General features: G+C 72.6%; 90 protein-coding genes, 3 pseudogenes and 2 riboswitches (2 of these 95 running past the window's edge). Of the genes and pseudogenes, 42 read left to right on the forward strand and 51 right to left on the reverse strand.

Translation table 11 applies throughout. The annotated features are described in order from the left end of the window. The 8 genes from sdhA to ACIBW6_RS12380 form a co-directional block, all read left to right on the forward strand. On the forward strand, nucleotides 1–51 hold the final stretch of the coding sequence (gene sdhA / locus ACIBW6_RS12345) for a succinate dehydrogenase flavoprotein subunit (RefSeq protein WP_399059183.1). The gene continues 1704 nt to the left of window position 1, outside the view; the window shows 51 of its 1755 coding nt (coding positions 1705–1755); its start codon lies beyond the left edge, outside the window; the stop codon is at nucleotides 49–51. After that, on the forward strand, nucleotides 51–827 hold the full coding sequence (locus ACIBW6_RS12350; protein WP_399059185.1) for a succinate dehydrogenase iron-sulfur subunit: 777 nt from the start codon (nucleotides 51–53) through the stop codon (nucleotides 825–827). The genes sdhA and ACIBW6_RS12350 overlap by 1 nt, the downstream gene beginning before the upstream one ends. Before the next feature lie 391 nt (nucleotides 828–1218). Next, on the forward strand, nucleotides 1219–2145 hold the full coding sequence (locus ACIBW6_RS12355; protein ID WP_399059186.1) for an SMP-30/gluconolactonase/LRE family protein: 927 nt from the start codon (nucleotides 1219–1221) through the stop codon (nucleotides 2143–2145). 44 nt (nucleotides 2146–2189) lie between these two features. Further along, nucleotides 2190–2591 (forward strand): VOC family protein, encoded by a 402-nt coding sequence (locus tag ACIBW6_RS12360; RefSeq protein ID WP_399059187.1) that lies wholly within the window; start codon nucleotides 2190–2192, stop codon nucleotides 2589–2591. 134 nt (nucleotides 2592–2725) lie between these two features. Continuing rightward, nucleotides 2726–3133, forward strand: a complete 408-nt coding sequence (locus tag ACIBW6_RS12365; RefSeq protein WP_399059188.1) for a hypothetical protein — start codon at nucleotides 2726–2728, stop codon at nucleotides 3131–3133. After that, nucleotides 3130–3681 carry a thiol-disulfide oxidoreductase DCC family protein gene (locus ACIBW6_RS12370; RefSeq protein WP_399059189.1) on the forward strand — a complete coding sequence of 184 codons (552 nt, stop codon included), beginning with the start codon at nucleotides 3130–3132 and terminating at the stop codon, nucleotides 3679–3681. The genes ACIBW6_RS12365 and ACIBW6_RS12370 overlap by 4 nt, the downstream gene beginning before the upstream one ends. An 81-nt stretch (nucleotides 3682–3762) precedes the next feature. Then, nucleotides 3763–4392, forward strand: coding sequence for a TetR family transcriptional regulator (locus tag ACIBW6_RS12375; protein ID WP_399059296.1), 630 nt, complete (start codon nucleotides 3763–3765; stop codon nucleotides 4390–4392). Between the two features lie 219 nt (nucleotides 4393–4611). After that, a complete protein-coding gene (locus ACIBW6_RS12380; protein ID WP_399059190.1) occupies nucleotides 4612–5817 on the forward strand; it encodes a D-alanyl-D-alanine carboxypeptidase family protein in 1206 nt (401 codons plus the stop codon). A gap of 79 nt (nucleotides 5818–5896) precedes the next feature. On the opposite strand, the gene ACIBW6_RS12385 is transcribed toward ACIBW6_RS12380, so the two are convergent. Beyond that, nucleotides 5897–8320, reverse strand: a complete 2424-nt coding sequence (locus tag ACIBW6_RS12385) for an MMPL family transporter (RefSeq protein ID WP_399059297.1) — start codon at nucleotides 8318–8320, stop codon at nucleotides 5897–5899. A 162-nt stretch (nucleotides 8321–8482) separates the two neighbouring features. Between ACIBW6_RS12385 and ACIBW6_RS12390 the strand changes: the two genes are divergently transcribed. Further along, the gene (locus ACIBW6_RS12390; protein ID WP_399059191.1) at nucleotides 8483–9196 is read left to right on the forward strand and encodes a response regulator transcription factor; all 714 of its coding nucleotides are present in this window, start codon (nucleotides 8483–8485) and stop codon (nucleotides 9194–9196) included. Nucleotides 9197–9492: 296 nt separating this feature from the next. Then, nucleotides 9493–10926: pseudogene (locus tag ACIBW6_RS12395) on the forward strand (ATP-binding protein); the annotation flags it as partial. 271 nt (nucleotides 10927–11197) lie between these two features. On the opposite strand, the gene ACIBW6_RS12400 reads toward ACIBW6_RS12395, so the two are convergent. The 3 genes from ACIBW6_RS12400 to ACIBW6_RS12410 form a co-directional block, all read right to left on the reverse strand. Next, a complete protein-coding gene (locus ACIBW6_RS12400; protein WP_399059192.1) occupies nucleotides 11198–11596 on the reverse strand; it encodes an ATP-binding protein in 399 nt (132 codons plus the stop codon). A gap of 459 nt (nucleotides 11597–12055) precedes the next feature. Further along, the gene (locus ACIBW6_RS12405; RefSeq protein WP_399059193.1) at nucleotides 12056–13444 is read right to left on the reverse strand and encodes a metallophosphoesterase; all 1389 of its coding nucleotides are present in this window, start codon (nucleotides 13442–13444) and stop codon (nucleotides 12056–12058) included. Between the two features lie 59 nt (nucleotides 13445–13503). Then, nucleotides 13504–13746 (reverse strand): SCO4848 family membrane protein, encoded by a 243-nt coding sequence (locus ACIBW6_RS12410; protein ID WP_324776788.1) that lies wholly within the window; start codon nucleotides 13744–13746, stop codon nucleotides 13504–13506. Nucleotides 13747–13888: 142 nt separating this feature from the next. Between ACIBW6_RS12410 and ACIBW6_RS12415 the strand changes: the two genes are divergently transcribed. Continuing rightward, nucleotides 13889–15181, forward strand: coding sequence for a D-alanyl-D-alanine carboxypeptidase family protein (locus tag ACIBW6_RS12415; protein WP_399059194.1), 1293 nt, complete (start codon nucleotides 13889–13891; stop codon nucleotides 15179–15181). 202 nt (nucleotides 15182–15383) lie between these two features. Here the strand turns inward: ACIBW6_RS12415 and ACIBW6_RS12420 are convergent, their stop codons facing one another. The 4 genes from ACIBW6_RS12420 to ACIBW6_RS12435 form a co-directional block, all read right to left on the reverse strand. After that, a complete protein-coding gene (locus tag ACIBW6_RS12420) occupies nucleotides 15384–16472 on the reverse strand; it encodes a YihY/virulence factor BrkB family protein (RefSeq protein ID WP_399059195.1) in 1089 nt (362 codons plus the stop codon). Continuing rightward, nucleotides 16460–17014 carry a GtrA family protein gene (locus tag ACIBW6_RS12425; protein ID WP_399059196.1) on the reverse strand — a complete coding sequence of 185 codons (555 nt, stop codon included), beginning with the start codon at nucleotides 17012–17014 and terminating at the stop codon, nucleotides 16460–16462. Before ACIBW6_RS12425 ends, ACIBW6_RS12420 begins: the two co-directional genes overlap by 13 nt. A 103-nt stretch (nucleotides 17015–17117) precedes the next feature. Continuing rightward, nucleotides 17118–18026: a decaprenyl-phosphate phosphoribosyltransferase gene (locus ACIBW6_RS12430; protein WP_399059298.1), complete on the reverse strand. Its 909-nt coding sequence runs from the start codon at nucleotides 18024–18026 to the stop codon at nucleotides 17118–17120. 212 nt (nucleotides 18027–18238) lie between these two features. After that, entirely contained in the window at nucleotides 18239–18757 is a 519-nt protein-coding gene (locus ACIBW6_RS12435) for a phosphatase PAP2 family protein (RefSeq protein ID WP_399059197.1), read from the reverse strand. A gap of 365 nt (nucleotides 18758–19122) precedes the next feature. On the opposite strand from ACIBW6_RS12435, the gene ACIBW6_RS12440 reads away from it, so the two are divergent. Both ACIBW6_RS12440 and ACIBW6_RS12445 read left to right on the forward strand, forming a co-directional pair. Further along, a complete protein-coding gene (locus tag ACIBW6_RS12440; protein ID WP_399059198.1) occupies nucleotides 19123–20421 on the forward strand; it encodes an FAD-binding protein in 1299 nt (432 codons plus the stop codon). A gap of 308 nt (nucleotides 20422–20729) precedes the next feature. Beyond that, nucleotides 20730–21485, forward strand: coding sequence for a decaprenylphospho-beta-D-erythro-pentofuranosid-2-ulose 2-reductase (locus tag ACIBW6_RS12445; protein WP_399059200.1), 756 nt, complete (start codon nucleotides 20730–20732; stop codon nucleotides 21483–21485). An 88-nt stretch (nucleotides 21486–21573) separates the two neighbouring features. Here the strand turns inward: ACIBW6_RS12445 and ACIBW6_RS12450 are convergent, their stop codons facing one another. Next, nucleotides 21574–22158, reverse strand: a complete 585-nt coding sequence (locus ACIBW6_RS12450; protein WP_399059201.1) for a 2'-5' RNA ligase family protein — start codon at nucleotides 22156–22158, stop codon at nucleotides 21574–21576. A gap of 58 nt (nucleotides 22159–22216) precedes the next feature. After that, nucleotides 22217–23230 (reverse strand): tryptophan--tRNA ligase, encoded by a 1014-nt coding sequence (gene trpS, locus ACIBW6_RS12455; RefSeq protein ID WP_399059203.1) that lies wholly within the window; start codon nucleotides 23228–23230, stop codon nucleotides 22217–22219. 220 nt (nucleotides 23231–23450) lie between these two features. Here trpS and ACIBW6_RS12460 point away from each other — a divergent pair, with 220 nt between their 5' ends. The 3 genes from ACIBW6_RS12460 (at nucleotide 23451) to ACIBW6_RS12470 (ending at nucleotide 25761) form a co-directional block, all read left to right on the forward strand. Continuing rightward, nucleotides 23451–24053: an RNA polymerase sigma factor gene (locus tag ACIBW6_RS12460; protein WP_399059204.1), complete on the forward strand. Its 603-nt coding sequence runs from the start codon at nucleotides 23451–23453 to the stop codon at nucleotides 24051–24053. After that, nucleotides 24034–24858, forward strand: coding sequence for a hypothetical protein (locus ACIBW6_RS12465; RefSeq protein ID WP_399059205.1), 825 nt, complete (start codon nucleotides 24034–24036; stop codon nucleotides 24856–24858). Before ACIBW6_RS12460 ends, ACIBW6_RS12465 begins: the two co-directional genes overlap by 20 nt. 216 nt (nucleotides 24859–25074) lie before the next feature. Further along, nucleotides 25075–25761 carry a hypothetical protein gene (locus tag ACIBW6_RS12470; RefSeq protein WP_399059206.1) on the forward strand — a complete coding sequence of 229 codons (687 nt, stop codon included), beginning with the start codon at nucleotides 25075–25077 and terminating at the stop codon, nucleotides 25759–25761. Between the two features lie 69 nt (nucleotides 25762–25830). On the opposite strand, the gene ACIBW6_RS12475 is transcribed toward ACIBW6_RS12470, so the two are convergent. Further along, nucleotides 25831–27294 (reverse strand): glycine hydroxymethyltransferase, encoded by a 1464-nt coding sequence (locus ACIBW6_RS12475; RefSeq protein ID WP_399059207.1) that lies wholly within the window; start codon nucleotides 27292–27294, stop codon nucleotides 25831–25833. A 61-nt stretch (nucleotides 27295–27355) separates the two neighbouring features. Beyond that, a riboswitch (ZMP/ZTP riboswitch) is annotated at nucleotides 27356–27442 on the reverse strand. A 175-nt stretch (nucleotides 27443–27617) separates the two neighbouring features. On the opposite strand from ACIBW6_RS12475, the gene rocD reads away from it, so the two are divergent. Beyond that, nucleotides 27618–28817, forward strand: a complete 1200-nt coding sequence (gene rocD, locus ACIBW6_RS12480) for an ornithine--oxo-acid transaminase (protein WP_399059299.1) — start codon at nucleotides 27618–27620, stop codon at nucleotides 28815–28817. Between the two features lie 169 nt (nucleotides 28818–28986). Here the strand turns inward: rocD and ACIBW6_RS12485 are convergent, their stop codons facing one another. The 3 genes from ACIBW6_RS12485 to ACIBW6_RS12495 all read right to left on the reverse strand — a co-directional run bounded on the left by ACIBW6_RS12485 (nucleotide 28987) and on the right by ACIBW6_RS12495 (nucleotide 32413). Next, nucleotides 28987–30186 carry a glutathionylspermidine synthase family protein gene (locus ACIBW6_RS12485; RefSeq protein WP_399059208.1) on the reverse strand — a complete coding sequence of 400 codons (1200 nt, stop codon included), beginning with the start codon at nucleotides 30184–30186 and terminating at the stop codon, nucleotides 28987–28989. 5 nt (nucleotides 30187–30191) lie between these two features. Further along, on the reverse strand, nucleotides 30192–30572 hold the full coding sequence (locus ACIBW6_RS12490; RefSeq protein WP_399059209.1) for a hypothetical protein: 381 nt from the start codon (nucleotides 30570–30572) through the stop codon (nucleotides 30192–30194). A gap of 224 nt (nucleotides 30573–30796) precedes the next feature. Continuing rightward, nucleotides 30797–32413 carry a PLP-dependent aminotransferase family protein gene (locus ACIBW6_RS12495; protein ID WP_399059210.1) on the reverse strand — a complete coding sequence of 539 codons (1617 nt, stop codon included), beginning with the start codon at nucleotides 32411–32413 and terminating at the stop codon, nucleotides 30797–30799. A 157-nt stretch (nucleotides 32414–32570) separates the two neighbouring features. Between ACIBW6_RS12495 and ACIBW6_RS12500 the strand changes: the two genes are divergently transcribed. The 3 genes from ACIBW6_RS12500 to ACIBW6_RS12510 are packed head-to-tail and all read left to right on the forward strand — an operon-like array spanning nucleotide 32571 to nucleotide 34278. Further along, nucleotides 32571–33041, forward strand: a complete 471-nt coding sequence (locus ACIBW6_RS12500; protein ID WP_399059300.1) for a carboxymuconolactone decarboxylase family protein — start codon at nucleotides 32571–32573, stop codon at nucleotides 33039–33041. Continuing rightward, a complete protein-coding gene (locus ACIBW6_RS12505; protein ID WP_399059212.1) occupies nucleotides 33038–33487 on the forward strand; it encodes a carboxymuconolactone decarboxylase family protein in 450 nt (149 codons plus the stop codon). Before ACIBW6_RS12500 ends, ACIBW6_RS12505 begins: the two co-directional genes overlap by 4 nt. Beyond that, nucleotides 33481–34278: an isocitrate lyase/phosphoenolpyruvate mutase family protein gene (locus ACIBW6_RS12510; protein ID WP_399059213.1), complete on the forward strand. Its 798-nt coding sequence runs from the start codon at nucleotides 33481–33483 to the stop codon at nucleotides 34276–34278. Before ACIBW6_RS12505 ends, ACIBW6_RS12510 begins: the two co-directional genes overlap by 7 nt. Before the next feature lie 271 nt (nucleotides 34279–34549). On the opposite strand, the gene ACIBW6_RS12515 is transcribed toward ACIBW6_RS12510, so the two are convergent. From ACIBW6_RS12515 to ACIBW6_RS12555, 9 genes and pseudogenes are all read right to left on the reverse strand, one after another. Beyond that, nucleotides 34550–35521, reverse strand: a complete 972-nt coding sequence (locus ACIBW6_RS12515) for an ABC transporter substrate-binding protein (RefSeq protein WP_399059214.1) — start codon at nucleotides 35519–35521, stop codon at nucleotides 34550–34552. A gap of 3 nt (nucleotides 35522–35524) precedes the next feature. Continuing rightward, complete coding sequence (locus ACIBW6_RS12520) at nucleotides 35525–37489, reverse strand: ABC transporter permease (protein ID WP_399059215.1); 1965 nt, start codon at nucleotides 37487–37489, stop codon at nucleotides 35525–35527. Nucleotides 37490–38051: 562 nt separating this feature from the next. After that, a pseudogene (locus tag ACIBW6_RS12525) lies at nucleotides 38052–39152 on the reverse strand (glycine betaine/L-proline ABC transporter ATP-binding protein); the annotation flags it as partial. A 17-nt stretch (nucleotides 39153–39169) separates the two neighbouring features. Beyond that, nucleotides 39170–40855, reverse strand: a complete 1686-nt coding sequence (locus ACIBW6_RS12530; RefSeq protein WP_399059216.1) for a GMC family oxidoreductase — start codon at nucleotides 40853–40855, stop codon at nucleotides 39170–39172. 98 nt (nucleotides 40856–40953) lie between these two features. Further along, the gene (locus ACIBW6_RS12535) at nucleotides 40954–42456 is read right to left on the reverse strand and encodes an aldehyde dehydrogenase family protein (protein ID WP_399059218.1); all 1503 of its coding nucleotides are present in this window, start codon (nucleotides 42454–42456) and stop codon (nucleotides 40954–40956) included. A 322-nt stretch (nucleotides 42457–42778) separates the two neighbouring features. Next, nucleotides 42779–43768, reverse strand: a complete 990-nt coding sequence (locus ACIBW6_RS12540; RefSeq protein ID WP_399059219.1) for a malate dehydrogenase — start codon at nucleotides 43766–43768, stop codon at nucleotides 42779–42781. A gap of 430 nt (nucleotides 43769–44198) precedes the next feature. Further along, nucleotides 44199–45221 (reverse strand): DUF2690 domain-containing protein, encoded by a 1023-nt coding sequence (locus ACIBW6_RS12545; RefSeq protein ID WP_399059220.1) that lies wholly within the window; start codon nucleotides 45219–45221, stop codon nucleotides 44199–44201. 215 nt (nucleotides 45222–45436) lie between these two features. Further along, nucleotides 45437–45976 carry a DUF3017 domain-containing protein gene (locus tag ACIBW6_RS12550; protein ID WP_399059221.1) on the reverse strand — a complete coding sequence of 180 codons (540 nt, stop codon included), beginning with the start codon at nucleotides 45974–45976 and terminating at the stop codon, nucleotides 45437–45439. Then, entirely contained in the window at nucleotides 45966–46829 is an 864-nt protein-coding gene (locus ACIBW6_RS12555; protein ID WP_399059222.1) for a bifunctional methylenetetrahydrofolate dehydrogenase/methenyltetrahydrofolate cyclohydrolase, read from the reverse strand. Before ACIBW6_RS12555 ends, ACIBW6_RS12550 begins: the two co-directional genes overlap by 11 nt. A gap of 216 nt (nucleotides 46830–47045) precedes the next feature. Between ACIBW6_RS12555 and ACIBW6_RS12560 the strand changes: the two genes are divergently transcribed. Beyond that, nucleotides 47046–47741, forward strand: a complete 696-nt coding sequence (locus ACIBW6_RS12560; RefSeq protein WP_399059223.1) for an RDD family protein — start codon at nucleotides 47046–47048, stop codon at nucleotides 47739–47741. An 89-nt stretch (nucleotides 47742–47830) separates the two neighbouring features. On the opposite strand, the gene purH is transcribed toward ACIBW6_RS12560, so the two are convergent. Together purH and purN are read right to left on the reverse strand one after the other, a co-directional pair. Then, the gene (gene purH, locus ACIBW6_RS12565) at nucleotides 47831–49393 is read right to left on the reverse strand and encodes a bifunctional phosphoribosylaminoimidazolecarboxamide formyltransferase/IMP cyclohydrolase (RefSeq protein ID WP_399059224.1); all 1563 of its coding nucleotides are present in this window, start codon (nucleotides 49391–49393) and stop codon (nucleotides 47831–47833) included. After that, nucleotides 49390–50019, reverse strand: coding sequence for a phosphoribosylglycinamide formyltransferase (gene purN, locus ACIBW6_RS12570; RefSeq protein ID WP_399059225.1), 630 nt, complete (start codon nucleotides 50017–50019; stop codon nucleotides 49390–49392). The genes purH and purN overlap by 4 nt, the downstream gene beginning before the upstream one ends. 344 nt (nucleotides 50020–50363) lie before the next feature. Here purN and ACIBW6_RS12575 point away from each other — a divergent pair, with 344 nt between their 5' ends. Next, the gene (locus tag ACIBW6_RS12575; RefSeq protein ID WP_399059227.1) at nucleotides 50364–51332 is read left to right on the forward strand and encodes a hypothetical protein; all 969 of its coding nucleotides are present in this window, start codon (nucleotides 50364–50366) and stop codon (nucleotides 51330–51332) included. Between the two features lie 7 nt (nucleotides 51333–51339). Here ACIBW6_RS12575 and ACIBW6_RS12580 read toward each other — a convergent pair whose 3' ends face one another. Beyond that, nucleotides 51340–53205 carry a DUF6350 family protein gene (locus ACIBW6_RS12580; protein WP_399059301.1) on the reverse strand — a complete coding sequence of 622 codons (1866 nt, stop codon included), beginning with the start codon at nucleotides 53203–53205 and terminating at the stop codon, nucleotides 51340–51342. A gap of 122 nt (nucleotides 53206–53327) precedes the next feature. On the opposite strand from ACIBW6_RS12580, the gene ACIBW6_RS12585 reads away from it, so the two are divergent. Next, nucleotides 53328–55016 carry a sigma factor-like helix-turn-helix DNA-binding protein gene (locus tag ACIBW6_RS12585; RefSeq protein ID WP_399059228.1) on the forward strand — a complete coding sequence of 563 codons (1689 nt, stop codon included), beginning with the start codon at nucleotides 53328–53330 and terminating at the stop codon, nucleotides 55014–55016. A gap of 120 nt (nucleotides 55017–55136) precedes the next feature. Here ACIBW6_RS12585 and sucD read toward each other — a convergent pair whose 3' ends face one another. The 6 genes from sucD to ACIBW6_RS12615 form a co-directional block, all read right to left on the reverse strand. After that, the gene (gene sucD, locus ACIBW6_RS12590; RefSeq protein WP_394431257.1) at nucleotides 55137–56018 is read right to left on the reverse strand and encodes a succinate--CoA ligase subunit alpha; all 882 of its coding nucleotides are present in this window, start codon (nucleotides 56016–56018) and stop codon (nucleotides 55137–55139) included. A gap of 21 nt (nucleotides 56019–56039) precedes the next feature. Further along, entirely contained in the window at nucleotides 56040–57218 is a 1179-nt protein-coding gene (sucC, locus tag ACIBW6_RS12595; protein ID WP_399059229.1) for an ADP-forming succinate--CoA ligase subunit beta, read from the reverse strand. 655 nt (nucleotides 57219–57873) lie between these two features. Then, a complete protein-coding gene (locus ACIBW6_RS12600; RefSeq protein WP_399059230.1) occupies nucleotides 57874–58923 on the reverse strand; it encodes a hypothetical protein in 1050 nt (349 codons plus the stop codon). A gap of 62 nt (nucleotides 58924–58985) precedes the next feature. After that, on the reverse strand, nucleotides 58986–60194 hold the full coding sequence (locus tag ACIBW6_RS12605; protein WP_399059231.1) for a VWA domain-containing protein: 1209 nt from the start codon (nucleotides 60192–60194) through the stop codon (nucleotides 58986–58988). A gap of 322 nt (nucleotides 60195–60516) precedes the next feature. After that, nucleotides 60517–62808: a DUF5682 family protein gene (locus ACIBW6_RS12610; RefSeq protein WP_399059232.1), complete on the reverse strand. Its 2292-nt coding sequence runs from the start codon at nucleotides 62806–62808 to the stop codon at nucleotides 60517–60519. Next, nucleotides 62805–63914, reverse strand: a complete 1110-nt coding sequence (locus tag ACIBW6_RS12615) for an AAA family ATPase (protein ID WP_399059233.1) — start codon at nucleotides 63912–63914, stop codon at nucleotides 62805–62807. The genes ACIBW6_RS12610 and ACIBW6_RS12615 overlap by 4 nt, the downstream gene beginning before the upstream one ends. Before the next feature lie 179 nt (nucleotides 63915–64093). Between ACIBW6_RS12615 and ACIBW6_RS12620 the strand changes: the two genes are divergently transcribed. After that, nucleotides 64094–65449, forward strand: a complete 1356-nt coding sequence (locus tag ACIBW6_RS12620) for an SWIM zinc finger family protein (RefSeq protein WP_399059234.1) — start codon at nucleotides 64094–64096, stop codon at nucleotides 65447–65449. Nucleotides 65450–65499: 50 nt separating this feature from the next. Then, nucleotides 65500–67179 (forward strand): DUF5691 domain-containing protein, encoded by a 1680-nt coding sequence (locus tag ACIBW6_RS12625; RefSeq protein ID WP_399059235.1) that lies wholly within the window; start codon nucleotides 65500–65502, stop codon nucleotides 67177–67179. A 418-nt stretch (nucleotides 67180–67597) separates the two neighbouring features. Here the strand turns inward: ACIBW6_RS12625 and ACIBW6_RS12630 are convergent, their stop codons facing one another. Next, entirely contained in the window at nucleotides 67598–68014 is a 417-nt protein-coding gene (locus ACIBW6_RS12630; protein WP_324774326.1) for a cobalamin B12-binding domain-containing protein, read from the reverse strand. A 291-nt stretch (nucleotides 68015–68305) separates the two neighbouring features. Between ACIBW6_RS12630 and ACIBW6_RS12635 the strand changes: the two genes are divergently transcribed. The 3 genes from ACIBW6_RS12635 (at nucleotide 68306) to ACIBW6_RS12645 (ending at nucleotide 71192) form a co-directional block, all read left to right on the forward strand. Then, complete coding sequence (locus tag ACIBW6_RS12635; RefSeq protein WP_399059236.1) at nucleotides 68306–69286, forward strand: esterase/lipase family protein; 981 nt, start codon at nucleotides 68306–68308, stop codon at nucleotides 69284–69286. Nucleotides 69287–69901: 615 nt separating this feature from the next. Beyond that, nucleotides 69902–70687: a pentapeptide repeat-containing protein gene (locus tag ACIBW6_RS12640; RefSeq protein ID WP_399059302.1), complete on the forward strand. Its 786-nt coding sequence runs from the start codon at nucleotides 69902–69904 to the stop codon at nucleotides 70685–70687. Nucleotides 70688–70865: 178 nt separating this feature from the next. Beyond that, nucleotides 70866–71192 (forward strand): M23 family metallopeptidase, encoded by a 327-nt coding sequence (locus ACIBW6_RS12645; protein ID WP_399059303.1) that lies wholly within the window; start codon nucleotides 70866–70868, stop codon nucleotides 71190–71192. A gap of 71 nt (nucleotides 71193–71263) precedes the next feature. Here the strand turns inward: ACIBW6_RS12645 and pcrA are convergent, their stop codons facing one another. Beyond that, the gene (gene pcrA, locus ACIBW6_RS12650) at nucleotides 71264–73783 is read right to left on the reverse strand and encodes a DNA helicase PcrA (RefSeq protein ID WP_399059237.1); all 2520 of its coding nucleotides are present in this window, start codon (nucleotides 73781–73783) and stop codon (nucleotides 71264–71266) included. Between the two features lie 285 nt (nucleotides 73784–74068). Continuing rightward, a riboswitch (cyclic di-AMP (ydaO/yuaA leader) is annotated at nucleotides 74069–74238 on the forward strand. Nucleotides 74239–74244: 6 nt separating this feature from the next. Here pcrA and ACIBW6_RS12655 point away from each other — a divergent pair. Next, nucleotides 74245–75426 (forward strand): NlpC/P60 family protein, encoded by a 1182-nt coding sequence (locus ACIBW6_RS12655; protein ID WP_399059238.1) that lies wholly within the window; start codon nucleotides 74245–74247, stop codon nucleotides 75424–75426. A gap of 157 nt (nucleotides 75427–75583) precedes the next feature. Here ACIBW6_RS12655 and ACIBW6_RS12660 read toward each other — a convergent pair whose 3' ends face one another. Beyond that, the gene (locus ACIBW6_RS12660; protein WP_399059239.1) at nucleotides 75584–75937 is read right to left on the reverse strand and encodes a hypothetical protein; all 354 of its coding nucleotides are present in this window, start codon (nucleotides 75935–75937) and stop codon (nucleotides 75584–75586) included. 302 nt (nucleotides 75938–76239) lie between these two features. Between ACIBW6_RS12660 and ACIBW6_RS12665 the strand changes: the two genes are divergently transcribed. Continuing rightward, nucleotides 76240–77280 (forward strand): NlpC/P60 family protein, encoded by a 1041-nt coding sequence (locus ACIBW6_RS12665; RefSeq protein WP_399059240.1) that lies wholly within the window; start codon nucleotides 76240–76242, stop codon nucleotides 77278–77280. Between the two features lie 101 nt (nucleotides 77281–77381). On the opposite strand, the gene ACIBW6_RS12670 is transcribed toward ACIBW6_RS12665, so the two are convergent. After that, on the reverse strand, nucleotides 77382–78272 hold the full coding sequence (locus ACIBW6_RS12670; protein WP_399059241.1) for an RNA polymerase sigma-70 factor: 891 nt from the start codon (nucleotides 78270–78272) through the stop codon (nucleotides 77382–77384). A gap of 177 nt (nucleotides 78273–78449) precedes the next feature. On the opposite strand from ACIBW6_RS12670, the gene ACIBW6_RS12675 reads away from it, so the two are divergent. Further along, on the forward strand, nucleotides 78450–78944 hold the full coding sequence (locus ACIBW6_RS12675; RefSeq protein WP_399059242.1) for a carboxymuconolactone decarboxylase family protein: 495 nt from the start codon (nucleotides 78450–78452) through the stop codon (nucleotides 78942–78944). A gap of 15 nt (nucleotides 78945–78959) precedes the next feature. Here the strand turns inward: ACIBW6_RS12675 and ACIBW6_RS12680 are convergent, their stop codons facing one another. Then, entirely contained in the window at nucleotides 78960–79583 is a 624-nt protein-coding gene (locus tag ACIBW6_RS12680; RefSeq protein WP_399059243.1) for a TetR/AcrR family transcriptional regulator, read from the reverse strand. A gap of 171 nt (nucleotides 79584–79754) precedes the next feature. Here ACIBW6_RS12680 and ACIBW6_RS12685 point away from each other — a divergent pair, with 171 nt between their 5' ends. From ACIBW6_RS12685 to ACIBW6_RS12700, 4 genes are all read left to right on the forward strand, one after another. After that, nucleotides 79755–80684: an ABC transporter permease gene (locus ACIBW6_RS12685; RefSeq protein WP_399059244.1), complete on the forward strand. Its 930-nt coding sequence runs from the start codon at nucleotides 79755–79757 to the stop codon at nucleotides 80682–80684. Next, nucleotides 80677–81516: an ABC transporter ATP-binding protein gene (locus tag ACIBW6_RS12690; RefSeq protein WP_399059245.1), complete on the forward strand. Its 840-nt coding sequence runs from the start codon at nucleotides 80677–80679 to the stop codon at nucleotides 81514–81516. The genes ACIBW6_RS12685 and ACIBW6_RS12690 overlap by 8 nt, the downstream gene beginning before the upstream one ends. Before the next feature lie 130 nt (nucleotides 81517–81646). Continuing rightward, entirely contained in the window at nucleotides 81647–83884 is a 2238-nt protein-coding gene (locus tag ACIBW6_RS12695) for a CDP-glycerol glycerophosphotransferase family protein (RefSeq protein ID WP_399059246.1), read from the forward strand. Next, complete coding sequence (locus tag ACIBW6_RS12700) at nucleotides 83884–85548, forward strand: glycosyltransferase family 2 protein (RefSeq protein WP_399059247.1); 1665 nt, start codon at nucleotides 83884–83886, stop codon at nucleotides 85546–85548. The genes ACIBW6_RS12695 and ACIBW6_RS12700 overlap by 1 nt, the downstream gene beginning before the upstream one ends. Here ACIBW6_RS12700 and ACIBW6_RS12705 read toward each other — a convergent pair. Further along, nucleotides 85521–86516 carry a helix-turn-helix transcriptional regulator gene (locus tag ACIBW6_RS12705; RefSeq protein WP_399059248.1) on the reverse strand — a complete coding sequence of 332 codons (996 nt, stop codon included), beginning with the start codon at nucleotides 86514–86516 and terminating at the stop codon, nucleotides 85521–85523. The genes ACIBW6_RS12700 and ACIBW6_RS12705 overlap by 28 nt on opposite strands. A 127-nt stretch (nucleotides 86517–86643) precedes the next feature. Here ACIBW6_RS12705 and ACIBW6_RS12710 point away from each other — a divergent pair, with 127 nt between their 5' ends. After that, the gene (locus tag ACIBW6_RS12710; RefSeq protein ID WP_399059249.1) at nucleotides 86644–87048 is read left to right on the forward strand and encodes a VOC family protein; all 405 of its coding nucleotides are present in this window, start codon (nucleotides 86644–86646) and stop codon (nucleotides 87046–87048) included. An 11-nt stretch (nucleotides 87049–87059) separates the two neighbouring features. Here the strand turns inward: ACIBW6_RS12710 and ACIBW6_RS12715 are convergent. The 5 genes and pseudogenes from ACIBW6_RS12715 to ACIBW6_RS12735 form a co-directional block, all read right to left on the reverse strand. Beyond that, nucleotides 87060–88592 (reverse strand): annotated as a pseudogene (locus ACIBW6_RS12715) (hypothetical protein); the annotation flags it as partial. Next, nucleotides 88576–89379 (reverse strand): polyprenol monophosphomannose synthase, encoded by an 804-nt coding sequence (locus tag ACIBW6_RS12720; RefSeq protein ID WP_399059304.1) that lies wholly within the window; start codon nucleotides 89377–89379, stop codon nucleotides 88576–88578. The gene ACIBW6_RS12720 and the pseudogene ACIBW6_RS12715, both read right to left, overlap by 17 nt. 261 nt (nucleotides 89380–89640) lie before the next feature. Then, on the reverse strand, nucleotides 89641–94581 hold the full coding sequence (locus tag ACIBW6_RS12725; protein ID WP_399059250.1) for an NAD-glutamate dehydrogenase: 4941 nt from the start codon (nucleotides 94579–94581) through the stop codon (nucleotides 89641–89643). A 539-nt stretch (nucleotides 94582–95120) separates the two neighbouring features. After that, complete coding sequence (locus ACIBW6_RS12730; RefSeq protein ID WP_399059252.1) at nucleotides 95121–95795, reverse strand: HAD family hydrolase; 675 nt, start codon at nucleotides 95793–95795, stop codon at nucleotides 95121–95123. Between the two features lie 39 nt (nucleotides 95796–95834). Further along, nucleotides 95835–96350, reverse strand: coding sequence for a DUF6912 family protein (locus tag ACIBW6_RS12735; protein WP_399059253.1), 516 nt, complete (start codon nucleotides 96348–96350; stop codon nucleotides 95835–95837). Between the two features lie 344 nt (nucleotides 96351–96694). On the opposite strand from ACIBW6_RS12735, the gene ACIBW6_RS12740 reads away from it, so the two are divergent. After that, the gene (locus ACIBW6_RS12740) at nucleotides 96695–97120 is read left to right on the forward strand and encodes an Rv3235 family protein (RefSeq protein WP_399059254.1); all 426 of its coding nucleotides are present in this window, start codon (nucleotides 96695–96697) and stop codon (nucleotides 97118–97120) included. A gap of 102 nt (nucleotides 97121–97222) precedes the next feature. On the opposite strand, the gene secA is transcribed toward ACIBW6_RS12740, so the two are convergent. After that, on the reverse strand, nucleotides 97223–100033 hold the full coding sequence (gene secA, locus ACIBW6_RS12745) for a preprotein translocase subunit SecA (protein WP_399059255.1): 2811 nt from the start codon (nucleotides 100031–100033) through the stop codon (nucleotides 97223–97225). Between the two features lie 197 nt (nucleotides 100034–100230). Between secA and ACIBW6_RS12750 the strand changes: the two genes are divergently transcribed. Both ACIBW6_RS12750 and ACIBW6_RS12755 read left to right on the forward strand, forming a co-directional pair. Next, complete coding sequence (locus ACIBW6_RS12750) at nucleotides 100231–100803, forward strand: GNAT family N-acetyltransferase (RefSeq protein WP_399059256.1); 573 nt, start codon at nucleotides 100231–100233, stop codon at nucleotides 100801–100803. 88 nt (nucleotides 100804–100891) lie between these two features. Beyond that, nucleotides 100892–102100, forward strand: coding sequence for a winged helix-turn-helix domain-containing protein (locus tag ACIBW6_RS12755; RefSeq protein ID WP_399059257.1), 1209 nt, complete (start codon nucleotides 100892–100894; stop codon nucleotides 102098–102100). On the opposite strand, the gene ACIBW6_RS12760 is transcribed toward ACIBW6_RS12755, so the two are convergent. The 7 genes from ACIBW6_RS12760 to mtnA all read right to left on the reverse strand — a co-directional run bounded on the left by ACIBW6_RS12760 (nucleotide 102097) and on the right by mtnA (nucleotide 111035). Continuing rightward, entirely contained in the window at nucleotides 102097–102849 is a 753-nt protein-coding gene (locus tag ACIBW6_RS12760; protein ID WP_399059259.1) for a response regulator, read from the reverse strand. The genes ACIBW6_RS12755 and ACIBW6_RS12760 overlap by 4 nt on opposite strands. 281 nt (nucleotides 102850–103130) lie before the next feature. Then, nucleotides 103131–103832 (reverse strand): ribosome hibernation-promoting factor, HPF/YfiA family, encoded by a 702-nt coding sequence (gene hpf, locus ACIBW6_RS12765; RefSeq protein ID WP_399059260.1) that lies wholly within the window; start codon nucleotides 103830–103832, stop codon nucleotides 103131–103133. 337 nt (nucleotides 103833–104169) lie between these two features. Further along, entirely contained in the window at nucleotides 104170–105009 is an 840-nt protein-coding gene (locus ACIBW6_RS12770; RefSeq protein ID WP_399059261.1) for a ComF family protein, read from the reverse strand. A 119-nt stretch (nucleotides 105010–105128) separates the two neighbouring features. Next, nucleotides 105129–106892 (reverse strand): LpqB family beta-propeller domain-containing protein, encoded by a 1764-nt coding sequence (locus ACIBW6_RS12775; protein WP_399059305.1) that lies wholly within the window; start codon nucleotides 106890–106892, stop codon nucleotides 105129–105131. A gap of 85 nt (nucleotides 106893–106977) precedes the next feature. Beyond that, a complete protein-coding gene (mtrB, locus tag ACIBW6_RS12780) occupies nucleotides 106978–109152 on the reverse strand; it encodes an MtrAB system histidine kinase MtrB (RefSeq protein WP_399059263.1) in 2175 nt (724 codons plus the stop codon). 1 nt (nucleotide 109153) lies between these two features. Then, the gene (gene mtrA / locus ACIBW6_RS12785; RefSeq protein ID WP_199836122.1) at nucleotides 109154–109843 is read right to left on the reverse strand and encodes a two-component system response regulator MtrA; all 690 of its coding nucleotides are present in this window, start codon (nucleotides 109841–109843) and stop codon (nucleotides 109154–109156) included. Nucleotides 109844–109847: 4 nt separating this feature from the next. Beyond that, nucleotides 109848–111035 (reverse strand): S-methyl-5-thioribose-1-phosphate isomerase, encoded by a 1188-nt coding sequence (gene mtnA, locus ACIBW6_RS12790; RefSeq protein WP_399059264.1) that lies wholly within the window; start codon nucleotides 111033–111035, stop codon nucleotides 109848–109850. A gap of 140 nt (nucleotides 111036–111175) precedes the next feature. Here mtnA and ACIBW6_RS12795 point away from each other — a divergent pair, with 140 nt between their 5' ends. The 3 genes from ACIBW6_RS12795 to ACIBW6_RS12805 all read left to right on the forward strand — a co-directional run. Beyond that, the gene (locus ACIBW6_RS12795) at nucleotides 111176–112555 is read left to right on the forward strand and encodes a glycerophosphoryl diester phosphodiesterase membrane domain-containing protein (RefSeq protein ID WP_399059265.1); all 1380 of its coding nucleotides are present in this window, start codon (nucleotides 111176–111178) and stop codon (nucleotides 112553–112555) included. A 10-nt stretch (nucleotides 112556–112565) separates the two neighbouring features. Further along, the gene (locus ACIBW6_RS12800; RefSeq protein ID WP_399059306.1) at nucleotides 112566–113252 is read left to right on the forward strand and encodes a DUF4129 domain-containing protein; all 687 of its coding nucleotides are present in this window, start codon (nucleotides 112566–112568) and stop codon (nucleotides 113250–113252) included. 530 nt (nucleotides 113253–113782) lie between these two features. Continuing rightward, nucleotides 113783–114275 carry the start of a DUF4350 domain-containing protein gene (locus tag ACIBW6_RS12805; RefSeq protein ID WP_399059307.1) on the forward strand. 653 nt of this gene lie beyond the right edge of the window, so 493 of the gene's 1146 nt are visible here — the first part of the coding sequence; it begins with the start codon at nucleotides 113783–113785; its stop codon lies beyond the right edge, outside the window.

The raw sequence follows: 114275 nt of genomic DNA on the forward strand, positions 1-114275 counted from the left end.
TACAAGCCGGTCGTCCAGACCCGCTACCAGCCGATGGAGCGTAAGTACTGATGGCAACCCCGATCATGGACAAGGCGGAGGCGGCCGGCACGGCCGAGCCCGGGTTCGCCGACTCCCCGTACATCACCGTCACCTTCCGGATCCGCCGGTACAACCCGGAGGTCTCGGCGGAGGCGAGCTGGGTCGACTTCCAGCTGGAGATCGACCCGAAGGAGCGCGTCCTCGACGCCCTCCACAAGATCAAGTGGGAGCAGGACGGGTCGCTGACCTTCCGCCGCTCCTGCGCGCACGGCATCTGCGGGTCCGACGCGATGCGCATCAACGGCAAGAACCGCCTTGCCTGTAAGACGCTCATCAAGGACATCAACCCGCAGAAGCCGATCACGGTCGAGGCCATCAAGGGCCTGACGGTCCTGAAGGACCTGGTCGTGGACATGGACCCGTTCTTCCAGGCGTACCGCGACGTCATGCCGTTCCTCGTCACGACGGGCAACGAGCCGACGCGCGAGCGCCTGCAGTCCGCCGAGGACCGCGAGCGCTTCGACGACACCACCAAGTGCATCCTGTGCGCGGCGTGCACGTCGTCGTGCCCGGTGTTCTGGAACGACGGCCAGTACTTCGGTCCGGCCGCCATCGTCAACGCGCACCGCTTCATCTTCGACTCGCGCGACGAGGCCGGGGAGCAGCGCCTGGAGATCCTCAACGACCGTGACGGCGTGTGGCGCTGCCGCACCACGTTCAACTGCACGGACGCCTGCCCGCGTGGCATCGAGGTCACCAAGGCGATCCAGGAAGTGAAGCGCGCCCTGATCACGCGCCGCTACTGACCTTCGGGTCGTGCCTGTTCCGTGGGCCCCGCTCCTTTCGAGGAGCGGGGCCCACGGCCCTTGCTGAGCACGAGGGCCTGGGTGCGGTCGCCCTCGAAGGGCAGGTAGCCGGTCCCCGCGGTGGCACCGGCGCCGCCGGTGGACGACTTCGGGACGATGCAGGAACCGGCCCTCGATCCTGCACCGGTCGGCGATCGCGAGCCGCGGTGAGCCGCTCTTCGGCGACCTCCAGCCCGAAGGCCGTGCCCCTGCCCCCTGATGTCGTCTCGTCGGCGCACGTCACCGTTGCCATGCGAGGACGCTACGGGCCGCCACCGACAATTGACATGCGCCCGCCGCCCGGCCCGGACAGGATGGCCTCCGGTTCCCGACAGCTTCCGGAGGATGACCCATGTCCACGCCGACCGTTCCCGTCTCGTACGAGATCCTCGACGAGCGTTTCCGCACCGGCCGGTGCGCCAGTGGCGACGACCGCATGCAGATCCTGCACTCCGGCGGCCGCTGGGTCGAGGGGCCGCTCTACCTGCCCGCCTGGCGTCAGCTCATCTGGAGCGACATCCCCAACGACCGCCTGCTGCGCTGGGACGAGACGAGCGGCGCCGTCAGTGTCTTCCGCTCCCCCGCCGGGCACGTCAACGGCAACACCCTGGACCGCGAGGGCCGGCTCGTCAGCTGCGAGCAGGGCAACCGGCGCGTGACGCGCACCGAGCACGACGGCCGGCTCACCGTGCTCGCCGACCGCTGGGAGGGCAAGCGGCTGAACAGCCCGAACGACGCGGTGGTGCGTTCGGACGGCTCGGTGTGGTTCTCCGACCCGGACTTCGGGATCACGAGCGACTACGAGGGGTTCCGCGCCGAGTCCGAGATCGGCGCCAACAACGTCTACCGCGTCGACCCCCACAGCGGTGAGGTGCGGCGCGTCGCCGACGGGCTCGGGGCGCCGAACGGGCTGGTCTTCTCACTCGACGAGCGCCAGTTGTACGTGTCCGACACGCGCGCGGGCGTGCTGCGCGTCCACGACGTCCAGGAGGACGGCACCCTCTCCGACGGAAAGGTGTTCGCCGAGATGGCGCAGGGGCTCGGCCGGTTCGACAACATCCGCTTCGACGACCAAGGGCGTCTGTGGGTGGCGGCCATGGACGGTGGCGTGCACTGCTACGACCCGGACGGCACCCTGATCGGGCGGCTCCTGACGCCCGAGCCCGTCGCCAACATCGCGTTCGGCGGGCCCAAGAACAACCTCATGTTCCTCACCGCGACCACCTCGCTGTACTGCCTGATGATGGCGGTGACCGGGGCGCCACGGATTCACCGCTGACCGCTTGCGCCGCGATCGGGACGATTCATGGCTAATCTGACGGTATGTCACTAGCCCTTGACACTCTCGGCTTCGACAACGCCCTGCTCCCCGTCGGCGACCTGCCCGAGGCCGTCGCCTTCTACGAGCGCGTGGGCCTGCCCGTGAAGTTCCGCCTGGACGAGGCCGGGATCGCGCTGCTCGCGGTCGGCAAGGAGACACCCGGCCTCCTCCTGCGCGCCGAGGACGGCTACGGCCACCGTCCGCCGCCGTGGCCCGCGCCGCGCCTCTGGCTGGAGGTGCCCGACGCGCGCGCCGTGGCCCGCTCGCTTGAGGCGGCGGGCATCGCCCCGCTCGACCCGCCCTTCTCCACCTCCACCGGGTACGTCGTCGAGATCGCGGACCCGTGGGGCAACGTCCTCGGATTCACCGACTACCTCAAGCGCCCGGAGCTTGCCCGGAATTGAGCCCTCCGGCTCCCGCCCGGCTCCCCTCTCGTGAGACCCCCGTCACGTACGACGACCCGAGCTTGAACGTGTTCAAAAACAGGTCTACTGTCACTCCTGTCAGCGTTTTTGAACGCGTTCAAGGAGGGTGGGGCATGGACCTCACAGTTGTCGCCTACGTCGTCTACCTCGTCGTCAGCATCGGGCTGACCGTCTGGGTGGCACGCACCCTGAGCCGTAACGGAAGGGTCTTCCTCTCCGACGTGCTGCACGGGAACGAGAAGCTGGCCGACGCCGTCAACCACCTCCTGGTGGTCGGCTTCTACCTGGTGAACCTCGGCTTCGTCGCGCTCTACCTGAGCGGCGACGGGACCATCGACAACGCCCGCGGGGTCTTCGAAGCCCTGTCGACCAAGCTCGGCGTGGTGCTGCTCGTCCTCGGCGTGATGCACCTGGGCAACGTCTACGTCCTCAACAAGATCCGGCGGCGCGGCGTCATGGAGCGCGAGCAGCAGCCGCCGGTCCCGCCGCAGGGGTGGGCCGCTCCGGTGGCCGGAGCGTGACAGCGGTGGGAGCCACGGGGGAGACGGACCGGGACGCCCGGGGGGACGTCCCGGTCCGCCGGCTCACCGTGCTGTACGACGCCGAGTGCCCGCTGTGCGCCTTCGCGCGCGGCTGGCTGGGCCGGCAGCGGCAGCTGGTGCCGCTGGAGTTCGTCCCCGCCGGCTCCGACGAGGCGCGGCGCCGCTTCCCGGCGCTCGACCACACCGCCACGCTCAGCGACATCACCGTCCTCGGGGACGGCGGCCAGCTCTACCGCGGGTCCGCCGCGTGGGTCGTGTGCATGTGGGCGCTGCGCGAGTACCGCGCCACCGCGCACCGGATGGCCACCCCCGCGGGCATGAAGGTCGCCAAGCAGGTGGTGCTCGGCGCCGCCAAGTACCGCGAACGGCACCAGGGGCGGCAGGCGGGCGGCGGGGCGTACCGGCGAGCGGACGGGTGGACGTACGACGCGAAGGACGGCTGGTACTACGTGCGGCCCGGCACGGTCAGCGCGAGCCGCGGGGCGGGGGGCGCCGCCTGTGACCGTGGCTGCCAGGTGGCCGATTAGGCTCGGGGCGTGGCTACAGACAAGACGGAGGCCAAGGGCGTCAAGAGCGAGCAGACGCGGGCGCTGATCCTGGAGACGGCGATGCGGCTGTTCCGGGAGCGGGGCTACGACAAGACGACGATGCGGGCCATCGCGCAGGAGGCCGGGGTCTCCGTCGGCAACGCGTACTACTACTTCGGGGGCAAGGAACACCTCATCCAGGGGTTCTACGACCGGATCACCGCCGAGCACGAGGCGGCGGTCCGGTCCGTCCTGGACACGGAGACCGATCTGCAGGCCCGGCTCGCCGGGGTGCTGCGGACGTGGCTGGAGATCGCCGAGCCGTACCACGAGTTCGCGGCCCAGTTCTTCAAGAACGCGGCCGATCCGGACTCCCCGCTCAGCCCGTTCTCGGCCGAGTCGGAGCGGGCCCGGGAGTCCTCCATCGCCGTGCACCGCGAGGTGCTGGCCGGGTCGAAGGCCAAGGTCCCGGCCGAACTGGCGGAGATCCTGCCGGAGCTGATGTGGCTGTCCCAGATGGGGCTCGTGCTCTATTGGGTCTTCGACAGCTCCGAGGGCCGCGAGCGCAGCCGGCGGCTCGCCGAGCGCGGCGCCCGGCTGACGGCGCGGGGCGTGGCGCTGGCCCGCTTCCGGGTGCTGCGTCCGCTCGTCCTGGAGGTGCACGAGCTGTTCATCGACTTCCTGCCGGGGATGACGCGCACGACGTCGTAGCGGGTCCAGGCGGGGCCCTGCCGGTCCTGCCGGGTCCTGCTCGGTCCTGCCGGGTCCCGCCCTGTCCTGCCTGGTCCTGCCCGGCCCTGCCGGGACCCGCCCCGTCCTGCCCGGTCCTGCCCGTTCCTGCCGGAGGTGGCCGTGTCACCTCGTGGCGGGTCCCGGCCGGGGTCGGGACCCTCTGGTCTTTACCCCCGCTTGGGCCGGTACGGTCGCGGGATGCCTGGCACCACCGGAATCCACGACTCCACGCACCTCAGCCGCCGCGGCGCCCTCGGCATGGGCCTCGCGACGGCAGCCGCGCTGGCCCTGCCCGCGCAGGCCGCTTCCGCCACGTCCGCCACGTCTGCCACGTCCGGCGCCGCTCCCGGTGGTGAACGGCTCGCCGCGTCCGGGGTGCAGGTCCGCCGCCGCGCGCGAGCGCCCAAGCTGCCGGAACTCGCCGCGAAGGCGTGGCTGGTCGCCGACGACGACACCGGCGACGTACTCGCCGCGTACGGCGCGCACCGGGCGCTGCCGCCCGCCTCGACCCTGAAGATGCTGTTCGCCGCCACCGTCCTGCCCGCGTTCCCGCACGACCTGCGGCACCGGGTGACCGCCGCCGACCTGGCCGGGATCCCGGCGGGCTCCAGCCTCGTCGGCGTCCAGGCCGGGACCACGTACACCGTCCACCAGCTGTGGCAGGGCGTCTTCCTGCGCTCCGGGAACGATGCCGTGCACGTGCTCGCCTCGATGTACGGCGGCGTCGCCCGCACGGTCGCGGCGATGCAGGCCAAGGCGGCGGACCTCCAGGCCGGCGACACGCACGTGGTCAGCCCGGACGGCTTCGACCACCCGGGTCAGCTCTCGTCCGCGTACGACCTGACGCTCTTCGCCCGCGCCGGGCTGAAGAACCCCGACTTCCGGGGCTACTGCGGCACGGAGGTCGCCGACTTCCCCGCGGGCGGCGGCAAGACGTTCCAGATCCAGAACACCGACCGCCTCCTCACCGGGCAGGGCGTCACCGCGTACGACGGCCTCCTCGGCGTCAAGAACGGCTACACCTCGCACGCGGGCAACACCTTCACCGGCGCCGCCACCCGCGGCGGCCGCACCCTCCTGGTCACCGTCATGCACCCCGCGCCCGGGTACGAGGCGGTCTACCGGGAGACCGCCGCACTGCTCGACTGGGGGTTCGCCGCGGGCGACGCGGTGCGCCCGGTCGGGGAGCTGGTCACGCCGCTGAGCGAACAGCCGAAGCGCTCCGCGTCCCCCGCACCCGGCGTGCCCGGCACACGGGGCGCGGCCACCGCCGCGCCGGGGCCCGTCGCCGACGACGAGGGGTGGGCCCTGGGCGGTTCGGCGGCGGTCGCGGCCCTGGCGGGCGGCAGCCTGCTCGCGCTGCGGCGCCGGGCGCGGCCGTCGGGGCGCAGGCGGAGGGGGTAGCTTCCCCGGCCGCCGCCTCCGCCCGCGGGCCAGCGGCTCTCGGCCCGCGGCTCTCGGCCCCGGCTCTCGGCCCCGGCTCCTACTGCACCGCCGCGTCCGTCCCCGCCTCCTCCCGCAGTTCCATGTCGTGGACGAGGGGCTCGGTGCCGACCGTGACGTGGCGGGCCACCGACCGCAGGTGGCGGCCCGTCACCGCGAGCGTGTAGCCGCCGGGGGCCGGCACCGCCACGATGTAGGAACCGTCGGCCAGGGACTCGACGCGGTCCAGCTGGCGGCCGCCCTGGGAGATCAGGGTGACCGAGGCGCCGGGCCACGGCGCGCCTTCCGGGGTGCGCAGGAAGCCGTGCACGACCGTCGCGCCCGCCGCCGCCCCGGCCGCGGCCGGCGGGGCCGGTGGCGCCGGCGTCTCCCGGGGCTCGACCGCGAGGTGCGGCAGCCTGCGGTCAAGACCGCGCGGCAGCCACCAGTTGGCCCGGCCCAGCAGGTGCATCGCCGCGGGCACCAGCGCCGTCCGCAGCACGAACGCGTCCAGGGCGACCGCCGCCGCGAGCCCGATGCCCGCCATCGCGCCTTCCATGTCGCCGCTCAGGACGAACGCCGAGAAGACGCAGACCATGATCAGAGCCGCGCAGTTGATGACCCGGCTGGTCTCGGCGAGGCCGACGCGCACGGCCCGCGCGTTGTCCCGGGTGTGCACCCACTCCTCGTGCATCCGGCTCACCAGGAACACCTGGTAGTCCATGGAGAGCCCGAAGAGCAGGGACAACATGATGACCGGCAGGAAGGCCGTGATCGGCCCCTCCTTGCCGAGGCCCAGCGCCTCCGCCCCCCAGCCCCACTGGAAGACCGCCACGAGGACACCGAAGGAGGCCGCCGCCGCGATCAGGTTCATCAGCGCCGCCGTCAGCGGCACGACGAGCGAGCGGAACGCGACGAGGAGCAGCAGGAATCCGAGCGCGATGATCGTGCCGACGAAATACGGCAGCCGCTCGCCCGTCACCGCCGCGAAGTCCTTGAACACCGCCGTCACCCCGCCGACGTGGGCCTCCACCCCGGCCCGCGGGATCACGTCGTCGCGCAGCCGGTCGATCAGCTCGTCCGTCCCGACCGACTGCGGCGAGGTGGTGGGCACGACCTGCACGACGGAGATCCCGTGCGCGGGCGGCGCCGCCGCCACCTGGGCGACCCCCTCGGTCGTACGGATCCTCGCGACCAGGTCCGAGGCGTCGGCGCCGCCCGCCACCACCACTTGCAGCGGCCCGTTGAACCCGGGGCCGAACCCCTCCGCCAGCAGGTCGTAGGCCTGCCGGGTGGTGGTCGACTCCTTGTGGTTGCCCTGGTCGGTGGCGCCGAGCCGCAGCGAGAGCACCGGGATCGCGAGGACCAGCATGACGACGAGGGCCGCCGCCCCGATGGTCCGCGGCCGCTTCTGCACGTACGCCGACCAGCGCGCCGCGAGCCCGCTCGCCTCGGCCGGTTCGGGTCCCTGCGCGGCGAGCCTGCGGCGCCGGCGGCGGCTGAGCACGCGCGGGCCGAGGAGGCCGAGCAGCGCCGGCAGCAGGGTGATCGCGGCGAGGACCGACAGGACGACGGTGAGCGAGGTGGCGACGACGACGCCGTCGAGGAACCGCATGTTCATCACGAGCATCCCGGCCAGCGCGATGCAGACGGTGCCGCCCGCGAACAGTACGGCCCGGCCCGAGGTGTTGAGCGCCTGGACCGCCGACTCCTCCGGTTCCAGGCCGCGTTCGATGCCCTTGCGGTGCCGGGTGACGATGAACAGGGCGTAGTCGATCCCGACGCCCAGGCCGATCAGCGAGCCGAGCAGCGGCGCCACCTCGGGCACGTCCGTGACGTGGCTGAGCAGGGCCGTCGACATCAGGCCCGTGCCCACGCCCATCACCGCGACGACGATCGGCAGCAGCATCGCGAACAGCGAGCCGAACGCCAGGAAGAGCACGACCGCGGCCGCCGCGATCCCGACCGCCTCGGACAGGCCCTGCGGCGGCTCCTGCGTCCGGGTCACGGCCTGGCCGCCCGCCTCCACCTGCAAGCCGTCCCGTGCGGCGGCCCGCGCACGGTCGACGACGTCCTGCACCAGCTCCTTCGGGACCTCGTTGGCCTGCTCGGCGAAGGTCACCTGCGCATAGGCGATGGTGCCGTCCGCACTGATCTGCCCGGGCGCCCTCCCGTAGGGCCCGGCGACCTCGCCGACGCCCTTCATCCCGGCGATGTCCTTCAGCGCGGGCTCGATCCGGGCCCGTACCGCCCGGTCCCGCACGGAGCCCTCGCCGGTCTTCCAGACGATGGTGTCCGTGTCCCCCGAGCGCTCCGGGAAGGCCTGCGCCAACTGGTCGTAGGCGGTCTTCGAATCGGTGTCCGGAAGGGAGAAGACGTTCGCGTAGTCGGTGCCCGCCGTCGTACCCGCGGTCCCGAGGCCCAACAACGCCCCCACCCACAGCACCAGGACCACCAGGCGGTGCCGGTAGCACCACCGTGCCAATGCCGTCACGTGCTCGCTCCTTGTCGACGCGTCCGTGTCCCCCGGGCGTCGTCCCAGCATCCGACGGCCGCCGCCGGTTCCTCCCGGTACGGCCGCGACTCTCAAGGAACTCCAAGGAGACCGGCGGGCCCCCGGCGCGGGTGCGCACGGATAATTCGGCCCATGACTGTCAACGGCGCACCCCCCGCGACGGTGCTCGTCGTCGAGGACGAGCCGAGCATCGCCGACGTCCTCGCGATCGCCCTGCGCTACCACCGCTTCGACGTGATGACGGCGGGCACCGTGCGCGAGGCCCTCGCCCTGACCGAGCGGACCCGCCCGGACGCGGCGCTGCTCGACATCATGCTGCCGGACGGCGACGGCCGGGCGCTCGGCCGCGAACTGCGCGCCCGCCGCCCGGACCTGGCCCTGGTCTTCCTGACCGCACGGGACGCCCCGGCCGAGGTCGTCGGCGCGCTCGGCTTCGGCGACGACTACATCACCAAGCCCTTCAACATCGACGAGGTCGTGGCCCGGCTGCACGCCGTGCTGCGGCGCACCCGGCCCGCCGACGTCCTGCCGCAGCGGCCCCCGCTCACCTACGGCGACCTGGAGCTGGACGACGTGACGTACACGGTCCACCGGGCCGGCCGCGCCGTGCAGCTGACGCCCACGGAGTACGCGCTGCTGCGTTTCCTCGTCCGCAACGGGGGCCGGATCGTGCCCAAGGAGCAGCTCCTACGACATGTCTGGCAGTACGAACACGCGGCCACCGCGACCGCGGGCTCGACGGTCGTCGAGACCTACATCAGCTACCTGCGCCGCAAACTGGACGCGCTGGGACCGCCGCTGATCATGACGCGGCGGGGGGTGGGGTACGGGTTGGGGGCGATGTGAGGGGGGGGCGGGGTGGGGGTGGTGAGTGGGGTGGGCTTGGTGAGCGGGGTGGGCTTGGTGAATGGGGGTGGGCTTGGTGAGCGGGGTGGGCTTGGTGAGCGGGGTGAGTGGGGCGCCCGGCGTGGGCGGAGCGCCGCTGCGGGGGGTGCGAGGTGCCCGGGGTGACCTGGTGAAGCGGCGGCGGCGCGGGAGCCTCCACTCGTTGCGGGGGCGCGCGGTGCCCGGGGTGACCCGGTGAAGCGGCGGCGGCACGGGGCGCACTCGTTGCGGGGGCGCGCGGTGACCGGGGTGGCCCGGTGAACCGGCGCCGGCGCGGAGCGCACTCGTTGCGGGCCAAGCTGACCGTCGCGAACGTGCTGCTGCTCGCCCTCGGCATCGCCGCGGCCACCGCGGTCAGCCTCATCGGCATGCGCCACTACCTCCTCGACAACATCGACGCGGAACTGCGCGCCTCACGCACCTCCCTCCAGCGGACCGGGATCACCCTCAAACAGGTCCAGGCGCTCAGCCAGTTGGGCATCGCCCTCGACAAGATGTCCCCGGACGGCGCGGGGCCCGCGGGCGCGCTGCCCCGCTCCGACTCGGTCTTCGTCGCCGTCGGCCGGGACGGCCGCCCGGTCCCGGTCGGGGCGCTCCGGCCGACCGGCCGCCAGCGCGAACTCGCCGACGCCGTCGGCGACCCCGACGCCCTCGCCCGCGACACCGCCGTCCACGACGTGCGGCTCGGCGACACCCCGTACCGTCTCGTCGGAGCCGGTCTCGCCGACGACACCACCATCCTGATGGCGACCTCCACCGGCGCCGTCCAGTCCGGCGTGCACAAGGCCCTGCGGTTCGATCTCGCGGCCGGGATCACGCTGTTGCTACTGCTGGCCGTCGCCACCATGTACAGCTCGCACCGCCGCCTACGCCCCCTGGAGGACATGGTGGAGACGGCGTCCGCGATCGCCGAGGGCGACCTCGCCCGGCGCGTGCCCTCGCGCCGCGCGCCCGTCCAGGAGACCGAACAGCTGCGCCTCGCGCTCAACTCGATGCTCCACCAGGTCGAATCGGCCTTCGAGACCCGCGAACGCAGCGCCGCCCAGCTGCGCCGCTTCGTCGCCGACGCCTCGCACGAACTGCGCACCCCGCTGTCCGCGATCCGCGGCTACCTCCAGCTCTACGACAAGGGGATGCTCCGCGAACCCGGCGAACGGGCCCGCGCCTGGCAGCGCGTGAACGCCGAGACCGACCGCATGCAGCGCCTCGTCGACGAACTGCTCACCCTGGCCCGCCTCGACCAGCGGCCCGAACTGCGGCTGCGCCACGTCGACCTGAGCCGCCTCGCCCGCGACGCCGCGGACGACCTGCGCATGCAGCAGCCCGAACGCCCGGTGACCGTGGCCGCCGAGGGAGCGGTACTCGTCCGCGCCGACGAGTCCGGGCTGCGCCAGGTCCTGGGCAACCTCCTCGGCAACGTACGGATCCACACGCCCGCGGACACCCCCTGCGCCCTGTCCGTCACCCGCGACGCGGAGACCGTGCGGCTGGTCGTCGCCGACGAGGGCCCCGGCCTCACTGAGCAAAACGCTGCTCGCGCCTTCGACCGCTTCTTCCGCGCGGGCGGGGGCGCGGGAAGCGGGCTCGGTCTCGCCATCGTGCAGGGGGTGGTCCGGGCTCACGGTGGGGAGGTGTCCATACGGACGCGGCCGGGGGCGGGGTTGACGGTCACGGTCACCTTGCCGGTGCGGGGGCCCGTGCCGGGGGCGGGGCGGAATACGGCAGGTGCGACGGGGGCGGGGTCAGTTTCGGCGGGGTCAGTTCTGGCGGGGTCAGTTCTGGCGGAGGCGGTCTCGGCGGAGGCGGCGGGCGCAGAGTCGGTATCGGCGGAGGCAGTTCCTGAGGAGGCCGTCTCGGCGGAGCCGGTATCGGCGGAGGCGGCGGGGACAGAGCCGGTATCGGCGGAGGCGGCGGGTCAGGAGCCGACCAGCACGCGGAACATCTTGCCGTGACGGAGGCGGGTCAGGAGCGGACCAGCGCCCAGACCGTCTTGCCGTGACGGCCGCGATGCCACACGCCCCACGCCTCGGCGAGCGCGTCGACCAGGTGCAGCCCCCGCCCGCTCTCGTCATCGGGCGCGCGCGGCGACCTCAGCTCGGGCTCGGCCGGGGACGCGTCGGACACCTCGATGAAGCAGGAGCCGTCCGCCAGCACCGTCACCGCGATCTCGAACTCCCGCTCGCGCGCAGGCCCGTGCCGGATCGCGTTCGTCGCCAGCTCGGAGACGAGCAGGACAGCCGTGTCGAGCGCGCCGGCCGGTTCGGTGTGCCCCCAGACCGCCAGATGGTCGCGGACGTGCAGCCGCGCCACCCCGACCGAGGCCGGGTGCCGGGGCAGTCTGAACGCCCTGCGCCGCAACACACGTAGTCACCTCCCCCACATCGTGAACACATATTCGACACATCATGCAGCGCCGCGACCACCCTGCGTGTCACTGCGTTCCCGTTCCCCCCACCCCGATCCGGCCAGATCCAGCCGCGCGTCCGGCCCCCCGACGCCTCTCCCCCGGCCGCGGCGCCTGGCTTGACGCAGCTGCCGACCTGACTCCCCGTGCTCAGCACAAGGTCACAGCGGACGCGGACGCGCGTCACGGCTCGCAGACCCCGCACAGTGAACATGTCCGGATCCCGGTCGCCCCTCCTCGGGAGGCCAGGCGGCCGGGCGGGCTCGGTCAGGCCGGGTCGGTCAGGCGGGCTCAGTCAGGCGGGGGCGGTCAGACGGGGCCGGCCAAGCCGGGTCGCTCAGGCCGGGTCGCTCAGGCCGGGTCGCTCAGGCCCGGTCGCTCAGGCCGGGTCGCTCAGATGGGGGGCGGTCATCCGGTCACGCCTGCTTCGAGGCCAGTTCGACCACGGTGATGTCCGACGGGGCGCCCACCCGGACCGGCGGCCCCCACGCTCCGGCGCCCCGGCTGACGTAGAGCTGCGTGTCGCCGTACCGCTCCAGGCCGGCCAGGGTCGGATTAGCGAGGTCGGCGACGAAGTTGCCGGGCCACAACTGGCCGCCGTGCGTGTGCCCCGACAGTTGCAGATCGACGCCGTGCCGCACAGCCTCGTCGATCATCACCGGCTGGTGAGCGAGGAGCACTGCGGCCCGCGAACGGTCGCGGTCACCGAGCGCCTTCGCGTAATCGGGCCCTTCGCCGTAGTTCTCGCCACTGATGTCGTTGACCCCGGCGAGGTCGAAGGCGCCCATCTCGACACGGGCGTTCTCCAACGGCCGCAGCCCGATCTCACGCACATGCGCCACCCAGGGATCGGCGCCCGAGAAGTACTCGTGATTGCCGGTGACGAAGTACGTGCCGTGCCGCGCCCGCAGCCCCGCGAGTGGGGCGACCGCGGGCGCGAGATCCTCCACGCTCCCGTCGACCAGGTCACCGACGACGGCGATCAGATCCGGCTGCGTGCCGTTGATGGTGTCCACGACCCGCTCGGCGAAGCCCCGCCCGAGCACGGGCCCGAGGTGGATGTCACTGACCACCGCGATCCTGAACCCGTGCGCCGCCCGCGGCAGCCGCGCCAACGGCACGGTGACCCGCTTCACCCTCGGCCCCCGCAGCACCCCGTACGCCCCGTTGCCCACGACAGCCGCGGCAGCGACGCCGGCCACCACCCCCACGGACCGAGCAATCAGCAACCGCCGACTGGGCCCACCCACACCTGGCGAGGCCCCACCACCCGGCGGGACCTCACCACTCGGCAGCGTCCCGGCGCGAGAGGCGACCTCGGCACCCGGCGGGGTCCCGGCTGCGGGCAAGGCCTCCGCGCGGGTCGCAGTCTCAGCCTCCGACGGGGATCCTGTACCCGGCGGGGTCCCCGTACCGGGCGGGGTCCCGGTCCCGGGACCGGACGCGCGGGTCCCCTGCGGACCGGCCCCGGCGCCACGCGGCCGCCCCCTGTCGAGCACCCGCCGCAAGAGGGGCCGTACAACCTCCCCCACCAGCAACGCCAGCAGCAGATACAACGCGAACGCCATCCACAGAAACCCCGGCCACGCCAGAACCCGCTGCACCAGGAACGGCGCCCCACCCCGCTCCGCAACCAACGCCGCGAACATCAGCACCGGCCCCGCCACGAACACCGCCGTGCCCAGCCGCCTCGGCCACCCGGCCCCCGCCGTCGTGTCCCGCACCGTCCGGCGCCACGCGTAGTAGTGCAGCCCTGCGAACGCCGCCAGCACGACCAGCCCGACCAGCACAAAGACAACGACCACGACCCCGCCCGCCCGTTCGCCATGCGACCCGCCGCGCAGTCACCCGCGCCTGCGCCTCGCTATGAAGTGCGCCGCAGAGCACGCACTCCGCGGAACCCGATGCCGCCGACGACCGTCCCCAAGACAAAGGAGACGACCGCCAGCGTCAGATGCACGAAAAAGTACGCCGTCGGGTCACCGGCATCGTCGAAGGCGAGGCCGCTGCCGTCCTTCCACAGGTTCTTGACGAAAGTGATCCAGATGATCCAGCTCCACACCCCGAAGGCGAGCAGGAACCAGGAGACGGGACGGCTGAGCTTCATACCTTCAGTATCGTCAGCCGCTTTCGGGCACCGCCGCCGGGGTGGGGCCGGGGAGACACAGAACACCTCGGCGACGACTTACGGGCCGGGTACATGTACGTTCTCGACCGTGCCTGCCTCCCATGCGTCGTACATGTCATACATGCAGAACTCCACACGGCCGGAGCCCTCGGGCCCCGCGCGCGTGACCGGCCCCCTGCGCTCCGCCCTGCTCGCGACCTCCGCGCTCCTGCTCACGGTCTCCGCCCTGTCCCTGACGACCGCGCTGCCCGCCGCGGCCGCGGACAAGCCGGACGCCAAGCCGACCAAGGGCGCCGCGGACAAGGCCGGCCCGCCGGCCGACATGTCGACGATCGGCGGCGACCGGCTCGGCGAACCGGGCACCCAGGTGAACCTGGGAGCCGGCGCCCCCGTCCTGCCCAAGGACCTGACCGCCAAGGCCTGGATCGTCACGGACGCCGAGTCCGGCGCCGTCCTCGCCTCGCACAACGCGCACTGGGAGCTGCCCCCCGCCAGCACCCTCAAGATGCTCTTCGCGGACACCCTCCTCCCCAAGTTCCCGAAGTCCACGACCCACAAGGTCCTCCCGTCCGACCTCGCCGGCATGGGCGCGGGCTCCAGCCTCGTCGGCGTCAAGGAGAACTTCACCTACTCGGTCCACGACCTGTGGCTCGGCGTCTTCCTGCGCTCCGGCAACGACGCGGTGCACGTCCTGTCCGCCATGAACCACGGCGTCTCCCAGACCGTCGCCGACATGCAGGCCCACGCCGAGGACCTCCAGGCCAACGACACGCACGTCGTCAGCCCCGACGGCTACGACGCCCCCACCCAGCACTCCTCCGCCTACGACCTCACCCTCTTCGCCCGCTCGGGCCTGCAGAAGGCGGACTTCCGCGAGTACGCCGCCACGGCCACCGCCAAGTTCCCCGAGGCGCAGAAGAAGGGGAAGACCACCAGCCGCTTCGAGATCCAGAACACCAACCGCCTCCTCACCGGCGACATCGGCCTCGACGCCTACAAGGGCATCGCGGGCGTCAAGAACGGCAACACCACCAACGCCGGCGCCACCTTCACCGGCGTCGCCGAACGCAACAACAAGGTCCTCCTCGTCACCGTCATGCACCCCGACACGAAGGAGAGCCACGCGGTCTACAAGGAGACCGCCCGCCTCCTCGACTGGGGCTTCCAGGCCGACGGCCGGGTGACCCCGGTCGGCACCCTCGTCCCGCCGAAGGGCGCCGAGTCCTCCGCTTCCGCCTCGGCCACCCCCCAAGGTGACGCGGGCCCCGCCAAGCCCGCCGCCCACGCCGCCGTCTCCACGAAGGACTCCAGAGGCGTCGGCATCGCCCTGGCCATCGCAGCCGGCGTCCTCGCCGTCCTGGCCGCCGCGGCCTTCACGGTCCGCAAGAAGTGGCCGACCCGCACCAAGTCCTGACCGGTGGCTCCGCCCGGGGGCCGCGACAGCCGACCGGGGCAGCCACGAGACCGGCTACCCAACTGCCCCACGGCAGTTGTTTCCCGTCTCCCGCCGTACCCGCCTGCCCCCTGCCCCCTGCCCCCTGCCCCCCTGCGCCCGGGCGTCTCACCTCCGGGCTGCGGGAGCCGGCGCCTGGCTCCACAAGACCACGTACGGCCCGTCAGCTTCCGGGCGCGCCCCTCTTCTCGGCACCGGTGCTGGTGCTGGCGCTCGTGCCGGTGCTGGGTCCGGCACCAGCACCGGCCACAAGGGTGCTCCCCGCCGCACCCGCTGCACCCGCTGCGCCCGCACCCGCAACGGCCCGACCGGCGTCAGCCCCACCATTAACGACCTCGGCCCCCACCGGCCCCTCACCCTCAGCCCCCTCCCCCCGCTCCCGTTCCAACTCCCGCTCCCGCGCGCCGACGCGCCCCGTCGCGGTCCACCCCGAACAGAACAGCACCAGCTTCGCGGTGAAGTTGATCCACAGCAGCAACGCCACCGGCGCACCGAACGCGCCGTACATGCTCTTCGCCGCCACCCCCTTCATATAGCCGCCGAGCAGTATCTTCAGCAGCTCGAACCCGGCCGCCCCGATCAACGCCGCCGTGAACAGATCTCTCCGCGGTGGCTCCACCCCGGGCAACAACGTCAGCACGTACAACAGCACCAAGAAGTCCGCCAGCACCGCGACCACGAACGCCAGGACCTGCAGTACGACCCCGCCCCACCCTCCGCTGTCGATCCCCAGCCGGCCCGCCGTCCACTCCACCGCCGTGGACGCCACCGTCGAGGCCGCCAACGAAGCCAGCCCCGCTCCGCCGAGCCCCACCAGCACCCCTGCGTCCTTGAGCTTGCGCAGGATCGGGTTCTCCTCGCTGTCGGGCAGCTCCCACACGGTCCGCAGGCACTCCCGCATCGAACCGACCCACCCGACACCGGTGAACAGCAGCAGCGCTCCGGCCACCACCCCGATCGTGCCCGCGTTGTCGATCAGCGCCCCGAGATCCAGCTGATCCGCGATCCCCGGCACCTGGTCGCTGATCTTCGACTCGAGCCTTCTCTGCTGACTCGCCCCGAGCGTGCCGGCCGCGACCGCCGCCGCCACGGTGATGAGCGGGAACAACGCCAGGAAGCTGATGAAGGTCATCGCCGCGGCCAACCGCGTCCAGTGCACCTCGTCGAGCCGCTCGTACGCCCGCCAGGCATGGGTCCGCATCAACCGGACCACCCACGGTCCGACGACGGGGAGATTCTTCAGCCAGTCCATGATCCCAGCCTGCCCCGATCCACCGGTTCGACCGCTCTCGCCCCAGCCGGCCGCTCGCCACTCGCCCCTGCACCGACCGGCCCTTCCCCGGCCGGCCCCTCCCCGACCAGTCCCTCTCCGGTCGGTCTCTCCCTCGACCTCGCACCGAAGGCCAGAGTCCGAGTACCCCAGAACCGCAGCAACGTAGCCAGCACCATCCCCACCCCCGCCCCCGAAACCGTGTCCGCCCGCCGCGACGTGAACCCCAGGACGTAGTGCGACACCGCGATGCACCCCAACTGCACCAGCGCACCCGCCACATTCACCGCGAAGAAAACCCCGTACTGCCGCAGCCGCGAGACACCGGCCGTTCTGTTGCGGTACGTCCCCAGCGCGTTCCCCAGGTACGCCACCGAACAACCGGCCACGAACGACACCGCCTTGGCCGAGATCGGGTCCATGCCGACCGGCCCCCGCAACCACACGAAAAGCCCCAGGTCAGCCGCGTACGCACACGCCCCCGCCACCGCGAACCCCACCAGTTCGGGCCCGAGCTCCCGCATCCGCTCCCGCACACTCGCGCCCTGCGCTGTCCCCCCGCGCTCCCGGGCACCTTCCGCCCCCATGACCCCAGCTCCCTTCCTCATTCCTCCACGCCCCGACCCGTCACCAGTCCGCCACCGCCAGCCCGTACATCGCCAGCCACGCGAGCCCGATGACCGCCAGCGCCCGGTCCCGCAGCACCACGTCCTCCGGCTCCCCCGCCGTGCCCCGGTCGGCGAAGACCGCGTATCTGAGCACGGCGACGATGAACGCCACCATCGACAGCTGCCGCCACGGCAACAGACTGCTGCGCGCGACACCCCCTTCCTCCATCGCCCACAGGCAATACGCGAGCACGGCCACTCCCGCCGCCAACTGCCAGACGAACCGCAGGTATCCGCGCGTGTACTCGCTCAGGAGCGCTCTCGTCGCCCCCGCGCTGCCCGCCATCTGCACCGCCTCGGAGTACCGCTTCGCCGAGACCATGAAGAGCGCGCCGAACCCCGTCGTGATCAGAAACCAGCGCGACAGCGGAATCCCGAGCGCCAGCCCACCGATCATCGCCCGCATGAGGAACCCCGTGGTCACCACGATCAGGTCGACGACCAGCACGTGCTTGAGGCTGACGCAGTACGCCAACTGCATCACGACGTAAGCGGTCAGCAGGGCCGCCGTCACCGGATTGCACAGCGCCGCCGCGGCGGCCGGGGCAAGGACCGCCAGCGCCCCGCCGACGGTGTACGCGACCGGCACCGGGACCTGCCCCGCCGCCACCGGACGGTTCCGCTTCACCGGATGCGCCCGATCCGCCTCGGCGTCCCGGGCGTCATTGATCAGGTACACCGCCGACGCCGCCATGGTGAACAGGACGAACACCACCACCAGTTGGACCAGGGCATGCCGGGAGAACAGCTCCCCCGCCGCCGCCGGCGCGGCCACCACCAGTACGTTCTTCACCCACTGTTTCGGCCGCGCTGTCCTGATCAACCCGGCGGGCAATCCGAGTGGCGTCACGGTCCTCACCGCCGGCATCGGTGTCCGCTCCAGCACGGCCGTGCCACCCGCCCCGACGGTCACCGCCCCGCTGTCCCGGACTTCACTGCCCTTCACCATCTCTTCCCCTCCCCCCGGCATGTCCCGGCCTTCGCCGATCACCGCCTGCATGTCCAACTCCTCGCCCACCAGTGCGCCCTCCGTTCCGCTCCGCACCGGCTCAGCCCACTCAGCCCGCTCGACGCGCTCGGTCACCGCACCTCGCCCCCCGTCATCCAGCGCGCCCCGAGGCGGGCCGTCAGCGCCCCCAGGGCCGCGCCTGCCGCGACGTCAGAGGGGTAGTGCACGCCGACGACCATCCGCGAGACGCACACCGCCGCAGCCAGCGGAGGCACCACCCTGGCCCCCACCGGTCGCAAGGCCCCGTACGCCACGGCCGCCGCAGCCGCCGATGTCGCGTGCGAGCTCGGAAACGAATGCCTCCCGGCCGTCCGCACCAGCGGCCCGGCCCCCTTCTCCGAAGCCGGTCGCGGCCTCCGCACTATCCGCTTCAGACCCATGCTGGCCACATGGGCTCCGGCGGTGAGAGCCGTACCGCGCAACCACGCCGTACGCCGCTCACGGTCGGCTGCCGCTCCCACGAGACCGGCCGCCAGCCACAGGGCCCCGTGCTCACCGGCCCAGGACAGCGCCCGCGCCGCCGCAGCCACCCGCCGGTCGGTGCCACAGTCGCGCAGTGCCGAGAGCAATCGGCGATCCATGTCATCCATGCGGCTCACTCTGAACGCCAAAACGCCTATAACTTAGGTCATATTGAATGACACCCTATTAATCACTCCTTTCAGTGATCAATGGATACGTTTAGGGTTAATGCGCCTTCTCTGGACGATACGGTCACGCCATGGCTGCCGACCCCGTATCCACCCCCACTTCCGTACCTGCGCCCGTCGCCACCCCTCTGTCCGACGCGTCCCCCGCGCTGGAGCCCGACTCCGCGGTCCCGACCGCTTCCCACCCCACGGCGCCGGCTCCCTCGGCGTCGTCCGGCGGGCCGGCTCCGATCGCACCCTCGGCCCTGGGATACGACACGGTGCCCGTCACGGGATGGGGCCGCACAGCCCCCACGTCCGCCCATATGGTGCGTCCCCGCTCCTATGAAGAAGCCGTGGCAGCCGTTCAGGAGTGCGCGGTGCCCGGTCGGCGCGGTGGCATCGCACGTGGACTGGGGCGCGCTTACGGAGACGCGGCACAGAACGCCGGCGGCGCCGTCCTCGATATGACCGGCCTGGACCAGATCCACGCCATCGACGCGGCCGGTGGCACCGTCCTGTGCGACGCGGGGATCTCGCTCCACCGGCTCATGGAGGTACTCCTTCCTCTCGGCTGGTTCGTCCCCGTCACCCCGGGCACGCGCTATGTCACGGTCGGCGGCGCGATCGGCGCCGACATCCACGGCAAGAACCACCACGTCTCCGGGTCGTTCTCCCGCCACGTCCTGGCCCTGGAACTCCTCACGGCCGACGGAGAGATCCGCATCGTCGAGCGCGGTACCGAGCTCTTCGACGCCACGGCCGGCGGCATGGGGCTGACCGGGGTCATCCTCACGGCGACCGTGCAGTTGCAGCCGGTCGAGACGTCGCTGATGTCCGTCGACACCGAACGCGCCACGGACCTCGACGACTTGATGGCCCGCCTCACCGCCACCGATCACCGCTACCGCTACTCGGTCGCCTGGATCGATCTGCTGGCCCGGGGAGCCGCTCTGGGCCGCTCCGTCCTGACCCGCGGGGAGCACGCGCCGTTGGACGCGCTGCCTGCTCGCGCCCGCCGCACCGCGCTGGCCTTCCGTCCGGGCCGGCTGCCCTCCGCCCCCGCCTTCCTGCCCGAAGGACTTCTGGGCCGGACCACCGTCGGCCTCTTCAACGAACTGTGGTATCGAAAGGCGCCTACTTCACGCAGCGGCGAGATCCAGAAGCTGTCGACGTTCTTCCACCCCCTCGATGGCGTCCCGCATTGGAACCGTATTTACGGACGCAGCGGTTTCGTGCAGTACCAATTCGTGATCGGGTACGGAAAGGAAGAAGCCTTGCGCCGCATCGTGCAGCGCATCTCGGACCGCCGCTGCCCCTCATTCCTCGCGGTGCTCAAGCGCTTCGGCGGCGCCGACCCCGGCTGGTTGTCCTTCCCCATGCCTGGCTGGACCCTCGCACTGGACATCCCCGCGAATCTTCCGGGACTCGGCCCGTTCCTCGATGAACTCGACGAGGAGGTGGCCGCGGCCGACGGACGCGTCTACCTCGCCAAGGACTCCCGGCTGCGCCCCGAACTCCTCTCCGCGATGTACCCGCGGCTGGAGGACTTCCGCTCCTTGCGCGCCCGGATGGATCCGCGAGGCGTGTTCCGCTCAGACCTGTCCCGGCGGCTGGATCTCTGACCACCGACCCTTTGGACTTCGCTGCGCGCCATGCCGCCTCTCCCCTTATTACGCGCGCGCCTCCGCTACCCATCCCGCCGCTCTCCGATGAACTTCCCGAGAAAACCGCGCGCGCTTCCCCCGCCAACTGTTCCGTGTGCATCGTCCGCTCCCTCAGCGCGGCCCGTCCGCGCTCTCGTCACTTCTGATACACCGCTCGGCCCGATCAGGTTCCCGATCGGATTCCAGCGAATTCCGCACCGGCACGCCGCCGGCCCGCACCCCGGTCAGATCACCGTCCGGCCCTGCCGCATTGGAGCTTGGTAGTCATGAAGGACGCCTTCGGCACCCCGCAGTCCCTGTTGATCCTCGGCGGCACGTCCGAGATCGCGCTCGCGACAGCCCGCCGGTTGGTCGCCCGGCGTACCCGCACCGTGTGGCTGGCAGGCCGGCCGTCCCCCGCGCTCGAGAGCGCCGCGGCCGATCTGCGCGGCATCGGGGCCGACGCCCGTACCGTCGCCTTCGACGCTCTGGACTCGGAGTCCCACGAGGAAACACTCGGCAAGGTCTTCGCCGAGGGCGACATCGACATGGTGCTGATGGCGTTCGGCATCCTCGGCGACCAGGCCCGTGACGAGGGCGAGCCGCTGGCAGCGGTGCGTGTCGCGCAGACCAATTACACCGGCGCCGTCTCGGCCGGTCTGATCTGTGCGCGCGCGCTGCAGGCGCAAGGACACGGATCGCTGGTCGTGTTGTCGTCCGTCGCGGGCGAGCGAGCGCGCCGCGCCAACTTCATCTACGGATCGAGCAAGGCGGGGCTCGACGCCTTCGCGCAGGGACTGGGGGACGCCCTGCACGGGACGGGGGTCCACGTCATGGTGGTGCGACCGGGCTTCGTGCGGTCGAAGATGACGGCGGGGATGGCCGAGGCGCCGATGGCCACGACGCCGGAGGCGGTGGCGCTGGCCATCGAGACGGGGTTGCGGCGCAGGTCGGAGACGGTGTGGGTGCCGGGGCCCATGCGGCTGGTGATGTCAGCGCTGAGGCACGTGCCGCGCCCGGTCTTCCGCAGGCTCCCCCTCTGACACGCCGCCGCGTCGCGGAGTGCGCCGACGGGTTCACTCCGCCGCCGAACCCCGCCCGGCAGTCGCGACGGCGGTCGCGGGCGACCGCTCAGCGCGCGGGCTGCCTCCGGCCGCACGCCGAGCGGTCGGGAGCCTGCGACGGCAGCGTGGGCTTACCGAAGGTGAAATCCCGCAACCTGCGCCAGATGCCGTCCACACCCTGCTCGTAGAGAGCGAAGCCGTTGCAGGGCCAGGCTGCCTCGTAGTCGGCGAGGTCCTCGAAGGCGCGGTCCATCGCCTCCTCGGCGATGCCGTGCGCCACCGTGACGTGCGGGTGGTACGGGAACTGCAGCTCACGTGCGACGGGACCCGAGGCGTCCCGCACCTGCTTCTGCAGCCAGGTGCAGGCCTCGGCGCCTTCCACGACCTGCACGAACACAACGGGTGACAACGGCCGGAAGGTTCCCGTTCCCGACAGCCGCATGGCGAAGCTCCGCCCGCAGCTCGCGACCTCCGCCAGGTGGGCCTCGATCGCCGGCAGGTCACCGGCCTCCACCTCGGTCGGTGGGAGCAGCGTGATGTGCGTGGGAATGCCGTGTGCCGCGGCGTCACCGAAGCCGGCACGCCGCTCCTGGAGCAAGCTGCCGTGAGGCTCCGGGACCGCGATCGAGACACCGATCGTTACGGTCCCCACGTCGTACTCCTGTCGTCGTGTGGCGGGCGTGCGGGCGGGACGTGCGGCTGGTCCGGATTCAGTGCTTCGCGGGCAGGAAGCCGACCTTCTCGTACGCCTGGGAAAGCGTCTCGGCGGCGACGGCTCGGGCCTTCTCCGCGCCCTTGGCCAGGATCGAGTCGAGCGTCTCCGGGTCGTCCAGGTACTCCTGGGTGCGGGTCCGGAACGGCGTCACGAAATCCACCATGACCTCGGCCAGGTCCGTCTTCAGCGCACCGTACATCTTGCCCTCGTACTTCTGCTCCAGTTCCGGGATACCGGTTCCGGTGAGGGTCGAGTAGATGGAGAGCAGGTTGCTGACGCCCGGCTTCTTCTCCGCGTCGTAGCGGATCACGGTGTCGGTGTCGGTGACCGCGCTCTTCACCTTCTTCGCGGTGACCTTCGGGTCGTCGAGGAGGTTGATGAGCCCCTTGGGAGTCGACGCCGACTTGCTCATCTTGATCGACGGGTCCTGAAGGTCGTAGATCTTGGCCGTCTCCTTCAGGATGTACGGCGCCGGGATGGTGAAGGTCTCCCCGAAGCGGCCGTTGAACCGTTCGGCGAGGTCGCGGGTGAGCTCGATGTGCTGGCGCTGGTCCTCGCCGACCGGCACCTGGTTGGCCTGGTAGAGGAGGATGTCCGCGACCTGCAGGATCGGGTAGGTGAAGAGGCCGACCGTGGCCCGGTCCGCACCCTGCTTGGCGGACTTGTCCTTGAACTGCGTCATGCGGCTCGCCTCGCCGAATCCGGCGAGGCAGTTCATGACCCAGCCGAGCTGTGCGTGCTCGGGGACGTGGCTCTGGACGAACAGCGTGCAGCGGTCCGGATCGAGGCCGGCCGCCAAGAGCTGGGCGGCGGCGAGCCGGGTGTTCGCGCGCAGCTCCGCCGGGTCCTGCGGGATCGTGATCGCATGCAGGTCCACCACCATGTAGAAGGCGTCGTGAGACTCCTGCAGCGCCACCCACTGGCGGACCGCGCCGAGGTAGTTGCCGAGGTGGAACGAGCCTGCGGTGGGCTGGATACCGGAGAGCACGCGGGGACTTTCAGAGGCCATGCCCCTCATTCTCTCAGGTGTCTCTCATTGCTCGGCCCCAGGTGCTCGGCGCGTGTACGCGGCGTGTGCAAGACGTGCACACATCCGCAGGTGGGGGCGTGACGGACGGTGAGAACTCCTGCGGGACGAGTGGGAACCGATCACCGTCGGCCGGTGTATCAACGGTGTGAGGGCACAGGGGGAAGTCCTGGAGGGGGGCCGCGTCGTCGACGAAGGTGCGGTGATCGCCCGCGTACGCGCCGGAGAGCCGGAGGCGTACGCGGAACTGGTCCGCGCCTTCACCGGGGTCGCGCTGCGGGCGGCGATGGCGCTGGGCGCGGGGGCGGACGCGGAAGACGTCGTGCAGCAGTCCTTTTTCAAGGCATATCGCAGCTTGGGGCGGTTCAGGGACGGCTCGGCGTTCAAGCCGTGGCTGCTCAAGATCGTCGCCAATGAGACGAGGAACACAGTGAGATCGGTCGGGAGGCAGCGCTCTGTCGCCGGTCGGGAGGCCGCGATGGCCGAGGCCGAGCCATTGATACCGGAGTCGGCGGATCCGGCGGCCACGGCCATCGAGATAGAGCGCCGGTCCGAGCTGCTGCATGCGCTGGAGCTGCTGAGTGAGGAGCATCGGCTCGTCGTCACCTACCGCTATCTGCTGGAGATGGACGAGTCGGAGACGGCGCAGGCGCTCGGCTGGGCCCGGGGAACCGTCAAGTCCCGGCTCCATCGCGCGCTGCGCAAGCTCGGTGAGCTATTGCCCGGTGCGGTGCAGCAACCCACCGCGGGCCTTCCGCATCAGGTGCGGAGAGGAGGTGACCGCCATGGACGGACGACGCGGTGACGGCGCCGGGCTGCCCGAGGAGCTTCGCTCGCTGGGCCGGCTGCTGGAAGGGCCGGACGGTGCGGGCGAGACGATGGCGGAGCGCGTCCTCGCCCAGATACTCGCTGAGCGTGTGCCGACACCGGTCGCCGAGCCACGCGGCCTGCGACGTCTCCTGCACCGGGCCCGGCGCTGGCTGCGGTTGCGGTGGAGATCACTGACCGCTGCGCTGTGCGGGGCGGCGACGATCGTCGTGGTCACTCCTCCCGTGCGAGCGGCGGTCACGGACTGGTTCGGTCTCGGTGGAGTCGAGGTGCGTTACGAACCGTCGGCGGTACCTCCGCCGGGCGCGCGGGTCCCAGGCTGCGGGACTCCCCTCTCTTGGGAGCAGGCTGTGGGCCGAGCCGGTTTCGAGCCCCTGGTCCCGGCCGAGCTGGGCACACCCGATGCACTCACGGTCACCCGCGAGTCGAGCGACCGTGAGCTGCTCACCCTGTGCTGGCGGGACGCGGGCCGGACGGTACGGCTGGACGAGTACCCGGCGCGCCTCGACATCGGCTTCGTGAAGACCGTTCCGGTGCAGCCACAGTGGGTGACGGTCGCAGGAGAGACCGGGCTGTGGTTCTCGCACGAGCACCGGCTGAGCTTCTGGATGTTCGACCAGCGTGGTGATCGCTGGATCCGCTCGGAGCGCGCGGCGGCACCGACCCTGCTGTGGACGCAGCGGGCGCACGGCTCCGATCTCACGCTGCGGCTCGAGGGCGTCACGTCCGCGGAGGAAGCGCTGAAGATCGCCGGGTCGGCTCACGATCCGCGTCGGGGCTGAGGTCCGGGTGACGCCACCGTCTGCGTGCCTCCGCGATGCCTCCGTGGAGACGAGCAGAGCCGAGCTGACTCCGCAGAAAGACATGCGGCCGGATCGGGAACCCGGCGGGCCCGGGCGGTGTACCAGAAGTGAACCGGCGCGGAGAGGCCGCGGCGGGATCGACTGGGGGTTCGAATGCATACGGTACGGAGAGGAGCGACGCTTGCCGCGGCGCTGATGGCCGCACTGTTCATGATGCTGTTCGGTGCGCGACAGGCGTTGGCCGGCGGGCCCACAAGCGTTCTGGTCGTGTCGCCGGAGAGCAAGGAAAGCGCGTCGCTCTACGTCAGCGACAAGGCGTACGGCCGGTTGAACGATCTGCTCGGGCAGCCGGGGGACGCCCAGGAGGAGCTGCCACCCGGGCTTGGCGTAGGCGCGGGGCGTCAGCTGAACGTGACCTGGCTGCTCCATGACGTCCAGCCGTGGCGGATCGACCGGGTCTATCCGGACACTCCGGGCAGCGCGGCGGTGTGGATACACACGTCCACGAGCATTTCCGCGACGTACAAGGGCTACTGGCACAAGGCGCAGAGACCGACCGAGCTGCGCTCTCTCCTGCGGGCGCTGGATGTGATGGGCCGGCGGTCTCCAGGCGGAGCGCCACCGATATTCCCGAGCAGGGACTCGTCCGACGCGCAGGCGGCCCAGGTCCCGGGAACGGCCGTCAAAGGGGCAAATGCGGCCGCGTCTCCACCGGCTGCGGTGAGCGGTGACACCGGATGGGGGTGGGGGCTCGCCGGGCTGGCTGCGGGAGCCGTGGCGGCGCTGGTGTTGCGGCCGCTGGTGACGCATCTGCCGAAGTCGCTGGCGTCGGTGTACCGGCGCAGAGAGCGGGGACCGCGACAGGAGTTGCGGGACGTCTGAGCGCCGACCCTGCGGTGTTCCGTCTCCGGCCGGCCGGAGGTGGCCCGGCCGGCCGGAGACGGGGCGGGGTCAGGTCAGGTCGACGGCCGGGTAGAGCGGGAAGCCGGTGAGGAGGTCCGCGGCCCGCTGCGAGACCTCGTCAGCGACCTTGGCCTCCAGGACGTGCTGGGCCTTGGACGCAGCGCCCTTGCTGGTGGTGCCGGGCTCGGTGGCCGTGAGGACACGGTCGATCAGGGCGGCGATCTCGTCCATCTCGGTCGCGCCCAGACCCCGGGTGGTGAGGGCGGGGGTGCCGATGCGGATGCCGGAGGTGTACCAGGCGCCGTTCGGGTCGGCCGGGATCGCGTTGCGGTTGGTGACGATGCCCGAATCAAGGAGTGCGGACTCGGCCTGGCGGCCGGTCAGACCATAGGAGGTGGCGACATCGATCAGGTTCAGGTGATTGTCCGTACCGCCGGTGACCAGCGTGGCACCGCGTCGGACGAGGCCTTCGGCGAGGGCTCGGGCATTGTCGACGACAGCCTGGGCGTACTCGCGGAAGTCGGGGCGACGTGCCTCGGCGAGAGCGACGGCCTTGGCTGCCATGACGTGCGGGAGCGGCCCGCCCAGCACCATCGGGCAACCGCGGTCGACCTGGGCGGCGAGCGAGTCGTCGCACAGGACCATGCCGCCACGCGGGCCGCGCAGCGACTTGTGGGTGGTCGTGGTGACGATCTGGGCGTGCGGCACCGGGTCGAAGTCGCCGGTGAGGACCTTGCCGGCGACAAGACCCGCGAAGTGCGCCATGTCGACCATGAGCGTCGCCCCGACCTCGTCGGCGATCTCCCGCATGATCCGGAAGTTGACCAGGCGCGGGTAGGCGGAGTACCCGGCGACGATGATCATCGGCTTGAACTCGCGGGCGGTCGCGCGCAGCGCCTCATAGTCCAGGAGGCCGGTGGCCGGGTCCGTTCCGTAGCTGCGCTGGTCGAACATCTTGCCGGAGATGTTCGGGCGGAACCCGTGGGTGAGGTGGCCGCCGGCGTCCAGGGACATGCCGAGCATGCGCTGGTTGCCGAAGGCCTGACGCAGCTCGGACCAGTCGGCTTCGGACAGGTCGTTGACGTTGCGCACGCCCGCCCGCTGAAGGGCGGGGGCCTCGACACGGTCGGCGAGGACGGCCCAGAAGGCGACGAGGTTGGCGTCGATGCCGGAGTGCGGCTGGACGTAGGCGTGCTGGGCGCCGAAGAGCTCGCGGGCGTGCTCGGCTGCGAGGGACTCGACGGTGTCGACGTTGCGGCAGCCCGCGTAGAAGCGGCGGCCGACGGTGCCCTCGGCGTACTTGTCGCTGAACCAGTTGCCCATCGCCAGCAGCGTGGCCGGAGAGGCGTAGTTCTCGCTGGCGATCAGCTTGAGCATCTCGCGCTGGTCGGCGATCTCCTGCCCGATGGCGTCGGCGACCCGGGGCTCCACGCCCCGGATCACGTCGAGGGCGCTGCGGAAGGCCACGGACTCGGTGGACAGCAACGAGGAAGAAGAGGTGGGCTCTGGCATGACGGACCTCCGGGACGGGTTCTCCCCTGCCCGAGCGAAGTCGGGCGTACGGGGCGGTGCACGGTTCGGCCCAGGCGCACGGCACACAGTTCGCGGGCCGCTCCCCGATGGTCGGTCCCATCCCAGCGCGCCAGTCACGGCCCAGCCCTCACAGTACCCGGCACGCCGGTGCGGGAGGTTTCCGCGTCCATGATGCGAGCGACGATAGGAAAGGGCCACAAACCCGTCTCACGCCGTAAGAGCCGCAAGGTTCGCAGAGCAGTAAGAACGGAGATCCCGTGACGTCTGTGACTCCCGCCCCCGCCACCGATGACTCAGGTGCCATGACGGAGGGCCTGATCGCCGCCTCCGACGCGCACAGCGCGCACAACTACCATCCGCTCCCCGTCGTGGTCGCGACGGCGGACGGCGCATGGATGACGGACGTCGAGGGACGCCGTTATCTGGACATGCTCGCGGGGTACTCCGCGCTCAACTTCGGGCACGGGAACCGGCGGCTCATCGAGGCCGCCCGGGCGCAGCTGGAGCGGGTGACGCTGACCTCCAGGGCGTTCCACCACGACCGCTTCGCGGAGTTCTGTACGCAGCTCGCCGAGGTGTGCGGCATGGAGATGGTGCTGCCGATGAACACCGGGGCGGAGGCGGTGGAGACCGCCGTGAAGACCGCCCGGAAGTGGGGGTACCGGGTCAAGGGGGTGCCGGACGGGCGGGCGCGGATCGTGGTCGCGAGCGACAACTTCCACGGCAGGACGACGACGATCGTCAGCTTCTCCACGGACGCGGAGGCCCGGGCGGATTTCGGGCCGTACACACCGGGGTTCGACATCGTCCCGTACGGGGACCTGGCGGCGCTGCGGGAGGCGGTCACCGAGGAGACGGTGGCCGTTCTCCTGGAGCCGATCCAGGGCGAGGCGGGGGTGCTGGTCCCGCCGGCCGGGTACCTGTCGGCGGTTCGGGAGCTGACGCGCGAGCGCGGTGTGCTGTTCATCGCGGACGAGATCCAGTCGGGGCTCGGCCGGACGGGGCGGACGTTCGCGTGTGAGCACGAGGGTGTGGTGCCGGACATGTATGTGCTCGGCAAGGCGCTCGGAGGCGGGGTCGTGCCCGTGTCGGCCGTCGTGTCCAGCAAGGCGGTGCTGGGGGTCTTCCGGCCGGGTGAGCACGGGTCGACCTTCGGCGGTAATCCGCTCGCGTGCGCGGTGGGGCTGGAAGTGATCGCGATGTTGCGCGGCGGAGAGTTCCAGCAGCGGGCCACGGAGCTGGGTGAGCATCTGCACGCCGAGCTGAACCTGTTGGTGGGAACAGGCAAGGTCACGGAGGTTCGGGGCCGCGGGCTCTGGGCCGGCGTGGACATCGACCCGGCGTACGGGACGGGCCGGGAAATCTCAGAGAAGTTGATGGCGCGGGGCGTGCTCGTGAAGGACACCCACGGCTCCACGATCCGGATCGCCCCGCCCCTGGTGATCAGTAAGGAGGACCTGGACTGGGGGCTCGACCAGCTCCGTGCGGTGCTGGGCGCGTGATCGGCGGCGCCCGGAGAGATCCAACGTTCCTTGACATCTGAAGAGGGAGAACGCCCGTGAGAGTGGCCCGGGCGCCGGGGTTCGATCCGGCGCCCGGGTCACTGGAGGGCGGGCCGGCCCAGGGGGCGCCAGGCATGCTCCCCTGGGCCCGGGCCGTCCCGATCGGCCGTCAGAGGATGACGTGTGGCAGGAAGCGGGCGTACTCGTCGGTGATCAGGCCGGTGGATTCCCGGATGCCGAGGCCTGCCGACTCGTTCTCGACCACCCACGCGCCCAGGACCACCCGGTTGCCGTCGAAGTCAGGCAGCGGGCACAACTCCTGGTAGCAGCAGGCCTCCTGGTCCGCCGTCGGCTCGGCGGGGGCGCTGCCGGGTTCGTGGAGAGTGACGCCTGCTCCTTCGCGGCCGAGGAGGGGCTTGGCGACGTATCCGGTGGTGGTGGCGAGTTCGCGGGGGCCGTCCAGGTAGGCGGGGAGGAGGTTCGGGTGGCCGGGGAAGAGTTCCCACAGGACGGCCAGAAGGGCCTTGTTGGACAGGAGCATCTTCCAGACGGGTTCGATCCACAGGGTGGTGCCGGTGCCGCCGCCGTTGTCCAGGGTCTCCAGGACGTGGGGGGCGAAGCGGTCGGTGGTGAGCCACTCCCAGGGGTAGAGCTTGAAGCAGCTGCGGATGAAGCGGAGCTTCTTGTCCACGAAGCGGTGGGACAGCGGGTCCCAGCCGATGTCCTCCACCGATATGGCCTCCGTATCGAGGCCGGCCTGTTCGGCGGTCTCGCGCAGGTAGGCCACGGTCATCAGATCCTCGCCGAGTTCGTCGGCGGCGGAGTGCGCGAAGTGCAGGGGGCTGCCGGGTGGCAGGAGCGGGGCCTGCTTCTTCCATGCGGCGACGAGTCGTTCGTGGAGGGAGTTCCACTGGTCGGCGCCGGGGAAGCGCTCCTCCATCCAGAACCACTGGGGGCCGGCGGCCTCGACGAGGGAGGTGGGCGTGTCGGCGTTGTACTCCAGGAGTTTCGCCGGGGCTCCGGTGCGGCCGTCGTAGTGGAGATCGAAGCGCCCGTACACGGAGGGGAGTTCCGCACGGCGGTGCCAGGCCTCTTGGACGAGGGAGGCCAGGTGCGGGTCGGTGATCCCGAGATCACCGAGGCGGCCCTGGGTGACGAGGTGATCGGCCGCGGCCAGGCACATCTCGTGCAGCTCTTCGACGACCTCCTCCAAGGCCTCGACCTCGGGAAGCGAGAAGGCGTAGTAGGCGCTCTCGTCCCAGTAGGGGCGCAGAGAATCGTCGGGATACCGGGTGAGTGGGTAGATCAACCCCTGCCCTTCGACGATCTGTTGCCAGCCGTCGCGTGGCTGAATGGTGTGGCGCCGCATCCGGTTCAGCCGCCTCCGGAACCGGAGCCCGAGCAGCCGAAGCCGCCGCGGTCGACGGCCTCGCTGCGGCTGAAGGTGCCGTCTTCGGCGCGGCGGCCGCTGACATCGGCGTCGTAGTACCAGGCGCCGTCGACCCGGCTGCTTCTGCTCGCGCTGCCGCTGGTGCCGGTTCCGCTCTTGCGGCCCTTGCCGGACGAGCTCTTGCCCGAACCGCTCTTGCAGTACTGATCGCTCACGATCTTGTACCCGTTGGCCGTCTCGTAGCTGTCCCGGTCCACGCAGCGTCGGTCTGGGTCCGAGCCGCAGGAGGTCAGGGCCGTGGCCAGTACGCCCATGCCGCCGAGCACCACCGTGCTCGACCGTAGTCGCTGTCGTTTCTCCGCCATGCGTCGCACTCCCCCGTCTTCCTGCTGATGGCCACCACCGCCGAGCAGGACCAGTACCGCTGGCCCGGTGCTGCTGGTCCGCCACGGCTCTTTCTCGGTTGCCCCGGCGCGTCCTGGTGTATGTCGGCGGTCAGCGTAGAAGAACGCCGGTGAAGGGTGATGCACCGGCTCCCCCCGGTCGGCGAGAGCGTCCCATCTCGGGTCTACGTGCTACGGGCTACGAGTCAGGGGAGGACTCGGCAGAGGGAGTCCAGGGCGCCGGCCCAGGCGTGGTCGGGCGGGGTGCCGTAGCCGACGACCAGGGCGTCGCGCGGGGCCTCGGGGAGGTCGGCGTCCTCGTGGCGGTAGCTGGACAGGCCGGTGATGCCCAGGCGTTGCCAGGCGGCGGCTCGGACGACGGACTGTTCGGTGCCGGGCGGGAGCTGGAGGACCGCGTGCAGGCCGGCGGCGATGCCAGTGGCGTGGACGGCGGGGGCGCGTTCTGCGAGGGCGGCGACGAGTTGGTCGCGGCGCCTGCGGTAGCGCAGGCGGGCGCTGCGCAGATGGCGGTCGTAGGCGCCGGAGTTCAGGAACTCGGCGAGGGTGAGTTGGTCGAGGACGCCGCAGGACCAGTCGCTGACACCCTTGGCGTCGATGACCTCGTCGATGAGGCCGGCCGGCAGGACCATCCAGCCGAGCCGGAGCCCGGGGGCGAGGGACTTGCTCGCGGTGCCGAGGTAGACGACGCGCTCCGGGTCGAGACCCTGGAGGGCGCCGACGGGTTGGCGGTCGTAGCGGAACTCGCCGTCGTAGTCGTCTTCCAGGATCAGTCCGCCCGTCCGGCGCGCCCAGTCGACGACGGCGGACCGCCGGTCCGGGTGGAGGGGGACGCCCATGGGGAACTGGTGGGCGGGCGTCAACAGGGCCGCGCCGACCGCGGTCGTCGCCCCGGCGTCGCCCGTCACCCCGGCGACCCCCGTCACCCTCGTAGCCGCGACGTCCCCTAGCGCCCCGGCGCCCCCCGTCGCCCCGGTCACTGCGGCAGCCCCGGCCACCCCGGCGGAGCCAGCAGCCCCGGCGGCCAGGACGGACCCGGCAGCCCCGGCGGCCAGGACGGACCCGGCAGCCCCGCTCCAGGCGTCGAGTTCACCGGTGTCCGTGCCGAGGGCGTCCAGAGGGAGGGGGTGGGTGCGGAGGCCGGCGCGGGTCAGGAGGTTCCAGTGGAGGTCGAGGCCGTAGGACTCGACGGCGATGTCGTGGACGCCTCGGCGGCGCAGCACCTCGCCGAGCAGGGTGAGGCCCTGCACGAAACCGGCGCAGATGACGAGGCGGTCGGGATGGGCGTGGACGCCGCGGGCGCGGGCGAGGTAGTCGGCGAGGGCGGTTCGTAGTTCGGGGCGGCCGCGGGGGTCGCCGTAACCGAGGGCCTCGTTCGGGGCCGCGGTCAGGGCCCGGCGTGAGGCTCGGAGCCATTCGGTGCGGGGGAAGGAGGAGAGGTCGGGGAAGCCGGGGTGGAGGTCGTGGAGGAGTTTGCCCGGGGTGCGGCGGCCCGGGCCCTGGACCGGGCGGGGGGCTTCGACGGGGCGTTCGGCGACGCGGGTGCCGGAGCCCTGGCGGGCGGTGAGCCAGCCCTCCGCGACGAGGTCGGCGTAGGAGTCGGCGACGGTGTTGCGCGCGATGCCCAGGTCGACGGCGAGGGTGCGGGAGGCGGGGAGCCGGGTGCCGGGGGCGAGGCGTCCGCCGCGTACGGCCTCGCGGAGCGCGTCGGTCAGGCCCCGGCGCAGGCCGGAGCCGGTGGGCTCGATGTGGAGGTCGATGCCGAGGGCCTGCCCGGAGGACGAAGTGGCCCAGTTTCTCTCCATGGGAATGGACCATACCCCTGGGCTAATCGCTCCATAGGGTCGAACCATGACGACACACGAGAACACGGCACAGCCGGACGAGACGCGCGAGAACGGGTCGAAGCAGGGCGGGCAGGACGGGCAGGGCGCTGCGGGGGCCGGGAGCGGCGGGGGGTTCATGCACGAGCACACGCCGCGGCTGGCCTGGGCTCAGCACGCCCCGGAGGTCTTCAAGGCGATGGTGCGACTCGACGCCGCGGCCCGGCGCGGGCTCGACCCGGTCACGTACGAGCTGGTCAAGATCCGCGCGTCGCAGATCAACCGTTGTGCACTCTGCCTGGACATGCACTCCAAGGATGCTCTAGCGGCGGGTGAGAGTGTGGAGCGGATCATTCAGCTCGCCGCCTGGGAGGAGTCCAAGCACTACTACACCGAGCGGGAGATCGCAGCGATAGAGCTGACCGATGCGATCACGGTGCTCACGGACGGCTTCGTCCCGGACGAGGTGTACGCGAGGGCGGCGAAGGTCTATGACGAGAAGGAGCTGAGCCAGTTGATCGCGGCGATCGCGACGATCAACGCGTGGAACAGGTTCGGGGTCTCCACCCGTCAGGCGCCGGGTCACTACCAGGCCGGGGACTTCAAGTGAGCGCGCGGACGACGCAGTTGGACGCTGGGGTCCGCGACGCGATGGTGGCGTTCGGCGCGGCGGCGAAGAAGGGGCTCGGGGATCCCGTTCTCGCCGAGCTGGTGATGATCCGGGCGTCGCAGATCAACGAATGCGCCTTCTGTCTCGACATGCATGTCGAGATCGCCGTGGAGAAGAACGGGGAGAGCGCGAAGCGCATCGCGTTGCTCAACTCGTGGTCCGAGGCGGGCGATCTGTACAGCGAGCGGGAGCGGGCGGCGCTCGCGCTGACGGAGGCAATAACGGTTCTGACGGACGGGTTCGTGCCCGACGAGACGTACGCGCGCGCCGCCGAACACTTCAGTGAGACCGAACTGGCGCACCTGATCGCCGCGATCGCGGCGATCAACAGTTGGAACCGGCTGATGGTCAGCCGGCGTATCGAACCAGGAGGACCCGCATGGTGAACCCGGAGCAGCCGCAGGGGGCCGTCGCCCCGGTGGAGGCCCTTCGTGCCCTGCATCACGACCGCGCGGCCGGTGACCCGTTGATCCTGCCGGGGCCGTGGGACGCGGCGAGTGCGCGGGTCTTCGAGGAGGCCGGGTTCCCGGCTCTGGCGACGCCGAGCGCGGGGGTCGCCGCGTCGCTCGGGTACGAGGACGGGCAGACGCCGGCGGACGAGATGTTCGCCGCCGTGGCCCGGATCGTGCGGGCCGTGTCGGTGCCGGTGTCCGCGGACATCGAGGCCGGGTACGGGATGGCGCCGAAGGAGCTCGTGGAGCGGTTGCTGGAGACCGGAGCGGTCGGGTGCAATCTGGAGGATTCGGAGGCGGACCCGAAGGCCGCTCCGGCCGGACCCGGCGGCCACGGGTACCAGGACCGGGTGCTCAAGGACGCGCGGCGGCAGGCCGACTGGCTCGCCGAGGTACGGGCGGCGGCCGGTGACCGGATCGTGCTGAACGCGCGGATCGACACGTTCGTCGTGAAGGGCGTCGAGAACCCGGTCGAGGAGGCGATCGAGCGGGCCCGGTTGTTCGTCGCCGCGGGTGCGGACTGTGTGTATCCGATCGGGGCGCCGGCCGAGGTGTTGCCGCGGCTGCGGGCCGAGATCGAGGGGCCGATCAACGTCGGGGCGCCGCCCGGGGGGCCGACGCCGAAGGAGTGGGGCGAGCTGGGGGCGACGCGGGTCACGTTCGGGCCCGGGTTGCAGAAGAGGGCGGCTGCCGCGTTGCGGGAGATCGCGGACACCATCGTCTGACCCGCGCCGGGACCGGGCGGGACACGGTCAGTGCCGGACAGCTCGCGCCTCGGTATCGGGGTTAGGCCTGCGCCGGACGCCCCCGCGCCCGGTGCCGGGACACGGTCTGGCGCCCCGGTGCCGGGACACGGCCGGCGCCGAACGCCCCGCGCCCCGGAGCCGCAGCCGGACCCCGAGCCGGAGCCGGAACCCGAGCCGCAGCCGGAGCCGGAAACGATCGTGCCGGGTGCCCCCGTCAGGTAAGGCACCCGGCACCGTAGAACCTGCCCCTTTATCGGGGCAGCCACGCCTCCCAGGTGGAGCGGTGGGTGTCGATCCACTTCTTGGCCGCTTCGTCGGGCGAGAGTTTCTGCTCGGCGATCAGGAGGGAGACCTCGTTCTGGTCCTCCGTCGTCCAGTGGAACTTCTTCAGGAGGGCCGCGGCCTTGCCGCCGTCGCGGGCGAAGTCGGCGTTGAGGTATTTCTGCAGCGGGGTCTGCGGGTAGGCGCAGGCGACCTTCTTCGGGTCGGCGTCGCAGCCCTCCTTGTAGGCGGGCAGTTTCACCTCGGTCATCGGGACCTTCTTGAAGAGCCACTGCGGCTGGTACCAGTACGTCAGGAACGGCTTCTTCTGCTTGGCGAACTGCTTGATCTGGGTGATCTGGGCGGCTTCGGAGCCGGAGAAGACGACCTGGTAGTCCAGCTTCAGGTTCTGGACGAGGGCCTTGTCGTTGGTGACGTAGGACGGGGAGCCGTCGAGGAGTTGGCCCTTGCCGCCGCTTTCAGCGGTCTTCAACTGGTCGGCGTACTTATTGAGGTTCTTCCAATCGGTGACGTCCGGGTGCTGCTTGGCGAAGTACGTGGGGACGAACCAGCCGATGTGCCCGGTGACGCCCAGGTCGCCGCCGTTGCGGATGGTCTTCTTGTCCTTGACGTAGCGCTGCTCCTGGTCGGGGTGGCCCCAGTCCTCCAGGATCGCGTCGACGCGGCCCTGGCTGAGGGCGTCCCAGGCGGGGACCTCGTCGACCTGGACGGTGTCGACGCGGTAGCCGAGTTCGTGCTCCAGGAGGTACTGGGCGACGGCGACGTTGGCCTGGGCGCCGACCCAGGACTGGACGGAGAGGGTCACCGTCTTGGCGCCCTGGGCGTTGGCGTAGGGGGACGCCTGTTTGGTCATGTCGGCGGCGCCGCAGCCGGTGACGGCCAGGAGCGCGCCGGCCCCGGCGACGGCGGCGAGTGTCCTGTGGGTGCTGCGCATGCGCATGGCTCAGGCCTTCTTTCCGGCGCTGGTGCGGCGTTCCGTCGGCTGCGTGACCCGGTCCAGCATCAGGCCGAGGCAGACGATCGCGGCGCCCGCGACGAGGCCGGTGGCGAGGTCGCCCTGGGCGAGACCGAAGACGACGTCGTAGCCGAGCGCGCCACCGCCCACGAGGCCGCCGATGATGACGACGGCGAGGACCAGGACGACGCCCTGGTTGACGGCGAGGAGCAGCGCGGGGCGGGCGAGGGGGAGTTGCACCTGCCGGAGCTGCTGGGCCGTGGTGGCGCCCATCGAGCGGGATGCCTCCATGGCGGCCGGGTCGACCTGGCGCAGCCCCTGTGCGGTGATGCGGACGACGGCGGGCAGCGCGTAGACGACGGCCGCGGCGGCGGCCGGGGCGCGGCCGACGCCGAAGAGGGCGACGACCGGGATCAGGTAGACGAACTGCGGCATGGTCTGGAAGACGTCGAGGACGGGACGCAGGGCGCGTTCCAGGCGGTCGCTGCGGGCGGCGGCGATGCCGACGGCGAAGCCGAGGACCAGGGTCACGGCGACGGCGGCGAGGACCTGGGAGAGCGTGTCGAGGGACGGTTTCCAGACGCCGAGCACGCCGATCGCGGCCATGGCGAGCACGGCGGTCAGGGCGGTGCGCCAGGTGCCGATCAGCCAGGCGAGCGCGGCGACGATCAGCAGCACCGACCACCAGGGCAGCCAGGTGAGGCCGGAACGCAGCGGGTCGAGGATCCAGGTGGTGAAGTGGCCGGCCCAGTCGGCGGTGCCGCCCACGTAGGGGACGCCGGTGTAGAGGTGGTCGGTCATCCAGTCGACGGCGTCGTTGACGGGGGTGGCGATGTTCACGACCCAGGCATCGGACCATTCCAGGCGGTCGGCGAAGCGGGCCGCGAGGGCGACCACGACGGTGCCGGCGGCGACGACGCCCCACTTCCAGGGGGCAGGGGCCTCGTGGGAGCCGAGCCGCTCCCCCGCGGCGCCGGTGACCCGGTCGAGGATGACGGCGAGCAGCACGATCGGGATGCCGGCGGCGAGCGCCGCGCCGACGTCGACGGAGGCGAGCGCCTGGTAGACGCGGTCGCCGAGGCCGCCCGCGCCGATGACGGAGGCGATGACGGCCATGGAGAGGGCCATCATGATCGTCTGGTTGAGGCCGAGGAGGAGTTCCTTGCGGGCCAGCGGGAGGCGGGCGGTCAGCAGGCGCTGGCGGCCTGTCGCGCCGAGCGAGGCGACGGCCTCCATGACGCCGCTGTCGGCGGAGCGCAGGCCCAGCGCGGTGAGGCGGGCCATGGGCGGGGCGGCGTAGACGACGGTGGCGAGGACCGCGGCGGGCACGCCGATGCCGAAGATCAGCACGACGGGGAGGAGGTACGCGTAGGCGGGGAAGACCTGCATGGTGTCGAGGACCGGGCGCAGGACGCGGTTCATGCGGTCGCTGAGGCCGGCGGCGAGGCCGAGCAGGGCGCCGAGGACGACGGAGACGAAGACGGCGACCGCCATGAGCGCCAGTGTCTGCACGGTGGGCACCCACATGCCGAGCGCGCCGCACGCGAGGAACGCGAGGACGGCGGAGGCGGCGAGGCGCCAGCCGGCCAGGCGCCAGGCGATCAGGCCGGCCGCGGCGGTCACGCCGGCCCAGCCCGCGGCGAGCAGGACGAGGTAGACGGCGCGGATGGAGAGGACGATCGCGTTGCTGATGTGGCCGAGGAAGTAGAGGAACAGGGGGTGGCTGTCCCGGTTGTCGATGATCCAGTCGCTGGCCTTGCCGAGGGGTTCGGAGACGTCGACGGTCAGGGCGTCCGGCCAGCTGCCGCTGGACCAGCGGGCGTGGACGAGCGGGGCGATCACCGCGGTGGCCACGGCGAGCAGCAGGAGTTTGCCGAGTACGCGGTTGCGGAGCAGGCCGCTCCAGCGGGTGGGGGTGTTCTCGGTGGGGGCGACGGTGACGGCAGCGGACATGTCAGACCGCCTTGTCGCCCGGCGCGGAGCCGGTGGCCCCGGCCGCGCCGTCGGACCCGGCCGAACCGTCGGACCCAGCTGAACCGGCAGACCCGGCCGAACCGGCAGACCCGGCCGCATCGTCGGACCCGGCCGAACCGGCAGACCCAGCCACGCTTGCCGAGCCGTCAGCCCCAGTCGCACTGGCCGTGCCGGCCGAACCATCCGCATCGGCCGAGCTGTCAGACCCAGCCGTGCCGGCCGAGCCCTCAGCCCCAGCCGCATCGTCGGACCCAGCCGAACTGGCAGACCCAGCCACGCTTGCCGAGCCCTCAGCCCCAGCCGCATCGTCGGACCCAGCCGAACCGGCAGACCCAGCCACGCTTGCCGAGCCCTCAGCCCCAGCCACACCGGCCCGGCCCGCCGCACCAGCCGCACCAGCCGCACCAGCCGCACCAGCCGCACCAGCCAAACCGTCAGCCCCAGCCGCACCGGCCCGGCCGGCTGAACCAGCCGCACCTTCAGACCCAGCCGCGTCGGCCAGACCCCCAGCCCCAGCCGCACCGGCCGAACCATCAGACCCGGCGGAGCCCATGTCAGCCCCGGTCGAACCCCCGGAGGGCCCCGTTCCTGCCACGACTTCCAGGAGTCGTTCGTGGTCGACGACGCCGACGCACTGGCCGGCGTCCATCACGCGGACGGCGAACCCGCTGCGGGCCACCGCCTCGATCGCCTGGGAGACCGTGGCGTCGTGGGCTATCTCGGGGCCGCGGTCGGCCTCGTCGGCGTCGGCGGGGCGCATGGCGCGCCGGACGGTCATGACCTGCTCGCGCGGGACGTCGCGGACGAACGCGCGGACGTAGTCGTCGGCGGGGGCGCCCACGATCTCCTCGGGGGTGCCGAGCTGGACGATGCGGCCGTCGCGCATGAGGGCGATGCGGTCGCCGAGGCGCAGCGCCTCGTTGAGGTCGTGGGTGATGAAGACCATCGTGCGGCCTTCCTCGCGGTGCAGGCGCACGACCTCCTCCTGCATGTCACGCCGGATGAGCGGGTCGAGCGCGCTGAACGGCTCGTCGAACAGCAGGACCTCGGGGTCCACGGCGAGCGCCCGGGCGAGGCCCACGCGCTGCTGCTGGCCACCGGAGAGCTGGCCGGGGCGGCGGGTCTCCAGCCCCTCCAGGCCCACCTTGGCGACGACCTCCATCGCCTTCGCCCGGCGTTCGGCGCGAGCGACGCCCTGGATCTCGAGGCCGTAGGCGACGTTGTCGAGGACGGTGCGGTGCGGCAGCAGGCCGAAGTGCTGGAAGACCATGGCGGCACGGCGGCGGCGCAGCGCACGCAGCCGGCTCTTGTCCATGGCGCGGACGTCCTCGCCGACGATGGTGAGGGAGCCGGCCGTGGGTTCGATGAGCCGGGTCAGGCAGCGGACCAGGGTGGACTTGCCGGAGCCGGACAGGCCCATCACCACGAAGACCTCACCGCGCCGGACGTCGAAGGAGACGTCGCGCACGGCGGCGGTGCAGCCGGTGCGGGAGCGCAGTTCGGCGGCGCTCAGGCCGGTCAACTCGGGGTCGTCAGGGACGCGTTCGGCTTTCGGGCCGAACACCTTCCACAGGTTGCGGACGGAGAAGACGGTCTCGGCGGAAGCGGTACCCGCTCCGGCGTCCGGAGCGGGGTCCCGCATCACAGTCTGCGTACTCATCACGCATCACCACCCAGCAGCTCGGCGCACTTCTCCCCGACCATGAGCACTCCGATCATCGGGTTCACCGCGGGCATCGTCGGGAAGACGGACGCGTCGGCGATTCGGATGGATTGCAGCCCGCGGACCCTCAACTCGGAGTCGACCACGGCGAGTTCATCACTCCCGGCGCCCATGCGACAGGTGCCTGCGGGGTGGTAGACGGTGTGGGCGACCTTGCGGGCGTACTCGCCGAGTTCCTCGTCGCCGGTGACGTCCGGGCCCGGGCACACCTCGCGCTTGAGCCAGCCGGCCAGCGGCTGCGTCCTGGCGATCTCGCGGGCGATGCGGATGCCGTCGACGAGAGTGCGCCCGTCGTAGTCGTCCTCGTCCGTGAAGTAGCGGAAGTCGAGGGCGGGCTTCTCCTCGGGGTCCGCGCTGGTCAGGTACAGCCGGCCGCGGCTCTTCGGCTTGGGGATGTTCGGCGTCATGGAGACCCCGTGCTCGGGCCGTTCGTAGCCGAGCCGCTCGGGGTTGTCCGTGAACGGGATCTGGTAGAAGTGGAACATCAGGTCGGGTCCGGCGGCCTCGGGGTCGCGCTGGACGAACAGGCCGGCGTCGCTGTCCATCGCGCTGTTGTCGGGGATGGGCCCGTCCGTCTCCCAGACGATGACCGACTCCGGGTGGTCGAGCAGGTTCTCGCCGACCCCGGGCAGGTCGTGCACGACGGGGATGCCGAGTTTCTCCAGGTCGGCCCGGGGGCCGACGCCGGAGTGCAGCAGCAGGCGCGGCGTGTCGACGGCGCCCGCGCACACGACGACCTCGCGGCGCGCCGAGATGAGCCGTTCCTCGCCGTCCTTCGTGCGGACGTGCACACCGCGCGCCCGCGGCCCGGCGGAGCCGCCGCCCACCTGGTCACGGTCGTCGCCGTGACCGGCGCCGGGGCGCTCGTCGGAGGCGAAGGCGAGCTTGTACGCCCATGTCTCCAGCAGCAGCGTCAGGTTGGGGCGGTCGCCCGCCTCCATGTGGGGGTGGAGGTAGGCGACGGAGGCCGAGGAACGCTTGTTGTTCTCGGGGTGGTAGGCGAGGTCGAAGAAGCCGACGCCGTCCTTGAACGGGCCCTTGTTGAAGCCCTCGACGCGCGGCACGCCGGTCGCGGTCTGCGCGGCTTCGACGAAGTCGCGGGCGATGGCGTTGCGGTCCTTCTCGTCGACGGCGACGATGTTGTTGCGCAGCTTGGCGAAGTACGGGTCCATCGAGCGGTGGTCCCAGCCCTCGGCGCCGGCCGCGGCCCACTCGTCCCAGTCGCCGGGCAGCGGCTTGAAGGAGATGAGGGTGTTGTGCGACGAGCAGCCGCCGAGCACCTTGGCGCGGCTGTGCAGGATGTGCGAGTTGCCGCGCGGCTGCTCGGTCGTGGTGTAGCCGTAGTCGAGGTCGCCGCCGAGCAGGCCGAGCCAGCGGCGCAGGGTCAGCACGTCGTCGCGGTCGATGTCGCTGGGGCCGCCCTCGATGACGGCGACGGTGACGCCCGGGTCCTCGGTGAGCCGGGAGGCGATCACCGATCCGGCGGTGCCGCCGCCGACCACCACGTAGTCGTACGTGTCGGCGGTGGGGCCATCTACCGAAGACGGCTCTACGTTCCCGGGGCGAGCGGCGTCGTGCGGCGGTTCGGGGTTCTCGTGCGGCGGTTCGGGGTTCTGCGGCATGCGTCAACTCCAAGGCAGGGCGGGGCAGGGCAGGGCGGAGCGAGGTACGCGCGTTCGGAGCGGTACCGGCGGTGCGGGGTGACGAAGAGGGCCGGGGTTCAGCCGGCGAACCACCGCACCGGCTTCGGCGCCAGGTTCTGGTAGACGTGCTTGGCCTCGCGGTACTCGGCGAGCCCCGCGGGGCCCAGTTCGCGTCCCACGCCGCTCTTGCCGAAGCCGCCCCACTCGGCCTGCGGGAGGTAGGGGTGGAAGTCGTTGATCCAGACGGTGCCGTGGCGCAGCCGGCCCGCGACCCGCCGGGCGCGGCCCGCGTCCGCGGTCCACACGCCGCCGGCGAGGCCGTACTCGGTGTCGTTGGCCAGGGCGACGGCCTCGTCCTCGGTGCGGAAGGTCTCGACGGTGAGGATCGGCCCGAAGGTCTCCTCGCGCACGACGCGCATCTCGCGGTGGCACTGGTCGAGGACGGTCGGCTCGTAGAAGTACCCGGTGGCGGGCCGCACCGGGCTCGCCTCGGGACGCTTGCCACCGCTGCGCAGCACCGCGCCCTCGGCGAGGGCGGAGGCCACGTACGACTCGGTCTTGTCGCGCTGCTGCTCGCTGACGAGCGGCCCGCACTCCACGCCGTCCTCGGTGCCGCGGCCGAGCCGGATCCTCTCGGCGCGACGGGCGAGCTCGGCGACGAAGCGTTCGCGGACGGACTCCTCGATGATGAGGCGGGAACCGGCGGAGCAGACCTGGCCGCTGTGGATGAACGCGGCGTTGAGCGCCTGGTCGACGGCGGTGTCGAAGCCGTCCTCGGTCTCGCAGGCGTCGGCGAAGACGACGTTCGGGTTCTTGCCGCCGAGCTCCAGGGCGACCTTCTTGACGCCCGCGGCGGCGGCCTGGGCCACCTTGGTGCCGCTGACCAGGCCGCCGGTGAAGGAGACCAGGTCGACGCCGGGATGGTCGGCGAGGCGCGCGCCGACCGTGGCACCGGGGCCCGTCACGATGTTGGCGACACCGGCCGGCAGCCCGGCCTCCACCAGCAGTTCGACGAGGACGACCGTGGTCAGCGGCGTGATCTCGCTCGGCTTGACGACGAAGGTGTTGCCCGCGGCGAGCGCCGGGGCGATCTTCCAACTCGCCTGGAGCAGCGGGTAGTTCCAGGGCGTGATCATCGTGCAGACGCCGACCGGTTCGTGTACGACGACGCTGTGGATCTCGTCGGAGCCCGCGTCGACGACGCGGCCCGCGCCCTCGCCGATCACCAGGTCGGCGAAGTAACGGAAGGCGTCGGCGACGCAGTCGACGTCGACGCGGCCCTCCTCCACGGTCTTGCCGGCGTCCCGGCTCTCCAGGAGGCCGATCTTCTCCCGGTCGCGGACGAGGAGGTCGGCGACGCGGCGCAGCAGCGCGGCCCGTTCGGCGACGGGCGTGTGCGGCCAGGGGCCCTCGTCGAAGGCGTGGCGCGCGGCGGCGATCGCGGCGTCCGCGTCCTGCGCGCCGCCCTCGGCGATCACCGCGAACGTCGTGGCGTCCGCGGGATCGAGGATCTCGCGGGTGGCTCCCGAGGCGGCGCCGCGCCACTCTCCGCCGACATGGATGGTGCTCTGAACTGACACGTCCTGCTTTGCCTTCCGTTCCGGTTCTCTCCCCCGAACACCGCAGATGCGCGGGTAAAAGCGCACTGCCGTGGTGCCGGATGTCCCTGCCCTGGCATGGCCAAAGCATGCACATTCCGTGGCCGGAAGTGCGCTGCGTCACCACCCGCGTCGCGGAAAGTCCGGAAAGACACCTGTCCGGGCGTCCTGTCCCGGCGGAGACGGCTGAGGCAGCGGGCACCGGCTCCGCGGGGACCCACTCCTGGCGTCCGGGAACACGAAACCGCCCACGACGGGCCCGAAGGCCCGCCGTGGGCGGCGGAGAACGAAAGGCGAGGGTCGGTCAGAGCAGACCGAGGCCGCGGACCGCCTCGCGCTCCTCGGCGAGCTCCGCGACGGACGCGTCGATGCGCGCACGCGAGAACTCGTTGATGTCCAGGCCCTGGACGATCTCGTACGCGCCGTCCTTCGTGGTGACGGGGAACGAGGAGATCAGGCCCTCCGGGACGCCGTAGGAGCCGTCCGAGGGGATGCCCATGGAGGTCCAGTCGCCCTCGGCGGTGCCGTTGACCCAGGTGTACACGTGGTCGATGGCGGCGTTGGCGGCGGAGGCGGCCGAGGAGGCGCCGCGCGCCTCGATGATCGCGGCGCCGCGCTTGGCGACGGTCGGGATGAACTCGTCGGCCAGCCACTTCTCGTCGTTCACGGTCTCCGCGGCGTTCTTGCCGCCGATCGTGGCGTGGAAGATGTCGGGGTACTGGGTGGCCGAGTGGTTGCCCCAGATGGTGAGGCGCTTGATGTCGGCGACCGTCGAGCCCGTCTTCTTCGCGAGCTGCGTCAGCGCGCGGTTGTGGTCGAGGCGCGTCATGGCGGTGAAGCGCTCGGCCGGTACGTCCGGCGCGGCGGCCTGGGCGATCAGGGCGTTGGTGTTGGCCGGGTTGCCGACGACGAGGACCTTGATGTCGTCCGCGGCGTGGTCGTTGATGGCCTTGCCCTGGGGCTTGAAGATGCCGCCGTTGGCCTCCAGGAGGTCACCGCGCTCCATGCCCTTGGTGCGGGGGCGGGCGCCGACGAGGAGACCGACGTTGGCGCCGTCGAAGGCGACGTTCGGGTCGTCGGTGATCTCGATGCCCTGGAGCAGCGGGAAGGCGCAGTCGTCGAGCTCCATGGCGGTGCCCTCGGCGGCCTTGAGCGCCGGGGTGATCTCCAGGAGGCGCAGCTTGACCGGCACGTCCGCGCCGAGCAGCTGGCCGGAGGCGATGCGGAAGAGCAGTGCGTAGCCGATCTGGCCGGCGGCGCCGGTGACGGTGACGTTCACGGGAGTGCGGGTCATGGCGTTCTCCGTAGGACAGCGGGTCTTTTGATCGATCTCTCGGCATCAAGAGATCCGGCCGTCAGGCTATCGCGCCGCGCCCCCACCGGACCTACCGGTGCGTGTGGCTCACCCCACAGAGCGACGCGGTCCGCGGTGCGCCGGGCGGGCCCGGCCGGGCGGGTGCGGGGCCGGACACGGAGGCGGCCGCCGGCCCGGGAGAGTGGGCGTTCGGCGGCCGCCGGGGTGTCACCGTGTGACCATCCCGTGGGGGTAGAGGTGCGCCTTCCCCGAAACGGAGTCTCCATGCACACCTTTTTCGCGGAGCTTCTTCTTCGCGGAGCTTCTTCTTCGCGGGGCTTCTTCTTCGCGGAGCTTCTTCTTCGCGGGGCTTCCTTCTCGCGCGGGGCTTCCTTCTCGCGCGGCTGCGAAGAGCGGGCCTACCCGAGCCCTACCTCGTACAGCCGCTCCGCCCGGAGTCGAGGGTCGCGCATGCCTTCGCCTCCGCCGCCGACTCCACCGCGAGCATCGGCGTGTACGCGTCCGTGTCCGCGTCGCCGACCAGCCCCTTCTTCGACGTCTCGGCCCCCACCCTCAGCCGCACGCTGTCACCGGGGGCCGCCCCCTGGATCCGCGCCCAGGCCGCCCGGCACGTCTTGCTGTACCGCACCTCGACGGTGACGGCGGCGACCGCGGTCCTGGCGGCGCTGGCGGCGAGGTCGCCGCCGCAGCCCATGGCCTCGGGGTCCTTGCCGGTGCAGCCGGCTCCCACGCACCCGACGCCCGCGGGGAGTTCGGGCGCGCTGGTGGTCGGCGCCGGGGGCGGCCCGGCGTGCTCCTTCGCGTCGCCGCCGCGGTCGCTGAACAGGACGTAGGCGACGAGCACGACGAGTGCCGCGCCCACGACTGCGGCGAGGACCAGGGGCAGCCGCCGCCGGCCCCTGTCACCGAAGGCGTCCGCCGGGGTCGCGTCCTGCGGGATCGCGTCCGGCGTCGCGGGGCCGAACTCCCCGGCCGGGGAGGCCGAGGCCGGTCCCGGCAAAGCACCGGCAGCACCGGCAGCACCGGCACCACCGGCACCACCGGCACCACCGGCACCACCGACGACACCAAAGCCCCCGCCCCCCACCTGCCCCCTCGGCGTGCCGGTCTTCCCCAGCCCGGCGCGTGCGTGGGATATCCGTATCGCTTCCATGGTCATGTCATGGCGCTTCGCGGAGTGGCTCCAGGCCCGTTCGGCGCGCTCCCACAACGTCATGAGGGGGGCGGGGTCGGTGCGGGTCGCCTCGGCGAGTGCCAGGACGGCGCCCTTCGGCGCGAGCCACCGCCCGTTCAGATACCGCTCCCACGAGGTCCGGCCGTATCCCGTGCGGTCCGCCAGCGCGGCCGTCTCCAGTCCGCCGCGTTCCACCAGCATCCGCAGCTCGGCCGCGAACTCCTTGGTCTCCGGGTCGAGTTCGTCCGGTAGCGCCATCCAACGAGGCATTGCGTCTCCCCCTCCGGCCGCGGCCTCCACCGACTGTCCAGGCTGTCTTGTGGGATGCGAGCGGCCAGGATGTCAGTTCCCGCCGCGGCGGGACGCCTCGGCTTCCGCCCCGCCCGCAGGCGCCCGGAGCGCGCGCCGCACGGGAACGCGGGGCCTCCGTCACGAAGGCCCCGCGTTTCGCTCGCGGCGTTGCGCCGCGCGCGTCAGCGCACGGTGAAGTGCAGCGTGTCCTGGAGGAAGGGCACCTTCAGCCAGGGATTCGGCTGGGCCATCATCGACAGCAGCACGATGGCCAGGCCGAGGATCCCGTACGTGACCATGTCCGTGAAGCGGGAGCGCACGGCGAGCATGCCGACGGACGGCAGCACCCAGCGCATCGCGGCGCCGCCGAGCAGGGCGACCCCGACCAGGATCGTGCCGATGCGGAACACGCCGAACGCGGTGATCAGCAGGCCGATCCCGGCCAGCACGAGCACGGCGATCAGCGGCCACTGGCGGGCGGGCGCGGGGGCGTCGCGGGGAGCGGCCCGGCCGCCGCCCTCGGGGCGCGCGGTGTCGCGCGTCCACAGCGGGAAGCGCCGCGTGCCGCGCTTCTTGCCGCCTTCGTCGCCGCGCACGCCGTCGTCCCCATCGCCGGCCACGCCGTCGCTCAGGCCGCCGCCCGCGCCGTCGCGCCCGCCCTCGCGCACGTCGTCGCCCTCGCGCACGTCGTCGCCCGCGCCCGGGGAGGCGTCAGCGGACACCGGCCGCGTTCCGTTCGGCGGCCTCGACCACGTTCACGAGGAGCTGGGCGCGGGTCATCGGGCCCACCCCGCCGGGGTTCGGCGAGATCCAGCCGGCGATCTCGGCGACGCCCGGGTGCACATCGCCGACGATCTTGCCGGTGGCGTCGCGCGAGACGCCGACGTCGAGCACGGCCGCGCCCGGCTTGATGTCCTCGGGCTTGATCAGGTGCGGCACGCCCGCGGCGGCCACGATGATGTCGGCCCGCTTGAGGTGCGCGGCGAGGTCCCGGGTGCCGGTGTGGCACTGGGTGACCGTCGCGTTCTCCGACTTGCGGGTGAGCAGCAGCGGCATCGGGCGGCCGATGGTCACGCCGCGGCCGACCACGACGACCTCGGCGCCCTTGATCTCGACGCCGTGCTTGCGCAGCAGCGTGATGATGCCGAACGGAGTGCAGGGCAGTGGCGCCGGCTCGTTCAGGACGAGGCGGCCGAGGTTCATCGGGTGCAGGCCGTCGGCGTCCTTGGCCGGGTCCATCAGCTCCAGGATGCGGTTCTCGTCGATGCCCTTGGGCAGCGGGAGCTGGACGATGTAGCCGGTGCAGGCCGGGTCGTCGTTCAGCTCGCGGACGACCGCCTCGATCTCCTCCTGCGTGGCCGTGGCGGGCAGTTCGCGCTGGATGGAGGCGATGCCGACCTGCGCGCAGTCGCGGTGCTTTCCTGCCACGTACTTCTGGCTGCCGGGATCCTCACCGACGAGGACGGTGCCGAGTCCGGGCGTGACCCCCTTCTCCTTGAGGGCCGCCACGCGGGCGGTCAGTTCGGATTTGATCGCGGCTGCGGTGGCCTTGCCATCGAGAATCTGGGCGGTCATGGCGCCCATTGTTTCAGGGCGGCCCGGGTTCGCCCAAGTTGCACTTGCACAACGGCCCCGGAGGCCCTCTGGACAGGACCGTGTCCGGTTCAGGAGCATGATCCGCGCAGTGCCGCGGACAGCGGCAGGGGGGCACACCGCGCATGCGGCCGTATTTCGTATTTTTCCTCCGCAGGTCCGCGCCGTCCCCGACCTCGTCCCCGGAGGAATCTCGCCATGAGCCACGGCGAACCGAACAATCCGTACGGCCAGCAGCCGCCGCAGCCGAACCCGTACGGGGGCCAGCAGCCGAATCCGTACGGGCAGCAGGCGCCGCAGGGCGTCCCGCCGCAGGGCTACGGCTATCCGCAGCAGCCCGGCGGGCCCTTCCCGTCGTACCCGCAGCAGTCGGGGATGCCCGACCAGGGCATGCCCGGGGTGCCGCCGCTCGCGTCGATGGGGCGGCGGCTGTGCGCGCAGCTGATCGACGGGGTGCTGATCGGCATCGTCTACTTCGTGTTCCTCGCGCCGAAGTTCACCGACTTCATCGACGCGATCCGGGCCTGTGACGCGGGTTCGTCCACGTACGACACCTGCGTGAACAACGCCACGTCGGACTTCCAGTCGGCGTCCCTGCCCATCGCGGGCATCTTCATGGTCATCGTCCTGCTCTACCAGGTCCTGATGATCGCGTTCGTCGGTGCCACGCTGGGCAAGCTGGCCGTCGGCATCCGTGTCCTGAAGGCGGAGACCGGCGCGAAGCCGGGCATCGGCGGCGGCTTCCTGCGCTGGATCATCCCGACGGTCGGCAGCCTCGCCTGCGGCATCGGCGCGCTGCTCGTCTACCTCTCCCCGTTCTGGGACAAGTCCGGCCGCAAGCAGGGCTGGCACGACAAGGTGGCGAGCACGGTCGTCGTGCACGTGAAGGGCTGAACCCCGGCACCACGTACGACGAGGGCCCGCCGGTCGGTGACCGGCGGGCCCTCGCTCCGTACTCGGGCCCTCGCTCCGTACTAGTGGGTTCAGTGGAAGAAGTGGCGCGTCCCCGTGAAGTACATCGTCACGCCCGCCTTCTTGGCGGCCTCGACGACCTGCTCGTCACGGATGGAGCCGCCCGGCTGCACGATCGCCTTCACGCCGGCGTCGATGAGGATCTGCGGCCCGTCGGGGAACGGGAAGAACGCGTCCGACGCGGCGAAGGAACCGCGCGCCCGCTCCTCGCCCGCCCGCTCGACGGCGAGCTTGCAGGAGTCGACGCGGTTGACCTGGCCCATGCCGACGCCGACGGAGGCGCCGTCCTTGGCGAGCAGGATCGCGTTCGACTTCACGGCGCGGCACGCCTTCCACGCGAACGCCAGCTCGTCCAGCTCGCCCTGCGACAGCGCGTCGCCGGTGGCGAGGGTCCAGGAGGCCGGGTCGTCGCCGTCGGCCTGGAGGCGGTCGGTGACCTGGAGGAGCGCGCCGCCGTCGATCTGCTTCGTCTCGACGGTGGCGGACGGCCCGTTCGGGGCGCGCAGCACCCGGATGTTCTTCTTCTTGGTGAGGGCTTCGAGGGCGCCGTCCTCGTAGTCGGGCGCGACGATGACCTCGGTGAAGATGTCGGCGACCTGCTCCGCCATCTCCTTGGTGACGGGGCGGTTGACCGCGATCACGCCGCCGTAGGCCGAGACCGGGTCGCAGGCGTGCGCCTTGCGGTGGGCCTCCGCGACGTTCGCGGCGACCGCGATGCCGCACGGGTTGGCGTGCTTGATGATCGCGACGCACGGGTCGTCGTGGTCGTACGCGGCACGGCGCGCGGCGTCCGTGTCCGTGAAGTTGTTGTACGACATCTCCTTGCCGTGCAGCTGCTCCGCCTCGGCGAGACCGCCGGTGCCGTCGACGTAGAGGGCCGCGCCCTGGTGCGGGTTCTCGCCGTAGCGCAGGACGTTCTTGCGCGCGTACGTGGCACCGAGGAAGTCGGGGTGGCCGCTGTCGTCGGCGGCGGCGTAGTCGGCCGCGAACCAGGCGGCGACGGCCACGTCGTAGGCGGCCGTGTGCTGGAACGCCTCGGCGGCGAGCCGCTTGCGCGTGGTGAGGTCGAACCCGCCGTCCTTGACCGCCGCGAGGACGTCGGCGTACCGCTGCGGGCTGGTGACGACGGTGACCGACGGGTGGTTCTTGGCCGCGGCGCGCACCATCGAGGGGCCGCCGATGTCGATCTGCTCGACGCACTCGTCGGGGCCGGCGCCCGAGGCGACGGTCTCCTTGAACGGGTACAGGTTCACGACGACCAGCTCGAACGGCTTCACCCCGAGGTCGGCGAGCTGCTTCTGGTGGTCCTCCAGGCGCAGGTCGGCGAGGATGCCGGCGTGCACCTTCGGGTGCAGGGTCTTCACGCGCCCGTCGAGGCACTCCGGGAAGCCGGTGACGTCCTCGACCTTGGTGACCGGCACCCCGGCGGCGGCGATCCTCGCCGCGGTGGAACCGGTGGACACCAGCTCGACGCCCGCCTCGTGGAGCCCGCGCGCCAGCTCCTCCAGACCGGTCTTGTCGTAGACGCTGACCAGCGCCCGGCGGATGGGCCGCTTGTTGCTCTCGGCGGTCACGGGATAACTACCTTTCGTCCCTCGATGCTGTAGCCGTTACGGGCCAGACGCCCCACGACATCGACGAGCAGCGTGCGCTCGACTTCCTTGATGCGCTCGTGCAGAGCGCTCTCACCGTCGTCCGTGTCCTCTTCCACGATCTCGACCACGCCCTGGGCGATGATCGGGCCGGTGTCGACGCCGTCGTCGACGAAGTGGACGGTGCAGCCGGTGACCCGGGCGCCGTACGCGAGGGCGTCGCGCACACCGTGAGCACCGGGAAAACTGGGCAGCAGGGCCGGGTGCGTGTTGATCAGCCGCCCCCCGAAGCGCGCGAGGAACTCCTTGCCCACGATCTTCATGAAGCCCGCCGAGACCACCAGGTCCGGCTCGTACGCGGCGGTCGCCTCGGCGAGCGCCCGGTCCCAGTCGTCGCGCGTGGCGTGGTCCCTGACCCGGCACACGAACGTCGGGATCCCGGCGCGCTCGGCCCGCTCCAGACCGGCGATGCCGTCGCGGTCGGCGCCGACGGCGACGATCCGCGCTCCGTACGTGTCCGCGCCCTGGGCCGCGATGGTGTCCAGCAGTGCCTGCAGATTCGTACCTGATCCGGAGACCAGCACGACGAGGCGCTTGGCCTTGGCCACGGCGGGGCCCTTTCTCGTTCACGGGAGAGCTTCTTCGCACGGCCGCCGCAGACGGAACGGATCACGCTTGTCCATTCCTACGAAAGCTTCGCTCCCGCGTATACGGGGAACCCTACGAAGCGGCCGGCCGTCAGCAACGATACCGGCACACCCGGCGGCCCCCACGGGACGGGGGCGTGGCCGGGAGGTAGCGTCAGCGTCCAGGAACACCGAGCAAGATCCCGCGACACCTGAAGATCCTGCCCGGGCGCGGAACGCGGGGCGGGCATGGAACGTTGACGTAAAGAACGCACCAAGCCCGTAACCGCGACCCGACCGACGACCTAGGGGAAGACGCACACCTGATGCCGGACCGAAGCCTTCGCCTCACGCTGCCCCACGGCGCCGTCCTGCTGCGCGAAGGCCGACCCACGCCGCCGTCGCCGTCCGCGGACGCCGGGGACTCCCCGCCCGCCGAGGACTCCGAGCGGAACCAGGGGGCCTCGGGACCCGCAGGCCCCTCGGGGTCCGAGGGCTCCTCGGGGTCCGAGGGCTCCTCGGGGTCCGAGGGCTCCTCGGGGGCCAAGGGCTCCTCGGGGGCCAAGGGCTCCTCGGGGGCCAAGGGCTCCTCGGGGGCCAAGGGGTCCGCCGAGGGCTCGGGCTCCGGGCAGAGCCAGGCGGACAACCCGTTCGCTCCGCCGCCCGAGGACGCCCCGGACCGCCCCTGGCGGCCGCGCGGGCCCGAGGGCCAGGACGGTCAGGACGGCGCAGGCGCTGCCGGGAGCGGCGGGACCCGTTCTCCCTGGGGCAGCCAGTGGAGCGACCGCCAGCCGGGCCGCGCCCAGGACGGCCGCTTCGGCGACCGCCCGGGCAGCGGCAACCAGGGCGGCCCCGAGGGGAAGGGGCCCGGCCCGGGCTCCGGCCCGCGCTGGGACCCGACGGACCCGGCGCAGCGGCGCGCGCGGTACGCGCTCCTGTCGGGCATGTGGAGTTTCTTCTTCGCCCTGTTCGCCTGGCCCTACGTGGCGCTGCTGCTCGGCGCGCTCGCCCTGTACTGGAGCATCAGCGCCCTGCGCGCGAAGCCCCGCACCCCGGCCCCGGACGCCCCCACCCCGGCCGCCGGCGCGGCGCCCGCCCGTCAGCAGACGACGGCGGCGATCAGCGGTCTGGTCACGGGTGCGCTGGCGCTGGCGCTGGTGGCGTCGATGTTCACGGCGAAGCTCGTGTACAGCGACTACTACGAGTGCCGGGCCGACGCCCTGACCAACGCGGCCAACAAGTCCTGCGAGGACCTGCTGCCGAAGGAGCTGCGGCCGTTGCTCGGTGCGCGGTGAGGGGCCCTCAGGGTTGAGGATCGGCTGAGGGGTCCGGGGTTTCCGCCGAGGGCGGGGGCGGGGCCACGGGTTCGGTGCGGGCCTCGGTGCGGGCCGGGGGCCGTGCGGGGGTCTCTGCCGAGGGGGCTGCCGGGTCCTTCGGTGCCGGGTTTTTGGGTGCCGGGTCCTTCGGTGCTGGGTCCTTCGGTGCCGGGTCCTTCTTTGCCGGGTCCTTGGATGGCGGAGTCAGGAGTTCCGGTTCGGTCGACTCGCCCTGCTGCGGCTCGGTCTGTGGTGGCTTGTCTTCCACAGCCGGGTCCCGCTTCTCCGCGTGGCCCCTCTTCTCCGTGTGGCCCGACTTCTCCGCCGGGCCCGGCTGCTCGACCCGGCTCGCCTGCTCCATCGGGCCCGGCTCATCGACCGGCTCCCCAAGCGGCTGCGGCTGCGACTGCGGCTGCTGCGTTCGCCTCTCCGTCGGAAGTGCCCAGCGCGTCGCCCGGGCCGCCTCGTCGAAGAAGTCGTAGACATCGAACTCCTCGTCCTCCTCAGCGGGTTCGGGCTCCGGCACCACAGCGGCCCGCCGCGGCACCGACATGCCGGACGGGGCGGTCGTCCACCGGCCCATGGGGCGCCGCGCCCCGGACCTGCGCACCCGCCACCCCCACACCACCAGCGCCACCGGCATCCCCACGACCCCGGTCCACGCCGCCGCGGCCGCGCCCGTCAGCCAGCCGACCGGGCCGAACGACGCGAGCACCCCCACGCCCAGGGCGCCGCCGGCCGCGACGGCGAGCACGGCGAACAGCGCTCCGCAGAGCCCGGCCGCCACGGCCATCGCGTAGGCGACCCGCCCCACGGTCCAGCCGGCCCGTTCGCCCGCCACCACCACGAACCACGCCACGGCGACCGCGGCCGCCACGGGCACCACCCCGACCAGCCAGGTCAGCGGCGGTCCCGCGGTCGCCGCCGGTACCGCTTCCAGCAGCGGGAAGGCGGGCAGCAGCGGGACGTCCACGCCGCCGAGCGGCCCCACCTGGTGACCGGTGCCCAGCATGACGCCGGGTCCCAGGGCGTAGGCGGCGCCCCAGACCGCGGCGTTCGGCACCAGCGAGAGGCAGAGCAGCAGCACGGCGATCCGCCCCGACCAGGCGGCCGTCAGCTGCTGGAAGGACTCCCGCACCGCTCCCCCGTGCCAGACGAGGGACGCCGCCACCAGGAGCGCGCCCCCGGCGACCAGGACGAGGACGCCGGCCGCGGCGGCCCGGGCGGCGACCGGCAGGACCTTGTCGACGAGGACCCGCGGGAGCACGTCCAGGGACCGGTGGACGGCCGGTGGCAGCGGTCCGTCCGGTCTGCCGTGCGCGATCCAGACCCCGGACCCGGACGCGGCCACCGTCACCAGGACGAGATGCGCCGCGCAACTGAACCAGGAGGGGCTCAGCTCACCGCCGGACGCGTAACAGGCGGTCGCGATGCCGATCACCAGATAGCCGCAGGCGACACCGGCCCACACCCCGACCGCGGAGCCCAGGGGCGCGCCCTCCTCCTCGGGCTCGGCCGCGTCGCGCGCGGCCCGGTGCACCAGCCACACCGGGAGCGCCATGAGCAGCAGCGGAGTCAGGCCGACCGGCGCGGGTGTCCCGGAGAGCGTGTCGGCCCTGACCATCTCGGTGCCGTGGGCGAGCAGCCACAGCGCGGCGGCGGTGTGCAGGGCGCCGCCGGGGCCGCTGTCGGGGTACGGCGAGCTGATCCACATCGCGATCACGAGCACGGCGATCGTGCCGAGCCCGAGCCCCGCCGCGACGACTCCGCCGAAGACTCCGGCCGCGGGCCCGGGCGATCGTTCCCGCACACGCGTCAGCAGCACGGGCAACGTCAGTCCACGGCCGGTCATCTGGGTCACGGGCCCATGCTGCCAACGACACGCGCTCAAGCCGCGTAACAGGCGAAGTCCGGATGTGTCGCAGAAGATGCGCTTATGTACTTTTCCGGGCGAAAGGGTGGATGGGGTTCCTCATGACGCAGAACGCCGCCGCCCCGCTGCCGACGCCGAAGGAACGCCGCAGGCTCCGCGAGGCGAAGTCGCTGACCCAGGCCCAGCTCGCCGCGGAGCTCGGCGTGACCCGCGAGACGATCCGCGCGTGGGAGTCGGGCCGCACCTCTCCCGGGGGCCTGAAGCGGGAGGTGTACACGCGTTTCTTGACGGCCCCGGACCCCGCGCCCGCCCCCGTTCCGGTGAAGCGGCCGAAGGCGCAGCTCCAGAAACGCGAGAAGGCCCGCCGCCAACGGAAGCTTTCGAAGCCGGAACCACTGCTCCAGGAGACTGAACCAGCTCAGGAAATTGAGCGGGCTCAGGAGGTCCGGACAGCTGAGCGGGCTCAGGAGGTCCAGGCAGCTGAGCGGGCTCAGGAGGTCCAGGCAGCTGAGCGGGCTCAGGAGGCTCAGGCAGCTGAGCGGGCTCAGGAGGTACCGGCGGCTGAGCCGTCGCGGGAAGCCGAGCGGCCTCTGGAACCGCAACAGCCCCGGGCATCCGAGCAGGACGGCGAGCCGCAGCGCGCCCGCAGGGCAGAACGGCCCCGGAAACGGGGGCGGTCCCGAAAGTCGGCGCGGGCGACGACAGCCCAGCCGGTCGGAGCGGCGGAGGAGCGCACATCGTCCGAGCGGGACGCCACCGCCGAATCGGGACCTTCCGCCGCCCAGGTCACCACCACCGCCCAGGTCACCACCGCCGAGCAGGTCACCACCGCCGAGCGGGACGTCACCGCCGAGCCGAAGCCGAAGCCGACGCCGACGCCGACGCCGACGCCGACGGCCCAGCAGGTCACCACCATCGAGCCGGACGCCGCGGTCGAGCCGGGCACGGCTGCCCGGCAGCGAGGGCGGGGCCGGGGCCAGGAGGCCGCGGTCGCCACGGCCCCGGAGGTCGCGTTCGACGCGCTGTACACGCATGCCGCGCCGCTGCTGGTGCGCCAGGCCTACCTGCTCTGCGGGCGCCGCGCCCTGGCCCGCGAATCCGTGGAGCGCGCCTTCCAGCTGGCCTGGCAGCGCTGGCCCGAGGTCGCCGTCGACCCGGACCCGGCGGGCTGGGTGCGGGCGGCGGCGTACGAGTACGCCATGTCGCCCTGGCACCGGATGCGCCTCGCCCACCGGCGCCCGGACGCGCCGCCCGCCGAGACCGCCGACCGCGAGCTGCTCGACGTACTGCAGAGTCTGCCGCCCGCCTACCGGCGCTCCCTGCTGCTCTACGACTGGGTGGGGCTCGACCTGCCGGAGACCGCGGCCGAGACGGAGGCCAGCACGCCTGCGGCGGCCCATCGCATCCTGCACGCCCGCGAGGCCGTCGCCGAGCGGCTGCCGGAGCTGGCCGTGCCCGAGCAGCTGCACCGCAGGCTGACCGAGCTGGCCACCGCGGAGAAGCTGGAGGCGCCGCGGGCCACGCTCGTCCGGGCCGTCGGCGAGCGCCGCACCCGGTTCTGGACCCGGGCGGCGATCGTCGTGACGACCCTGATCGTCGGAGCTACGGCGCTGACGGTGCGGGCCGCCCCGACGCATTACGTGCCGGTGCCCGCGCCCGGCGCCCCGATCAGCGGCGTGCCCGCGCTGCACGGCCCGGAACGGCTCACCGGCCCCGACCGCGCCCTGCGCGACGCGCTGCGCACGCGGCTCAGCGGCGGCCCCGCACGCCTGACTCCCGTCGCGCGGTGATCCCGGGGCGCGGTCATCCCGGAGCGCGATGATCCTGGTGGCGCAATGATCAGGGGCCCGCACCGGTGTTCCAGTGCGGGCCCCTGATCCACGTACGCCGTGACGGCGTACCGCCGAGACCTACGAGAGCAGCTCGCGGGCGAGCTTCGCCGTCTCGGTCGGCGTCTTGCCGACCTTGACGCCGGCGGCCTCCAGGGCCTCCTTCTTCGCCTGGGCGGTGCCGGAGGAGCCGGAGACGATGGCGCCGGCGTGGCCCATGGTCTTGCCCTCGGGCGCGGTGAAGCCCGCGACGTAGCCGACGACCGGCTTGGTGACGTTGGCCTTGATGAAGTCGGCCGCGCGCTCCTCGGCGTCGCCGCCGATCTCACCGATCATCACGATCAGGTCGGTCTCCGGGTCGGCCTCGAAGGCCGCCAGGGCGTCGATGTGCGTGGTGCCGATGACCGGGTCGCCACCGATGCCGACGGCCGACGAGAAGCCGATGTCCCGCAGCTCGTACATCATCTGGTACGTCAGCGTGCCGGACTTCGAGACCAGGCCGATGCGGCCCGGCTTGGTGATGTCGCCCGGGATGATGCCGGCGTTCGACTGGCCCGGGGTGATGAGACCGGGGCAGTTCGGGCCGATGATCCGGGTCTTGTCGCCCTTGGACTTCGCGTACGCGTAGAACGCGGCGGAGTCGTGGACGGCGATGCCCTCGGTGATGACGACGGCGAGGGGGATCTCGGCGTCGATCGCCTCGACCACGGCGGCCTTGGAGAAGGCCGGCGGGACGAAGAGGACGGACACGTTGGCGCCCGTCTTCTCGATCGCCTCGGCGACCGAGCCGAAGACGGGGATCGACGTGCCGTCGAAGTCGACCTCGGTGCCGGCCTTGCGCGGGTTCACGCCGCCGACGATGTTGGTGCCGTCGGCGAGCATGAGCTTGGTGTGCTTCATGCCCGTGGCACCGGTCATGCCCTGGACGATGACCTTGCTGTCCTTGTTGAGGAAGATAGCCATGGCTGTTCTGTCCCTCGTCCCTTACTTCGCGGCCGCGAGCTCGGCGGCCTTGTCGGCCGCGCCGTCCATGGTGTCCACGCGCTGCACCAGCGGGTGGTTGGCGTCGGAGAGGATCTTGCGACCCAGCTCGGCGTTGTTGCCGTCGAGCCGCACGACGAGGGGCTTCTCGACCTTCTCGCCCTTCTCCTCCAGGAGCGCGAGCGCCTGGACGATGCCGTTGGCGACCTCGTCGCAGGCGGTGATGCCGCCGAAGACGTTGACGAAGACGGACTTGACGTCCGCGTCGCCGAGGATGATCTCCAGGCCGTTCGCCATCACCTGGGCGGAGGCGCCGCCGCCGATGTCGAGGAAGTTGGCCGGCTTCACGCCGCCGTGCTGCTCACCGGCGTACGCGACGACGTCCAGCGTCGACATGACCAGACCGGCACCGTTGCCGATGATGCCGACCTCGCCGTCGAGCTTGACGTAGTTGAGGCCCTTCTCCTTGGCAGCGGCCTCGAGCGGGTCGGCCGCGTCCTTGTCCTGGAGCGCCTCGTGGTCGGGGTGCCGGAAGTCGGCGTTCTCGTCCAGGGACACCTTGCCGTCGAGGGCGATGATGTCGCCGGAGGCGACCTTGGCGAGGGGGTTGACCTCGACCAGGAGGGCGTCCTCCTCGATGAAGGTCTTCCAGAGCGTCACCAGCACGTCGGCGACCTTGCCGGCCACCTCGGCGGGGAACTTCGCGTCCTCGACGATCTTGCGGGCGACCTCGGGGGTCACGCCCTCGTTGGCGTCGATCGGCGTCTTGGCGACGGCCTCCGGGCGGGTGGCCGCCACCTCCTCGATCTCCACGCCGCCCTCGACGGAGGCGATGGAGAGGAAGGTGCGGTTGGTGCGGTCCAGGAGGAAGGAGACGTAGTACTCCTCCACGATCTCCGGAGCCGTCTCGGCCATCATCACCTTGTGGACCGTGTGGCCCTTGATGTCCATGCCGAGGATGTTCGTCGCGTGCGCGACGGCCTCGTCGGGGGTGGCGGCCAGCTTCACGCCACCGGCCTTGCCCCGGCCACCGACCTTCACCTGAGCCTTGACGACAGACTTGCCGCCAAGACGCTCGGTCGCCTCGCGGGCTGCCTCAGGCGTGTCGATGACTTCACCGGCCAGCACCGGTACACCGTGCTTGGCGAAGAGGTCCCTCGCCTGGTACTCGAACAGGTCCACGCGCGTCCGTCCCTATCAGTGATCTCGCGGTTCGATCTTCCTGCGTGGGCGTGCCGCGAAGGGCAACGTGACTCCGCTGTCACAAGGGAGGCGTACGAGGCGTACACAGTGGCCGGGTACGCGGCATGTCCGTCTCGCAGGTTATCGCCGCGCGGCGACGCACCCTAAATCGCAGATCACACCTGAGCGGTGATACCGGTCACAGAGCGTCCTGTTTGTCGCTCTGTCGCCGTGCTGTCGCCCTGCCGCCGTCGCCCTGCCGCCGTCGCGCTGTCGCCGTCGCACCGTCGTCCTGTCATCGTCTGCCGCCCCGCTGTTCTCTCGCGTTCGCGGCCTCACCGCGCGGGGGTACGCACGGTGAGGCCACCCGATGAGCCCCGGAATCCCGAGGGGGCTCGGAGCAGGCGGTCCGTCCCCACGGAGCCGCCCGCACGCACGCCGGTTTCCGGCCGGGTCACGCCGACGGTCTTCGGCGGAACCGGCTCCCCGGCGTCGGTCAGATACCCGGTACGCAGCCGGCCACGGCGGCGCCGAGGGAGCGGCGGAGGTTCTTGCTCATTCCTACGGTGTTCCTTCGCATCCGGTGGTTCCGGCTGGCGGGCAGACCTGTTCGGGCCCCCGCGCGGCAGAGCTCGCGCGGGGGAAGAGGGCTGCCCTAGCCGGGAAACTCGGGGATGTCGCGATACCGGTCGGCCACCGGCGCGGGAACGCCCGGCGCGAAGGCCCCGGGCAGCAGCAGCACGGGCACCCGGCTGCCGAAAGCCGCCGCGTGCAGATCGCTGTGGCGCGTCGGGCCGCCGTCACCCGCGGACGCGTTGGCCCCGAGCGTGCCGTCGGGACGCGGTGCGGCGGGCGCACCGGGCTGCGGTGCGGCGGTGCGCTGCGCGGCCGGGCCGCGGTGCGTGCCGTCGCGACGGTCGTGGTCTACGCGGCCGGCGCTCGCGGCGTCGTACGCGGTCGGCCCCGCCGCCCGCGCGGAGTGCGCGAGATGCGCGGCGGACGTGCGGGGGCGGTGCGGTGCGGGCGCCGCAGCGGGGGCGTGCGAGGGCCGGTCGGCGACGGTCCCGGCCGGTGTGGTGGGTGCGGTGGTGGCTGCGGGTGGTGCGGGGGTGGACGGTGCGGGGTCCGGGGCGGAGGGGGTGGGCGCCGGGGCCGGGTGACCGGGCTGGACCGGCAGCTCAGGAAGGTCGGGCAGACCGGGCAGGGCCGGAGGCTCGTCGGGCTGCGGTCGCGGGGCCACCGAGGCCAGCCCGCCGATGACCTGCCCGGCGATGTCACCGACGGGCCCCGTCAGCGCGCCGACGGGCTTCGTGAGGGCACCGACCTGCTCCGTCAGCGCGCCGACCGGCTTCGTGAGGGCACCGACCGGCGCTGTCACGTGGCGCACCGTGTCGAGAGCCGGCTGGAGGGCCTGGTCCCGGGCGGGTTCGGCGTTCCGCGTCCGCACCGCGCCGGAGACACCCTCGCGCACCGCGCGCACGTCCCGCGCCGGCCGGGCCACGGCCTCGCCGAGCACGGAGTGGCGGGAGGTGAGCGTGCCGGACGACGCGGCGCCCGAAGTGTCGTCCGCGTGGGCCTGGCCGCCGAAGAGGAGTCCGAGGCCGAGCAACCCGCCCAACAGCAGCGCGAGTTGCAGCGCGCGCCGCCGCACCACCGGGCACGGCGGGCGCTCGGCGGGGGCGAGGGGAAGTATCTCGGACGTCACGGTGCGCCGATCCTCGCACGGGACGAGGGAGCCTGCGCAAGCCCTGAGTTACCGATGGGTACTCATATCCGGTTTGCCGCCGCTCCACCGGTTTCGGCCGCCGCGTCGGGTATGGGCAGCGGCCGCTTCTCGATGGCCGCCGCCATGACGTCCGGGAAGAGGTCGGGGGTGCAGGCGAAGGCCGGTGCCCCCAGTGCGGCGAGCGCCGCCGCGTGCTCACGGTCGTAGGCGGGCGCGCCCTCGTCGGAGAGCGCGAGCAGCGTCACGAACTGGACGCCGGCCGCCTTCATCGCCGCGACCCGCTTGAGCATCTCGTCGCGTATCCCGCCTTCGTAGAGGTCGGAGATGAGGACGACGACGGTCTCGGCGGGGCGGGTGATCTGGGACTGGCAGTAGGCCAGGGCCCGGTTGATGTCGGTGCCGCCGCCGAGCTGGGTGCCGAAGAGGACGTCGACCGGGTCGTCGAGCTGGTCGGTCAGGTCCACCACGGCCGTGTCGAAGACGACGAGCCGCGTCCGGATGGCACGCATCGAGGCGAGCACAGCCCCGAACACGGAGGCGTAGACGACCGACGCCGCCATCGAGCCCGACTGGTCGATGCAGAGGATCACCTCCTTCTTTACGGACTGCGCGGCCCGCCCGTACCCGATGAGCCGCTCGGGCACGACCGTGCGGTACTCGGGCAGGTAGTGCTTGAGGTTGGCCGCGATCGTGCGGTTCCAGTCGATGTCGTGGTGGCGCGGCCGGCTGATGCGGGCGCTGCGGTCGAGGGCGCCGGTGAGGGTGGCGCGGGTGCGCGTCGCGAGCCTCTTCTCCAGGTCGTCGACGACCTTGCGGACCACCGCGCGGGCGGTCTCCTTCGTCGTCTCCGGCATCGCCTTGTTCAGCGAGAGCAGGGTGCCGACGAGGTGCACGTCGGCGTCGACGGCCTCCAGCATCTCCGGTTCGAGCAGCAGTGCGGAGAGGCCGAGCCGGTCGATCGCGTCGCGCTGCATGATTTGGACGACGGAGGACGGGAAGTACGTGCGGATGTCGCCGAGCCAGCGGGCGACGGACGGGGCGGAGCCGCCCAGCCCGGCGGTGCGGCTGCGGCCGGGGGTGCGGTGTCCGTCCCGGCCCGCGCCGTACAGGGCGGTGAGGGCGCCGTCCATCGCCGCGTCCTGTCCGGACAGGCGGCAGCCGGTGCCGTCGGCTGCTTCGCCGCCCAGGACCAGGCGCCAGCGCCTGAGCCGTTCCTCTTCGGGGCTGCGGGGGGTTTCGGTTTCGGTCATGTGATCGCTCCTGCGGGGTTGTGTCGTACCGCCGTCTCATCTGCCACGCGCGCGCCCCTGGAAGACTTCGTCTACAACGCCGTCGTGGCTGGGCGCGCAGTTCCCCGCGCCCCTTAAGGGCCGGTTCTTCAGCTGACGCACCGTCGTGGTTGCTCGCGCAGTTCCCCGCGCCCCTGAGATGCGCACTTCGTGCGCTATCTCATCGCCCTCCCGGGAGCGGCCCCTGAGGCTGCGGCGAAGCCGCATGCCTCCAGGGGCGCGGGGAACTGCGCGAGAAGCCCCACCGGCCCGCACCCGGCACCCCACCGCACCGCCCCACTCCTCACCCGCCACCCCCCACACCGCCCCCGGCACCGGCACCGGCACCGGCACCCGCCCCCAACAACATCCGCACCACCACCCCCACCGCCTCCGCCCGATCCGGATCGACCTCCTCGCCGAACCCGAACCCGAACCCGAACCCGGACCCGGACCCGGACCCAGCCCCCACCCCCACCCCGGCGGCAGCCGCCCCGCGCCGGACCAGCTCCCCCAAAGACCTCCGCACCCCCACCTCGTACGCCGAGAACGTCCGGCGCAGCAGCGGCAGTACGTCGGTGAACGCGGCGTCCGGCACCCCCGTGAGCCACGCGTCGACCAGGCCGAGCAGCCGCTCGTCGTGGACGAGGAGGAGGCCGCCGCCTGAGCCCCCACCGACGAAGCCCTCGATCCAGGCGGCCGCCTCCCCCGGCGGGGTGCCGGGCGAGAGGGCGAGGCCCATCAGGCGAGCGGCGCCCTCGTCGTCCAGCGCGCCCTCGTCCAGCAGGACGCGCGCGCACCGGCCGCGCACCACCCCGGCCACGCTGTCCCGCGCGGCCAGCGTGCGCAGCACGGCCCGCCAGCGCTCACGCAGGGCCGCGTCCTCCAGGAGGGCGACGGCCGCGTGCACGGCGTCGACGTGCCCGCGCATCTCGGCGGCGGCGTCGGCACCGAGCCCCACGCAGGCCGGGGGCAGCCCGACGAAGACCCGCTGGGCCAGGCCGGTCGCCACGCCCGCGAGGGCCGCGGTGTCGGTGCCGCGCACATCGCCGTAGCGCAGGGCGCGGACCAGGGCGGGCAGGGCCTGCGCGAGGTGGCCGACGTCCGCGTCGAGCGCGGCGCGGTCGGCGAGGACGCGCATGACGACGGGCAGCGCGTCCGGCAGCCCCGCCAGCAGGCAGTGCTCGGCGAGCACCGTGACGTCGGCGAGAGCGGTCGCCGCGACGGCGTCCGACCCGGCCTTGGCCGTCGCGGCCGCCAGCACGGTGGTCCCCCAGATCCCGGCCTCGGCGACCCGCACCGCGAGCTCCGGTTCCCAGCGCAGCCGCCAGGTCTCGCGGAAGGTGCCGGTGGAGCCGCGGGCCGATCTGGCCGGCTCGCCCCAGGCGACGCCGAGCAGGCGCAGGCGGTGCAGCAGGCGGCTGCGCGCGCCGTCGGTGTCGCCCCGCAGGTCGAGGTCCAGCTCCTTCTCCTCGGCCGCCGGCCGGAGCCGCAGGGTGCGCTGGAGGCGGCTGAGGTCGCGCTGCAGGGGGACGGCGGGCGCCGACTCGGGCACCTCCCCCAGGACGTCGCCGACCACGAGCCGGTCGTGGATGAGCGCGAGGGGAACGTCCGAGCCCTCGCAGAGCACCGCCCGGACCGCGTCGGTGGTCTCCGTCAGCCCGGCGAGCGGGCGGCCCCGCAACACGGCCAGGCTCTCCGCGAGCCGGACCGCCTCGATGACGTGGGCGGAGGACACGATGCGGTCCTCGGCGCGCAGCAGTCCCGCGACCTTGGTGAGCCACCGCTCGACGGGCCGGTCCGGGGCGCTGAACAGGTGCCCGTACCAGCCGGGCGACTCGATCCCCGCCCCGTAGCCGCCGGCGCGGGCGAGCCGGCGGTGGGTCCACGGCACCCAGGTGAGGTCGGTCTTCACCTTGGGCAGCCCCTTCAGCAGGGCGCGGTCGGCGGCGACGGTGGTCCGCTGCCGCAGCGCGGGCACGTGCCACGCCCCGCACACCACGGCGACGGCGTCCCCGAACTCCCGCACCGCGGCGCGCACTTGCAGCCGCATGTAGGCCTCGCGCACCGGGTCGCGTCCGCGCCCACCGTCCCCGTACGACTCCCGCAGCGCGGCCATGGCCTCGTCGAGCGCCGCGAAGGTGTCGCCCGCGCGGTGCTCGACGACGTCCTCCCACCAGCGCTCCGCGTCGTCGTACCCGGCGGTCTCGGCGAGCACGCGCAGCGGGTCGACGCGGACGTCCTGTGCGTCGGCCGGCGCCTCCTCGTCCTCCCGCACCGCCAGGCTGTGGGCGGCGGGCAGGTCGATGAAGCGGACCGGCACCTGGTGCTCCAGGGCCCAGCGCAGGGCCACCCACTCGGGCGAGAACTCGGCGAACGGCCAGAACGCCGATCTCCCCGGCTCGTCCACGACGTGCGCGAGCAGTGCGACGGGCGGCCGCATGTCCGGGTCGGCGGCGAGCGGCACCAGCGCGTCGGCCTCCGGCGGGCCCTCGATGAGCACGGTCCTGGGGGCCGCGCCGTCCAGGGCGCGGCGCACGGCCCGCGCGGACCCGGGCCCGTGGTGCCGGACGCCGAGCAGCAGCGGCCCGCTCATGCGCTCACCTCGCGGCAGGCCCGGTAGAAGTCCTTCCACCCGTCCCGCTCGCGGACCACGGCCTCCAGGTACTCCTGCCAGACGACCCGGTCGGCCGCCGGGTCGCGCACGACGGCGCCGAGGATGCCGGCGGCGATGTCCGAGGGCCGCAGCACGCCGTCCCCGAAGTGGGCGCTGAGCGCGAGCCCGTTGGTCACCACGGAGATCGCCTCGGCCGTCGAGAGGGTCCCGCTGGGCGACTTCACCTTCGTACGCCCGTCGGCGGTCACGCCGTCGCGCAGCTCGCGGAAGACGGTGACGACGCGGCGGATCTCGTCGACGCCGTCGGGAACACCGGGCAACTCCAGGGAGCGGCCGACCTGTTCGACGCGGCGCGAGACGATGTCGACCTCCGCCTCGACGCTCGCGGGCAGCGGCAGCACCACGGTGTTGAACCGGCGCCGCAGCGCGCTCGACAGGTCGTTCACCCCCCGGTCCCGGTCGTTGGCCGTGGCGATGAGGTTGAACCCGCGCACGGCCTGGACCTCCTGGCCCAGCTCCGGTATCGGCAGGGTCTTCTCGGAGAGGATCGTGATGAGGGTGTCCTGCACGTCGGCGGGGATGCGGGTGAGCTCCTCCACCCGCGCGGTCATCCCCTCCCGCATCGCGCGCATGACTGGGCTGGGGACGAGGGCGTCCCGGCTCGGCCCGTGGGCCAGCAGCTGCGCGTAGTTCCACCCGTACCGGATGGCTTCCTCCGGGGTGCCGGCCGTGCCCTGCACGAGCAGCGTGGAGTCGCCGCTGACCGCGGCGGCCAGGTGCTCCGACACCCACGTCTTGGCGGTCCCGGGCACGCCGAGCAGCAGCAGCGCGCGGTCGGTGGCGAGGGTCGTGACGGCGACCTCGACGATGCGGCGCGGCCCCACGTACTTCGGTGTGATCACCGTCCCGTCGGGCAGCGTGCCGCCGAGCAGATAGGTGGCGACGGCCCACGGCGACAGCCGCCAGCGGGCGGGCCGCGGCCGGTCGTCCTGGGCGGCCAGCGCGGCGAGTTCCTCCGCGAACGCGTGCTCGGCGTGCGCCCGCAGCACGTCCTGCGCACCCTGCTCCGCCATGGAAACGGTCATGACTGTCCCCCACTTCGATCGCCCAGCCGGAACCATCGCGACGGGGGCCGTGACGGCCTCGTCGCGCTGATGGACCCACCGTGCACCACGCCACTGACAATCGACCGGACCGCAGCGATCACCGCAGGTCAAACGGGTGCGGCCGCGGATTGTCAGTGCCGGGACCTACCGTCGACGACATGACTCAGCAGGGGGTGCGCTGGACGACGGACCAGGTGCTGGCACTGGCGCCTGACGCCGCGTCACGCAAGGCGGGAAGCAAGCTCGGGGCAGCGGGTCCCTGGTCGCAGACCGGGAGTTCGGACGAGGGGGCGGTGTGGGGACTGTGCAAGGGCAGCGGCAGCAAGCCGTACCAGACGATCGTGGACACCGGCGGCGGGACGGGCCCGGCGTACAAATGCAGTTGTCCCAGCCGCAAGTTCCCGTGCAAGCACGCGCTGGGGCTGCTGCTGCTCTGGGCCGCGGGGGACACCGGGGCGCCGGCCGGCCGGGCACCGGAGTGGGCGCAGCCGTGGCTGGAGGGCCGCAGAGAGCGGGCCGGGCAGAAGCAGGACGCCGCCGCGGCACCGGGCGGCGGCGCCCCGGCCGACCCGGAGGCGGCCCGCCGCAGAGCGGACCGACGCGCCCAGCGCATCACCACGGGCACCACGGAGCTGGAGCAGCGGCTCACCGACCTGCTCCGCGGCGGGCTGGCCCAAGCGGAGCGGGCGGGGTACGGGCTGTGGGAGGAGACGGCGGCCCGCATGGTCGACGCGCAGGCGCCCGGACTGGCGTCGCGAGTCCGTGAGTTGGGGGCGATACCGGCGTCGGGCCCCGGCTGGCCGGCCCGGCTGCTGGAGGAGTGCGCCCTCCTCCATCTCCTCGACAAGGCCTGGCAGCACCGGGCCGCTCTCCCCGCCGACCTGGCGACGACGGTCCGCTCCCGGATCGGCCTGCCGACCCCGCCGACGGCGGCGCCGCTCAGGGACCACTGGCTGATCCTGTCCCAGTACGACAGGGCGGACGGCCACCTCACCACGCGCCGCGTCTGGCTGCACGGCACCGAGTCGAAGCGCACGGCCCTGCTCCTCTCCTTCGGAGCCGCGGGCCGCGCACCGGCCCTGGCGCTCCCCGCGGGCCTGACCCTGGACGCGACGCTCACGCCCCACCCTGGGGCGCGCGCCCTCCGAGCGGACCTGACCGAACAGTGCGCCGCGCCCACCCTCACCGCGCACCGCCCGCCGGGAGTCGACGTGACGACAGCACTCACCGCCTACGGCGAGGCCCTGACGGAGGACCCCTGGCTGGAGTCGTGGCCGACCACGCTCACGGACGTCATACCGACCCGCGCCCCGGACGCCGCCGGATGGCAACTGGCCGACGCGGACGGTGAATCTGCCCTCCCTCTCACCCCGAACCCGCCCCCCGGCCTGTGGCGCCTGATAGCGCTCTCGGGAGGCGCGCCCGTCACGGTCTTCGGCGAATGCGGCCACCGCGGCTTCCATCCCCTGGCGGCCTGGACGGACTCGACGTCCGTCCCGGTCCCGCTGACCTGAGCACCACGCCCCGCCCCATCCACGACGCACCGCGGTACCAGGAGGCGACCATGCCAGGCACCACCCCGACAGCCACCCCGACAGCCACCCCGACAGCCACCCGGACGGCAACGCCGGTGACCGATACGACGACCGCCGCCGCGGCGGGCGCGACCACCCCGCCCTGGGACGCCCTGCTCACCACGGCCCTGCTGGGCACGGACCGCCGTCCGTCCACCACCCCGCAGGCCCTCCTGGACGACGCGGCGATGGCGACCGTCCGCCGCCGGGCCGCCCTGCGCCCGGCCGGCGCGGCGCCCCTGCCCGCCCCCGCGCCGGCGGACCCGCGCCCCCCGCTGCCGCCGCCCGCCCGCCGGCGCCTGGCCACCCTCCTCACCGACCGCCCCGGCACGGGCTCCGGCACCGCCCGCCGGGGCACCGCCCCCGACCTGCTGGAACTGCTCCCGCAGTGGCTGGCCACGGCCAACGCCCACGGCTACGCGCCGCCGCCGGAGCTGCTCCCGGCCCTGCTGGACGCGGCGCGCGGCCGTACGGACCTGCGCCCCGGGGCCCTCACCTTCGCGGGCCCGCGCGCGCTGTGGCTGGCCGGGCTCAACCCGGACTGGAAGTTCGCCCTGCGGGCCACGCCGGGCGCGGGCACGGCGCTACCGGGGCCCGAGGAGACGGCGAGGGTGCAACGCCTCTGGGAGGAGGGCCTGTTCGCGGAGCGCGTGGCCCTGCTGGCGTCGATCCGGGCCCATGACAGCGAGGCGGCCCGCGCCCTTCTTGCCGGCACATGGAGCACGGAGCGGGCCGAGGACCGGCTCATGTTCCTCGATTCGCTGCGCACGGGCTTGAGCGACGCGGACGAGCCGTTCCTGGAGAAGGCCCTGACGGACCGCAGCCGCAACGTCCGCTCGACGGCGGCCGAACTCCTCTCCGCGCTCCCGCACTCGGCGCTGGCCGGGCGCATGGCGGACCGGGCCCTGTCGTGGGTGGCGCTGGACCGGGAGACGGGGACGGTCGTGGTGGAGGCCCCGCACGAGTGCGACGCGGCGATGGAGCGCGACGGCATCGTGGCCAAGCCCCCGGCAGGCCGGGGGGAACGGTCGTGGTGGCTGGGCCAGTTGGTGGAGGCGGCCCCGCTGGACCGCTGGCCGGCGCGGCTCGGCGGCCGCACCCCGTGGGAGATCGTGGCGCTGCCGGTCGCGGACGACTGGCGGGGCGAGTTGCACGCGGGCTGGTGCCGTGCCGCGGTGCGCCAGCGGGACGTCGGCTGGTCGCGGGCGCTGCTCGGGGCGCCGACGGCGCCGGACGCGGCGGGGCCGGGGGCGGTGTCGCTCGCGGAGCGGTCGAAGCTGCTGGCGGCGCTGCCGGCGGGGGACCGGGCCGAGTGGGTCGCGGGGTTCATCGCGGCGCACGGCCTGTCGGAGGCGTTCCAGCTGCTCGGGGTCTGCGCCACGCCCTGGGCGCCGCCGCTGGGGCAGGCCGTGGTGGACGCGCTGAACATCGCGCGCGACGCGGGCAGTTATCCATGGAGCTTCAGCGGGGTGATGGGCCTGGCGGAGCGGTGCCTGGACCCGGTGGAGGCGGAGCGCCTGGAGGGGTTCACGGCCGAGGTGGAGGAGGCGGAGAACGCGGCTCCGGGGGCGGGGGGTTACTGGGCGGAGGCGTTTCAGCGCCTGGTGGGCACGTTGCGGCTGCGCCGGGCGATGCGCGACGAACTCGCCCCGGCGGGACCTACGCCGTGACCGCCACGAGCCTCGCGTCCGCGAGCGGCCTCCCCAACGACCGCCACGGACCACGCGTCCGCAAGCGGCATCCGCAACGACCGCCACGGACCACGCGTCCGGAAAGGGCATCCGCCCTGACGGGCACGGACCGCGCACCGGAGGCCACACCCGCAGCGACGGGCACGGACCGCGAAGTCGAAAGTCACACCCGCCCGACCGGCACGGACCGCACGTCCGGAACGGCACCCGACCCGACCGGGCCACCGGACCAAGGCGGCGCCCGCCCTGACCAGGGCGCCCGGCCGCCCCGTACGGATCAGGCCGGCACTGAACCGGCGGCGTCCGACGTCCCCGCCCCCAGGCCCGGCGTCGACCACGGCCCTCGGCGCCGCCGGCCGACAAGGCCGCCCCGGACCGCCCCCTGACCGCCCCCGGTTCACGCTCCGGCGGGCTGCCGGACGTTGGCGCGGACCCAGTCCACGATGGAGGCGGTGGTCGCGCCCGGGGTGAAGATCTCGGCCACGCCCTGCTCCTTGAGCGGCGGGATGTCGGCCTCGGGGATGATGCCGCCGCCGAAGACCTGGATGTCGGCGGCGTCGCGTTCCCGCAGGAGTTCGATGACGCGCGCGAAGAGGGTGTTGTGCGCGCCGGAGAGGATGGAGAGCCCGATGGCGTCGGCGTCCTCCTGGATGGCGGTGTCCACGATCTGCTCGGGCGTCTGGTGCAGACCCGTGTAGATGACCTCCATGCCGGCGTCGCGCAGCGCCCGCGCGATCACCTTGGCCCCGCGATCGTGGCCGTCGAGACCGGGCTTCGCGACGACCACGCGGATCGGACCGGCTGCCACACCCATCACTGCCTCCATGAAGTGACTGACCCCGGGGCCTCGGTACCCGCGGACCCGGGTTCCGGATACCCGTCCCGGATATCCGAAGTGAACGAACGTTATCGCCAGCATCCCGCAACCGGCCGTTTCACGGTGCACGGCGAGGGGGAAATCACACAGTGGGACACGTCGGCTGCGCGGAGCAACCGCGCCGACCGGCCGACCAGCGGATCCGGCCGATAAGCGATCCGGCCGGTCCGGCCAATCGGCACCGGCCGCATGCGAAGCTCCCGCCGTGCGCCGACGGGAGGTTGGCCGATGCAGGTCGCGAGGACCGTGCCCGTCCGCCCGCACGAGCAGCCCTCTCCGGTGAGCGCGGCCGGCCTCTCGATGGCGCTGCTGAAGTCGACCGTGCTGGAGCTAGCGGTCCTGGCGGGTCATCTCCTCCTCTACCCCTCGGGAGTCCTCCCGGAGCGCAGGCGCCCCGGGGTGCTCCCCGAAGCCGCCGCACCGGCCCCGCCCCAGAAGCCACCGGCCCCACACCCGCCGGCCGAAGCCCGCACCCCCGTCCTCACCCCCACCCCCGCCCCACGGACAGGGCGCACCGCCGCGGCGACCCGCACCCGCACCCCGCGCATCCCCACCCCCCGCAAACCCCCGGTCCTGCTGCTCCACGGCTTCATCGACAACCGCTCGGTCTTCGTCCTGCTCCGCCGTTCCCTGGCCCAGCAGGGCAGGCAGCAGATCGAGTCGCTGAACTACTCCCCGCTGACCTGTGACATACGGACCGCGGCGACCCTGCTGGGCCGGCACGTCGAGGAGCTGTGCGAGCGCACGGGCCAGGAACGCATCGACATCGTGGGCCACAGCCTGGGCGGACTGATCGCGCGTTATTACGTGCAGTGCCTGGGCGGGGACCGGCGGGTGCGCACCCTCGTCACGCTCGGCACACCGCACGCCGGTACGCGCGTCGCACCGCTGGCGAACGCGCATCCGATCGTGCGGCAGATGCGGCCGGGCTCCGCGGTCGTCGAGGAGCTGACGCGGCCCGCGCCCAGCTGCCGTACGCGCTTCGTGAGCTTCTGGAGCGATCTCGACCAGCTGATGGTGCCGCTGGAGACGGCGTGCGTGGACCACCCGGACCTGTGCGCGCAGAACGTGCGGGTGACGGGCATCGGGCACCTCGCCCTCCCCGTGCACCCGGCCGTCGCGACGGGCGTCCGGCAGGCGCTCGATGCCGAGCCGGCGGACGCGGGGGCGCCCGCGGCCGGCTCGGCCGGCGGCCTGACGGTGGCGTGAGGGTCTTGTGACGGTGTCGCGGCAGGTCACTGCAGGCCGCGCCGGCCAGGGGAAACCAGGGCGCGCGCGGCCGGGCAAATCCGGCGAATCGTCGAACGCACCTCGAACTCAGCGCCAAATACGCGCCCTTAGTTCACCGAAAGGCGGCTGATTGCCCGACTATGCGGGGCCTGAAACCTGCGGAAGATTGTCGCGCCCTCGTACCGCCGGGTACAGTCGCCGCACTGCTCTGGCAGCCCCTGTTGTCGAGGCGAAAGAGAAGTTGGTGAACGACCGTCATCCGTCGGGGACCGCGCAGTACGCGGCCTACGACGGTCATTCCACGACCAGCTTCGCCACCGACCCGCTCTTCGGTGACCTGCCGGGCGACGCTCCGTACGACGCGAGTGCCCACGAATCCCGGTCTTACAACTCGGATTCCTACAATTCGGGCTCGTACGACACCGGCCAGTGGTCCACGCAGGCCACAGGGGTCCCGCAGCCGTACGCGACGTCCCCGTATCCCACCGCCGGGTACGACACCGGCAGTTACGGGACGGGCAGCTTCGACGGGGCGGCCACGTCCGCCATGTGGGCGATGGGCCAGGCCGGTCACGACCAGCAGCACACCGGACAGTGGCCCGCGCAGACCTTCGACACGCAGTCCTTCGAGGACCCGTCCTACGAGACGCAGACGTTCGCCACGCAGTCGTTCGCCACGCAGTCGTTCGAGACGCAGTCCTTCGAGACGCAGTCCTTCGAAGCACCGTCCTTCGCGGCGCAAGTCTCCGACGCACCGTCCTTCGCGGCCCAAGCCTCCACCGCACCGTCCTTCGACACGCAGTCCTTCGACGCACCGGTCTTCGGAACGACGGCCTACGACACGGGCGCGTACGACGCCACCGCGTGGAACTCGGCCGGCACCCCCGAGCAGGACCCCGGCACGACGGACCACACGGGGACCCACACCGGGACCCACACCGCGGTCCACGCCTACGTGCCGGACCAGTACAGCCCCGCCGAGTACCCGCAGGCGCACGACGACCCGCCCGAGGCGGAGCAGCCGCCGGACGCCGAAGCCACCGCCGGGTCCGGGCACGACGCCCCGGAGGCCGACCCGCAGCCGGACCCCGTCACCCGCGCCCCGGGCACCCGCGCCGGTGCCCGCGTCGCGGCCCGGGGCACGGGCTCCCGCTCCCGCCGCCGCTCCCCCGCCAAGCGCTCCGCCCTGCTGACCGTCGCCGTGCCCTCGGTGTGCGTGGTCGGGGTCGCCGGAGCCGCCGCCTCGGTGGGCACCTTCAGCGGGGACGAGGGCAAGGAGACGCAGACCGTCGCGGCACCGGACGCGAGCGCGGTGAAGCCGTCCGTCGCGAACAACAAGCTGGACACGCAGCTCAAGGAGATGTCCGCGGACGCGGGTGACTTCGCCGACCGGGCGAGCCGCACGCAGGAGCGGATCGACCTGAAGGCGAAGCAGGAGGCCGACCGCAAGAAGGCCGCCCAGGAAGCCGCGCGCAAGGAGGCGATGCGGCCCAAGTTCGTCCTGCCGGTCAAGCAGCACGGGCTCAGCGCGTACTACGGGCAGGCCGGCATCAACTGGATGTCCGTGCACTCCGGCATCGACTTCCCGGTCTCGTACGGGACCGAGGTGATGGCGGCGACGGACGGCACCGTGCGCACGCAGTGGAACAGCGCGTACGGGAACATGGCGATAGTCACCGCCAAGGACGGTACGGAGACGTGGTACTGCCACCTCTCCTCGCACACCGTGATGAGCGGGCCCGTGAAGGCGGGCGACGTGATCGCGCACTCCGGGAACTCGGGGAACTCGACCGGTCCGCACCTGCACTTCGAGGTGCGCCCCGGCGGCGGCTCGGCGATCGACCCGCTGCCCTGGCTCCGCAGCCACGACCTCGACCCGACCTGAGGTCGCGTCCGCACAGTCCCTCCTGCCGCGGGGCCCGGTTCAGGACCGGACCCCGTCCAGCGGGCCGGGCCCTACAGCTTCTCCACCGGCGCGTACCGCAGCAGCAACCGCTTCGGCTTCGGGTCGCCGAAGTCGATCGTCGCCTCCGCGTTCCCGCCCGAGCCGCTCACGCCCACCACCGTGCCGAGACCGAACTGGTCGTGCGTGACGCGGTCACCGACGGCCAGGGATACCACCGGCTTCTCGCCGGCCCGGCGCGTCGCGAACGCCGGGGTGGTACGGGAGCGGGACGTCGACAGCGAGGCGGCGATCCCGCCGCCGATGCCCTTCGTGGAGGGCGCGGCCGCGGAGCCGCCGGTGCGCTTCCACTCCAGGTGCGCGTCCGGGATCTCCTCCAGGAAGCGCGAGGGCGGGTTGTACGAGGGCTGGCCCCAGGCGCTGCGCATGGAGGCGCGCGTCAGGTACAGCCGCTCCCGCGCGCGCGTGATGCCGACGTACGCGAGGCGACGCTCCTCCTCCAGCTCCTTGGTCTGCCCCAGGGAGCGCATGTGCGGGAAGACGCCGTCCTCCATGCCGGTCAGGAAGACCACCGGGAATTCGAGGCCCTTGGCGGTGTGCAGGGTCATCAGGGTGATGACGCCGCTGCCGTCGTCCTCCTCGTCGGGGATCTGGTCGGAGTCGGCAACGAGGGCGACCCGCTCCAGGAAGGCGGAGAGACCGGTGCCGCCGGCTTCTTCCGTCTCGGTCTCGCTCTCGCCCTCGGCGGCCGCCTGCGCGTTCTCCTGCTCGAACTCCAGGGCCACCGCGGCGAGTTCCTGGAGGTTCTCGATGCGGGTCTCGTCCTGCGGGTCCGTGGAGGACTGCAGCTCGGCGAGGTAGCCGGTGCGCTCGAGGACGGCTTCCAGGACCGTGGCCGGTCCGGCGCCGGACTCGACGACGGTGCGCAGGTCCTCCATGAGGGCGTTGAACCGCTTGACCGCGTTCGTCGACCGGGACGCCATGCCGTACGCCTCGTCGACGCGGCGCAGCGCCTGCGGGAAGGAGATCTTCTCGCGCTGGGAGAGCGCGTCGATCATCGCTTCGGCGCGGTCGCCGATGCCGCGCTTGGGCACGTTCAGGATGCGGCGCAGGGGGACGGAGTCCTCGGGATTGGCCAGCACGCGCAGGTAGGCCAGGATGTCCCTGACCTCCTTGCGCTCGTAGAAGCGGACACCGCCGACGACCTTGTAGGGCAGGCCGACGCGGATGAAGATCTCTTCGAAGACACGGGACTGCGCGTTCGTCCGGTAGAAGACGGCGACGTCGCCGGAGCTCGCCTCGCCCGCGTCCGTGAGCCGGTCGATCTCCTCGGCGACGAACTGCGCCTCGTCGTGCTCGGTGTCCGCGACGTAGCCGGTGATCTGGGAGCCCGCGCCCGCGTTCGTCCACAGGTTCTTGGGGCGGCGCGACTCGTTGCGCTCGATGACCGCGTTGGCCGCGCTCAGGATCGTCTGCGAGGAGCGGTAGTTCTGCTCCAGCAGGATCGTGGTCGCGTCCGTGTAGTCCTCCTCGAACTGGAGGATGTTGCGGATGGTGGCGCCGCGGAACGCGTAGATGGACTGGTCCGCGTCGCCGACGACGCACAGCTCGGCGGGGTCGGCGTCCTCCCCCTCCGTCGGCCCGACCAGCTCGCGCACGAGTGCGTACTGCGCGTGGTTGGTGTCCTGGTACTCGTCGACCAGGACGTGCCGGAAGCGGCGCCGGTAGTGCTCGGCGACGTCGGGGAACGCGCGCAGCAGGTTGACCGTGGTCATGATCAGGTCGTCGAAGTCGAGGGCGTTGGCCTCCCGCAGCCGCGACTGGTACATCGCGTAGGCCTGGGCGACGGACTTCTCGAATCCTCCCCCAGACTCCGTCCGGGAGGTGCCCCCAGCCGCGGTCTTCGCGAAGTCCTCCTCGTCGATCAGCTCGTTCTTCAGGTTCGAGATCTTGGCGCTGAAGGACTTCGGCGGGAACTTCTTGGGGTCCAGGTCCAGGTCGCGGCAGACCAGGGCCATGAGCCGCTTGCTGTCGGCCGCGTCGTAGATCGAGAACGACGAGGTGAAGCCGAGCTTCTTCGACTCGCGGCGCAGGATGCGCACGCACGCGCTGTGGAAGGTGGAGACCCACATCGCGTTCGCCCGCGGGCCCACCAGGGACTCGACGCGCTCCTTCATCTCGCCCGCGGCCTTGTTCGTGAAGGTGATCGCGAGGATCTGGCCGGGGTGGACGCCGCGCTCGGCCAGCAGGTAGGCGATGCGGTGGGTGAGGACGCGGGTCTTGCCGGAGCCGGCGCCCGCCACGATGAGCAGCGGGGAGCCGCCGTGCACGACGGCCGCCCGCTGGTTCTCGTTCAACCCGTCCAGCAGGGCCGCCGGGTCCAGGGCAGGGCGGGGCGCGCCGTCGCGGTAGTACGCGTCCCGGGCCGGAGGCACGTCGAACTTCCCGCCGAACAGGTCGTCCGGGATCGGCTCGGGCTCCGGTCCGTCGTGCTCGCTGTCGGGCGGCGGCGGGGGGCCCTCGGTCCGGTTCTGGAGGCCCGCCAGGAAGCTGTCGTCAAAGAGGCTGCTCATCGCCCTACGAGTCTAGGCGGCCCCACTGACACCCCGCCCCCACCTTGGCCACACTGCCCGTACCACCAGGTCAGCGGCGCCTTTCGGCCGGAGGAGTCCGGCGGCGCACCTACCGTGACCGAGCAGATGCGGTGCGTTCGACCATCATTCGGCCGAGCGCCCGGTGTCGCCAAGGTCACGAAAATGTATCGGGCATATCGAACATCAACCTTCACAGCAGCGACACGAGTTGGCTACCGTGCTGCGCGGGCAGCCCGTCCCCCCGCCGCGAGCACCGCGGCGAACGAGCAGCCCCCGCCGAGTCCCGTACGCCGTGAGGCAGGGAACCGGGGACCCAACCGACCTTGGGGTGAATCGGCCCGGCCGCCCGGCAGGACAGGGCGGCCGACCGTAGGGCAGCCTTCCGTACGCCCGAACCCGACAGCTAACCCGGTAGGCGGACCACGGAAGGAGTCGCCTCCTTGGCGTCGCACCGCAAGCCGCGTGTCCGGTCCCGGATGACCGGCGGCCTTCGCACCACCCCCGCGGTCGGGATCACGACCGTCGCCCTCACCTCGGTGGCCCTCCTCTCGCAGAGCGCCCAGGCGGCCCCCGCCCGGCCGGACCGGCCGAGCCTGGAAGAGGTGCAGAAGAAAGTCGACAGCCTGTACCGCCAGGCCGAGGTCGCCACGCAGAAGTACAACTCCGCCAAGGAGCAGACCGACAGCAAGAAGAAGCAGGTCGATCGCCTCCTCGACGACATCGCGCAGCGCACCGAGAAGCTGAACTCGGCCCGCCAGGAGCTGGGCAGGTTCGCCGCCCAGCAGTACCGCTCGGGCGGGATCGGCGACACGGCGACGATGTTCCTCGCGGACGACCCCGAGGACTACTTCGCGCAGAACCGGCTGATGAGCCGGATGACCGCCGACCAGAAGGACGCGGTCGACGACTATCAGAAGCAGCAGCTCAGCACCGCGAAGAAGCGCACCGAGGCGCAGGAGAGCCTCACGCAGCTGACGTCCTCCCAGACCGACCTGAAGACCTCCAAGCAGAGCGTGCAGACGAAGCTGGCCGACGCCCGTCAGCTGCTGTCGCGGCTGACCGCCGAGGAGAAGCAGCGGCTCGCGGCGATCGAGAAGAAGAAGCAGGAGGCGGCCCGCAAGAAGGCCGCCCAGCTCGCCGCGGAGCAGAAGGCGCAGGAGGACAAGAAGCAGCAGGCGGCCGAGGAGGCCGCCGGGCAGCAGGGCTCCGGCTCGTCGTCCGGCGGTACCACCGAGGCACCGGCAGGCAGCTCCTCCGGTTACGCGACCAAGGCCGCCCAGGCGCTCGCCTACGCCAAGGCGCAGGAGGGCAAGCCGTACGTGTGGGGCGCCACGGGCCCGGACTCCTACGACTGCTCGGGGCTCACCCAGGCGGCGTGGAAGGCGGCCGGCATCACCTTGCCGCGCACCACGTGGGACCAGGTGGAGGCCGGCACGACCGTCCCGCTCTCCTCGATCCAACCGGGTGACCTGGTCTTCTTCTACGACGACATCAGCCACGTCGGCCTGTACCTCGGCGACGGCATGATGATCCACGCCCCGAAGCCGGGCGCGTCCGTCCGCGAGGAGTCCATCTACTACGACGGCACCAGCTCGATCCACAGCGTGGTGCGGCCCGCCTGACGTCCGCGCCGGGTCCTGTCGCCGTGGTGGGGACACCGCGGTGACAGGCCCCGGGGGCTCCCGGGACCGCGGCGGCCGGAAAGCGCCCCCTGCCCCTCGGGCCCGCCCGGACCCCGCAGGCCCGCAGGGCCTCAGTACCTCAGGGCCGCCGGCTCCCTCAGGTCCAGAGCACCGCGATGAAGATGTTGGCGATCGTCAGCCCGCCGACCGCAGCGAACAGCCCCTTCTCGGCCGTCTCCTCGTCGCGCTTCACGTACACGATGCCGAGGATGACGATCAGGACGGCCAGCTTCACCCCGATCTTGACGTTGTTCACGGTGGAGCCGTCGGCCTGATTGAGGCCGACCAGGGCGACGCCGGTGACCAGCATGGTCAGCGCGCCGTGCAGCATCGCCTTGTTGAACCGGGCGGTGCCCCGCCCCATCGCCGACATCTGCGTGAGGAAGCCGCCGAGCAGCGAGGCGATGCCGATGATGTGCAGGCCGACGAAGAGATGGATGAGTACGTCCATGGTCCGGGAGCCTAATGGGGCACCGTTCGGGCCGGTTCGTGGGGCGGCCCCGGACAGCACTCTGTCACCCTCCGACACCACCCGTAACAAACGAGCCAGTTCCGCACAATCCGTCGCCAACCCGTGACGCCGAGGTTTAGCGTCCTTCCTCAGGTGACCGGCTCCCCCACCGCCGCCCGGGCCAGGGGCGGCAGTCGGACATCACCGCCGCGAGAGGTCCGGCGGCGGCCCGCTCCCTCGTGCGGGCCGCCGCCGGACGCGCGACCGGCGGTCGGACACGCACCGGAAGGACGTGACCCCTCGTGCCGGCAGCGCACCGCAAGCCGAAACGACGTTCACTCAGCGGCCCCACGGCCCGCGCGGCGGCCACCTTCGCTCTCGCCTCCGCGGCCACCGCCACCGCCCTCGACGGCGGCGCGGCCCACGCGGAACCGCAGCTGACCCCCGCTCAGGTGAAGGCGAAGGTGGACCGGCTCTACCGGGAGGCGGAGGTCGCCACCGAGAAGTACAACGGCGCGAAGGAGAAGGCCGAGAAGGCCCACAAGGAGGTGGCCGCGCTCCAGGACGAGGCGTCCCGCAGGACGGAGTCCCTGAACGCGTCGCGGCGGCGGCTCGGTGCGGTCGCTGCCGCGCAGTACCGCACCGGTGGCGTCGACCCGTCCGTGCAGCTGTTCCTCTCCTCGGCCCCGGACCGCTACCTCGACGAGGCGTCCCTCGCGGACCGCGTCGGCCACCGGCAGGCCGGCGCCATCGCCCGGGTCCGCCACGAGCTGCGCGAGATCGACCAGCTGCGCACCCGGGCCGACGGTTCGCTCGGCGACCTCCGCTCCACCCAGCGGGCGCTGGCGGAGCAGAAGAAGACGGTGACGACGAAGCTGGCGGACGCCCGGCGGCTGCTCGACCGGCTCACCCCCGCGGACCGCCCGGCCGCCGCCGGCGCCGCCGCACACGCCTCCCGCTCGCTGTCCCGCGGCGACCTCGGCGCGGCGCCGAACGCCCGGGCGGCGGCCGCCGTCTCCTACGCGCGGGGCGCCCTCGGCAGCCCCTACGTCTGGGGCGCGACCGGCCCGAACGCGTTCGACTGCTCGGGGCTTACGCAGGCGGCGTACCGCGCCGCGGGCGTCTCGCTGCCGCGCACCACGTACGCCCAGATCGACGCGGGCCGGCGCGTGCCCCGCTCCCAGCTGCGCCCGGGCGACCTGGTCTTCTTCTACTCCGGGATCAGCCATGTCGGCCTCTACATCGGCGGCGGCCAGATGATCCACGCGCCGAACCCGAGCGCGCCGGTGCGGATCGCGCCGATCGACCAGATGCCGTTCGCCGGGGCGGCCCGGGTCGCGTAGGGCCTGCGTACGTCGGGGCCACCCGGGTCGCGTAGGGCCTGCGTGCGCCGGGACGGCCCGGGTCGCGTCGGCCCGAGGGCGAGCCCGGCCCCGGCGGTGCGTCAGCGCGTCACCGGCGTCTCGTGTGCCACGCGCGCCAGCTTCTCCGGGTTGCGTACGGCGTAGAGCCCGGTGACGAGGCCGTCGTCGATGCGGACCGCGAGCACGGCGACGAGCTCGCCGGCGGCGCGGAGCAGCAGGGCGGGCGCACCGTTGACCTGGGTGGGTTCGGCCGACAGCCCGGCGGCGATCCGGCCCAGCAGTCCTGCCACGTCCGTGACGCCCAGGACGGGTTCGAGGGCGGCCCGCACGACGCCGCCGCCGTCGGTGAGGAAGACGACGTCGGGGGCGAGGACGTCGAGCAGGTCCTGCAGGTCGCCGGTCTCCACGGCGCGCCGGAACGCGCGCAGCGCGCCCTGGGTCTGCGCGGGTGTCGCGGTGCCGCGCGGGCGCCGGGCCGCGACATGGGCCCGCGCCCGGTGCGCGACCTGCCGGACGGCGGCCTCGGACTTGCCGACGGCCGCCGCGATCTCGTCGTGGCCGAGGCCGAAGACCTCGCGCAGCACGAACACGGCCCGCTCGACGGGGGCGAGGGTCTCCAGGACCAGCAGCATCGCCATCGAGACACTGTCGGCCAGCTCGACGTCCTCGGCCACGTCGGGCGTGGTGAGCAGCGGCTCGGGCAGCCAGGGACCGACGTACGTCTCCTTGCGGCGGCCGAGCGTGCGCAGCCGGGTCAGCGCCTGCCGTGTGGTGACGCGGACCAGGTAGGCGCGCTGGTTGCGCACGGTGGCGAGGTCGACGCCGGCCCACCGCAGCCAGGTCTCCTGGAGCACGTCCTCGGCGTCGGCGGCCGAGCCGAGCATCTCGTAGGCGACGGTGAACAGCAGGTTGCGGTGGGCCACGAACGCCTCGGTGGCGGGGTCGGGCGCGGGCTGCGACGGGCCGGCCATGGGTGGCTCCTTCTTCACTGGGTCCGGGCTCTGCTCGTGCACCCCAGACGCCGGCCGCCGCGGTTCCGTGACACCGGGCCGGTGTGGTTCACGTCACCGTGCCGCGCTGTCACGGCGTCCGGGCGGGCGGCATCCCGTGAGCGTCGGAACCACCCGCACTGAAGGAGACACCACGTCATGAACTCCACCGCACCGCACGAGCCCCGCCTGAACCTCTTCGCCGACCCCGTCGCGGCCCGGGCCCTGAAGCACTTCGCGTCCGCGAGCCGGACCCTCATCGACGACTCCCGGCTGCCGAGCACGGTCCAGGACCTGGTGATGCTCCGGGCGAGCCAGATCAACGGCTGCGGCTACTGCACCGACGCCCACAGCAAGGATCTCACCCATGCCGGGCAGAGCGCGGTCCGCGTCCATCTGGTCGCGGCCTGGCGCGAGTCCACGGTGTTCAGCGACGCCGAACGCGCCGCCCTCGACCTCACCGAGCACGGCACCCGCGTCGCCGACGCCGCGGGCGGTGTCCCGGACGAGGTCTGGGCGCGCGCCGCCGCGCACTACGACGAGGGACAGCTCGCGGCGCTGGTGCTGGTCATCTCCCTGATCAACGCGTCCAACCGGATGGGCGTCATCAACCGGACGCCGGGCGGTGACTACGTGCCCGGCCAGTTCGGCTGAGTCTCGGCCCCCGGCTCACAGCGCCTTGAGCGCCGCCGTCGTCGCCGCCGCGAGCCGCTTCAGGTGCCCCTTGGGCAGCTCCGGCGCGCGCACGACGAGCGAGCGCCAGTACAGCGGCCCGGAGATCAGGTCGAGCGCCAGCTCCTCGTCGAGGCCGTCGCGCAGTTCGCCGCGGGCGACCGCCGCGCGCACGATCCCGCTCGCCACCCCGTGCTGCCCCTCCCGCAGGGCCTTCTGCATGGCCTCGGCGATCTCCGGGTTGCGGGCCGCCTCCGCCTGGAGGTCGGGGATGATCTGCCCGGCCACCGGGTGCTTCAGGGCCCGCGCGGTGACCCGGTACAGAAGCTGCAGGTCCTCCTCCAGGGAACCGGTGTCGGGCGCGGGCAGGCCCTGGACCGCCAGGGCGGAGACCAGGTCCAGGACGAGGTGGAGCTTGGAGCGCCAGCGGCGGTAGACCGCCGTCTTGCCGACGCCCGCGCGCCGCGCGATCCCCTCGATGGACATCCGCGCGTAGCCGGCCGCGGCGAGCTCCTCGAAGACGGCGGCCCGGATCGCGTCGGTCACGTCCTCGCGCAGGACGGCGGCCCCGGCCGGGGCCCGGCGACGCGTCGGCGGGGAGGAGTCGGCGTTGGTCGGCATGCGGCCAGCATAGTTCCGTAACGACGAAACGGTTGCGTTCCGACGCTCGTCCGGCCTACTCTCACGTGACGACGATACGGGTCCGTCCCGACGTGAACGGCAGGCGAACAACAGCTCTTGGGAGTGCAAAGCGCCCGCCGGATCCGCCCCCTCCGACCGAAAGCAGCGGATGTGAGCCAGGTCCTGGACACGCCTCCCGCACCGGCCCCCGGCCCGGCGCCCGCCCCCGACCCGACGGACCCCGCGGCGCTCGCGGCCCGGTACGGGCTCACCGTCAGCGGCGCCCGCCCCTCGCTCGGCGCGTACGTGCGCCAGTTGTGGCAGCGGCGGCACTTCATCACGGCCTTCTCGACCGCCAAGCTGACGGCCCAGTACAGCCAGGCGAAGCTCGGGCAGGTCTGGCAGGTGGCGACCCCGCTGCTGAACGCGGCGGTCTACTACTTCATCTTCGGCGTGCTGGTCGGGACCAGTAAGGGCGTCCCCGACTTCGTCCCGTTCCTGGTCACGGGCGTCTTCGTGTGGACGTTCACCCAGTCCTCGGTGATGGCGGGCACCCGGGCGATCTCCGGCAGCCTCGGCCTGGTGCGGGCGCTGCACTTCCCGCGCGCCGCGCTCCCCGTCTCATACTGCCTGCAACAGCTCCAGCAGCTGCTGTTCTCGATGTGCGCGCTGCTGATCATCCTGCTCTGCTTCGGCATCCCGCCGGCCGTGTCCTGGCTGCTGGTCTTCCCGGTGCTGGTGCTGCAGTTCACGTTCAACACCGGGCTCGCGATGATCATGGCGAGGATCGGCGCCCACACCCCGGACATCGCCCAGCTGATGCCGTTCCTGCTGCGTACGTGGATGTACCTGTCCGGCGTGATGTGGAGCCTGGACCACCTGCTCGGCGACAAGGACCTGCCGCACCTGGCCATCGTGCTGCTGCGGGCCAACCCGGCCGCGGTCTACATCGACCTGATGCGCTTCGCGCTGATCGACAGCTTCACCGGGAGCCAGCTGCCCCCGCACGTGTGGGCCTGCGCCGTGGGCTGGGCGCTGCTCGCGGGCGTCGGCGGGTTCCTCTACTTCTGGAAGGCAGAGGAGACGTACGGCCGTGGCTGACCACATCGAGGACCGGGGCGCGCGCGTCCCCACCGTCGTCGTCGACGGCGTCGACATCGTCTACCGCGTCAACGGCACGGGCGCGGGGCGCGGCGCCGCCACCGCCGCCCTCCAGCGCATCCTGGGCGGGAAGAAGAAGGCCGAGAAGCGCGCCGGCGTCCGCACCGTGCACGCCGTGCGCGGGGTGTCCTTCACCGCCTACCGCGGCGAGGCGATCGGGCTGATCGGTACGAACGGCTCCGGCAAGTCGACCCTGCTGAAGGCCGTGGCCGGGCTGCTGCCCGTGGAGAACGGGCGGATCTTCACCGACGGCCAGCCCTCCCTGCTCGGCGTGAACGCGGCCCTGATGAACGACCTGACGGGCGAGCGCAACGTCCGCCTCGGCGGCCTCGCGATGGGCATGAGCCGCGAACAGGTCGCGGAGCGCTACGACGAGATCGTCGACTTCTCCGGCATCAACGAGAAGGGCGACTTCATCACCCTGCCGATGCGCACGTACTCGTCCGGCATGGCGGCCCGGCTGCGGTTCTCCATCGCCGCCGCCAAGGACCACGACGTGCTGCTCATCGACGAGGCCCTGGCGACGGGCGACCGCTCCTTCCAGAAGCGCTCCGAGGCCCGCATCCGCGAACTGCGCAAGCACGCCGGCACCGTCTTCCTGGTCAGCCACAGCAACAAGTCGATCCGGGACACCTGCGATCGCGTGCTGTGGCTGGAGCGCGGTGAACTGCGGATGGACGGGCCGACGGAGGCGGTGCTCAAGGAGTACGAGGCCTTCACCAACCGGGCCGACCCCCGGGCCAAACGCCCCGCGGCGCCCGTTCCCTCCTGAGCCCCCACCACTTGGCCCACCAGAAGCCCAGCGAACTTACCCTTTTGTCCGATTAGTGCCACTATTGGGGCGCTGGGCGACAGACGGAGACGGGGCCGGGCGTGGGCCGGCGGGAAGGGTGACGCCTCATATGACGCAGCTGAGTGTCATCGTGTACGGCCGGGACGTCCAGGGCCTGCTCGGTCCGTGCCTGGACAGCGTGGCCGGCCAACTGCCGCCCGACGCCGAGCTGGTGACGGCGGCGGTGGGCGAGTTCGCGCTGGAGGCCGCCCAGGGGCGTGGCGGCACCGTCGTCACGCTGCCCGCCGGCACCTCCGACGCCGACGCGCGCGCCGCGGGCGCCGAGCGGGCGAGCGGCACCTGGCTCTGGTTCGTCCACGCCAAGGACCGGCTCCCGGCGGGCGCGCCGCGCATCCTGCTCGACCGGCTGGCGGAGGTCGCGGAGACGGCGGACCGCGGCCGGGTGGACGTCGTCGTCGCGGACCACGTCCGCTCGACGTGGCGCACGACCGGTGCCTCCGGCGCCGACGCGTGGCGGCTGGCCCGGGTGGGCCGCCGCGACCTGCCGGCCGCCGACGCCCCGGACCTGCTGCGGGTCCGCCCGCTGCTCGGCAACCGCGCCCTGCGCGCCGCCTTCTGGCACGAGCACCGCGCGGAGCTGACCGCCGCCGACACCACGGCCGCCGCCGCGGTCGCCGAGCAGTTCACCGCCCGCGCCGCCCTGATCCTGGCCGAGCGGGTCGCCTGCCTGGAGCAGGTCGTCGTCGAGGTGCGGGAGCTGCGCCCGCAGAGCCTGCCGCCCGTCACGCCCGGGCAGCGGTACGGCTACGTCGCCGCGTACGAGGGACTGCACCGGCTCATGGAGCTGCGCGAGGCGCCGGTGCGGCCCCGCGCCGTCCTGTACGACCTGATGGCGACCGAGACCATGCGGATCGTGGCCCGCGAGACGATGCCGGACGAGGTGGCGCGGGAGTTCTTCCACCGGGCCTCCGCCGCCGCGCGGCGGCTGCGCCCCCAGGGCCACCGGCAGCCCGCCGGCCTGGAGGGCGTGCGGCGGCGGCTGCTGGAGGAGGACGCGTACCCCAGATACCGCGCGTTCCAGAGCGCCAACCGCAAGCGGCGCGCGGCGCGCACCGCGGTGCGCAGGGGCCGGAAGCAGTTCGGCGCGAAGGTGCGTGACGTGCGCTACCGGCGGGCGCTGCGCGAACCGGTCGACCCCGGGCTGGCCGTCTTCTCCGCGTACTGGGACCGCGGAGTCGCCTGCAACCCGGCGGCGATCGCGGCCAAGCTCGCCGAACTCGCCCCGCACGTCCGGCCGGTCTGGGTGGTCTCCTCGGCGGCCGAGCCGCTGCTGCCGCCCGGCACGGACCACGTGGTGCCCGGCACCCGCCGCTACTGGGAGGTGATGGCCCGCGCCGCGTACCTCGTCAACAACGTCAACTTCCCGAACGCGGTGGTCAAACGGCCCGAAGCGGTGCACGTGCAGACCCACCACGGCACCCCGCTGAAGAAGATGGGCCTCGACCAGTTCCCCTACCCGACGGCGTCCAGGGGCCTCGACTTCGACGCCCTGCTCGACCGCGTCGACAAGTGGGACTACAGCGTCAGCGCCAACTCCCACTCCACCCGCATGTGGGAGCACGCCTACCCCTCCCGCTACGTGTCGCTCGACCACGGCTACCCGCGCAACGACGTGTACTACACCGCCGACGCCGCCGCCGTCCGCGCCGTCCGCGACCGCCTGGGCCTGGCCCCCGGCCGGCGCGCGGTCCTCTACGCCCCGACCCACCGGGACTACGAGGCCGCCTGGACCCCGCGCCTGGACCTCGCCGCGCTCGCCGAACGGCTCGGCGACGACACGGTCCTGCTCGTGCGCGGCCACTACTTCTACGGCGGCGCCGCCTCCCCGCTGGCGGGCCTGCGCCGCAGCGGCCGGGTCATCGACGTGTCGGCCTACGACCCGGTGGAGGAGCTGGCCCTGGCCTCGGACGCGCTGGTCACGGACTACTCGTCGATCATGTTCGACTACGCCAACCTGGACCGGCCGATCCTCGTCTACGCCGACGACTGGGAGACGTACGCGCGCACCCGCGGCGTCTACTTCGACCTGCTGGCCGAGCCGCCGGGCCATGTGGCGCGCAGCCAGGAGGAGCTGACGGAGCTGCTCGCCGGGGACGCGTGGCGCGACGAGGCGTCCGCCAAGGTCCGCGACCGGTTCCGGCGCCGGTTCTGCGAGTTCGACGACGGGCACGCCGCCGAGCGGGTGGTGCGCCGCGTCTTCCTCGGCGAGCCCGAGGAGGCCCTGCCGCCCGTCGTGCCGGTCGAGTCGCGCACCCCCGCCCCCACGCCCGAGGAGGCCACCCGCTGATGGCGTTCACCCCCGACGTGACGGTCACGGTCATCGTCTTCAATGACGCGGAGCGGCTCCCGCGCGCGGTCGCCTCGCTCCAGGCGCAGACGCACGGCGACATCGAGATCATCATCAGCGACGACCACTCCACGGACCACACCCCCCAGGTGGCCAGGGAGCTGGCCGCCGCCGACCCCCGCATCACGTATCTGCGGCTGCCGGAGAACTCGGGCGGGTGCAGCGCCCCGCGCAACCGCGCGCTCGACATCGCCCGCGCGCCGTACCTGATGTTCCTCGACAGCGACGACGAACTCCCGCCGGACGCGGTGGCGCTGCTGCTCGCCGCGCACCGCGAGCGCCCCGACATCGACTTCGCGATGGGCGCGGTGCAGCGGGTGCGCGTCGACACCGGGCGCACCTCGGTCTGGATGCCGCACCTGGTCGCCGAGCGCCGCACGGTGGACGGCATCGAGGCCGAGCCGGGCCTGTTCTTCGAGCACCTGTCGACCAGCAAGATGTACGCCCGCGCCTTCCTGGACCGGCACGGCCTGCGCTTCCCCGAGGGCATCCACTACGAGGACCAGCTCTTCTCCGCGCAGGCGTACTGCCTGGCGAAGGCCTTCACGATCGTCCCGGAGCCGGTGTACCGCTGGTACATCGCGCCGTACGCCGAGGAGTCCGCGGCCTCCATCTCCAACCAGCGGCACAAGCTGACCAACGTCCGCGACCGCGTGCACGTCCAGGAGCTCATCGACGACTTCCTGGTGCGGGGCGGCTACAGCCCGGCGCTGCGCGAGGCCAAGGACCACAAGTTCCTCAAGCACGACTTCCGGATGTACGCGGGCGACCTGCCCCACCGCGACGAGGAGTGGCTGGCGGGCTTCGCCGGCATCGTCAACCCGTATCTGGCCGGGCTGGCCCCGGAGGCGTACGCGCGGCTGCCGCGGGCCGAGCGCGTCGTCCTGCAGTTGGTGCGCGACGGCCGTCTGGACGACGCGCGGCTCGCGGCGCGCGGGCTCGGCCACGGCGTCGCGCCGCGCGAGACCGTCGCGGACCCGGACGGGAGCGTCTACTGGGGCCACGAGGTACCGGCGACGGAGGACGGCCGCCGTGAACTGTGCCTCGACGAACTGGCGCTGGACACCCGGCCGTTCTCCCGGGCCCAGTTCCGCCACGAGATCCTGGGCCTGGAGCGGGGCCCGGGCCCCGCGTCGGTGCGGCTGCGGGTGCGGACCTACGACCCGGGGCTGCGGCTGCCGGTGGGCCCGCTGGTCGCGACCCTGGTGATCGCGCCCGGCCGCAAGCGCCTGACCGTCCGCTTCCGGCTCGACCCGGTGCGGCCCGGCGTCTTCGAGGGGGGGACCCTGCTCGACCTGGCGGCCGCGTCGCTGCCGGTGCAGGGCTTCGAGGGGACCCGGCACCCGCTGCTCCAGCTGCGCTCCCCGGAGGGCCTGCGCAGCACGGGGCTGCTGCTGGCGCCGCTGGAGTTCCCCGCGTTCACCGCCGAGGTGGCCGGGCACCGGGTCACCGTGGAGCCCGAGGGGCGCGGGGCGGGCCGGCTCCAGGTGCACTGGGAGCCGGTGGGGCTGCGGACCCGGCTGGTGCGGCCGCTCGCGCGCCGGGTCGCGGGCACCGCGCTGGCCCGCAGGACCCGTCAGCTGGCCAAGCTGCTGCGGGCGTAGGAGGCGAGGCGCCGGGCGAACGCGGCGACCAGGTCACGCAGTTCCCCGGGGCTCTCGACGACGAACGGCCGGTCGAGCGCGGCCAGGGCGGGCGGCAGCCAGTCGAGCCGCTCGGCCCTGATCCGCAGGCGCAGCCATCCCGCACCGGCCGCCGCGGACCCAGGCTCCTGCGCCACCTCTTCCAGGCGCGCGACCGCGGCGGGCAGCCGGGCGCGGATCTGCTGCTCGGTCCCCTGGACGCGCAGGACCACCTCGTACCGGTAGGGGGCCGTGGCCAGGCCGGTCAGCAGGCGTTCGCCGGGGTCGTCGCCGGGCGGTTCGAACGAGCCGGGCAGGGTCCGCGCGTCGGTGACGCGGTCGAGCCGGAACGGCCGGTCCTCGCCGCTGGTGACGTCGCGGCCCGTGACGTACCAGCGTCCCGCGTGGGCGACGATCCCGTAGGCGTGCAGGGTGCGCTCGCCGTGGGCGCCGCCGCCGTCGGTGTAGCGCACGGCGACGGGCCGGTGGTGGCGCACCGCGTCGGCGACGGTGAGCAGGACCCCGGCGTCCGGGGCGGCGCTCCGCCCGGGGCCGTCGGTGAAGGCGAGCGCGTCCAGGAGCGTGTCGAGGCGCCGGGCGACGTGCGGCGGCAGCACCCGCCGGATCTTGGCCGCCGCGGTCTCGCCCGCGGTGTGCGCCGCCGTCGTCAGCCCCGTGCGGCGCCCGGCGATCAGCCCGAGCAGCACGGCCAGCGCCTCGTCGTCGCCGAACATCAGCGGCGGCAGCCGGTGGCCGGGGGCGAGCCGGTACCCGCCGTAGCGCCCGCGCACCGACTCCACGGGGATGTCGAGGTCGACCAGCCGGCTCACGTAGCGGCGCACGGTGCGGCCCTCGACGCCGAGCCGCTCGGCCAGCTCCGCCACCGTGCGGGTACCGCCGGACTGCAACAGCTCCAGCAGGGTCAGGACGCGGGCGGCGGGCACGGACATGCGCCGAGCCTAGCCCCGATACCGGACCGATTCTGTCCGCTATCTCTCCTAGCCTGCGCAGCACGGCACCCGCACGACCGCGGGCCGGTCCGCACACCGCACGTACCCGCACCCCGAGGAGCGCTCCATGGACTTCGTCTCGATCCGCATCATCACCGCCGACGTCGCGCGGCTCGTCGCGTTCTACGAGCGGGTCACCGGGGTCCGGGCCGCGTGGGCCACCGAGGACTTCGCCGAACTCGCCACGCCCACCGCCACGCTCGCCGTCGCGGGCACCCGCACCGTCCCGCTGTTCGCCCCGGGCTCCGCGCACCCGGCGCGGAACCAGAGCGTGATCACCGAGTTCCTCGTCGACGACGTGGACCGCGTGCACCGGGAGCTGACCGGCGCCGGCTGCCTGACCGACCCCGTCGCCGGACCCACCACCATGCCCTGGGGCAACCGGTCGCTGCTCCTCCGCGACCCGGACGGCAACCTCGTCAACGTCTTCACCCCGGTGACGGCGGCGGCCGTCGCGAAGTTCGCGCGCTGACCCGGTCCGGCGGGCACGCGGTACAGGAACTGTCCCCGCGGGCCCGTGGCGACGCGCTCCAGCGGCAGCCCGGGGGCGCCGGGGTAGGCCACCACCCACCGCACCCCGTACGCCCGCAGCACCGCCGCCCGCGCGGCGTCCGAGGCGTCCGGCGCGAAGTACGTCCGCACCGCCGCGGCCCGCTCGTCCTCGTCGGCCAGGAAGAAGTCCGGGTAGCCGGGGGCCACCGTGTACGCGCCGTACGCCGGGATCTGCCGCGCGGGCCAGGTGTCGGCCAGCACCACGTCCCCGTACCGCACCCACGGCGTGATCCAGTGGTAGTCCTTCCACGGCTCGCGGTACTTGGCGGCGACCGCGGGCGGCAGCGCCGAGCGCGGCAGCACGTACCCCAGCGTCCCCGCCTGGGTCCACGCCCCCAGCACCAGCGCCGCGGCGAGCACCGCGCCGAGGCCCGCCCGGACCGCGGGGCGCGGCGCGCGGAACACCTCCAGGGCCGCGGCGGCCTGCGCGGGGATCAGCACCGCGGGCAGCACCCTGCCCCACGACCAGTGCCCGCTCAGCCCGCCCGCCGCGAAGACCACGGCTCCGAGCAGGCAGAACAGCACCAGCGGATCGCGCCGGTCGCGCCGCGCGCGCAGCACCAGCGCCGCGCCGCCGACGAGGGCCACCAGCCAGTAGCGGCCCGCCGGTTGCCGGTAGAGCGAGCGGTGGATCTCCTCCAGGCCACCGGCGCCGAACAGCCCGAAGAAGGAGTAGTACGGCCACACGGCCACCAGGACCAGGCCCAGCACGAGCCCCGCGCCGAGCCGCACCCACGCCGCCCGCCCGGGCCAGGGGCGCGCGCCGAGCACCATCGCCGCCGCGCCCAGCGAGGCGACCACGCCGGTGAACTGGTGGCTGAGCAGGATCACCGCCCACAGCACCCCGGCCCCGAGGTACTGCGGCCAGGAGACCGCCCGGCGCAGCAGCGCCCACAGCCAGAAGGAGGCGCCGAGGGCGAACGTGCTGGGGTAGGAGACCGTCAGGGCCAGGGAGTTGAGCCCGAGGAAGCCGCTCCACTCGAACAGCGTCGTGCCCCACAGCAGCGTCAGGGTGAGCAGCACCAGCGCGGTCACGGCGGACCGCCGCCCCCAGCCGCCGCTCCGGCGGCCGCTCTCCCGCGGGCTGCTCTCCCGCGGGCCGCCGTCACGCGGGCCGCCGTCACGCGGGCCGCCCGTCAGGAACGTGCCGGTGAACGCCCACACCCCCGTGACCAGCACCACCAGCGACACCAGCGCCGCGATCCGCAGCACCACGAAGACGCCGATCCCGGTCACCTTCGCGAGGCAGCCGAGCAGCAGCGTCCAGGGCGAGTAGTACGGGCTCGGGGCGTCGGCCGCGACCAGGGGGTCGCCGGGGTCGAGCAGGTCGTGGCGCAGGCGCTCGACGGTGGCCGCGTGGATGCCGAGGTCGCCGGCCCACGGCAGCCGCACGACGACGGCGACCAGCAGGACGAGGAGCAGCAGGGCCGCGACCCGCGCCAGGGCGCTAGCGGCGGCGCGCACGGTTGGCGCGCAGCTTCCAGGGCATGGCGACGGACTCCAGCTGGACCATCAGGTTCATCTTGGACTCGCCGACGGTGCGGTCCTCGAAGTGGATCGGCACCTCCATCACCCCGTAACCGCGGCGCAGCGCCCGGTACTTCATCTCGACCTGGAAGCTGTAGCCCGCGCTGTCCACGGAGGCGAGGTCGATGGCGCGCAGCGCGTCCTCGCGCCAGAGGTTGAAGCCGCCGGTGATGTCGCGGACCCGGGTGCCGAGGATGGTGCCCGCGTACGCGTTCGCCCAGCGGGAGAGGAGGCGGCGGTGGGCGCCCCAGGCCTCGGAGAGGGTGCCGCCCTGGACGTAGCGGCTGCCGAGGGTGACCGCGGCGCCGGTGGAGAGCGCGACGCCCAGCAGCTCCGGGACCTTCGCGACGGGGTGGCTGCCGTCGGCGTCCATCTGCAGGACGTACCGCGCGCCGTCGGCGACGGCCTGCTGCATGCCCGCCGCGTATGCCCGGCCGAGCCCCTCCTTGCCCGCCCGGTGCAGGACGCCCATCCGCTCGGGGCCGAACCGGCGGACGTGCTCCTCGGCGATCTCGCCGGTGCCGTCGGGGCTGGAGTCGTCGACGACCAGCAGGCGCAGGCCCGGCAGCTCCAGGGCCATCAGCGCCTCGGCCATTCCGGGCAGGTTCCCCGCCTCGTTGTAGGTCGGCATGACGACGGTCAGCGGCGTCGCGGCCCAGTCGGCGGGCAGCGCCACCGGGCGCCCTTCGGGCCGCGCACCCGGCCCGGACGGCTTCGACGACATCGACGGCATCGGCTCTCCCTGCATCTGTCGGACGACCAGTCAGGCAATCAAGCTCACTTTAGACGTATTGCCCGATTTATTGGTGTATGGCGCATCACGGGCGGCGCACTGGGGCTGCGGCGGAGCCGCATGCCCCCTCAGGGGCGCGGGGAACTGCGCGACCAGCCACAACGGTGCCGCAGTCGAAAACGTTCGGGGGGCGCCCCGGGCCGGAACACATCCAACCCGGGGCGCCCCCGGCAACGCACCTTCAGCAAAGCCTCACGAATGCGCGCGCAGCAGCGTCCGCATCGTCCGCATGGCCACCGAGAGATTCGCCAGGTCGAACGCGTCCGACCCCTGGATCTCCTCCAGGGTGGTGCGCGCCCGCCCCAGGATCGGCGCGTTCTTCTCCTCCCACGCCTTGAACCGCTGCTCCGGCGTCGACTCCCCGTTCCCCGCGGCCAGCACGTCGGCCGTCAGCGCGGCGTGCGCCGCGTACAGGTCCTCACGGATCGACGCGCGCGCCATCGACTGCCAGCGGTCGGCCCGCGGCAGTTCGATGATGCGGTCCATCAGCTGCGTGATGGCGAGCCGGTCCGCGAGGTCGTAGTACACCTCGGCGACGGCCAGCGCGCTCTTGTCCGTCCGGTCGGCGATCTGCACGATGTCGAGCGTCGGGAACGCCGAGGAGAACCCGGCGACCCGCGCGGCCAGCTCCTGCGGCACCCCGGCCCCGGTCAGCTCGTCCCGGATCGACTGGTACCACTCGGCGTCGGCGCCCCGCAGCATCTGCGGCATGGCGGCCCACACCTCGGCGACGCCGTCCTGGAAGAACGAGATCGTCTCGGCCAGCTGGAGCGGCTGCGGGCGGTTGTTGAGCAGCCACCGCGTGCCGCGCTCGACCAGCCGGCGCGAGTGCAGCCGGATCCGGGTCTGGACGTCGGCGGCGACGACATTGTCGAGCGCCTCCACCGCGTCCCACACCCCGCCGAGCCCGAAGATCTCCCGGGCCGCGAGCTGCGCCCGCACGATCTCCTCAAGGGAGGCGCCGGTCTCCTCGCGCAGCCGGTGCAGGAAGGTCGAACCGCCGGTGTTCACCGTGTCGTTGACCAGCACCGTCGTGATGATCTCGCGGCGCAGCGCGTGCGCGTCGATCGCGTCGGCGTACTTCTCGCGCAGCTCCTGCGGGAAGTAGGCGTGCAGCAGTCCGCGCAGGTACGCGTCGTCGGGCAGGCTCGTGTGGACGAGCTCCTCGGCGGCCGTGATCTTCGTGTAGGCGAGCAGCACGGCCAGCTCGGGCTGGCTCAGCCCGCGCCCGGAGTTGAGCAGCTCCTTGATCTGCCGGTCGTTGGGCAGGAACTCCAGGGACCGGTCGAGGTGGCCCTGCTTGCCGAGCCGGCGCATGAAGCGCTGGTGGGCGTGGAGCAGCGAGGAGGACTGGGCCTCGGCGTTGGCCAGCGCCACGTTCTGCGCGTAGTTGTTGCGCAGCACCAGGTGCCCGACCTCGTCGGTCATCGCGGCGAGCAGCTTGTTGCGCTGCTTCACCGTCAGGTCGCCGTCCGACACCAGGCCGTTGAGCAGGACCTTGATGTTGACCTCGACGTCGGAGGTGTTGACGCCCGCGCTGTTGTCGATGGCGTCGGTGTTGACCTTGCCGCCGGTCCGGGCGAACTCGATGCGGCCCAGCTGGGTCGCGCCGAGGTTGCCGCCCTCGCCGATGACGCGGGCCCGCACGTCCTGGCCGTCGACGCGGATGGCGTCGTTGGCCTTGTCGCCGACGTCCGTGTTCGACTCCGCCGAGGACTTGACGTACGTGCCGATGCCGCCGTTCCACAGCAGGTCGACGGGGGCCTGGAGGATGGCCTTCATCAGCTCGGCCGGCGTCATCTTCGCCTGCCGGGACTCGATGCCGAGCGCCTCGCGGATGTGGTTGTTGAGCTGGATCGCCTTGGCGGAGCGCGGGAAGACGCCGCCGCCCTGCGAGATCAGCGCCTTGTCGTAGTCGGCCCACGACGAGCGCGGCAGCTCGAACATGCGGCGCCGCTCGGCGTACGAGGTGGCCGCGTCCGGCTTCGGGTCGATGAAGATGTGCCGGTGGTCGAAGGCGGCGACCAGCCGGATGTGCTCGCTCAGCAGCATGCCGTTGCCGAACACGTCGCCGGACATGTCGCCGACGCCGACGACCGTGAAGTCCTCGGACTGCGTGTCGACGCCCAGCTCGCGGAAGTGCCGCTCGACGGACTCCCAGGCGCCGCGCGCGGTGATGCCCATGGCCTTGTGGTCGTAGCCGGCCGAGCCGCCGGAGGCGAAGGCGTCGCCGAGCCAGAAGTCGTAGGCGCCCGCCACCTCGTTGGCGATGTCGGAGAAGGTCGCCGTGCCCTTGTCGGCCGCGACCACGAGGTAGGTGTCGTCCTCGTCGTGGCGCACCACGTCGCTGGGCGGCACGACCTCGCCCCCCACGAGGTTGTCGGTGATGTCGAGCAGCGCCGAGATGAACGTCTTGTAGCTGCGGATGCCCTCGGCCATCCACGCGTCCCGGTCCACGGCCGGGTCGGGCAGCTGCTTGGCGACGAAGCCGCCCTTGGCGCCGACCGGCACGATGACGGTGTTCTTCACCATCTGCGCCTTGACCAGGCCGAGGATCTCGGTACGGAAGTCCTCGCGCCGGTCCGACCAGCGCAGACCGCCGCGCGCGACCTTGCCGAAGCGCAGGTGCACGCCCTCGACGCGCGGCGAGTACACCCAGATCTCGTACGCGGGCCGCGGCGCGGGCAGGTCGGGGATGGCCTGCGGGTCGAACTTCATGGAGACGTACGCGTGCGGCTCGCCGTCCTGCGCCCGCTGGAAGAAGTTCGTGCGCAGCGTCGCCTTGATGACGGTGAGGAAGGAGCGCAGGATGCGGTCCTCGTCGAGCGAGGCCACCTGGTCCAGGGCGCCGTCGACCTCTTCGAGCAGCCCGTCGATCAGCTCGGTCCCGGCGCGCTGGCGCTCCGGCGACATCCGCGCCTCGAAGAGGGAGACGAGCAGCCGGGTGGTGTGCACGTTCGTGTGGAGGGTGTCCTCCATGTAGTCCTGGCTGAACGTGGAGCCCGCCTGGCGCAGGTACTTGGCGTAGGCGCGCAGCACCATCGCCTGCCGCCAGTCGAGGCCGGCCCGCAGCACCAGGGCGTTGAAGCCGTCGTTCTCGGCGCGCCCGGTCCAGGTCGCGGCGAACGCCTCCTGGAACCGCTCGCGGCCGTCGGCCCCGAGGTCGTCCCCGCCGCCGCCCGCGGACCTGGGCAGCCGCAGACCGAAGTCGTAGATCCACGCGGTCGTGCGGTCACTGCACCGCAGCTCGTACGGGCGCTCGTCGGTGACCTCGACGCCCAGGCGCTGCAGGACGGGCAGGACCGCGGAGAGCGAGACGGGCGCGCCGGTCCGGTAGATCTTGAAGCGGCGCTCGCCGGCGGCCGCGCCCACCGGCTCGTACAGGGAGAGCGCGAAGTCCTTGCCGCCCTGCTTGAGCTGCTCCAGGTGGACCAGGTCGGCGACGGCCGCGCGCGGCGAGTGGTCGGCCTTGTACCCCTCGGGGATGGAGGTGGCGTAGCGGCGCAGCAGTTCGGCGGCGCGCTCCTCGCCGCACTCGGCGTTCAGCGCCTCGCCGAAGCCGTCGGCCCAGGAGCGGGCGGCCTCCACGAGCCGGGCCTCGATGCGGTCCTTGTCGGCGTCCGAGAGCCGCGGCAGCTCGGTGCCCGGCGGGACACGGACGACGAAGTGCAGCCGGGAGAGGATCGACTCGGTGTTCCAGGCGGTGAAGTCGACGTTCGTGCCGCCCAGTTCCTCCTTGAGGATGTCGATGATCCGCAGCCGCACGCCAGTGGTGTAGCGGTCGCGCGGCAGGTAGACGAGCGCCGAGTAGTAGCGCCCGTACTCGTCCTTGCGCAGGTAGAGCCGCAGGCGGCGGCGCTCCTGGAGGTAGAGGACCGAGGTGACGATGGAGCGCAGCTCGTCGGCCGGGGTCTGGAACAGCTCGTCGCGCGGGTAGGTCTCCATGATCTGGAGCAGGTCGCGGCCGTCGTGGCTGGCGGGCGAGAAGCCCGCGCCCTTGAGGACCTCGGCGACCTTGCGGCGCACGACGGGGACGCGGCGCACGGACTCGGTGTACGCGGCGGAGGAGAAGAGGCCGAGGAAGCGGCGCTCGCCGACCACGTTCCCCTGCTCGTCAAACTTCTTCACGCCGACGTAGTCGAGGTAGCTGGGCCGGTGCACGGTGGCGCGGCTGTTGGCCTTGGTCAGCACCAGCAGGCGGTGCTCGCGGGCCTTGGCGCGGGCGTCGGCCGGCAGCCGGTTGAAGGAGGGCGAGACCGGGTGGTGGTCCTCGCCCTCGTGCGGCGGGTCGGCACGCAGGATGCCGAGACCGGTGCCGGGCACGGCGGCCAGCGAGTCGTCGTCGGTGAGGGTGTACTCGCGGTAGCCGAGGAAGGTGAAGTGGTCGGCGGAGAGCCAGCGCAGCAGCTCGCGGGCCTCTTCGACCTCCTGCTCGTCCAGGTCCCCGGCGAGGGGCTCGCGGGGCAGCTCGTCGGCGATGCGCAGCGACGCGTCGCGCATCTTCTCCCAGTCCTCGACGCACTCGCGCACGTCGGACAGGACACGCAGCAGGTCGGCGGTGATCTGCTTGAGGTCGGCGCGGTCGGTCTCGCGGTCCGTCTCGACGTGGATCCACGACTCGGTGAGCACGTCGTGGCCCCCGGCGGAGGCACCGGCCGGCAGCACTTCGAGGAGCTTGCCGGTCACGTCGCGGCGGACGACGACCTGCGGGTGGATGACGACGTGGATGCCGCGGCCCTGGCGGGACAGCTCGTTGGTGACGGAGTCCACCAGGAACGGCATGTCGTCGGTGACCACCTCGACGACGGAGTGGCTGGAGGTCCAGCCGTTCTCCTCGACGGTCGGCGTGTGGACCCTGACGTTGGCGGTGCCCTGCGGCCGGTCCTGCGCGAGCCGGTAGTGCGAGTACGCGGCTCCGAAGACGTCGTCCGGGTCGCGGGCGTCCAGGTCTTCGGGGGCCGTGTGGAGGTAGTAGCGCTTGAGGAACGCGAGCACGGTCTCATGGTCCATCGGGCCTGGTGAGCCCTGGTCCGTCGCCCCAGTCGGTAGGTGCCCCCCTACCGGGCTGTTCTCAGCTACCCGGGCGGCCCGTGCGAGCAGCTCGGCTTTGGCTTCGTCCAGCTTGGTCTGCATTGTCCTCTGGCTCCTGTCGCGCGCCATTGCGTGACGTAGACGTGACGATCATGAATCGTTCGACATATCGCCGCGACGCGGGGTGTCCGGTCTGGCTCGACGTTATGCCGGAATGGGAGAAGAGCGGACGAAAATGCGCCATGTTCAACGAACTGGCCATCCGCCGGAAATGATCAGCGGCTGCGCGCCGGGCACGGTCACTGTGGCGACCCGTGTTCTCCCGGCGCGGGCAGGGGGCGACGATGCCCCCGCGAGCTATCGCGCTGATCACGGGACCAGGCTATCGCTCCCCACCGGGGACCCGTCATGAGCCGTATGTGTACAAAACAAGTGGTCGAACTTTGACACTTCGCACAGAACACCGGTCGTCCAGCGCCCTCTTGCCGCGACGACGGGCCGCCACCGCGCCGCAGCCGGCGGCGCGGGCCGGCCCGCCGCACGGGCGCGGTGTGACCAACGGCACCCGGAATCCCTGACGGCGGCGGGCCGCTCCCCGCCCGGCCCCGGGGCCGGAAAGAGCCCCGGGGCCGACGGAGCTTTCAGGCCGCGGCCACGATCCGCTCGGCCTCCCGCACCGCCTCCGCCAGGGTGTCGACCACCGGGGCGCCGACGCCCTCCAGGCTGGCCCGGCCGTGCGATCCGCCCGTGTAGAGCACGGCCCGCGCCCCGACTCCCAGCGCGGCGACGGCATCGTCCGCGGCGTCCCCGATGACCACGGTCCGCTCGGGCGCGACCCCGCGCAGCGCGCGCAGGTGCCGCACCATGTGCTCCGCCTTGCTGCCGCCCGAGGGCCCGGTCCGCCCGTCGATCCGCACGAACCGCGACGTGATCCCCAACTGCTTGACCAGCGGCACCAGTTGCTCGTGCTCGTACATGCTCAGGATGGACTGGCTGCGCCCGGCGTCCTGCCATCCGGCGAGCAGCGACTCGACGCCGTCGGCCAGTCGGCAGGCCGCGGAGTGCTGCGCGTAGTGCCGGTGGAAGGCCTCGTCCATCACGTCCCACTCGGCCGCCGTGGGCAGCCGCCCCATCAGCCGCTCGTAGAACTTGGGCACCGGCACGCAGTACAGCGCGCGGTACCGCTCCAGCGTGATCGGAGCGAGGCCGATCTCCTCGAAGGCCGCGTTGGTGGCCCGGATGATGGCGTCGTTGTCGTGGAACAGGGTCCCGTTCCAGTCCCAGACGATGTGCGCCGCGGCTATGTGCTTCCCCATGCGCCGAAAATACCCCCCGCGCCGCGGGCTGCCACGGCCCTATTCGCCGCGGCCCACCAGGTTCGCGATCTCCTGCGTGGCGAACCACAGCAGCTCGTGGTCCTCGGCGCCGTCCACCACGAACTGCGCGTCGTCGTCGCCGTGGTCGGCGGCGCCGAGCGCGGCCGCGGCGGCGGTGACGTCGGCCTCGGCCTCGTCGGCGTCCACATGTACGGCGGCGGCCTTGGCCAGCGGCACGGCCTCGCGCACGGACACCTCGCCGAGCGCGGTCGGGTCGAGCCCGGTGCCCGGGTCCACGGCGGCGGCCCGGTCCGGCACGTCGACGGCGACGACGACCCGGCGCCGCGCGGCGCCGGGCTCCCCGGCGAGCAGCCGCAGCGAGGCCAGCGCGGCGCGGTTGAGCGCCGCGTACTCCAGCTCCTCGATGTCGTCCGACAGGTACCACTCGCGCAGCGCCGGGGTGACGGCGTAGGCGGTCAGCGGCGCGGGTCCCAGCTCGCCGGCCTCGTACGCCTCTGCGAGTCGGGGCAGGGACAGAGGAACGTACACGCGCATGGCCGGCCGCTTTCGTCGTCTTGTCGTCTTCGGGCTTCTGAGACCTCTGACGGTCTCCGAGACCTCTGGGGGTCTCTGGGGTCTCTGGGGGCTCCAGGATACGGGCGGGAGTCCCCCTTCGGGCTGCGGGCCGCTCCTGGCGCCCACGTCAAGGGCGGTTCGCCCGGTCACCCGCGGCGCCCGCCCCGCAGCGCGCCCGCCCCCGGCCCCGTCACCCGGATCAGTGAACGCGGCGCCGCCGCCGGGCCGGGCCGCGCCTGCCTTGCGCGGGCTTCTCGGGGCGCCGTAGAAGGTCCCCCACAGAGTTACTCACTGGTATCCGGAGGCGCGCAGTGCAGAAGGTGATGACCAGGCGGGGTCCGCGAGGCACCACCCGGCCCCCGTCCCGCCGGGACTCCCGCCGCCCCGCCGAGCGCCGGGTCCCGCCGCAGGCGCCGCCCCACCCGACCGAGCTCTTCACGCAGCGGCTCCTGCTGGTGCTGTGCGGCCACAAGCCCCCGCACTGGCTGGCCCGGCACACGGCCGACCGGGCCTACGACGACCTGCTGTGGCTGGTGGCCCGCCGCCCGCTCGGCACCGGCGGCCGGCGCCCCACGATCCACCGCATCGGCCACTTCGAACCCTCCGACGGCACCTTCGAGGTCTTCGCCCGCATCACCGCGGGCACCCGGCTGCACGCCCTCGCCTTCCGCCTGCACCTCTCCCGCGACGACCGGTGGCGCGTCACCGCGGTCGAGCTCGACGGCCGCCCGCCCCGCGAGCGCGGCTGAGCGGGAAGACGAGACCCGCGCCGCCGCGGGCGCGGCCGAGCGGGTGGCCGCGCAACGCGAAGGGCCGGGCACCCCGTGCCCGGCCCTTCTCACGAACGATCGTCACTTCTTGCGGCGACGGCCCTTCGACTGCTTCCTGCGCTCGGCCCGCGTCAGGCCGTCCGACTCGGAGCGCGCCGGGCCGTCCTCGGTGACGAAGTCACCCTCGTCGACCCCGCCCTCCGCGTTCGGCGCCTGGAAGTGCAGGCGGTCCGGCCGCTGCGGGGCGTCCAGGCCCTTGGCGCGGATCTCCGGACGCGAACCGGCCTGCGCCGGGACCACGTCCTCCTTGTCGAGCGAGGTGACGGGCGCGGCGTCCTCGACCGGGACCTCCTCGACCTGCTGCTCGACCTGGACCTCCAGGTTGAACAGGTAGCCGACGGACTCCTCCTTGATGCCCTCCATCATGGCGGTGAACATGTCGAAGCCCTCGCGCTGGTACTCGACCAGCGGGTCCTTCTGCGCCATGGCGCGCAGGCCGATGCCCTCCTGGAGGTAGTCCATCTCGTAGAGGTGCTCGCGCCACTTGCGGTCGAGCACGGAGAGCACGACCCGGCGCTCCAGCTCACGCATGATCTCGGAGCCGAGCTGCTCCTCGCGCTGCTCGTACTGCGCGTGGATGTCGTCCTTGACGGCCTCGGCGATGAACTCGGCGGTCAGACCGGCGCGGTCACCGGCCTCCTCCTCCAGCTCCTCCACCGTGACCTTGATCGGGTAGAGCTGCTTGAAGGCGCCCCACAGCCGGTCGAGGTCCCACTCCTCGGCGAAGCCCTCGGCGGTCTCGGCGCCGATGTAGGCGTCGATGGTGTCGTCCATGAAGTGCTGCACCTGCTCGTGCAGGTCCTCGCCCTCCAGGACGCGGCGGCGCTCGCCGTAGATCACCTCGCGCTGGCGGTTGAGCACCTCGTCGTACTTCAGGACGTTCTTACGCGTCTCGAAGTTCTGCTGCTCGACCTGCGACTGCGCGGAGGCGATGGCCCGGGTCACCATCTTGTTCTCGATCGGCACGTCGTCCGGCACGTTCGCCATCGACATGACGCGCTCGACCATCTGCGCCTTGAACAGGCGCATCAGGTCGTCGCCGAGCGAGAGGTAGAACCGCGACTCGCCGGGGTCGCCCTGACGGCCGGAACGACCGCGCAGCTGGTTGTCGATACGGCGCGACTCGTGGCGCTCGGTGCCGAGCACGTAGAGCCCGCCCAGCTCCTTGACCTCTTCGAACTCCGCCTTGACGGCCTGCTCGGCCTTCTCCAGGGCGGCGGGCAGGGCCGCGGCCCACTCCTCGACGTGCTCGACGGGGTCCAGACCCGCCTGGCGCAGCTCGGCCTCGGCCAGGTCGTCCGGGTTGCCGCCGAGCTTGATGTCGGTACCGCGGCCCGCCATGTTCGTCGCGACGGTCACGGCGCCCTTGCGGCCCGCCTGGGCGACGATCGTCGCCTCCCGGTCGTGCTGCTTGGCGTTCAGCACTTCGTGCTGGACGCCGCGCTTGGAGAGCTGCTGCGAGAGGTACTCGGACTTCTCGACCGACGTCGTGCCGACGAGGATCGGCTGACCCTTCTCGTGCTTCTCCGCGATGTCGTCGACGACCGCGTCGAACTTGGCGACCTCGGTGCGGTAGATCAGGTCGGCCTGGTCCTTGCGGACCATCGGCTTGTTCGTCGGGATCGGGACGACGCCGAGCTTGTAGATCTGGTGGAACTCGGCGGCCTCGGTCATCGCCGTACCGGTCATGCCGGAGAGCTTGTCGTAGAGGCGGAAGAAGTTCTGCAGGGTGATCGTGGCGAGGGTCTGGTTCTCGTCCTTGATGTCCACCCCTTCCTTCGCCTCGATCGCCTGGTGCATGCCCTCGTTGTAGCGGCGGCCGGCGAGGATACGGCCGGTGTGCTCGTCGACGATCATGACTTCGCCGTCGATGACGACGTAGTCCTTGTCCTTCTTGAACAGCTCCTTGGCCTTGATCGCGTTGTTCAGGTACCCGACCAGCGGGGTGTTCACCGACTCGTAGAGATTGTCGATGCCCAGCCAGTCCTCGACCTTGGCAACGCCCGGCTCGTGGATGGCGACGGTGCGCTTCTTCTCGTCGACCTCGTAGTCGCCGGTCTCCTCGATGCCCTTCAGCTGGTTGCCCGCCTCGCCCTTCTTGAGGCGCGTGACGAGCTTGGCGAAGTCGCCGTACCACTTCGTGGCCTGGTCGGCGGGGCCGGAGATGATCAGCGGCGTACGGGCCTCGTCGACGAGGATGGAGTCGACCTCGTCCACCACCGCGAAGTTGTGGCCGCGCTGGACGAGCTCGTCCTGGGACCACGCCATGTTGTCGCGCAGGTAGTCGAAGCCGAACTCGTTGTTCGTGCCGTAGGTGATGTCGCAGTTGTACTGCTCGCGGCGCTGCGCCGGCGTCATGTTCGCCAGGATGCAGCCCACGGTCAGGCCCAGGAACTTGTGGACGCGGCCCATCATCTCGGAGTCGCGCTCGGCCAGGTAGTCGTTCACCGTGATCAGGTGGACGCCCTTGCCGGACAGCGCGTTCAGATACGTCGGCAACGTGCCGACCAGGGTCTTGCCCTCACCGGTCTTCATCTCGGCCACGTAGCCGAGGTGGAGCGCGGCGCCGCCCATCAGCTGCACGTCGTAGGGACGCTGGCCGAGGACGCGCCGGGCGGCCTCGCGCACGGTCGCGAAGGCCTCGGGCAGCAGGTCGTCGAGGGTCTCGCCGTCCGCGAACCGCTGCTTGTACTCATCCGTGAGGGCGCGCAGCTCGGCGTCGGAGAGGGACTCGAAGTCCTCTTCGATGGAGTTGACCTGGTCCGCGATGCGGTGCAGCTTGCGCAGGATCTTGCCTTCGCCTGCACGCATGATCTTCTGGAGGACGGACACGCGGTTGGTCTCCTTGCCGGTCGGGCCTGGCACGGTCGGTTACTCGGGCGACAGCCTGAGCAACGGCCATCGTATGCGAGGACCCCACCGCGCCGGGAGGTCTGCCGTGAGGTCCAACGGACGGGGCCCTCGGAAGGTGCCGGTAAGGGACATGAAAAGTGGTGACATCCCTCCCCCGCCCCGCGCACAATCGGTCGATGGACCCCGTGACACTCACCACCGGCCGCCTGGAACTGCGCACGTTCGTGCCCGCCGACATCGACGAGGTGTGCGCGGCGGTCCAGGACCCCGAGATCCAGCGCTGGGTCCCGATCCCCTCGCCGTACGCGCGCGTGGACGCGGAGTACTTCGTGCGGCGCATGGTCACGGACGGCTGGCGCCTCGACACCGAGTACACCTTCGCCCTGCGCACCGAGGCACAGGGCCCGGTCCTCGGCGCGATCTCCCTGCACCACCCGCGCGCGGGCACCTGGGAGATCGGCTTCTGGGCCACCAAGGAGCACCGCGGCCGCGGCTACATGACGGAAGCCGTCCTCGGCCTGGCCCGCTGGGCCTTCACCGACCTCGCCTGTACGCGCCTGGAGTGGCGGGCCGAGGTGGGGAACGTGGGCTCGCGCACGGTCGCCGAGAAGGCCGGCTTCACGATCGAGGGCGTGCTGCGCTCGGGCCTGCTCAACAAGGAGGTGCTCCGCGACTGCTGGATCGGCGCCCTGCTCCCCTCCGACCTCGGTCTGCCGTGCCCCCTGCCCTACCTGCCGGCGCCCGCCTGACGTCCGCCGCACGGGCCCGCTCCCCGGGGCTCCGGCACCGCCCGCGCCGACGGCCCGGCTGTCAGTGGCCGGGCCTATCGTTTCCGGCATGACGACCTCGCCGCGTCCCGCCGCCGACCTGTCCGCAGACGAAGCCCGCCGCATCGCGCTGCGCGCCCAGGGTCTCCTCGGCGCCCCGGACCGCAGGGGCGGCGTCCGCGGGGTGCTGCGCCACCTCGGCGCGGTCCAGCTGGACACGATCTCGGTGCTCGCCCGCTCGCACGAGCTGATCCCGTACGCACGCCTGGGCGCCGTCGGCCGCAAGGACGTCGAGGCGGCGTACTGGACCGGGCGGCACGCCTTCGAGTACTGGTCGCACGCGGCCTGCGTCCTGCCCATCGAGGAGTGGCCGCACTTCGCGTTCCGCCGCCGCGCCTACCGCACCCGCCCGCACTGGCACCACGACCTGCCCACGGGGGCGTACGAGCAGGTCGTCAAGCAGCTGCGCACCGAAGGCCCGCTCACGGCCACGGAGTTGGGCGGCGCGAAGAACAAGGGCGAGTGGTGGGACTGGTCGGAGTCGAAGATCGCCGTCGAGCGCGCGCTGATGTACGGCGAGGTGGTGTGCGTGGAACGGCGCGGCTGGAAGCGGGTCTACGACCTGGCGGAGCGGGCGATCCCCGCCGGCCTGCTCCATGACGACCTGGACGACCTGGAGTGCGTGCGCCGTCTCGTGCGGCAGGCGGGCGAGGCGCTGGGGGTGGGCACCCGCGCCGACATCGCGGACTACCACCGTCTCAAGAGCGAGCAGTTCGACGCGGTGGTCGCGGACACCGGCCTGGTCCCGGTGGAGGTCCAGGGCTGGGCGAAGCCGGCCTGGGCCGATCCGGCGGCGCTGGCCTCGGTCCCGCGCGGCCGCCACCGCACCACGCTCCTGTCGCCCTTCGACTCCCTGGTCTGGGAGCGGGCGCGCACCGAGCGGATCTTCGGCTTCACCCACCGCCTGGAGGCCTACGTCCCCAAGCCGAAGCGCGTCCACGGCTACTTCGCGATGCCGGTGCTCTCCGGGGGCCGGCTGGTGGGCCGGGTCGATCCGGCCCGCGAGGGCTCCACCCTGGTCGCGCGGCAGGTCTCCCTGGACGGCCCGAAGGCGGTGCGGGGGGTCGCGGCGGCCCTGTGGGAGGCGGCGAGCTGGGTCGGCTGCGAGAGCGTACGGGTGGAGCGCATGGCGGACGCGTCCCTGCGTACGGCGCTCGTCGGCGCACTGGGCGAGACCCCGGCGCCGGGCGGCGAGAGTGGCCAGAGCGGCCAGGGCTAGCGGATCTCCAGGATCTTCTCGCGCATCGCGTAGACCACGGCCTCCATCCGGGAGTGCAGCTGCAGCTTCTCCAGGATGTTGCGCACGTGGTTCTTCACGGTGTTCTCCGAGATGAACAGCTCCTTGGCGATGTCCCGGTTGTTCATGCCGGTGGCCACGAGCTTGAGCACCTCCAGCTCCCGGTCGGTCAGCCGGGGCGCGGGCACGAGCCGGCGCTCGTCGGTGCGCTGGATCATCGACTTGAACTCGGTCAGCAGCTTCGACGCCATCGACGGGCTGATCTGCGACTGCCCGTCGGCCACCGCGCGGATCGCCGTGGCCACCTCGTCGGTGGAGATCTCCTTGAGGAGGTAGCCGGTCGCCCCCGCCTTGATCGCGTCGTAGAGGTCGGCCTCCTCGTCGCTGATCGTCAGCATGATGATCTTGGCGCTGGGCGCCACCTCCTTGATGGAGGTGCAGGCCTCGATGCCGCCTCTCTTGGGCATGCGGACGTCCATGAGGATGATGTCCGGCAGCAGGTCGGCCGCCTTGTCCACCGCCTCCGCGCCGTCCCCGGCCTCACCGACGACCTGGATGTCCTCCTCGGCCGCGAGGACGATCTCGAGGCCGCGCCGGAAGAGCGCGTGGTCGTCCACGACGAGGACCCGGATGGGTTCCTCGCGCGGGGCGCCCGCGCCCGGGCCCATGCCGGAGCCGTCGTCGGCAGTGCCGGCGCCGTCGCCCCGCATCGGTCCGAAGCTGTCCGCCATCGTTCCTCCCCCTGAAGGCCGTGGCCCGTTCTCCTGTGCCGCGCCAACCCGAGGCGCCGATACGCCGGTTGACCCGGCCCGGCCATGATTTCATGCCGCGGCCTTTGTGCGGCGACGGTGCGGTGCACCGGGGGGTCGCACAAAGGTGCCCCCGGGGCGCACGCGCGCTCCAGGGGCACCGGATGAGTGCGTTTCGGACAGCCGTGCCGGGTCAGCTCGGGCAGCCGTGCCGGGTCGACTCGGGCGGCCGCACCCGGTGAGCGAGCCGCGTCCGCGGCGGCTCAGCCGCCGATGGCGTCGCCCGCGTCGGCGTGCCGCACCTCGTCGTCGGTCACCATCGGGTCGGTGCTGAGGTGGATGACGCCGTAGTCGTAGGCGTGGCGCCGGTAGACGACACTCGGCTCCTTGGTCTCGGAGTCCACGAACAGATAGAAGTCGTGCCCGACCAGCTCCATCTCGTAGAGCGCCTGGTCGAGCGACATGGGCGCCGCCACGTGCGTCTTCTCGCGGACGACGAGGGGGCCTTCGCCCTGCACCTCGAGCGAGCCGATCCTGGTGGTCGGCACGCCGTCGTCCTGGCTCTCGTCCCGGGCGATCGTGCCGTCCCCGTTGAGCGTGGCGGCGTCCGGGACGCGCTCGGCGACCTCGGCGGCGGAGATCCGCCGGGTGCCGCGCCTGGTCGAGCGCTTGCCATGCTCCTTGCGCAGCTGCGCGTCCAGCTTGTCGGTGGCGAGGTCGAGCGCCGCGTACGGGTCGCTTGCCGCGGCTTCCGCCCGGATCACCGGGCCCCGCGTGCGCAGCGTGATCTCCACGCGGTCGCACCGGTCGGCCTGTCGGGGGTTGGGCTCCTTGGACACCTCGACGTCGAGGCTGATCACCTTGCCGTCGAGCTTCTGGATCTTGTCCAGCTTCAGCTTCTCGGCCACGTGCTTACGGAACCGCTCCGGTACCTCGGTCTTGCGGCCCTTGACGACGATGTCCACGCAGAACTCCGTTCCCGGATCGCTCCGCTCGTGAGGCGGAGCATCTCCCTTTTGCACCAGGCTCCGGCCATTTTCCGGAGCCTCGGACTCGGTGACTTCCACCTCCTCCTCCCCCGTGGGCACGCTCTCCACCCCACCGTTGCGGGTGATTGCTGCGACTCGGCGCTAACCCACGGCACGGCATTCCGATATGCGAGGTACTGGGGCTGCCTTTCTCGCCCAAGTTCCTCACATCCGAACATATCTCGCCCGGACGGATGTCGTCACCCTCTACTGGCGCGTACCTCCATTCAGATGAAATAACCCTCTCACCACCTGCAACGACGCAGATTGTCGGTCAGTTCCGGTTTATTTCGAAGGAATCCGGAGAAGCGGCGATCACCGCTCCCAGGACCAACTCCGGGCCGTTTTTCCCGGCGCCGGTCACGGAGCGTTCTCGTCCTCCCCTGACCTGCCCGCTGCCCCATTGCGAAGGCCTCAAAACCGTCGGATCACGGAGCGCGCGGCCCGCCTCCGCCAGCGAGGCACCGGTCGTCATGAGGTCGTCGACCAGCACGATCCGGCCAACTTCCGCGAGCAGCCGGTCGCTGCCGCCCACCGCCTCCAGCGCCCCGGTCATGTTGGCGAGCCGCTGCCGCGCGTCGAGGCCCGCCTGGTCCGCGACCGGGCGCCGCTGCCGCAGCACCGGCAGGACGCGGGCCCGGACGCCGCCGCGGCGCAGCTCGGCCGCCGCCGCGTAGGCGATCCGCCGCAGGGGGTCGTGCCCGCGCGCCCGGACGGCACGGGGTGCGGACGGCACCGGGACGAGCCCAACGGCTCCGGTGTCCGGCCCCTGACCCGGGCCCGGCCCGCCCGGCCCACCCGGCCCGCCCGGCCCGACGGTCACAAGTAGTCCCGCCCGCACGGCCCCGGCGAGGGCCGCGCCGAGCGGTGCCGCAAGGCCGAGCGCGCCGCGCTCCTTGTGCGCGAGCAGCACGGCCCGCACCGCGTCCCGGTACGGCGCCGCCGCATGGACGACCGGGAGTCCGGCCGGCTCCGGCCGAGGCCGCACGCGACCGGGCACGGCGCCGCACAACGCCGCCGAGCACCGCGCGCACAGCGTCGTACGCGACCTGCCGCAGCCCGCGCACTGAGCCGGCAGCACCAGGCCGGAGAGGTCCTGCCACCACCCCCGCATCCCCCCACTGTGCCGCCCCGCACCGGGCGCGACCACCCCTGTGGACAACGGCCTGTGGACAACGGCCAGCGCGGACACGATCCGCCGAGATGACGGACAGGCAGGCAGGCAGGCGAGCCCTACCCCGGATAGACCGGCGCCGTCCCGTCCTTCGCCACCGACTGCCACGCCGCCCCGGAAGGCAGCCGCACGATGCCGTCGTCCGAGTGCGCGAGCAGCGGGAGCCGCTCGTCCTCGGACGCCGAGATCTCGCTGACCCGGGTCAGGCCCGGCAGCGCCTGCCCGGTCGGCGTCGACCCGTCGCACTGCACGTACCGCATCTGCTGCAGCTCACCGGCCTCCCGGCCGACGACCACGAGCCGGCTGCCGCCCGCCCACGACACCGCCGTGACGTCCTCCATCTCCGGCGCGGCGACACGCAGGTCGGTCACCGAGAACTCGACGCCGCCCTCCCCGTCGGTCTGCCGCTCGACCCGGCCGATGCGCAGCGACGTCCTGCCCTTGTCCTGCTTCACCAGCAGCGCGATCCGCGCACCGTCGGCGGAGAGCTTCACCGTCTCGATCCGGTCCTTGTCGCCGAGCCCCTCGACGGAGACCCGCTGCATCCGGTCGCCGAGCCCCTTGCCGAAGACGAGCAGCCGCGGGTCGGCGGGGTTCCGGTCGGCCACCCACAGGTCGCCGCGCCCGTCCCAACTGGGCGTCGACAGGCCGTCCTTCACGTCCCCAGCGTGGCTGCGCACCAGCGCGTCCCCCAGCGAGGCGCTGCTGACGAAGGACGCCACGTACAGCGAACGGCCGTCGCCCGACACCCCCGCGGCCCGGTCCTGGTCGCGGGAGACCGCCACCGAACGCATCGGCTGGCCGCCCTCGCCCAGCGGCCCCGGCACCCGCTCCGGGTCCCGGTCCGCGCCGCTGCCACCGGTCATCCGCACCAGCCGCCCCTTGCCGTCCAAGAAGTACTGGTCGTCCAGGACGGGCGAGCGGCGCGGCGCCACCAGGGCGTCGGCCTCGGACTCGTTCAGCGCGCACATCAGGCGGCCGTCGGGCCGCTTCAGCTCGATCTCGTCGACGCTCGACGAGGACAGGTCCCGCAGCGAGAAGAGCAGTTGCGCCGCCATCTCCCGGCACTTGGTCGGCGTGACGTCCTCCGCCTGCCGGTTCAGCGGCACCGTCAGCTTGTTCGCGTCGTCCGGGGCCAGCGAGTCCACGCCGTCCTTCAGGCCCGCCCCGGTCGGGAACGCCGTCCGCACCGCGGGGTCCAGCCAGCGCGTCGGCCCGGCGAGGACCTCCTTGACCGTCTCGGTCAGCGGGTCCGTCCACTGCCGTACGAAGACGGGGTCGGCGACGAGCCGCTTCTGCGGGGGCTCGTCCTCGGCCACCGTGTTCACCGCGTAGTAGTACTTGTTGACGGACTGGTAGATGCGCTGGAAGTCCGACTCACCGAGCACGACGCCTGTGGGCAGGCTGTCGATGCGCCACTGGTTGCCCTTGGCGGTCTTGACCAGCGACAGGTGCAGGTTCGTGTCGTACTGGCCGGAGTCCGGCTGGTAGGCCTGCTGCTGGTCGACCGTGGCGACCTGCTGCCCCGTCAGCCGGAAGACCCGGCCCTCGTCCCCCGCGTTCTGCTGCCCCAGCGGCCGCGGGCTCGGCCCGTCGGCGAGCACCACGGTCTGCTGCCCCGGCCGCCACTCCTTCGCGGCCTTCGGCGTCAGGTACTTGCGGGCCATCGCATACGAAGGGTCGTCGCTGGTCAGCGCCTCCAGGAAGCCGTCCACGACGTTCATCGGGCTGGCTCCGTCGCGCGGCGGCAGCGCGAAGACGCGCACCTGCGAGTCCGGCCGCTGCGACGCCTCGACCGATTCGAGCCCACCGCTGTCCGGCATCGACGCACACCCGGCGAGCACGATCACCCCGCACCCGGCCAGCGCCCCCGCCCGTGTCCCGCGCCACCGTCGCGGCGCCCGCTGCTCACTCACGACCGCCGTCGCTCCCCTCGCCGCGCCCGTCCGCCTCCGCGATCCGGCGCCCGCCCACGGCCACGTCCCCGCGCCACGCACCGGAGTCGGCCCGTGCCTCGTCGATCCCGCTCCCCTGCCGCCGCGCGCCGTCCGCCGGAGCGGCCGGCCCCGGCTCCCCGTCCCTGCGCGGGCGCTCACCGGGCTGCCTGGGCACCCCGGCCGCGCCGTCCCCGCTCACGCCGCCGCGCGACACCACCCGGGCACCGCTGCCCGGCAGCGCCGTCGGATCGGCGGAGACGGCCGTCGGAGCGAGCCGGGGCGCTATCGGGCTCGCCGACCCGGCGGACGCCTGGGCCGGCACCGTCGCCAGCTTCCGGCCCGCCACCGACGGCGGCTGCGCGTCGCCCGCCTCCCGGGCCCGCCGGGAATCCTCCGGCTCCAGGGGTATCGGCGAACCGCGCAGGGGCTCGTCCGCGGTCCGCGGCAGCGTCAGCCGGAACTGCGAACCGCCGCCCGGCTCGCCCCACGCCTGCAACCAGCCACCGTGCAGCCGCGCGTCCTCCAGGGCGATCGACAGGCCCAGGCCCGTCCCGCCCGTCGTCCGCGCGCGGGCCGGGTCGGCCCGCCAGAAGCGGCTGAAGACCCGCGTCGCCTCGCCCGGCTTCAGCCCGACCCCGTAGTCGCGCACCGCGACGGCGACCGCGCCGCCCGCGGCCGCGAGCCGCACCACGACGTCCTTGCCCTCGCCGTGCTCCACCGCGTTCACCACGAGGTTGCGCAGGACGCGCTCCACGCGGCGCGCGTCCGCCTCGGCCACCACCGGCTGCTCGTCCCCGACCACGCGCACCTGCGTGCCCTTGCGCTCGGCGAGCGGCTCGGCCCCGCCGACGACGCGGCGCACGACCTCGCGCAGGTCTATCGGCTCGGCCTCCAGCGCCGCCGCTCCCGCGTCGAACCGGCTGATCTCCAGCAGGTCGGCCAGCAGCGACTCGAACCGGTCCAGCTGATCGGCGAGCAGCTCCGCGGAGCGCGCCGTCACCGGGTCGAAGTCGACCCGCGCCTCATGGATGACGTCGGCGGCCATCCGCACGGTCGTCAGCGGCGTGCGCAGCTCATGGCTGACGTCGGAGACGAACCGCCGCTGCATCCGCGACAGGTCCTCCAGCTGCTGGATCTTCAGGTGGAGGTTCTGCGCCATCTTGTTGAAGGCCTCACCGAGACGCGCGATGTCGTCCTCACCGGTCACCTTCATACGCTCCTGGAGGCGGCCCGCGGAGAGCCGCTCGGCCACCCCGGCCGCCATCCGCACCGGTGTCACCACCTGCCGCACGACGAGCCAGGCGATCGCACCGAGCAGGACGACCACGAAGAGTCCGGCCGTGGCGAGCGTGCCCTTCACCAGACCCAGGGACTTCTCCTCCTGGGTCAGCGGGAAGAGGTAGTACAGCTGGTAGGGGTGGCCCTGCGGGTCGGTGAGCCGCTTGCCGATGACGAGGCCGGGCTGCGACTCGGCGCCGCCCTTGTAGACGATGCGGGTGTACTTCTGCGAGGCGCCGGTCATCCGGTCGACCCGCGCGCGCAGGTCGTCGGGGACGCTGCGGTCCGGCTCCACGCCCCCGGAGGCGCGCGGACCGCGGCTGCCGCTGCCGGCGTCGGCGTCGCCCGGGCTCAGCGTCACCACGTCGAAGGCGCCCTTGCCGCCGCTGGACAGCTGTGTGGCGAGGTCGCTCAGCCACTTGTTGCCGCTCAGATTGGTGCGGGTGTCGTCCGAGGCGCCGCCGCGCACACCCGCGAGGGCGGAGTCCGCCCGGTCCTTGGCGGCCCGGAACCCGCCCTCGGCCTGGCTCTGCGAGGCCTTCACCTTCGCGTCCAGCAGACCGTTGCGCACCGAGCCGATCACGACGATGCCGAGCAGCAGCACCACGCCGAGCGACATCAGCAGCGTCGTGACGACCACCTTCAGCTGGATGTTGCGCCGCCACAGCCGCATCGCGGGCAGCAGCGGGCGCCGCACCCAGCGGGTGAACAGGCGCAGTACCGGGCTGCCGTTCATCCCGCCCTTGAGCAGCAGGCCCCCGTCCACGGCCCGGCGCAGCCAGGAGCCGCGCCCGGCCGGGGATCCCACAGGCCGCTCCGGACGCGACCCCGGCGTGCCGGGCGCCGGAGCGGCACTGTCCCGGGTCACGTCAGCTCGGTCCGGCCTTGTAACCGACGCCTCGGACGGTCACCACGATCTCCGGCCGCTCGGGGTCCTTCTCGACCTTCGAGCGCAGTCGCTGCACGTGCACGTTGACCAGGCGGGTGTCCGCCGCGTGCCGGTAGCCCCATACCTGCTCCAGGAGCACCTCACGCGTGAACACCTGCCACGGCTTGCGCGCGAGGGCGACCAGCAGGTCGAACTCGAGCGGCGTCAACGCGATCGACTGTCCGTCCCGCTTCACCGAGTGCCCGGCCACGTCGATAACCAGGTCACCTATGGCCAGCTGCTCGGGGGCGGGCTCCTCCGACCTCCGCAGCCGCGCCCGGATCCGGGCCACCAGCTCCTTCGGCTTGAACGGCTTCACGATGTAGTCGTCGGCACCCGACTCCAGGCCCACGACGACATCGACGGTGTCGCTCTTCGCCGTGAGCATCACGATCGGCACCCCGGACTCCGCCCTGATCAGGCGGCAGACCTCGATGCCGTCCCGGCCGGGCAGCATCAGGTCGAGGAGGACCAGATCGGGCTTGGTCTCACGGAAAGCGGCCAGCGCCTTGTCGCCGTCAGCCACGAACGACGGCTCAAAACCTTCACCACGCAGCACAATGCCGAGCATCTCGGCCAGTGCGGTGTCGTCGTCGACGACAAGGACTCGTCCCTTCATGGACCACATCATCCCATTAGCTCATCGTTACCTGGCGTGACCTGGAACACAGCTCCGCCAGACTCCCACCTGTCACGGGCGAAACGACGCCCCATTCCGTCACGATCGCCGTCACCAGCTCCGGCGGCGTCACATCGAACGCGGGGTTGTAGGCCTGCGTCCCCAGCGGCGCCACCGGAATTCCGCCTCCCGCCTCCAACCCGGCCAGCGGCGCCTGGGGCGCCGTGACCTCGGTCACTTCATGGCCGGCCCGCTGCTCCACCTCGATGGACGCGCCGTCGGGCGTCAGCGGGTCCACCGTCGTGACGGGCGCCACCACCAGGAACGGCACGTGGTGGTAGCGCGCCAGCACGGCGAGCGGATAGCTCCCCACCTTGTTCGCCACCGAACCGTCGGCGGCGATCCGGTCCGCCCCGACGAGCACGGCGTCCACCTCACCGGCGGCGAACAGCGACCCCGCCGCGTTGTCCGTGAGCAGCGTGTACGCCATCCCGTTGCGCGCGGCCTCGTACGCCGTCAGCCGCGCTCCCTGGAGCAGCGGACGCGTCTCGTCCACCCACAGCCGGCGCAGCCGCCCGGAGCGGTGCGCGGCGAGCGCCACGGCGAAGGCCGTGCCTTCCCCGCCGGAGACCAGCGCCCCGGTGTTGCAGTGCGTCAGGATCCGGTGGTTGCCGCCGGGCAGCAGCTCGTCCAGGAGCCGCAGCCCGTGCTCGGCCATCTTGACGCTGCCCGCGGCGTCCTCCTGGTGCAGGGCGCGCGCGGCGGCGAGCGCGGCCGCGGCGGCCCGCTCCCGTGCGGAGTCGGCGCCGCCCGAGCCGTTCCCGAGCGCGGCGCGGTACGCGTCGTGGGCCCGGCGCACGCCGTACCCGAGGTTGACCGCGGTGGGCCGGGCCGCGGCCAGCGCGTCCGCCGCGTCCCGTACGTCGAAGCCGCGGGCGGCGGCGAGCGCCACCCCGTACGCCCCCGCGATGCCGAGCAGCGGAGCCCCGCGCACGGACAGGGAGCGGATCGCCTGCACGAGCCCCTGCGGGTCCGTGCACACCAGCTCGACCTCCTCGGCCGGCAGCCTCGTCTGGTCGAGCAACACCAGAACCGGTCCCTCGGCCGGTTCCTCCCAGCGGATCGCCGGTATGTCGATGGTCGTGGGCTGTATGTCCTCGCTGGGCCGTATGTCCCCACCGGTTTGCGCGTACTGATCAGCCATCTGCCCAGTCTGCCCCGTGGAGGCCCGACAATTGAAGGTGTCCTGCCACTACGGGCCCAGGTCACCCGGCAGCCACCCCGTGGCACGATGGCAGCCAACCTGCCGCCGCGACCGCGGACGGGCACCTTGAAGGAGCGACGATGAACGACTCTCCGGGCTGGGCATCGCCCGGATCCGCCCCCTCCGACGGCCCCGACGACGACCGCGAGGACAGCGCGAGCGGCCCGCCCCAGGGCGCCGGCCCCAAGGACGCCCGCCCGCAGGACGCCGCGGGCCAGGGCCCCCAGTGGTCCAAGGAGCAGCCGCCGCCCGCCCAGTGGTCCGCGCCCTCCGGCCCGCCCGCCCCCGGCTCCGGGCAGGCCCCGCCCCCTCCGCCGCCACCGCCGACGCCCGGACCGGGCCAGGGCTGGGGCGGCCAGGGCTGGGGCGGCGGCCAGGGCTGGGGCGGCGGCCAGGGCTGGGGCCACCAGCCCCCTGGCGGCCCGGGTGGCTACGGCGGCTGGGGCCACGGCGGCTACGGCGGCCCGCCGCCCGCGGCCAAGCCCGGCGTCATCCCGCTGCGCCCGCTCGGCGTCGGCGAGATCCTGGACGGCGCCGTGTCCACGATGCGTACGTACTGGCGCACCGTCCTCGGCATCTCGCTCGCCGTCGCCGTGCTCACCGAGGTCCTGGTCGTCCTCCTCCAGGGCTTCGTCCTGAACGACTCCGCGACCACCGACGTCCTCGACGACCCGAACGCCAGTGCCGGCGAGGTCACCCGTGCCATGGGCGGCATCCTGGCCGGCTCCGGCGTGGTCCAGGTCGTCACGCTGCTCGGCACCATCGTCGCCACCGCGCTGCTCACCACGGTCACCAGCCGCGCCGTGCTCGGCACGTCCGTCACCGTCAAGGAGGCCTGGCGCGATGCCCGCCCGCAGCTCCTGCGGCTGCTCGGCCTGACACTGCTGCTGCCTCTGATCGCCGTCGCCGTCGTCTTCGCCGGCACGATCCCCGGCATCCTGGTCGCGCTGGCCGGCTCGTCCGACGCCGGGATCGCCCTCGCCGTCATCGGCGGCCTCGCCGGACTGATCGTCGCCATCTGGCTGATGATCCGCTTCTCGCTGGCCTCGCCCGCGCTGATGCTGGAGAAGCAGACCGTCCGCAAGGCGATGAGCCGCTCCACCAAGCTCGTCCGCGGCTCCTGGTGGCGGGTCTTCGGGATCCAGATCCTCGCGTCGATCATCGCCGGCGTCGTGGCCTCGATCATCCTGGTCCCCTTCAGCCTCATCGCCGGTGCGGTCAGCGGCGACGGCCTGAGCGGCTTCCTCGACACCGGCGGCGACGTCGGCTGGGCCTTTTTGATCATCAGCGGCATCGGCGCGGTGGTCGGCTCCACCATCACCTTCCCGATCACCGCGGGCGTGACCGTGCTGCTCTACATAGACCAGCGCATCCGCCGCGAGGCCCTCGACCTCGAACTCGCGCGCGCCGCGGGCCTGCACGGCTACGGGGACACCCCCGGCGCCACCCCGGGGAGCTGATGCGGTGAGCATGCCAGGGGGAGTGCTCACCGCCGTGACCCGGCTGACGGGCACCGGTGGCGACGCGCCACCGGTCACCGTCCCGCGCGGCCCCGCCCAGGAGGCGGCCGAGCGCGAACTGTCCAAGCCCGCGTACCACGAGCACGACCCCAGCTGGTTCGTCCGCGCCCTGAACACCTTCTGGGAGTGGGTCGGCAAACTGTTCTCCGCCGCGTCCGACGCCACACCGGGCGGCGCGCTCGGCCTCGTCGTCGTCCTCCTGGCCGTCGTCGCCGTCGCGGCCGCCCTGTGGTGGCGCCTCGGCACCCCCCACCGCTCCCCCGCCGCCCCCGCGCCCCTCTTCGACGACCGCCCGCGCAGCGCCGCCGAACACCGCGCGGCCGCCGACGCGCACGCCGCCCGGGGCCACTTCGACCGGGCCGTCCAGGAGCGGATGCGCGCCCTCGTCCGCTCCCTGGAGGAGCGCGCCCTGCTCGACCCGCGCCCCGGCCGCACCGCCGACGAGGCCGCCACGGAGGCCGCCCGGCCGCTCCCGCTGCACGCGGAGCGCCTGCACGCGGCGGCCCGCGCCTTCGACGACGTCGCGTACGGCGGCCGCAGCGCGACCCCCGAGACGTACCAGCGCCTGGCCTCCCTCGACACCGAGCTGGAGCGCACGGCGCCGTCGCTGACCGCCACCCCGGGAGCGCCCCGGTGACCGAGCCGAACACCCCGGACCCGCGCGACGGCACCCGGCCCCCGAGCACGCCCGCGCCCCAGCCACCGGCCGAGCACGGCGCCGCACACGCCCGCCACGCCGGCGACGACGGCACGCACAGCCCCGCCCCGGTGACCGAGCCGAACACCCCGGACCCGCGCGACGGCACCCGGCCCCCGGGCACGCCCGCGCCCCAGCCACCGGCCGAGCACGACGCCGCACACGCCCGCCACGCCGCCGACGACGGCACGCACAGCCCCGCCCCGGTGACCGAGCCGAACACCCCGGACCCGCGCGACGGCACCCGGCCCCCGGGCACGCCCGCGCCCCAGCCACCGGCCGAGCACGACGCCGCACACTCCCGCCACGCCGGCGACGACGGCACGCACAGCGGCGCCCCAGGCGAACCGACGAGCACCGCCACCGCGACCACCACCAGCGTCGGCGCCGGCGCCACTGCGACGCTCACGGCGCCCCCGCCCCCCGCACCGGCCCCCGAGCACACCTCCGTCACCCCGACGGCCCGCCAGATCTGGACCCGCACACGCGGTATCGCCCTGGCCCTGGCCGTCCTCCTGATCGCGGGCGTGGCCATCGCGGCGGTCCGCTCCGGCGAGAAGCACGGCACCCTCGACCCCCGCTCCGCCGACCCGTACGGCAGCCGGGCCGTCACCGCGCTCCTCGCCGACCGCGGCGTGGACACCCGCCTGGTCACCACGACCGCCGAGGCCCGGGCCGCGACCGACCGGGACACCACGCTCCTGGTCGCCGTCCCCGACCTGCTCACCCCGCACCAGCAGGAGCAACTCCAGGCCGCGACCGCCGACTCCGGCGGCCGCACGGTCCTGGTCGCCCCCGGCCCGGCCTCCGTCGACCGGCTCGCCCCCGGCGTCGACGCCGAGACCGCACCGAGCACCGACACCGTGCTCGCCCCGGACTGCACCCTGCCCGCGGCCCGCCGCGCCGGCACCGCGGCGACGGGCGGCCACCGCTACGACACGGCGCGCAGCGACGCCGACTCCT

Origin of the sequence: Streptomyces sp. NPDC049813 (assembly GCF_044465085.1) — a bacterium.
Lineage (GTDB): Bacteria > Actinomycetota > Actinomycetes > Streptomycetales > Streptomycetaceae > Streptomyces.

Excerpts from the sequence above, each read along its gene's own strand:
- ACIBW6_RS12355 (WP_399059186.1), top strand. The coding sequence starts at position 1,219 with ATGTCCACGCCGACCGTTCCCGTCTCGTACGAGATCCTCGACGAGCGT.
- ACIBW6_RS12445 (WP_399059200.1), top strand. The coding sequence starts at position 20,730 with ATGAAGGACGCCTTCGGCACCCCGCAGTCCCTGTTGATCCTCGGCGGC.
- ACIBW6_RS12770 (WP_399059261.1), bottom strand. The coding sequence starts at position 105,009 with ATGCGGGGGTGGTGGCAGGACCTCTCCGGCCTGGTGCTGCCGGCTCAG.
- ACIBW6_RS12520 (WP_399059215.1), bottom strand. The coding sequence starts at position 37,489 with ATGTCCGCTGCCGTCACCGTCGCCCCCACCGAGAACACCCCCACCCGC.
- pcrA (WP_399059237.1), bottom strand. The coding sequence starts at position 73,783 with ATGAGCAGCCTCTTTGACGACAGCTTCCTGGCGGGCCTCCAGAACCGG.
- ACIBW6_RS12575 (WP_399059227.1), top strand. The coding sequence starts at position 50,364 with ATGCCGGACCGAAGCCTTCGCCTCACGCTGCCCCACGGCGCCGTCCTG.
- ACIBW6_RS12485 (WP_399059208.1), bottom strand. The coding sequence starts at position 30,186 with ATGCGGCGCCACACCATTCAGCCACGCGACGGCTGGCAACAGATCGTC.
- ACIBW6_RS12515 (WP_399059214.1), bottom strand. The coding sequence starts at position 35,521 with ATGCGCATGCGCAGCACCCACAGGACACTCGCCGCCGTCGCCGGGGCC.
- mtrA (WP_199836122.1), bottom strand. The coding sequence starts at position 109,843 with ATGATGTGGTCCATGAAGGGACGAGTCCTTGTCGTCGACGACGACACC.
- mtnA (WP_399059264.1), bottom strand. The coding sequence starts at position 111,035 with ATGGCTGATCAGTACGCGCAAACCGGTGGGGACATACGGCCCAGCGAG.
- ACIBW6_RS12800 (WP_399059306.1), top strand. The coding sequence starts at position 112,566 with ATGCCAGGGGGAGTGCTCACCGCCGTGACCCGGCTGACGGGCACCGGT.
- ACIBW6_RS12645 (WP_399059303.1), top strand. The coding sequence starts at position 70,866 with ATGTCCGTGCACTCCGGCATCGACTTCCCGGTCTCGTACGGGACCGAG.
- ACIBW6_RS12425 (WP_399059196.1), bottom strand. The coding sequence starts at position 17,014 with ATGCGGGAGCTCGGGCCCGAACTGGTGGGGTTCGCGGTGGCGGGGGCG.
- ACIBW6_RS12740 (WP_399059254.1), top strand. The coding sequence starts at position 96,695 with ATGACCAGGCGGGGTCCGCGAGGCACCACCCGGCCCCCGTCCCGCCGG.
- ACIBW6_RS12675 (WP_399059242.1), top strand. The coding sequence starts at position 78,450 with ATGAACTCCACCGCACCGCACGAGCCCCGCCTGAACCTCTTCGCCGAC.
- ACIBW6_RS12635 (WP_399059236.1), top strand. The coding sequence starts at position 68,306 with ATGCAGGTCGCGAGGACCGTGCCCGTCCGCCCGCACGAGCAGCCCTCT.
- ACIBW6_RS12545 (WP_399059220.1), bottom strand. The coding sequence starts at position 45,221 with ATGGCGCTACCGGACGAACTCGACCCGGAGACCAAGGAGTTCGCGGCC.
- ACIBW6_RS12735 (WP_399059253.1), bottom strand. The coding sequence starts at position 96,350 with ATGCGCGTGTACGTTCCTCTGTCCCTGCCCCGACTCGCAGAGGCGTAC.
- ACIBW6_RS12700 (WP_399059247.1), top strand. The coding sequence starts at position 83,884 with ATGGCGTTCACCCCCGACGTGACGGTCACGGTCATCGTCTTCAATGAC.
- rocD (WP_399059299.1), top strand. The coding sequence starts at position 27,618 with ATGACGGAGGGCCTGATCGCCGCCTCCGACGCGCACAGCGCGCACAAC.
- ACIBW6_RS12490 (WP_399059209.1), bottom strand. The coding sequence starts at position 30,572 with ATGGCGGAGAAACGACAGCGACTACGGTCGAGCACGGTGGTGCTCGGC.
- ACIBW6_RS12680 (WP_399059243.1), bottom strand. The coding sequence starts at position 79,583 with ATGCCGACCAACGCCGACTCCTCCCCGCCGACGCGTCGCCGGGCCCCG.
- ACIBW6_RS12730 (WP_399059252.1), bottom strand. The coding sequence starts at position 95,795 with ATGGGGAAGCACATAGCCGCGGCGCACATCGTCTGGGACTGGAACGGG.
- ACIBW6_RS12465 (WP_399059205.1), top strand. The coding sequence starts at position 24,034 with ATGGACGGACGACGCGGTGACGGCGCCGGGCTGCCCGAGGAGCTTCGC.
- trpS (WP_399059203.1), bottom strand. The coding sequence starts at position 23,230 with ATGGCCTCTGAAAGTCCCCGCGTGCTCTCCGGTATCCAGCCCACCGCA.
- ACIBW6_RS12540 (WP_399059219.1), bottom strand. The coding sequence starts at position 43,768 with ATGACCCGCACTCCCGTGAACGTCACCGTCACCGGCGCCGCCGGCCAG.
- ACIBW6_RS12555 (WP_399059222.1), bottom strand. The coding sequence starts at position 46,829 with ATGACCGCCCAGATTCTCGATGGCAAGGCCACCGCAGCCGCGATCAAA.
- ACIBW6_RS12620 (WP_399059234.1), top strand. The coding sequence starts at position 64,094 with ATGACTCAGCAGGGGGTGCGCTGGACGACGGACCAGGTGCTGGCACTG.
- ACIBW6_RS12670 (WP_399059241.1), bottom strand. The coding sequence starts at position 78,272 with ATGGCCGGCCCGTCGCAGCCCGCGCCCGACCCCGCCACCGAGGCGTTC.
- ACIBW6_RS12625 (WP_399059235.1), top strand. The coding sequence starts at position 65,500 with ATGCCAGGCACCACCCCGACAGCCACCCCGACAGCCACCCCGACAGCC.
- ACIBW6_RS12580 (WP_399059301.1), bottom strand. The coding sequence starts at position 53,205 with ATGACCGGCCGTGGACTGACGTTGCCCGTGCTGCTGACGCGTGTGCGG.
- ACIBW6_RS12435 (WP_399059197.1), bottom strand. The coding sequence starts at position 18,757 with ATGGATGACATGGATCGCCGATTGCTCTCGGCACTGCGCGACTGTGGC.
- ACIBW6_RS12475 (WP_399059207.1), bottom strand. The coding sequence starts at position 27,294 with ATGCCAGAGCCCACCTCTTCTTCCTCGTTGCTGTCCACCGAGTCCGTG.
- ACIBW6_RS12705 (WP_399059248.1), bottom strand. The coding sequence starts at position 86,516 with ATGTCCGTGCCCGCCGCCCGCGTCCTGACCCTGCTGGAGCTGTTGCAG.
- ACIBW6_RS12795 (WP_399059265.1), top strand. The coding sequence starts at position 111,176 with ATGAACGACTCTCCGGGCTGGGCATCGCCCGGATCCGCCCCCTCCGAC.
- ACIBW6_RS12720 (WP_399059304.1), bottom strand. The coding sequence starts at position 89,379 with ATGTCGTCGAAGCCGTCCGGGCCGGGTGCGCGGCCCGAAGGGCGCCCG.
- ACIBW6_RS12695 (WP_399059246.1), top strand. The coding sequence starts at position 81,647 with ATGACGCAGCTGAGTGTCATCGTGTACGGCCGGGACGTCCAGGGCCTG.
- ACIBW6_RS12630 (WP_324774326.1), bottom strand. The coding sequence starts at position 68,014 with ATGGGTGTGGCAGCCGGTCCGATCCGCGTGGTCGTCGCGAAGCCCGGT.
- ACIBW6_RS12530 (WP_399059216.1), bottom strand. The coding sequence starts at position 40,855 with ATGCCGCAGAACCCCGAACCGCCGCACGAGAACCCCGAACCGCCGCAC.
- ACIBW6_RS12365 (WP_399059188.1), top strand. The coding sequence starts at position 2,726 with ATGGACCTCACAGTTGTCGCCTACGTCGTCTACCTCGTCGTCAGCATC.
- ACIBW6_RS12495 (WP_399059210.1), bottom strand. The coding sequence starts at position 32,413 with ATGGAGAGAAACTGGGCCACTTCGTCCTCCGGGCAGGCCCTCGGCATC.
- ACIBW6_RS12420 (WP_399059195.1), bottom strand. The coding sequence starts at position 16,472 with ATGGACTGGCTGAAGAATCTCCCCGTCGTCGGACCGTGGGTGGTCCGG.
- ACIBW6_RS12500 (WP_399059300.1), top strand. The coding sequence starts at position 32,571 with ATGCACGAGCACACGCCGCGGCTGGCCTGGGCTCAGCACGCCCCGGAG.
- ACIBW6_RS12375 (WP_399059296.1), top strand. The coding sequence starts at position 3,763 with ATGCGGCTGTTCCGGGAGCGGGGCTACGACAAGACGACGATGCGGGCC.
- ACIBW6_RS12390 (WP_399059191.1), top strand. The coding sequence starts at position 8,483 with ATGACTGTCAACGGCGCACCCCCCGCGACGGTGCTCGTCGTCGAGGAC.
- ACIBW6_RS12350 (WP_399059185.1), top strand. The coding sequence starts at position 51 with ATGGCAACCCCGATCATGGACAAGGCGGAGGCGGCCGGCACGGCCGAG.
- ACIBW6_RS12585 (WP_399059228.1), top strand. The coding sequence starts at position 53,328 with ATGACGCAGAACGCCGCCGCCCCGCTGCCGACGCCGAAGGAACGCCGC.
- ACIBW6_RS12510 (WP_399059213.1), top strand. The coding sequence starts at position 33,481 with ATGGTGAACCCGGAGCAGCCGCAGGGGGCCGTCGCCCCGGTGGAGGCC.
- ACIBW6_RS12660 (WP_399059239.1), bottom strand. The coding sequence starts at position 75,937 with ATGGACGTACTCATCCATCTCTTCGTCGGCCTGCACATCATCGGCATC.
- ACIBW6_RS12755 (WP_399059257.1), top strand. The coding sequence starts at position 100,892 with ATGACGACCTCGCCGCGTCCCGCCGCCGACCTGTCCGCAGACGAAGCC.
- ACIBW6_RS12415 (WP_399059194.1), top strand. The coding sequence starts at position 13,889 with ATGCAGAACTCCACACGGCCGGAGCCCTCGGGCCCCGCGCGCGTGACC.
- ACIBW6_RS12560 (WP_399059223.1), top strand. The coding sequence starts at position 47,046 with ATGAGCCACGGCGAACCGAACAATCCGTACGGCCAGCAGCCGCCGCAG.
- ACIBW6_RS12430 (WP_399059298.1), bottom strand. The coding sequence starts at position 18,026 with ATGCCGGCGGTGAGGACCGTGACGCCACTCGGATTGCCCGCCGGGTTG.
- sucD (WP_394431257.1), bottom strand. The coding sequence starts at position 56,018 with ATGGCTATCTTCCTCAACAAGGACAGCAAGGTCATCGTCCAGGGCATG.
- ACIBW6_RS12710 (WP_399059249.1), top strand. The coding sequence starts at position 86,644 with ATGGACTTCGTCTCGATCCGCATCATCACCGCCGACGTCGCGCGGCTC.
- ACIBW6_RS12750 (WP_399059256.1), top strand. The coding sequence starts at position 100,231 with ATGGACCCCGTGACACTCACCACCGGCCGCCTGGAACTGCGCACGTTC.
- ACIBW6_RS12775 (WP_399059305.1), bottom strand. The coding sequence starts at position 106,892 with ATGCCGGACAGCGGTGGGCTCGAATCGGTCGAGGCGTCGCAGCGGCCG.
- ACIBW6_RS12440 (WP_399059198.1), top strand. The coding sequence starts at position 19,123 with ATGGTGCGTCCCCGCTCCTATGAAGAAGCCGTGGCAGCCGTTCAGGAG.
- ACIBW6_RS12410 (WP_324776788.1), bottom strand. The coding sequence starts at position 13,746 with ATGAAGCTCAGCCGTCCCGTCTCCTGGTTCCTGCTCGCCTTCGGGGTG.
- ACIBW6_RS12470 (WP_399059206.1), top strand. The coding sequence starts at position 25,075 with ATGGCCGCACTGTTCATGATGCTGTTCGGTGCGCGACAGGCGTTGGCC.
- ACIBW6_RS12380 (WP_399059190.1), top strand. The coding sequence starts at position 4,612 with ATGCCTGGCACCACCGGAATCCACGACTCCACGCACCTCAGCCGCCGC.
- ACIBW6_RS12615 (WP_399059233.1), bottom strand. The coding sequence starts at position 63,914 with ATGACCGTTTCCATGGCGGAGCAGGGTGCGCAGGACGTGCTGCGGGCG.
- ACIBW6_RS12605 (WP_399059231.1), bottom strand. The coding sequence starts at position 60,194 with ATGACCGAAACCGAAACCCCCCGCAGCCCCGAAGAGGAACGGCTCAGG.
- ACIBW6_RS12725 (WP_399059250.1), bottom strand. The coding sequence starts at position 94,581 with ATGCAGACCAAGCTGGACGAAGCCAAAGCCGAGCTGCTCGCACGGGCC.
- ACIBW6_RS12610 (WP_399059232.1), bottom strand. The coding sequence starts at position 62,808 with ATGAGCGGGCCGCTGCTGCTCGGCGTCCGGCACCACGGGCCCGGGTCC.
- ACIBW6_RS12360 (WP_399059187.1), top strand. The coding sequence starts at position 2,190 with ATGTCACTAGCCCTTGACACTCTCGGCTTCGACAACGCCCTGCTCCCC.
- ACIBW6_RS12760 (WP_399059259.1), bottom strand. The coding sequence starts at position 102,849 with ATGGCGGACAGCTTCGGACCGATGCGGGGCGACGGCGCCGGCACTGCC.